Raw genomic sequence first — 113,833 nt, forward strand, 5'->3', positions numbered from 1 at the left:
GATCTTGATCTACAACCAGGAGCGCCCGCACCTGTCCTTAAAATACAAAACGCCCGATGCGGTGCATCGGGCGTTAGGGTGAAACAGGTGTAAACCTATTTCAGGACTAGACACGCACAACACTACCCACTTATTTCACTGACAGACACCCAGCGCCGCTCCTCAGCAGCGACCCGAATCGCCGTCGCCAGCCTCTCTACTTCAAATGCCTCCTCGAAATCAGTCCCGGTTTGCCCATTCCCGGCCAGCGCCATGATCAGCTCATGCACTTCCAGCGTCTTCAGCTCGTTGTAGCCCAACTGATGCCCCGGCGCCGGGCTGAACGCGGCGTAGCCGGGCAAGTCCGGTCCGGCCAGTAAACGCTGGAAGCCGCCCTGGCCGGCGCGACACAGGCGTAGCTCGTTCAGGCGCTCCTGGTCAAACGCCAGGGTGCCTCGGGTGCCGCTGATCTCGAAGCTCAGATGATTCTTGTAGCCATGCTTCAGCCAGCTGCTGCTGAAGGTGCCGCGCGCGCCGCTGGCAAAGCGCAGCAGCGCATGGGCCTGATCGTCGACCGCAATGCGGCGTTGTTCCTGGCTGCCAGTTGTGGCTGGGCGTTGGCGATGGACGGTCTGGGCGTCGGCACACACCGCTTCGACATCACCCATTAGAAAGCGCGCCATAGCGAGCAGGTGACTGCCCAGATCCGCCAGTGCTCCACCGGCATGTTCCGGTTCGCAGCGCCACGACCAGGGGGAGGCTGGATCGGCCATGAAGTCTTCGCTGAATTCACCTTGAAAGCTGATGATCTCGCCGAGTTCGCCACTCAGGATCAGCTCGCGTGCCAGGCCGATAATCGGGTTGTGCTGGTAGTTGTAGCCGACCCGGGTGACGACGCCGGCATGCTTCGCCGCTACGTGCATGGCATGAGCTTGTTCAAGATTCACCGCCAATGGCTTTTCGCAGTAAACCGGTTTGCCGGCAGCAAGGGCGGCCATGGCCATCGGGTAGTGCAGGTGATTGGGAGTGGTGATGGCGATCAGATTGACCTTGGGGTCGTCGATCAATCGCTGCCAGTCGCCATGGGCCTGCTCGAAGCCCCAGGCGGTGGCGCAGGCTTGGGCGCGTGCGGGATCGGCGTCAGCCAGGGCGGCAAGGCGAAGGGTGAAGGGCAGTTCGAATGCCCCGCTGACGTTGCGAAAGGCCAGAGCGTGGGCGCGCCCCATGAAGCCCGTACCGATAAGGCCGATTCCGAGTTCACGCATGACAGGATCCTTTGAGTTCTTGTTTTCAGAGATCCTGTTTATAGAATAAATATTCCCTGCATTCAAATTATGGAATAAATATTTTGAATACCGCATTCGCTGGGATGGCGGTCTGGTCAGTCTTCAAACCCGACCTGCTCGTGAATCTCGTCCACCTTCAACTCCAGTCGATAGGCCACAGCGATAAACAGCGCCTGGCACAGGCACAAGGTCGCACTCAGAGAACGGAACGCAAACGAACTGCCTTCATTGACCAGCAGCAGGGTGTTGGCGCGTTTGGCCAGGGGCGAGAGATTGCTGTCAGTGATGATCAGGGTTTTCGCCTGATGATGCTGGGCGATGCGCAGGCAATGCTGGGTTTCCTTGCCGTACGGCGTGAAGCTGATGGCGATCACCAGGTCATTGGCGCGCACGCTGCGCATCTGCTCGCGATAGCTGCCGCCGAGGCCCGAGACCAGGTGGATGCGCTTGTTGGTGTGTTGCAGGTTGTAGACCAGATAGTCAGCCACGGCGAACGAGCGGCGAACGCCGACCACGTAGATATTGTCGGCATTGACCACCAGGTCCACGGCCTTTTCGAAGGCCTGGTCATCGAGTTCCTGGCCCAGGCGTTCGATGCCCGAAAGGGTGGCGTCGATGCACTCGCGGGCCAGGTCGCCGCCGCTGGCTTTCTGCGACTTGTTGGCGATCATGCTGCGAATGCGCTGCTGGTAGTTCTGTACCGGCGTGGCTTTGTGGGTATACGCCTCGCGGAACAGCGCCTGCATTTCACTGAATCCGCTGAAACCGAAACGCTGGGAAAACCGCACGATGGCCGACGGATGCACTTCGCACTCGCGGGCGATGTCGCTGATGCGGTCGACCATGATCCGGTCGCTTTGCTGGCTCATGTAACTGGCGATGCGTTTGAGCTGGCGCGGCAGGCTTTCGTATTCAGTGGTGATGAGCTGCAGCAGGCGCTCGGCATTGATCGGGGGGCTGGCAAGATCGCTCTCGGGCGTGCTCTCGGCGGTAGCCGGCTGATCGGTGCTGGACATAAATAATCCTTCTGGCTTGTTCTTATAGGGACGGTTACGTCTCGTCCCCTGACAATAGGTTGGCTGTGCGCAGTCTACAGGCTCGGCCTGGACAAAATCTTGGGCTTGCGCCAGCGCGATGCCTGCTGAAACGATGCACTGCGTCTGGAGCGCCTGCACTGAAGTTTATTGGAAAAAATATTCCACGCGAAAAATAATTGGAATATTTATTGATTGTTCGATCCGGCTCGTTTTAGTCTGCATCCACCAAGAGTGTCCGGCGCGGTCACCGCGTTGGGCACGGGCTGATAAAAATAACAGGAGCCAGCATGGGCCAGACTCGTTTTGCCAGTGGACGTCAATTGGATCTGATTTGCCTCGGACGCCTCGGCGTCGACCTCTATGCGCAGCAAGTCGGGGCACGGCTGGAGGATGTGAGCAGCTTCGCCAAATACCTCGGCGGCTCGTCCGCCAACATCGCGTTCGGCACCGCCCGGCTGGGGCTCAGGTCGGCGATGCTGAGCCGCACTGGCGACGATCACATGGGGCGTTTCCTGATCGAGTCGCTGGCCCGTGAAGGTTGTGACGTCAGCGGCATTAAGGTCGATCCGGAGCGTCTGACCGCCATGGTGCTGCTCGGTCTCAAGGATCGGGAAACCTTTCCCCTGGTCTTCTACCGTGAAAATTGCGCCGACATGGCGCTGCGGGCCGAAGACATCAGCGAAGCCTTTATCGCCTCCAGCAAGGCCTTGCTGATCACCGGCACCCATTTCTCCACCGACGGTGTCTACAAGGCGAGCATCCAGGCGCTGGACTACGCCGAAAAGCACAACGTCAAACGGGTGCTGGACATCGACTACCGCCCGGTCCTGTGGGGGCTCGCCGGCAAGGCGGACGGCGAAACCCGTTTCGTTGCCGATCAGAACGTCACTCAGCATGTGCAACAAATCCTCCCGCGCTTCGATCTTGTGGTCGGAACCGAAGAAGAGTTCCTGATGGCCGGCGGTTCTGAGGATTTGCTCACCGCGCTGTGCAATGTCCGGCGGCTGAGCGCGGCGACGCTGGTGGTCAAGCTCGGGCCGCAAGGTTGCACGGTGATCCGCGGAGAGATTCCACAGCGTCTTGAAGACGGCGCGATTTATCCCGGCGTGCGCGTCGAAGTGCTGAACGTACTGGGCGCCGGCGATGCGTTCATGTCGGGTTTCCTCAGCGGTTGGCTGGAGGATGCCAGCGACGAGCGTTGCTGCCAGTTGGCCAATGCCTGCGGTGGTCTGGTGGTGTCGCGCCATGCCTGCGCGCCGGCGATGCCGACCCGTGCCGAACTCGATTATCTGTTCAGCAGCCCGGTGCCGATTACCCGGCCGGACAAGGACGTCACCCTGCAACGCCTGCATCAGGTCAGTGTGCCGCGCAAACAGTGGAAGCAATTGTTCATCTTTGCCTTCGACCATCGCGGGCAACTGGTGGAACTGGCCCAGAAGGGCGGACGCGACCTCGGCGCCATCGGCGAACTCAAGCAACTGTTCATCAAGGCCGTGGAACGAGTCGAAAGCGATTTGCGCGAGCAGGGCATTGAAGCCGATGTCGGGCTGCTGGCGGATCAGCGTTTCGGCCAGGACTCGCTGAACGCCGCCACCGGTCGTGGCTGGTGGGTGGCGCGTCCGGTTGAAGTGCAGGGCTCGCGGCCGCTGGCCTTCGAACACGGGCGCTCGGTCGGCAGCAACCTGATCGCCTGGCCGCAGGAACAAATCATCAAATGCCTGGTGCAATTCCACCCGGACGACGAACCGATGCTGCGGCTGGAACAGGAAGCGCAGATCAAGGCGCTGTATCAGGCCTCGCAGGTCAGCGGTCATGAACTGCTGCTGGAAATCATCCCGCCCAAGGATCACCCCTCACCGCATCCCGACGTGCTGTATCGGGCGCTCAAACGCCTCTACAACCTGGGCATTTACCCGGCGTGGTGGAAGATCGAAGCGCAGAGCGCCGAGGAGTGGAAGCAGCTCGACGAACTGATCCAGGCGCGCGATCCCTATTGCCGGGGTGTGGTGCTGCTGGGCCTGAATGCCCCGGCGTCAGCGTTGGCCGAGGGCTTTCAACAGGCCAGTCAGAGCCAGACCTGTCGCGGGTTCGCCGTGGGCCGGACGATTTTTCAGGAGCCGAGTCGCGCCTGGCTGGCCGGGGAAATCGACGACGAGACGCTGATCCGCCAGGTACAGGGCACCTTCGTCGAGCTGATCGATGCCTGGCGCACGGCCCGGGCCTGAGCCGCGGTTGAACATTCTAGAAATAACAATAAAAGGTGCAGCCATGCCCGCTATCCGAATTGGCATCAACCCGATTTCCTGGAGCAACGACGACCTGCCGTCCCTCGGCGGTGAAACACCGCTGAGCACCGCCCTCAGCGAAGGCAAGGCCATCGGTTATGAAGGCTTCGAACTCAACGGCAAGTTTCCCAAGGATGCCAAAGGCGTTGGCGACGTGCTGCGCCCGTATGACCTGGCGCTGGTGTCCGGCTGGTATTCCAGTCGCCTCGCGCGCCGTTCGGTAGCCGAGGAAATCGACGCGATTGCCAGCCATGTCGAGCTGCTGGCCAAGAACGGCGCGAACGTGCTGGTTTACGGTGAAGTGGCCGACTCCATTCAGGGCCAACGGATTCCGCTGGTCGAGCGCCCGCGTTTTCACACTGAACAGGCGTGGCAGCAGTACGCCGACAAGCTGACCGAACTGGCGCGCTTCACCCTGTCCCAGGGCGTGCGTCTGGCGTATCACCACCATATGGGCGCCTACGTCGAATCGCCGTCGGACATCGACACCCTGATGGCGTTGACCGGTAATGAAGTCGGGCTGCTGTTCGATTCGGGCCATTGCTACATGGGCGGAGGCGAGCCCTTGCAGGTACTGCGCAAACACCTGTCGCGCATCTGCCACGTGCATTTCAAGGACGTGCGCAAACCGGTGGTGCAGCTGTCTCGCAACAACCTGTGGAGCTTCCCCGACTGCATCATCAACGGCACTTTTACCGTTCCAGGGGACGGTGACATCGACTTCGCTGAGCTGCTGAACGTGCTGCTGGCGGCCGATTACCACGGCTGGCTGGTGGTCGAGGCCGAGCAGGATCCGGCAGTGGCGCCGAGTTATGCCTACGCGAAGAAAGGCTTCGACACCTTGCGTGCATTGCTCGACGCGAGGACTGCACGATGAGCCTGCTGGTCAAAAGCAATGCCCGTGGCCGGACCATGGTCGAGCTGGCTGAAGGTGAGTTGCAGTACGTCGGTTTCGCCGCCTACCGGTTGAGCCTGGGTGAAATCTTGCCTGTTGCGGCGGGCGATAAAGAGCTGTGCCTGGTGCTGCTCAGCGGTCGTGTCGGCATCCACGGCGAAGCGCCGGGGCAGGGGGCCTTCAACTGGGACAACCTCGGTGATCGCCAGTCGGTGTTCGAAGACAAATCCCCGTTCGCCGCGTACCTGCCACCCGGCAGTCAGGCACAGGTGGTGGCATTGAGTGATGCGCAAGTGGCGGTTTGCGCCGCTCCCGGTTCGAGCACCACGGGCCTCGGTCCGCGCCTGATCAGGCCTGAAACCATGAAGCGCAGCGTGCGCGGCAAGGGCGCCAACACCCGCTATGTCTGCGACATCCTGCCGGACAGCGAGCCGGCCCATTCGCTGCTGGTGGTGGAAGTGCGCACGCCGTCGGGGCACTCGTCGAGCTATCCGCCGCACAAGCACGACACCGACGATCTGCCGCACCAGAGCTTTCTCGAAGAAACCTACTACCACCAGATCAACCCGCCCCAGGGCTTCGTGTTCCAGCGGGTCTACACCGACGACCGCAGCATCGATCAAGCCATGGCCGTGGAAAACAGCGACCTCGTCGTTGTGCCCAAGGGCTATCACCCGGTCAGCGTGCCGTATGGCTACGAGTCCTACTACCTGAACGTGATGGCCGGGCCGAAACGCGTCTGGCAGTTCCATAACGACCCGCAGCACAGCTGGCTGCTGGATCTCTGAATTCCAACTTTCGCACGGAGAACAAGAACAATGAGCGACGCCCCGGTCATAGGCCATTACCTCGACGGTCAGGTGCAGGACAGCGGTAGCGAACGATTCAGCGATGTCTTCAATCCGGCCACCGGCTCTGTTCAGGCGCGGGTCGGGCTGGCCAGCCAGAAGACTGTGGATGCTGCCGTCGCTTCGGCGCTCAAGGCATTTCCGGCCTGGTCCGAGCAATCGTCCCTGCGCCGTTCGCGGGTGATGTTCAAGTTCAAGGAATTGCTCGATCGTCATCACGACGAACTGGCCGAAATCATCAGCCGTGAACACGGCAAGGTGTTTTCCGACGCCAAGGGCGAAGTCACCCGAGGCATTGAAATCGTCGAGTACGCCTGCGGTGCACCGAACCTGTTGAAGACCGAGTTCAGCGACAACATCGGCGGCGGCATCGACAACTGGAACCTGCGTCAGCCGCTCGGCGTCTGTGCCGGGGTCACGCCGTTCAACTTCCCGGTGATGGTGCCGCTGTGGATGATTCCGCTGGCGCTGGTCACCGGCAACTGCTTCATCCTCAAACCGTCCGAGCGCGATCCGTCCGCCAGTTTGCTGATGGCTCGCCTGTTGACCGAAGCCGGTTTGCCGGACGGCGTGTTCAACGTGGTGCAGGGCGACAAGACGGCGGTCGACGCCTTGCTGCAGCACCCGGACATCGAGGCGATTTCGTTTGTCGGTTCGACGCCGATTGCCGAGTACATCCACCAGCAGGCCACCGCGCGCGGCAAGCGGGTGCAGGCGCTGGGCGGCGCGAAGAATCACATGATCGTCATGCCTGACGCGGATCTGGACCAGGCGGCGGATGCCTTGATCGGCGCGGCTTACGGATCGGCCGGTGAGCGCTGCATGGCGATTTCGATTGCGGTCGCGGTCGGCGAAGTCGGCGATCAACTGATCGCCAAACTGCTGCCGCGTATCGATCAGTTGAAAGTCGGCAACGGTCTGCAAGGCGACAACGACATGGGCCCGCTGGTCACCGCCGAACACAAGGCCAGGGTGGAAGGTTTTATCGATCAGGGCGTGACCCAGGGCGCGCAGCTGATTGTCGACGGCCGTCACTTCAAGGTACCGGGGGCCGAGGCGGGCTTTTTCGTCGGCGCGACGCTGTTCGATCACGTCACCACCGACATGAGCATCTATCAGCAGGAAATCTTCGGCCCGGTGCTGGGCATCGTGCGCGTGCCGGATTTCGCCAGTGCCGTGGCGCTGATCAACGCCCATGAATTCGGCAATGGCGTGTCGTGCTTCACCAGCGATGGCGGGATCGCTCGCGCCTTCGCCCGCAGCATCAAGGTCGGGATGGTCGGCATCAACGTGCCGATTCCGGTGCCCATGGCCTGGCACTCGTTCGGTGGCTGGAAGCGCTCGCTGTTCGGCGATCACCATGCCTACGGGGAAGAAGGCATTCGTTTCTACAGTCGCTACAAAAGCGTGATGCAGCGCTGGCCCGACAGCATTGCCAAGGGCCCGGAATTCAGCATGCCGACGGCCAAATAATTCATCTGCGCGGAGAACAACAAGAATGAGTACTCCCCTGCGTTTTGCCCTGAACCGAATGGTCGCTCCACGTTTGTCCCTGCCGGCGTTCATCGAGTTGGCGGTGACCCTCAAAGCCGACGCCATCGAGATCCGCAACGACCTTAAAGGCATCGAGATCGAGGACGGCACCGCACCCGAACACGTGCGTGAGTTGTGCACGGCCCACGGGATCAGCGTGCTGTCGATCAACGCGCTGTATCCGTTCGACATGTGGAATGACGAGCGCCGCGCGCAGGCCTTGAAGCTGGCTGGCTATGCCCGCGATTGTGGTGCGAGGGGGCTGGTGATGTGCCCGTTGAACGACCGCGCCGATCCGCGCAGCGTCGCCGAACGTGCGTCGGGCCTGCGCACCGCGCTGAGCGAGCTGGCGCCGATCCTGCGCGATCACGGCCTGCTGGGTTTCATCGAGCCGCTGGGTTTCAAAGCCTGCTCGCTGCGCCGCAAACGCGCGGCGGTGGAGGCGATCAAGGCAGTCGGCGGGCTGGATGTGTTCCGCCTGGTGCACGATACCTTTCACCATCACCTGGCCGGTGAACAAGAGTTTTTCCCCGAGCTGACCGGGCTGGTGCACATCTCCGGTGTCGAGGAAACCGAGGCACCGCTGGCAACCCTTAGCGATGGCCACCGGGTGCTGGTGGGCGCGGACGACATTCTCGGCAACGCGGTACAAATCAACAGCCTGCTCGCTGGCGGCTACAGCGGCTACCTGTCGTTTGAACCGTTCGCCGACAGCGTCCATGGCCTGGCGGATATCCAGACGGCGATCGGCGCCAGCATGGACCACCTGAGCAAATCCCTGAGTTGACAGTGCCCCTCGCAGGGATCGGATCTGAATTTGAAAGGTGCGGTTATGACCACAACAAGACTGACCATGGCCCAGGCCCTGGTGAAATTCCTCGACAACCAGTACATCGAGGTCGATGGCGTTCAGAGCAAGTTCGTCGCCGGGATCTTTACCATTTTCGGCCACGGCAATGTGCTGGGTCTGGGGCAGGCGCTGGAGCAGGACAGCGGTGACCTGATCGTCCATCAGGGCCGCAACGAACAAGGCATGGCCCATGCGGCGATCGGTTTCGCCAAGCAGCATCTGCGGCGCAAGATCTACGCCTGCACCTCGTCCGTGGGGCCGGGCGCGGCGAACATGCTGACCGCTGCCGCCACCGCGACTGCCAACCGGATTCCCTTGCTGCTGTTGCCGGGTGATGTCTATGCCTGCCGTCAACCGGACCCGGTGTTGCAACAGATCGAGCAGTTCCACGACCTGAGCATCAGCACCAACGATGCGTTCAAGGCCGTGAGCAAGTACTGGGATCGCATCAACCGTCCCGAACAATTGATGACCGCAGCGATCCACGCCATGCGCGTGCTCACCGACCCCGCCGAAACCGGCGCCGTGACCCTGGCCCTGCCGCAGGACGTGCAGGCCGAGGCCTACGACTATCCCGATTATTTCCTGCAAAAACGCGTGCACCGCATCGAGCGTCGTCCGGCTACTGAAGCGATGCTCGGCGATGCCGTGGCACTGTTCAAAGGCAAACGCAAACCGCTGATCATCTGTGGCGGCGGCGTCAAATACTCGGGCGCCAACGTGGCGTTGCAGGCGTTTGCCGAGCGCTTCGATATTCCCTTCGCCGAAACCCAGGCCGGCAAAAGCGCGCTGGTGTCCAGCCATCGGCTGAACGTCGGCGGTATCGGCGAAACCGGTTGCCTGGCGGCGAATCTGCTGGCCAAAGAGGCAGATCTGATCATCGGGGTCGGCACCCGCTACAGCGATTTCACCACCGCGTCGAAATCCTTGTTCCAGCACCCTGACGTGCAATTTCTCAACCTCAACATCAGCCCGTGCGACGCCCTGAAACTCGACGGCGTGCAACTGCTGGCGGATGCCCGGACAGGCTTGTCGGCGCTGGCCGAAGCGCTGGGCGACTACCGTTCCGGCTGGGGCGATCAACCTCTTCAGGCCCGGGCGCAACTGGATGAAGAAGTGAATCGTCTGTATCAGATCGACTATCAGGCACGGGATTTCATCCCGGAAATCAACGACCACCTCGATCCGGCGGTGTTGCGCGAATTCATCGAACTGACCGGTTCCTGCCTGACCCAGAGCCGCGTGCTCGGCGTACTCAATGAAACCCTCGCCGATGACGCGGTGATCGTCGCCGCTGCCGGCAGTCTGCCCGGCGACTTGCAGCGCAGCTGGCGCAGCAAGGGGGTGAACACCTATCACGTCGAGTATGGATATTCGTGCATGGGCTATGAGGTGAACGCCGCGCTGGGCGTGAAGCTCGCCGAGCCCGAGCGCGAGGTCTATGCGCTGGTGGGCGACGGCTCTTACATGATGCTGCACTCGGAACTCGCCACCTCGATCCAGGAGCGACGCAAGATCAACGTGGTGCTGTTCGACAACATGACCTTCGGTTGCATCAACAACCTGCAGATGGGCAACGGGATGGACAGCTTTGCCACCGAGTTCCGTTTCCGTAACCCGCAAAGCGGCAAGCTCGACGGCGCTTTCGTGCCGGTGGATTTCGCCATGAGCGCGGCGGCCTACGGCTGCAAGACCTACAAGGTGAACACCGTTGAAGAGTTGCAGGCGGCGCTGGCCGATGCACGTTTGCAGACGGTCTCGACCCTGATCGACATCAAGGTTCTGCCCAAGACCATGATTCACGGTTACCTGTCGTGGTGGCGGGTCGGCGTGGCGCAAGTCTCGACCAGCGCCCGCACCGACTCGGTGGCCAAAACCCTGAACGAACGACTGGCCAAGGCCCGTCAGTACTGATTGCCCTGAATCGAACAACCACAAGGAATCCTTTCATGTCATTGCTTTCCCAAGTGTTGCGGCTAGGCGTCATCGGCACCGGTGCCATCGGCCAGGATCACATCCGTCGTTGCAGCCAGACCTTGCTCAACAGTCAGGTCGTGGCGGTTACCGACATCAATCTGCAGCAGGCGGCCAAAGTCGTCGCTGACCTGAAACTGACCGCCGAGGTGTATCCCGACGGCCACGCGCTGATCCAGGCGCCGGACGTCGACGCGATCCTCGTCACTTCCTGGGGCCCGAGCCACGAAGAGTTCGTGCTGGCCGCCATCGCGGCGGGCAAACCGGTGTTCTGCGAGAAGCCACTGGCGGTCACCGCCGAAGGTTGCCGCAAGATCGTCGAGGCAGAAGTGGCCCACGGCAAACGGCTGGTGCAGGTCGGTTTCATGCGTCCGTACGACGAAGGTTATCGCGCGTTGAAGTCGGTGATCGACAGTGGCCAGATCGGCGAACCGTTGATGCTGCATTGCGCGCACCGCAACCCGAGCGTGGGTGAAAACTACAAGACCGACATGGCGATCACCGACACGTTGATCCATGAGCTGGACGTACTGCGCTGGTTGCTCGATGACGATTACGTCTCGGTGCAGGTGGTGTTCCCGCGCAAGAGCAGCAAAGCCCTCGCGCACCTGAAGGATCCGCAGATCGTGCTGTTGGAAACCGCCAAGGGCACGCGCATCGACGTGGAGGTTTTCGTCAATTGCCAGTACGGCTACGACATCCAGTGCGAAGTGGTGGGGGAGACCGGCATCGCCAAACTGCCGGAGCCGTCCCAGGTTCAATTGCGCAGTGGGGCCAAGCTGTCCAACGCGATTCTGATGGACTGGAAGGATCGCTTTATCGCGGCCTATGACGTCGAGTTGCAGGCGTTCATCGATGGCGTGCGGGCAGGGCAGGTCGGTGGACCGTCGGCGTGGGATGGCTTCGCGGCCGCGGTTGCCGCCGATGCGTGCATCGAAGCGCAGAACAGCGGCGCGATCGTCAAGGTCGCGCTGCCTGATCGCCCCCATTTCTACAGCTGACGCAAATCCCTGTGGGAGCGAGCTTGCTCGCGATTGCGGTCTATCAGGGCACATCAATGTGGAATGTGCCGCCGCCATCGCGGGCAAGCCCGCTCCCACAGGGTCCGCGTTTTATTCAGGGAAATACTTGTATGCGCATCGGACTTGTCGGTTATGGCCATGGCGGCCGGTTTTTTCATGCTCCGCTGATCAGCAGCCTGCTGGCGGCGACGTTCGTCGGCGTGGTCACCCGTTCAGCGGAGCGCCGACAGTTGCTGGCGGCGGAGCATCCGGGTGTGCCGGCCTTCGACAGCATCGGCCAGTTGGTGGAAGCCGGGATCGATGTGCTGGTGGTATCGACGCCCCTCAAAGGGCGGCCGGCACTGGTGCTGGACGGCATCGAACACGGGGTGGCGGTGGTCAGCGACAAGCCGTTCGCCGCCGACTGGCAGCAGGCGCAAACCCTGATCACTATGGCCGAGCGCCAGAATGTACCGCTCAGCGTCTATCAGAACCGGCGCTGGGATTCGGACTTTTTAACCGTGCGCAAACTCATCGAATCCGGCGCGCTGGGCCAGGTCAGCCGGTTCGAATCGCGGATCGAGCGTTATTCGCCGTCGTCGGTTAACAACGGCAGCGGCGGTGGTTTCCTGCGCGATCTGGGCAGTCATCTGGTAGATCAGGCGCTGTTGCTGTTCGGCCCGGTGACCCGGGTTTACGCCGAACTGGATTACCTGGAAAAAGACCAGGCCTTCGATCACGGCTTCTTCATGTCCCTGACCCACGCCAGCGGCGTGACCTCGCATCTGGGCGGCAGCTGCCTGCAAAACAGCCCCGGTCCGCGCTTTCGGGTGAGCGGTACGCTGGGTTGTTACAGCGTCGAGGGGCTGGACGGGCAAGAGGCCCAGGCACTGGCCGGGCTCTCGCCGAAAACCGAAGGCGAGCGCTGGGGCGTCGAGGAACATCGACGTTGGGGCTGGTTCGAGCACGGAGAAGAGCGCGAACGGGTTCCGTCTGAGCGCGGCTGCTGGAGTCAGTTCTATTTACAGCTACAAATCGCGTTGCAAAACGGTGGCCCACTGCCCGTGGACGCACGTGATGCACTGGCGACAACCCGCGTGCTAGACGCTGCGCGCCTGAGTTTCAAACGTCATCAGGTGGTGGAGTTGAGTGAGTTTGCAAGCCATGGAATAAAATCATAATAAAATTCTAAAACAGGTTGATATGGAAAATATTTTCCAATAAAGTCGAGTCCAGATTCACTGTCTCGCTACACGTTCCAACGCCTCGACTGCTTGTCCGCTTACTGAAATCGTCATGCCTCATCCATAAAACCAACAAGAATGTGGAGAAAGACTTTTCATGAAGACCAAGACCCGTTTTGCCTCACTGGCCTTGTCCCTGATGTTCGCCAGCGGCGCTGCGCTGGCCGATATGAAGATCGGCGTCAGCATGTCCCAGTTCGATGACACCTGGCTGACCTACCTGCGTGAATCCATGGACAAGAAAGCCAAGTCCTATCCCGACGGCGTCAAGCTGCAGTTCGAAGACGCCCGCAGCGACGTGGTCAAGCAACTGAGCCAGGTCGAAAGCTTCATCAGCCAGAAGGTCGACGCCATCGTGGTCAATCCGGTGGATACCGCCGCCACCAAAAAGATCACCGAAGCCGCAGTGAAGGCCGGCATTCCGCTGGTCTACGTCAACCGCCGCCCCGATGACCTGAACCTGCCCAAAGGCGTGGTAACCGTTGCTTCCAACGACCTGGAGGCCGGCGAGATGCAGATGCAGTACCTGGCCGACAAGATGGGCGGCAAGGGCGACATCGTGATTCTGCTGGGCGATCTGGCGAACAACTCCACCACCAACCGCACCAAGGGCGTCAAAGAGGTCCTGGCCAAATACCCGGACATCAAGGTCGAGCAGGAACAGAGCGGCGTCTGGCTGCGGGATAAGGGCATGACCCTGGTCAATGACTGGCTGACCCAGGGCCGCAAGTTCGACGCGGTCGTCTCCAACAACGACGAAATGGCGATCGGTGCCGCCATGGCCCTGCAACAGGCCGGCGTCGCCAAAGGCAGCGTGCTGATTGCGGGTGTCGACGGTACGCCGGACGGCTTGAACGCCGTGAAGAAGGGCTCGCTGGCCGCTTCCGTGTTCCAGGACGCCAAGGGTCAGGCCGACGGCTCCATCGATACCGCGGTGAGAATGGCGAAGAACGAGCCGGTCGAGCCGGCAGTCTGGGTGCCGTTCCGCCTGATCACGCCGCAAAACGTTGACCAGTTCAAATAGTCCGTCCGTTCAATAACAACAATAAGCCCGCAAGGTGGCGATCGCGACCTTGCTGATGGAGTACCTGATCATGTTCGCTTCAGCGACTGCTTCGAGCACCCCTGTGACGGGGAGCCCGCCCACAGCAATACCTGTCGAAGAGCCGTACCTGCTGGAGATCCTCAACGTCAGCAAGGGTTTCCCCGGTGTGGTGGCGTTGTCCGATGTGCAACTGCGGGTACGCCCCGGTTCCGTGCTGGCGCTGATGGGCGAGAATGGCGCGGGCAAATCCACCCTGATGAAAATCATCGCCGGCATCTACCAGCCAGACGCCGGAGAGCTGCGCCTGCGGGGCAAGCCGGTGGTGTTCGAAACGCCACTGGCAGCGCTTCAGGCCGGGATCGCGATGATCCACCAGGAACTCAACCTGATGCCGCACATGAGCATCGCCGAAAACATCTGGATCGGCCGCGAGCAGCTCAACGGCTTTCACATGATCGATCACCGGGAAATGCACCGCTGCACCGCAAAACTGCTGGAGCGTTTGCGGATCAACCTTGATCCCGAAGAGCTGGTCGGCAACCTGAGTATCGCCGAGCGGCAGATGGTCGAGATCGCCAAAGCCGTGTCCTACGACTCCGACATCCTGATCATGGACGAACCGACGTCGGCCATCACCGACAAGGAAGTCGCCCATCTGTTCTCGATCATTGCCGACCTGAAAAGCCAAGGCAAAGGCATCATCTACATCACCCACAAAATGAACGAAGTGTTCGCGATCGCCGATGAAGTGGCGGTGTTTCGCGACGGTGCCTACATCGGCCTGCAGCGGGCCGATTCCATGGACAGCGACAGCCTGATCTCGATGATGGTCGGTCGTGAGTTGAGCCAGTTGTTTCCGGTGCGGGAAAAGCCGATCGGCGATTTGTTTCTGTCGGTGCGCGACCTCAAGCTCGATGGCATCTTCAAGGGTGTTTCCTTCGACCTGCACGCCGGGGAAATCCTCGGCATTGCTGGATTGATGGGTTCCGGCCGGACCAACGTGGCCGAAGCGATCTTCGGCATCACGCCCAGCGACGGTGGCGAGATCCGTCTCGATGGCGAGGTGGTGCGCATCAGCGATCCGCACATGGCGATCGAGAAGGGCTTCGCGCTGTTGACCGAGGATCGCAAGCTCAGCGGCCTGTTCCCGTGCCTCTCGGTGCTGGAAAACATGGAAATGGCCGTCCTGCCGCACTACGCCGGCCACGGGTTCATCCAGCAGAAAGCCTTGCGCGCCTTGTGTGAAGACATGTGCAAGAAGCTGCGGGTGAAAACCCCGTCGCTGGAGCAGTGCATCGACACCCTGTCGGGTGGCAATCAGCAGAAAGCCTTGCTGGCCCGCTGGCTAATGACCAACCCGCGAATCCTGATTCTCGACGAGCCGACCCGCGGCATCGACGTCGGCGCCAAGGCCGAGATTTACCGGCTCATCGCCTACCTCGCCAGCGAGGGCATGGCGGTGATCATGATTTCTTCGGAGCTGCCGGAAGTGCTCGGCATGAGCGACCGGGTGATGGTCATGCACGAGGGCGACCTGATGGGCACCCTCGACCGCAGCGAGGCGACTCAGGAGCGGGTGATGCAACTGGCTTCGGGCCTGTCCTCGGTTCATTAATGGATACCGCTGGTGGCCGAGGCCGCCGTCGATGATGCGATAGAAAGGTGAGTGGTTATGAACGCGATACTGGAAAACAAACCGGCCACGGCACCGGTCAAGAGTCGCCGGCGCTTTCCGACGGAACTGAGCATTTTCCTGGTGCTGATCGGCATTGGCCTGGTGTTCGAACTGTTCGGCTGGATCGTGCGCGACCAGAGCTTTCTGATGAACTCCCAGCGGCTGGTGTTGATGATCCTCCAAGTGTCGATCATCGGCCTGCTGGCGATTGGCGTGACCCAGGTGATCATCACCACCGGTATCGACCTGTCGTCGGGCTCGGTGCTCGCGTTGTCGGCGATGATCGCGGCGAGTCTGGCGCAGACCTCGGATTTCGCCCGGGCGGTGTTCCCGTCACTGACCGATTTGCCGGTCTGGATTCCGGTGATTGCCGGGCTCGGTGTCGGGCTGCTGGCGGGGGCGATCAACGGCAGCATCATCGCCATCACCGGGATTCCGCCGTTCATTGCCACGCTGGGCATGATGGTTTCGGCTCGCGGCCTGGCGCGTTACTACACCGAAGGCCAGCCGGTAAGCATGCTCTCGGATTCCTACACGGCGATCGGCCACGGCGCGATGCCGGTGATCATTTTTCTGGTGGTGGCGGTGATCTTCCACATCGCGCTGCGCTACACCAAGTACGGCAAATACACCTACGCCATCGGCGGCAACATGCAGGCGGCGCGCACCTCAGGCATCAACGTCAAACGCCATCTGGTCATCGTCTACAGTATCGCCGGGTTGCTGGCGGGGCTGGCAGGCGTAGTGGCTTCGGCCCGCGCCGCCACCGGGCAGGCCGGGATGGGCATGTCCTATGAGCTGGACGCGATTGCCGCTGCAGTTATCGGTGGTACCAGTCTGGCGGGCGGGGTGGGGCGCATCACCGGCACGGTGATTGGCGCACTGATTCTTGGGGTGATGGCCAGCGGTTTCACGTTCGTCGGGGTCGATGCCTACATCCAGGACATCATCAAGGGGCTGATCATCGTGGTCGCGGTGGTGATCGACCAATACCGCAACAAGCGCAAGCTCAAACGCTGAAATTCATCGTTCTGGCCTGCCAAGGCGGGATAAGCGTCATACACAAAAGCCGATCGGAGAGATCGGCTTTTTTATGCCAGCGATAACTGCTGAGGCGGCAAAGTCGTTCAGGGTTTCTTTTCTTCCATCCCATCCTTTGAGCCACTGGATGTTTGCGCATCCTTCTCTGTCTCGTGGGACTCTGCACCGGAGTTCGACCCCGAGGCTTCTTCACCCTTTTTGTCGGCCTTGTCTTCCTTTGATTCGGTGCCTCCCTGGTTGACCCCGGGAATACCCGTAGGCGGTACGGTGCTTCCCGCCATCGCCAGCGGTGCGGTGGCAGATAAAAGACTTCCAAGCATGAGGGCTGCAATGGTTCTGTTCATCGTCGGGCTTCCGCGTCAGGTGGGTAGGCGTTGGAAGTTCTGACGCGGGGTAAAGTGCCGGCCAGCTGACGGGCGGGAACTCGTAGCTATTGGTTCACGGACGCCCGCTGTAGATGTGGTTCAGCAAAAACAGCTCGATGATCGCCACAAAGACGCAGGTCACGACAAATCCGCGGGTGAAGACTCTGCGAGGCTTTTGGCCGGACGTCTGGAAGCCGTCAAGAATCGATAGCAGGTTTGAAAGAAAATCCAGTAAGTCCATCCGTGTTTGTCCTTCGTTCGGTGCCGGTATCGCGGTGCGGCGCAGTTTATCTCATCGACTCAATTGGTTACGGTCATGTTTCACTGCTCGCGCAACTGGCTCCAGTCAATGCCGAACCGTGCGAGGTACTTCCTCAATCGGTCCGCATCATTGGGCTGCGCCTTCGCCTGTCGCGACACGCCGAACAGGCGTCTGCCTGCATCCGACAAGCTGTCTGCCTGTCTGCAAACCTCCAGCACTGCCTTCAATTGCAATCGATCGAACAGGTCCAGCGTCTCGGCATCGCCCGGCAGCTCATTCGTCATTCCGGCCGGCTGCGCCAGCCCCCATGCATACCGCAGCCGATCAATTTCCTCCTCGACCTGCGCTTCATCGATTCGCCCGCTGTCGGCCAGTGTCGCCATGCGCGTAATCGAGGCCGAGAGTTCGCGAAAGTTACCCAGCCATGCAGCTTCCCGTGAGCTGGCGAAACTGAGGTAGCGCCGTCGGGCTTCAAGGTTGAAGCGCACCAGTTGGCCGTGTTCGCGAGCGTGGCGTTCAAGCTCAAAATCGATGTTGGGTTCGATGTCTTCGCGGCGCCCTGCCAGGCCTGGCAGGTCGAATGTCCAGAGGTTGATCCGCGCATAGAGATCTTCCCGGAACAGGCCTTCGGCGACGCGACTGCGCAGGTCGCGGTGGGTGCCGGCGATGATCAGGAAGTCGCTGTCGACTTCCTTGTCCGAGCCCAGCGGGAAGAAGCGCTTTTCTTCGATAGCCTTGAGCAGCATCGCTTGTTCGTCCGCCCCCAGCTCGCCGATCTCGTCGAGAAACAACATGCCGCCGTCAGCCGCTCGCAGCAGGCCGTCGCGGGCGTTTTGCGCGCCGGTAAAGGCGCCTTTGACGTGGCCGAACAGCGCGGACATTGCCCCGTCGCCACGCAGGGTGGCGCAGTTGACTTCAACGAAGCGTCCCTGCATTTGATGGCGACTGCGTTTGAGCTCGTAGATGCGTCGGGCGAGAAAGGACTTGCCGGCGCCGGTCGGGCCGATCAGCAGCATCGGCGCTTTGGAGCGCACGGCCACGCGTTCGATCTGCTCGATCGAGCGGTTGAACGCGGTGTTGCGGGTGGCAATGCCGGACTTGAGAAACTCCAGGCCTTCCAGACGTTTGTGGGTGAAGCGTGAGGCAATGCGGTCGTAGCGCGACAGATCCAGGTCGATCAGGGCGTGGGTGCCGGTGGCCGGTTCTTCTTCGCTCTTGCGGCGAGCGGGGGAGGTCTGGATCAGGCGTGCCGGCAGGTAGTGCGCCTCGGTCAGCAAGAACCAGCAGATCTGCGCGACGTGGGTCCCCGTGGTGATGTGCACCAGATAGTCCTCACGCTCGGTATCGAAGGTGTATTCGGAGGTGAAGTCGTGAAGTGCGCCGTAGACCTCTTCGAAATCCCAAGGGTTGCGCAACGCCATCGGGTGCAGGCGCACTTCTGTGCCCGGCGACACCTGACGGATGTCCTCGCGAATGCGTTCGGCCAGGCTCGCGTCCCGGGCGTCCGTGCCGTGTATCAGTTCCAGTCGATGGATCAAGACATCCGGCTGCTGGCACAGGCCCACGCTAGGCCGCCAATGGTTCCAGCGATTGGCGCCTTTGCCTACGCGATCAAGGGTGGCGCCGATGAAACCGATGGCGACGGTGCGCTTGCTGGACATTGATTATCCTGAAAGATAAATGACGATAGCTAATGATAGTGTTCGAGGGCGTTATTTGTCGTGACGAAAATTCAGGGACGCTCGTTTGTAAAATAAAAGCCTTTAAAATCAATTAGATAAAAATAATTCGCGAACGTTTTCGAAAACTGGCACAGCGGCTGCAATACCTGTCACAACGAACAGGACAACACAGCGAGACGCCACGATGGCCAACTTCAACCTCTTCAATACGCAATCGAAAAACCTGCCGGCGTGCGACACCTTGAATGCTTCCGGAGCTGCGGCTTATGCCTATACGCCCAAGCATCAACTGGCCCAGTTGGCAGTCACCGGTTGCCTGAATTCGACCTTTTACGCATCCGCTCAAAGTCAGTTGGATCAGGTGTTGAAGCTGGTGGCGGAGCTGGACAGCCGCTTTGTGGCGAATGCCGCTCTTTACGCCCGCCAGAAGGGTCATATGAAAGACATGCCGGCGTTGTTGCTGGCGGCGCTGACGGCTCAGCGTTCGGCCCTGGTGCCGGAGGTGTTCGGGCAGGTCGTGGACAGCGGCAAGATGCTGCGCAATTTCGTGCAGATATTGCGCAGTGGCGCCACCGGTCGCCGCTCCCTCGGTTCTCAACCCAAGCGTCTGGTGCAGAACTGGCTGAACAGCGCAACCGAGCGACAGCTGTTGCAGGCATCGATCGGCAATCAGCCTTCGCTGGCGGATGTGGTGAAGATGGTTCACCCAAAACCGTCCGAGGCCTGGCGCGAAGCGTTTTTTGCCTGGGTGATCGGCAAACCGGTGGATGCACAGGCGTTGCCCGCACTGACTCGCGATCTGCTGGCCTTTCGCAGCGGTGCGAGTGATCAAGTGCCTGAAGTGCCTTTTCAATTGCTCGGTAACGAAACCTTGAGCAAGGAACAATGGGCAGCTCAGGCGCGGAACATGGGCTGGCAGGGCCTGCGCATCAACCTCAATACGCTGGCGCGCCATGGTGCTTTTGACGTGCCGGGTTTCACCGAATACGTGGCCGCTCGGTTGGCGGATCCTGAAGCCGTAGCCAAGGCGCGGGTGTATCCGTACCAGTTGCTGGCGGCGTACCGGATGGTCGGCGATGACGTGCCGGCGCTGATTCGCGAGGCTTTGCAGGATGCGCTGGAGCTGTCGTTGACCAATGTGCCGAAGCTGCAGGGCGCGGTGGTGGTTTGTCCGGATGTTTCCGGCTCGATGGGCAGCCCGCTGACCGGTTACCGTCAGGGCGCGACCACGGCGGTGCGCTGTATCGATGTGGCGGCGCTTATTACGGCGGCGGTGTTGCGTAAACAGCCGACGGCACGGGTGATGCCGTTCGAATGGAAGGTGGTGGATATCACCCTCAACCCGCGCGACAGTGTGATCAGCAATGCCGAAAAGCTTGCAGGCATTTTCGGCGGCGGAACCTGCTGCTCGGCGCCGTTGAAGAAGCTGGCGGACAGCAAGGCCAGGGTCGATACGCTGATCATGGTGTCGGACAACGAATCCTGGATCGATGCGCGACGCCAGGGCGCCAGCGAGACGATGCTGCAATGGGAGCGGATAAAGCGGATCAACCCCCAGGCTCGCCTGATTTGCATTGACCTGCAACCGGGTTGGGCGACACCGGCGGCGGATCGCGATGACATTTTGAATGTCGGCGGTTTCAGTGACGCGGTGTTTGATGTGATCGAGCAGTTCACTGCCGGCCGGTACGGACCGCAGCACTGGGTCGAAGCGATTGAACGCATGGGGTGAGGCGATGAGCCGCCCAAAGAATTGATTTGTCACGGGCACTGAATGCCGGTGGGACTACATCCAGGACGTCTCACCAAACCCTTGTCAGTGCGCGTGACGGCACGAATGCCGATGGCTGTACATCTGAGGCCGGTTAACCCCGGTGCGCGGCAACGCGCAACAGTCATCAACCTTTGTCGTGCCACCTTTTTTGAATCTGCCGGCGAATGCCGGTGGAACTACCTGAAGAATCGAGATGATGAAAGAACACACTTACCAACTGCTGGAAGTCGCCAACGGCAAACCGATCAAGCTCTGGACCGAAGGCGTCCCGGTGGAAAACGAAGCGCGCGAGCAATTGATGAACACGGCGAAGATGCCCTTCATCTTCAAGCATCTGGCGGTCATGCCGGACGTCCATCTGGGCAAGGGCTCGACCATCGGCAGCGTGATTCCCACGGTCGGCGCGATCATCCCGGCAGCGGTCGGGGTGGACATCGGTTGCGGCATGATTGCCGCGCGAACCTCGCTGACTGCGGCCGATCTGCCGGACAACCTGCATGGCTTGCGCAGTGCCATCGAACAAGCGGTGCCCCATGGCCGCAGTTCAACCCGGTCGCGCCGTGACAAAGGCGCCTGGGACGAAATCCCGCAACAGGCCGATCAGGCCTGGGCGGCGCTGAATCCACGGTTCAAGGCGATCACCGACAAGTACCCGAAACTGGCCAACACCAACAACCGCGGGCATCTCGGAACACTGGGCAGCGGTAACCACTTCATCGAAGTGTGCCTGGATGAGGCCAACCGGGTCTGGTTCATGTTGCACAGCGGCTCGCGCGGTGTCGGCAACGCCATCGGCAACCTGTTCATCCAGATGGCCCAGGCGGATATGCGTCAGCACATTGCCAATTTGCCGGACCGTGATCTGGCGTACTTCGAAGAAGGCAGCCGGCATTTTGACGATTACGTGGAAGCCGTGGGTTGGGCTCAGGATTTCGCCAAGCAGAACCGTGCGCTGATGATGCAAGCGGTGATTCAGGCCACACGGCAGATCATCCGCAAGCCGTTCGAGGTCGCGCTGGAAGCGGTGAACTGCCACCACAACTACGTGCAGAAAGAGCGGCATTTCGGCGAGGACATTCTGGTCACCCGCAAAGGCGCGGTGTCAGCGAAGAAGGGCGAGTTGGGGATCATCCCCGGTTCGATGGGCGCCAAGAGTTTTATCGTGCGCGGTCTGGGCAACGAAGAATCGTTTTGCTCCTGCAGCCATGGTGCCGGTCGGACCATGAGCCGTACCAAGGCCAAAAACACCTTCACCGTCGAAGACCAGATCCGTGCCACCGCGCATGTTGAATGCCGCAAGGACGCTGCGGTGATCGATGAAATTCCGATGGCCTACAAGGACATCGACAAAGTCATGCACGCCCAGCGTGAGCTGGTTGAAGTGCTGCACACCCTGCGTCAGGTGGTGTGCGTCAAAGGGTAGCGCGTGTCGCAAGGCACGCCGGAACAAGGATTGAAGGACATGAAATTCGAAGAGCGTCACCCTCTGTGCAACACCATGCGCGCCCGGGTGCTGGAAGAACTGGCGCGCATAGAGCGCGAACGCAATGTCACGGTGCTGTATGCCTGCGAATCGGGCAGCCGGGCCTGGGGTTTTGCCTCGCCGGACAGTGATTACGATGTGCGCTTCGTTTATGTGGAGAAACCGGAATGGTTCGTCCAGGTCGATGCGCCAAGTGATGTGATCGAGCGGCCGCTGGATGATGAGCTGGATGTCAGTGGCTGGGAGCTGCGCAAGACCCTCGGGTTGTTGCGCAAATCCAACCCGACCTTGCTCGAATGGCTCGACTCACCGCTGGTTTATCGCAGCGAGGCCGCCGCGGTTTCTCAACTGCGGGCACTGGCCGAGGCGTTCTACAGTCCGCCGGCCGCGCGCAATCATTATCTGTCGATGGCGAAGAAGAACTTCCGTGGTTATCTGCAAGGCGACAGCGTGCGGTTCAAGAAGTATTTCTACGTACTGCGGCCGCTGCTGGCGGTGCGCTGGATCGACCAGGGGCGCGGTCGGCCGCCGATGACGTTCAGCGATCTGCTGAGCACCGTCGATGACCGGGCATTGCTCGAGGAGGTCGACGAACTGCTCGCGCTCAAGCGCAATGCCGACGAGAGCGCTTACGGTCCTCGTCGTCCGGCGCTGCATGCCTTCATCGAAGCGGAACTTGAGCGTGCCGTGCCGACATTGCCCAGAACTCGCGAGGACTCGCGGCAGCTCGATCGATACCTGCGGGAAACCGTTGGTTTGTACGCATAAGGAAAAAAATGAAACAGGACGTTATTGAACTGGACGGCGCTATCGGCGGTGGCCAGGTGTTGCGCAGTGCGCTGAGCCTGTCGATGGTGACGGGCCAGGCGTTTCGCATTGAGCGGATTCGGGCCAAGCGCAGTCGTCCGGGCCTGCTGCGCCAGCACCTGACTGCCGTGATGGCGGCAGCGCAGGTCTGCGGTGCAAAGATCCAGGGGGCTGAACTGGGCTCACAGACATTGAGCTTCGAGCCGGGGCCGATTCGTGGTGGCGAATACAGCTTTGCCATTGGAACCGCCGGCAGTTGCACACTGGTGTTGCAGACCTTGCTGCCCGCGTTGTTGCTGGCGCCACAAGCCAGTCGGGTGCGGATCAGCGGCGGCACGCATAATCCGCTGGCGCCACCGACCGATTTTCTCAACCGCAGCTGGTTGCCGCTGCTGCGACGCATGGGCGCGGAGGTTGAACTTACGTTGCTGCGCCACGGGTTCGTACCGGCGGGTGGCGGTGAAATCGACGTCAGCGTGCAACCATCGAAACTGTCAGCACTGCACCTGTGTGAGCGCGGCTTGCCGCGTTCGCGACAGGCGTTTGCGCTGACCGCCGGGCTGGCGCCGGGCGTCGGTGTGCGCGAGCTCGACCGGGTGGCGCGGCGATTGGACATGGCGTCAGCAGAATTGAACGCCGTCATCCTTGATCCGGCCTGTGGCCCGGGCAACGTGTTGCTGCTGGAGTATGCGTTTGAACACGTCACGGAGGTTTTCAGCGCTTTCGGTCAGGCCTCACTGCGTTCGGAGAAGGTGGCGGACGCCGCGATCAATCAGGCGGCCGATTGGTTGCACAGCGGTGCAGCGGTTGCAGAGCATCTGGCCGATCAACTGCTGTTGCCGATGGTGCTGGCAGGAGGCGGATCGTTTACCACGCCCAGGATGACCGAGCATTTGCACAGCAACATTTTGGTCATCGAGCGTTTTGTCCCGATCACGATCCAGTGCCAAGAAGAGGGTGCAGACCGGTTGAGGGTTGAAGTTCGCGCCCGGGCGCAACAGGCGGCAAATTGCTGGCCCCCGAATGTTTCAAGTCCCGGCAAACTCGCCTTTTTTCAAAAGGTTAGGTGGGCTATATGCGGACGATTGTCATCACCGTAGCAACGCTTTCCCTCGCTCTGTTCGCAGTGGAGGCCCAGGCCAGGGAACTGAGCAAGAGCCATCGATTTGCGTGTACCTGGGGTTCGGACATCGCCGCCGGTGCGCAACAGTCGAAGCTGTCAGGTATTTCGCTGTATGGCGCGCGCAAGCGCTTGCAGGCCCGCAAGTTCCAGCAACCGTGGATGCGCATGACCGCCATGGGCATCACCGAGCAGACCTACGACAGCGCGTCGCGGCTCAAGCCGGCGGCCGTCAAGCAGACCTACTACGAACAGTGCGTCCGGCACGAGTTGGCCCAACGTTGAATGAAAAAGCCCGACTTGAAGAGGTCGGGCTTTTTCATTTCCGGAGCAGTGGCAGCGTCATTTGTCACTTTCGCAATTGACCATCCACGACACGCCAAAACGATCCACCAGCATGCCGAAGCGTGCGGCCCAGAAGGTGGCTTCCAGCGGCATGTCGACACGACCGTCCCTAGCCAGGGCGTTAAACACCCGCTCGGCCTCGGCAATGCTGTCGACATTCAGGGAAATCGAGCAACCGCTCATGCCTTGGGTCGGGCGATCGGGGGTGGTGTCCGACGCCATGAGCATCTGATCGCCGACTTTCAGGCACGTATGGATGATCAGGTTGTGATGCTCTTTGGGGACATGTTCGGCGGCTGGGGTTTCGCCGAAGGTCATCATCGCTTCGAGCTTGCCTTGCAGGCATTGCTCGTAAAACGTGAAGGCTGCGCGGCAATCGCCGTTGAAGATCAGGTACGGGTTGATTTTCATGGTGGTGCTCCCGAATAGGCAGTGGAACGCCGCGCGGCCGGGTGTGCCGAAGCAGCGTCACGGATTGACTCCATCCAGCAAAGCGTTAGAACGCCGGATTGCCAGTCGATGCTGCAAGAATTTCCATTCGGGGTGACCGATGGTCTGCGGGGAGGGGGTGTCAGGAATCGCGCGGGTTCTTCTGCACTGCAGCGCCGGCCACTCGGGCGGCAGGCCGGGTTTGCATCAGCGCATCGATCGCCTTGCGATAGTTCTGTCCGCCCAGCGCCATGCTGTTGTTGTGTGTTGCGCCGGGCACCAGCAGCAGGCGTTTCGGTTGTCGTGCGGCGGCGAACAGTTGTTCGCTGAAGCGTGACGGCACGAATGCGTCGGCCAGGCCGTGCACCACCAGCAAGGGCATGTGGATCTCGGCGATCTTGTCGATGGAATCGAATTTCTGCGACAGCAACCAACGCACCGGAAGAGAGGTGTTGGCCACGGCAGCCGCCACATCCGCCAGTGACGTGAACGTGGATTCGATAACCAGTCCGCGCACCGGCAGTGGGGTGTGATTTCTGGCAGCATCGCGGCCAAGTTCGGCAGCCAGATCGATGGCGACAGCGCCCCCCAGCGAATGCCCGTAGATCAGGCGTTTGTTCGGGTCCGGTTGCAACAGCTGGAAGCGTTCCCAGGCCACCCGCGCATCTTCGTACACCGTGCTTTCCGACGGCAGGTCGCCATGGCTCTGGCCGAAGCCGCGATAGTCGATGGCCAGTACCGAATAACCTGCTGCGCGCAGTTGCTCGATGCGGAACAGTTGACCGGTGAGGTTCCAGCGCACGCCATGCAGATAAAGGATGGCCGGAGCATCGGCGCACTCCGCCGGCCACCACCAGGCGTGAATGTTTTGCCCGGCCTTGAAGCTTTTCGGTTGCAGGTCGAGTTCCTGCACGCTGCCGGGCAATCCGTGATACCAGCCGGCGGTGCCCGGTTCGATGCGAAACAACAGCTTGCGTTCGGTGTGTTCCAGCACGGCACAACTTGCCGGCACGCCAATGATCAGGGCGGCCATGCAGGCGAACGCCAGACGGCGGCGTCGAAGTCGGGTCATGAAGGCAAGGAACATTAAACGTTTCACCACGGCGCGGACAAAGAACGCTTTTTACCAGATGCCTTGACCCGCGCGTGACATTTTCGACCACCGCACGCCTGCAACGATTACAAAATGCTGCAACGACTCAGTCGATCTTCAGCACGATCTTGCCGATGTGGTCGCCCGCTTCCATGTGCGCATGGGCCATGGCTGCGCCGGTGAGCGGATAGACCTTGTCGATGATCGGCAGGCAGCGCCCGGCGGCCAGCACCGGCCAGACGTGTTCGCGCAATTGGTCGGCGATGGCGGCTTTTTCCGACGAGGTGCGGGCGCGAAGCAGGGAACCGGTGACCACCGCACGTTTGCCGAGGATCGCCAGCAGATCGATGTCATTGGCCCGCGCGCCACCGAGGAACCCGAGCATCACCAGCCGCCCATCCATCCCCAAGGCGCTGATGTTCCCGTTGAGGTAGGAGCCGCCCATTATGTCGAGGATCACATTGACGCCCTGGCCGGCGGTCTTCTCGGCGATGACAGCCGCGAAATCCTGTTCCCGGTAGTTGATCGCTTCACCACCCAGATTGTGGATCGCTGCGCATTTGTCGGCGCTGCCGGCGGTGGCGAAGGCTTCGATGCCAAACTCGCGGCATAGCATCAACGCCGTGGTGCCGATGCCGCTGGTGCCGCCGTGGATCAAGGCGCGCTGGCCACGGCTGGCGCTGCCGAGGCCGAACAGGTTGGCCCACACCGTGAAAAATGTTTCCGGAATTGCAGCTGCCTGAATCCAGTCCAGCCCATCGGGAATCGGCAGGGCCTGGCCGGCCGGAACCGTGCAGTATTCGGCGTAACCTCCGCCGTTGGTCAGCGCGCAGACCCGGTCACCGACCGCGAATGTGCTGACGCCGCTGCCAATCGCCATAACTTCGCCGGCCACTTCAAGGCCCGGAATCGGGTTCATGCCGGGCTTCATCGGGTATTTGCCGGCGCGTTGCAGGGCGTCGGGGCGATTAATGCCGGCGGCGTGCACGCGGATCAATATTTCGCCCTCTGCGGCGACCGGCAGCGGAACGCGTCGGGATTGCAGAACTTCGGGCCCGCCCGGTTCGGTGATTTCGATTCGGGTCATTTCAGTGGGCAACGTCATTTTCGATTCCTCTTGAAAAAGTGATCAGTAGATGGGAGCACCGTCAGGGCCTAATGATTCCCGTCATTGGGCGCAGCAGCGTTGTTCGACGGAGGACGGCAGCAGTTTCATGGCGTGCTCAAGTATCAGCGCGATCACGATGGCACCGCCGGCAATCACAAAGAGCAGCACATGCTGTCCGCCCGTGGCGTTGAACAGCGCCGAATAGGCGAAGCCGGCCAGCGCCTGAAACGTGGCGAACGACACCGTGGCGCGGCTCCACGCCACCTGCTGGCGATGATGATCCGGCACCAGCTCATGCACCCTTGCCAACGCCAGCGGGACAATGCCCGGCGGAAATGAGCCGAGGATCACTGCCAGCAGTGCCAGCGCCAGGAACGAATGCGAAATGCCCAGCATGCCAAGGGTGATCGCCTGCACCACCAGCACCAGACGAATGCCGGTCCGCGCGCCGAGATGATCGGCGAGGAAGCCATAACTCACCGGGCCGACGATGGCGCCCAGACCGTACATGATCCAGACCAGCGCGCCGACGTGCGCCCCGGCGCCCAGGCCACGGGCGACGTAATCCACCAGAAAGACCATGGCCGGCACCAGCCCGGCAGCCATGAACGCGTACTGGGCAAACAGCAGATAAACAGCAGGCGGTGTCGGCTCGACCGGTTCCACCTGAGCCGTTGCGGTGGTTGCATGGGGCAATTCCGAGGGCCAGCCGAACCAGCTCAATGCCGTCAGTGCCAGCGACAAAACGCCCAATCCCAGCCAGGTCGCCTGCAAACCCAGACTTAACAGCAGCGGAACAATCGTGCCCGAACCGGCGATGCCCAGACCTATGCCGAGGAAAATCGCCCCGCTGGCCAAACCCTTGCGCGCGGCCGGTACATGGGGCAATACGGTCGCGGCCACCAGCACCATGATCGCGCCGCCCGCGATTCCCGACAGCAGGCGCCAGCCGAAATACCAGCTCACCGACACCGGGTACGCACAGGCAAAAAACGCTACGGTCACCGCCAGCATCATCAGGCGCAGAGCGTTTCTCTGGGTAAGCCGGCGTGCCAACGGCCGGCCAAGGAGGGCACCGATCAGGTAACCGACCAGGTTGGCCGCGCCGAGATAGACCACATCATGGGCGGAAAACCATTGCGCCTGAATCAGCGAGGGGATCAGCGGCGTGTAGGCGAAACGTGCCAGACCGATGCTGACCAGGCTGGCGCAGAGTCCGGCGAAGATCGCCAGCCAGACACTCGTGTCCGGACGCTCGGGCGAAGCAGTTGAAGTGCGCATGACGGCAATCCTGTGAAAGGTTTATGGCGCCCAGCATATCGGCTATCGTTGCTGCGTTAATGCAGCGAGTTTGCGTGATTGTGATGCGTTTATGCATCAATGGAGAACGGTATGAACTGGGATGACGCACGGGTGTTTCTTGCGGTTTGCCGCGAGTCGACATTGCGTGGCGCCGCGCGTGTACTGGGCGTGGATCAGGCGACGGTCGGGCGACGCATCACGGCACTGGAAAAGTCGCTGGGCGCGACCTTGTTTCTGCGCACCTCCGAAGGCTATGCACTGACGGCAGTCGGTGAAGCGGCGCTCAAGTCGGTGGAAAAAATGGAGCATTCGGCGCTGGAGCTGGAGCGGCGTATCCAAGGCCTGGACGACCGCCTGACCGGTAGTGTGCGGGTCAGTACCACCGATTCGCTGGCCATCGATTTCCTGATCCCGGCCATCGCGCAGTTGCACGAACAGCATCCGGACGTGCGCGTGCACCTGGATGCCTCTACGCAGATCCTCTGTCTGGCCAAACGCGAAGCTGACATTGCCGTACGCAATACCCGCCCGGACAACCCGGACCTGATCGCCCGGCGCATCGCGCGTTGGCCCGTGGGGCTGTTTGCCTCGCAGGCCTATGTCGACCGCCATGGTGTGCCGGTGCCGGGCAGTGCGTTCGAGGGCCATGATCTGGTGGTGTACCAACCGTATCTGCAAGGCAACAAAGACCTGACCCTGGTGACCGAACCCGTGACTCGCGGGCGGATCGTCGCCGGTCTGAGCTCCAGCCTGCTGGTGCGCCGCTCGATTGCCGCCGGTCTGGGTGTAGGAGAAATCCCGGTCTACATGGGCGAGCGCGATGGTCTGGTCAGGCTGTGGCCGGAGCGTACGCGGCCGTTGCCTTATGAAGTGTGGCTGGTGACCCATGCGGATCTGCGCCATACCGCGCGGGTCAGGGCGGTGATCGAGCAGATTGTCGAGGCGTTTGCGCTGGAGAATGAGTAGTCCTTGATGCCTTGTAGGACGGCTACATCAGCTGACGATCTTGCCTACAACAGCGCCAGAATCCGCTGGCTTGTGCGTTTTTTGGCCGGGCCCTATCGTTTCTCACACCCGGAGTGAACAGGTGAAATGCTCCGAGGTGATCAATCCAGGGAAGTATTGATAAACGTCAGAGGTGCGGAATTGATTGCAAGGGAAGTCAGCCAATTTCAAGCAAGCGACATGGCCGGGCAAACGGATAGAACTGAGTCTATGAACTACATAACGCGAGACGAATTCAGCGCCAGGATCGAGGTCATCGAGACAAGAATCGATGCACGGATCGAATCCATGTCCGCCAAGATCGATGGCTTTCTGACCCAGCAGGCCGAGCGGGATCAGGCACGGCTGGAGCTTGAAAAAAGTCAGGAGCAGGCCCGGCTGGAGCAGAAACGCTCCATGGAGGAGGCACGGTTCGAGTGGGAGCGATCTCAGGAGGCGGCGCGGCTGGAGCAGAAGCGAGAGCAGGAAACGGCGCGGCAGGCGTGGGAGAAGGCTCAAGCGGTGGCGCGGCTGGAGCAGAAGCGAGAGCAGGAGACGGCGCGGCAGGCGTGGGAGAAGGCTCATGCGGTGGCGCGGCTGGAGCAGAAGCGAGAGCAGGAGGCTGCACGACAGGCGTGGGAGAAGTCTCAGGAAAAGTCGCGCCTTGAGCGGGAGGAGGCGCATGAGAAGGTGCACGCTGAGCGGGAGGCGGCGCAGGAGAAGGTGCGCGTTGAACGAGAGGAGGCCCAGGAGAAGGTTCGCGTTGAGCGAGAGGTGGCTCAGAAGAAGGTGCACCAGGAGCGGGAGCTGGCTCTGGAAAAAATTCAGCTGGCGCATGAGAAGAATCTCGAAAACCTGCGGCAGGAGCGCTTGAAGGCTCGGCTGGGGCATGAAAAGGTCTTGGAGACGTCCCGACAAGAGCGGGAAACCGCCCGGGTCGAGCGGGAGAAAGCCTACGAAAAGGTCAGACTGGAACAAGAAAAGGCTCACCTGGAGCGCGACCAGCGTTACGCGATCGTCTCGGCTCGCATTGACAGGTCTCTGGAGCGAATTGACGAAGCCGTCAGGCAGGTCTCGACGATCAAGGCGAATTACTGGGCGGCAACGGCCGTACATTTTCTCGGAATGGTTGCCATACTCGCGGGTTCTTACTACGCCAATCAGGCAAACGTGCTTGTCACGATGCAGACCACCCTGGCCATGATTCAATCGGTGAAAGAGGCTGGAAACCCTGCGCCGGCAGTGCTGATGACCTTGCCAGCAGAATGAAAAACGGCCTTCAACGAAGGCCGTTTTTTTCGAGCGATGAAAACCACGGGCTTATGGCATTTCCGGCAGTTCCTGCGGGCGCAGATCAAACACCAGAACTTCGGCATCCTGGCCATTGCTCAGGGTCAGTGCCTGTTCTTCACGAACCCGTACGCCGTCGCCTTCCTTCAATTGCACGCCGTTCAGTTCAACGCTGCCGCGAGCAACGTGCACATAGGCATAGCGGTTGGCAGGCAGCTTGAGTGTGGCGCTTTCCTCGCCATCGAACAGTCCGGCATACACTCGTGCATCCTGGCGCACTTTCAGCGAGCCGTGGCTGCCTTCGGGCGAAATGATCAGTTGCAGGCGACCGCGTTTTTTCTGTTCGCTGAAGTGCTCTTGCTGGTAACGCGGTTTCGCGCCGCTGACGTCCGGCACGATCCAGATCTGCAGGAAGTGCACAGGCTTGGTCGCCGAATGGTTGAACTCACTGTGGGCCACGCCGCTGCCAGCGCTCATCAGTTGCACATCGCCGGGGCGGATCACCGAACCGGTGCCGAGGGTGTCCTTGTGTTCCAAGGCGCCTTCGAGCACATAGGAGAAAATCTCCATGTCGCGGTGCGGGTGCTGGCCGAAGCCCTTGCCGGCGGCAACGCGGTCATCGTTGATCACCAGCAGGTCGGAGAAACCCTGTTCACGCGGGTCACGGTAGCTGGCGAAAGAAAAGGTGTGGAACGACTTCAACCAGCCATGATTGGCCAGACCACGGTCGGAAGCTTTACGAAGGGTCAGCATGATGAAATCTCCTTTCAGGACGTTGATTCGCCCGAGTGAGGAGAAGGTTACTGGTTACCCTGCGATGCAATAAGTAGATGAAAATTGAAATACTGTCCGGTTTGAGTTGACAGTTGTGAGCACTGGATCACGCATTCTTTTCCAACGGTTCCACCGTATCTGGCCATAATGCGCAGACTTATGATTCCACATAGATTTTGGTGATACCCCCATGAAGACCGTGGCAATGGTGCTGTTTCCGGAATTTCTGCTGCTCGACATGGCCGGGCCGCTGGAGGTCTTTTCGGTCGCCAACCGCTACCTGAAACCGGAAGCGCACTATCACCTGACCACCCTGGGTACCGAGCACGGGGCGTTGCGTGCGTCCAATGGCGTCCTCGTGCACACCGATCGGCATATCGACGAAGCCGATGAGCGCTACGACTTGTTGCTGGTGCCAGGCGGCCCTGGCGCCTACAACGAAAAACACCCGCCGTTGCTCGACTGGCTGCAAGGTGCGGTCACGCGCGTCGGGCAATATGGCTCGATTTGTACCGGCGCCTTTGTGCTGGGTCATGCCGGGTTGCTCGACGGCTATCGTGTGACCACCCACTGGAATTACACCGAACGCCTGATCAAGGGGTTTCCGAAAGCAAATGTCGCCACCGACCAGATTTTTGTCGAGGATCGCAACCTGATCACCTCCGGAGGCGTCACGGCCGGCATCGATATGGCGTTGGCGGTGGTCGCCCGCGATCATGGCAAAAAGATTGCCCAGGACGTGGCCAAGGTGCTGCTGGTGGTGATGAAACGTCAGGGCGGGCAAGCGCAGTTCAGCCCGTTGATGGCGGCAGTGGCGCCTCAGGAAACCCCGATCACCCGTGTGCAGAACCACGTGCTGGAACATCTGGAGGAAGCTTTCACCGTCGAGCGCATGGCGGGGCTTGCGAACATGAGTGCACGGCACTTCGCCCGGGTGTTCGCTCGCGAGGTCAACATGACGCCCATGGAATTCCTGCAAAGTGCGCGCATCGATTGCGCGCGAAATCTGCTGGAGACCAGCGATCTGCCATTGAAAACCGTGGCCTACAAAAGCGGTTTCGGCAGCGTGCGGCACATGCGTTTTCTGTTCGGCGAAAAGCTCGGGCTGACCCCGACGCAATATCGCGAACAGTTCAGCTAGAGCGGTTCTGTCCGTTACGGGCATCCGGATGTCCGTGCTGGACCCCGCGTGGTGGTTGTACCGTCATCGAGGCCTGCGAAGATAACGGACATGAACAGCCTCAACGAATTGAACTCGGCGTCGGTCCTGCGTTTCGGGCCGTACGCGTTCCATTTGCGTCAGCGGCTGATCCTCGAAGGGGATCGGCAATTGCGCATGGGCGGTCGTGCGCTGGACATTCTGCAAGTGCTGGTCGAGCGCGCCGGGCGGGTGGTCAGCAAAGAACAACTGATTGCGCTGGTGTGGCCGACCTCGGTGGTCGAGGAGATCAACCTGCGGGTGCACATCGCCGCATTGCGCCGGGCCCTCGGCGACGGGGAGAACGGTCAGCGCTATATCGTCAATGTGCCGCAATGCGGGTACAGCTTCGTGGCACCGGTGCAGGGCGACAGCGTCGCGCAGGTGGTGTTCGAAAGCCTGCAAGCACCCCAGCACAATTTGCCCGCACGGCTGACACCGGTCACCGGGCGCGATTCACTGGTCGGCTGTCTGGTGCGGCAACTCCCGTTATCCCGGCTCCTGACAGTGACGGGACCTGCCGGCGTTGGCAAAAGTACCGTGGCATTACGCGCAGCGGAATTGCTGCTGCAACATTTTCGCGACGGCGTGTGGCAGGTGGATCTGTCGCTGATCGACGAAGACACTCTGCTTCTCGATCACCTGCTGAAAACCCTCGATATCGATCTCCCCACCCTAGCAGCGCGCCACGCCTTGCTGGTGCTGGACAATTGCGAGCACTTACACGAAGCCTGCCGCAGTCTGCTGCAAACACTGCTCGACGCCGCACCCCGTCTATCGATCCTTGCCACCAGCCGCGAACCGTTGCGTCTAAGTCTGGAAGTCCTCCAGCCGTTGCCGCCTCTGACCCTTCCCAAAGCCTCGGCCCTCAATAGTGTCGCCGAGGTCATGGGCTATTCGGCGGTGCAGCTGTTTGTCAGTCGCGCCCGTGCGCGTCAACACGGCTTCAGTCTGCGTGAGCAGGATCTGGAAACAGTGCGCGATATCTGTCGGCGGCTCGACGGCCTTCCACTGGCGATCGAACTGGCAGCAGCGCAGATCGATGCGCTGGCGCTGGTCGGCCTTCAGACGCAACTGGATCAAGGCCTGCAAGTTCTGAGTCACGGTCGCCGCACCGCCGTGACACGCCATCAGTCGATGAAGGCTGCGCTGGACTGGAGCTATCAGCGCTTGAGCGAGCAGGAACAACGCGTGCTGCAACGCTTGTCGGTGTTCAAGATGGCATTCACCCTCGACGCCGCCATCGGCGTGATCAGTTGCGCGCAATTACCACCCTCGACACTGGTGGCAGTGGTCGAACAGCTGGCGGCCAAGTCGTTGCTGACAACAGACCGATCCAGCGGAACGCTGCGCTATCGAATGCTCAACACCACACGCCGCTATGCCCGCGAACAACTAGAGCAGGGCGGTGAACTGAATGATGTCGAGCGTCGGCACGCGCGCTACCTGGGTCGCTCGCGGCCAGCCTCAAGCGGCCGACTGACCGCGCAGTTCGTCGAGCAGTGAACGCACCTTGCGCAAGTCCGGGGTGGCATAGCCTTCGGTGAAGCGCTGGTAGATCGGTGTCAGCAATTCGAGTGCCTCGCAATAACGCGACTGGCGCTGCCATAACTGAGCCAGCGACGTCGCGCTGCGCATTTCCCAGGCCAGCGCACCTTGTTTCCGCGCAATCTCGAGCGATTGCTGCAAGGCGATTTCAACCGTGTGATGGCAGGGCGACTCCGCGGCCAGCAACCGCTCGGCCCGGGCCCGCAAAATCTCCGCCGTGCTCCAGCCGGCCGCGCCACTTTGCGCGCGTTCGAGCAAAGCATCATCAACGAAACCCGGATCCAGCGTGACCATTATTTCCCTGACCAGACCACTGTCGGCGGGCGGGATGGCGGGGGCCTTGTCGGCGTCGATCACCTGCGCGTAATGCCGCGCCCACGTGTAGAACAGCAGCACAGAATGCTTCTGCGCCTGTTCGAGCAACAGTTGCAGCAGCGCGCGGGCATTTTGTACGTCGCCGTTGTAATGGGCGATCAGGCACGAGGCGAGTGCCAGGGTGTAGCAGATCGAGGTGCCGTGGTTGATCTGCACCGCGATGTCCAGCGCCTGCCGCGCCGTACGCCAGGCCTGCTCGGGAAAACCTTGCAACCACAACACTCGGGCGAGAACGGTCAGCGAGGCGACGCTCTGATCGTATTGCACGCCGAAACCGTGGGTGAAACGGTTGAGGTGGCCGCTGTGGGCCATGCGCTGAATGACCTGTTCGGCGTGGATTCGCGCCTGATGCTGATCGCCGGCGTAATGCAGCGCGAGCACCCGCAAGCGATGGGTACTCAGGGACAACTGCGCATCGCCGTGCACACCGAGGCTTTCGAATTGCTCGCTCTGCTCCAGCGCCATCTGGTAATGCCCGCAACTGAGGTTGACCGCCATGTGCCCCGACACCGCGCGCAATTGTCCGGCCATGTCGTCGTGCCGTTGCGCCAGCAGCCGGGCGCTGACGAAGGCTTCGATGGTTTCCGGGGTGCCGCCCCAGGTGTGATAGCAGGCGCTGCCGAGGGCCAGTTTCAAGGCGATTTCCAGTCGCGGGCAGGGCGCGTCGGATGACGCCAGCAATGCGAGTGCCCGACGCACATGCACGCCGTACTCCTTGAGCAGGGACAACTCCTGCCACAACGGCGCCGACGTCGCCGTCAGTCGAACGCCGAGCGCGCGCGAGCCGTCATCGTTCAGCGTCCACTCAAGCGCCGCCCGCAGGTCTTCGAGGCCACGGGCGTAGCGCTCGATCCAGACTTCAGTCGCCGTGTTTTCCCAATCGGCCTGGGCCTGATGCATCAGCGCCAGGCTGCGTTCGGCATGTCGTTCGCGGGTTTCGCCGAGCTCCGCGGCCTGGTCGAGTTTTTCCAATGCATAGCGGCGAGTCGTGTCGAGCAGGCGATAGAACACCTCTTCATCGCCAACCTCGACGTTGAGCAGCGACTTGGCGACCAGTTGCGTGATCGAGGCAAACACTTCGTTCGACTCGATGTGCTGACCGACGATAACCGCCGCCGCCGATTCCAGCGTGAATGCGCCACGAAACACACCCAGTCGGCGCAGGCCGGTCTGTTCGCAGCTATTGAGCAGATTGAAGCTCCAGTCCAGCGTAGCGCGCAGGGTTTCATGCCGGCCGAGGCGAGTCTGATTGCCCGCCGGCAAACGCCCCTGAAGCTGACTCAGCAAACCGTCCAGCCCAAGGCCTGCCACCTGCGCGGCGGCCAGTTCCAGTGCCAGCGGTATGCCGTCCAGCCGTCGACAGATGTCGATGATCAGCGGCAGATCAGCGTTGCCCGGCTCGAAGTGTTCGTGCGCCGCCATCGCCCGTTCGACGAACAGTTGCAGCGCAGAGAATCCCATCGCCTGATCGCGGTCGAGCACCGCAATCGGCGGTGGACAGTCGAGAGACTCCAGACGCTGCACATACTCGCCCTCGGCGCGCAGGCTTTCGCGGCTGGTGGCCAGAATGTGCACCTGCGGCGCGCCACGCAGAATGCTTTCGCTGAGCAGTGCTACGGCGTCGATCAAGTGCTCGCAGTTATCGATCACCAGCAGCATCTGGCGCTCGCGCAGGCTGTTGATCAGGCAGGCCATCGGTTCACTGTCGTGCAGCGAAAGGTCGAGCAGGGCGGCTAGGTGCGAGCAGATCGAGCCGGGATCGTTGAGCGGTGCCAGATCCAGCAGACGAATCCCGTCGCGATAACGGCCGATCAGCTGTTCGGCGACGCGCAGGGCCACGGTGGTCTTGCCGATGCCGCCGGGGCCGACCAGGGTGATGCAGCGCTGGCGTGGCAGTTGGGTCATCAGGCTGTCGACCACCGACTGGCGTCCGATCATCCGCGTACGGCGCAATGGCAGGTTATGCCGGCCGAGGTTGGCGGCGGCGGGGCGTTGTTCGATGGATTGCAGCAGCACCGGCGCGACGAAACTGTAACCGCGCTGCGCCACCGTGACGATGTAACGCTGCCCGGCCTGACCGTCGCCGAGGGCCTTGCGCAGCGCCGCCATGTGCACCCGCAGGTTGATGTCTTCCACCACGCTGTCCGGCCAGACCCCGGCGATCAGTTGCTGCTTGCTCACCACCTCGCCGGCGTGGGCCAGCAGGATCAGCAGAATGTCCATGGCGCGGCGGCCCAGGCGCAAAGGCTGGTCGCCTTCAAGCACCAGCCGCTGGCCGGGGTGGATCCGATAGGGGCCGAAACCGATGGCCTGATTCGGGGAAAGACTCAACCGCTCACTCCTTCGACGTTTTTTATGATCCTGGTCCGCCTCGGTGAAGAATCCGTGACGGGCAGGGCGGGGAGCGACTCGAGGGTCACGCAAGCCGTCTAATCCGCAGTATCCGGGCATATTCCTCAGGATTTGTCGTCAGTGCAACGTGCGTGCAATGCACGCGCCCCGGCATCGCTCGGCATCCAGTGCCCTCACCACTGTATTTAAAGGCCGGAACCTGTGCCGGCTCACCCGACAGCCGGGAAAAATTAACAACGATTAACTCGTCCGCGCCCGCGTCAGAGCCAAAACTGCGGGGCAATGGAATGCATACGTCCGGAGGACGCTGCGATGAGCAAGGTAGTGGTGGTCTATCACAGTGGCTACGGGCACACCCGCGTCATTGCGCAGGCAGTGGCCCAAGGTGTGGAACGCCACTTGGGCAGCACCTGCCTGTTGCTGGCGGTGGAAGACGTGGAAGCCCACTGGGATGACCTGCACCGCGCCGACGCCATTATCTTCGGCGCGCCGACCTACATGGGCAGCGCCTCGGCGGCGTTCAAGCAATTCATGGAGGCCACGGCCTCGTTCTACCTCGCCCGGCCGTGGCGCGACAAGCTCGCGGCGGGCTTCACCAATTCCGGCAGCCTGTGTGGCGACAAACTCAATACGTTGCTGCAAATGGCAGTGTTCGCCGCCCAGCATTCGATGATCTGGGTCGGGCTCGATCTGCTGCCGGCGCGTGCGTGCGACGGTGTGTTCGACGGCCAGTTGAATCGCCTCGGCAGCTCCCTTGGCGCGATGTCCCAATCCTGCGTCGAGCAACCGCCCGAACAGGCACCTCCTGTGGAAGACCAACAAACCGCCGCACACCTGGGCGAGCGGGTGGCGCGACTGGCTCAGCGGATGGCTCGGGAGTGAAACCGTCTCAGCGGTTTTTCATGACCTGACAACGCCACGCAAACGGATTGATCCCTTCGCTGCGGGTGAAGATGTGGCAGAAGTGCGCCTGATCGCAGAAGCCGCATTCCAGGCTGATCTGCGTGAGGCTGTGGTTGGTCTGCTGGATCAACAGCTTGGCCCGGGCGATGCGCTGGGTGCGGATCCAGTCTTGCGGCGAGTACCCGGTGCTGCACTTGAACGCCCGGGAAAAATGACTGCGCGACAGTGAGCAGGCGCTGGCCAGTTCGGTGACTTCCAGGCTGTCGCCGAGGCGTTCGAGGATCAGCTGTTTCACCAGCCGCTCGCGTTGCGGGCTGAGGCCGCCGGTGCTGGTCTTGCGGGGTTCGCTGGCAGGGGCGCGGGCGACGGTTTGCTGTAAGTGAGCCATGGCCAAGGTCCGTGTCGGTGGGGAACGCACGGTCAGCGCTTTCCCTCAGGTCAATAAAACAACGCTGCGCAGAGGGATTCATTGTTTGGCGAGGGGCGAAGGCTGACGAGTTAAACGTTGTTAATTCCGCCACCGAAGCCGGCTTCGAATGACCGTCGATCAAGTAAAGTGCGCAGCACTTGCGCCTGGCCAATAAGGAAAACACGCCCATGAACCGAAACGATCTGCGCCGCGTCGACATGAACCTGCTGGTGATTTTCGAAGCGCTGATGTTCGAAAAGAACCTGACCCGCGTCGCCGAAAAACTGTTCATGGGCCAGCCGGCGGTGAGCGCGGCGCTGGGCCGCTTGCGCGATCTGTTCGACGATCCGCTGTTGCTGCGCAACGGTCGCGGCATGGAACCGACGGCGCGGGCGCTGGCGATTCTTCGGGAACTGCAACCGGCGATGGACGTGATTTCCGGCGCGGTCAGCCGGGCCAAGGAATTCGATCCGGCGACCAGTTGCGACGTGTTCCGCATCGGCCTGTCGGATGACGCCGAGTTCGGCCTGTTCCCGCCATTGCTGCGTCAGTTGCAGGAGGAGGCGCCGGGGATCGTAGTCGTGGTGCGCCGCGCCAACTATCTGCTGATGCCGACGTTGCTTGCCTCCGGGGAAATCTCCGTCGGCGTGAGCTACACCACCGATCTGCCGGCCAACGCCAAGCGCAAGAAACTGCGCGACATTCCCTGCAAGGTCCTGCGCGGCGATAACCGCCCTGGTCCGCTGACTCTCGACGAATACTGCGAGCGGCCTCATGCGATGGTGTCGTTCTCGGGGGATCTGAGCGGCAACATCGACGTGGATCTGGCCAAGGTTGGCCGCAGTCGCAGGGTGGTGCTCGGTGTTCCGCAATTCAGCGGTTTGCGCGCGCTGCTGGCCGGCACCGAGATGATCGCCACCGTGCCGGATTACGCCGCGTGCGCGTTGGTCGAAGGCTGTGCGTTGCGAGCTGAAGATCCGCCGTTTCCGATTGATGCGGCACAACTGTCGATGGCCTGGAGCGGGGTGCATGACAACGACCCGGCGGAGAAATGGCTGCGGTCGCGGATCAGTCAGTTCATGTCGGTGACGCTGGATATTCCGGTGTAACAAGACCTGAAACACAATTTGTTTCTCGTCTTATAACCCTGTGGGAGCAAGCTCGCTCCCACAATAATTTGTGTCGTTCGTGGGTTCTTTGTGTTCTCGCAAAAAGAGCACACCCATCCAATTTCCCCCCGATCAATCATTGCACTATTCCCTGCAATGATTGATCAAGGGTGGGCCCATGAACGCTGTACAACGCGATGACCAGGCGCAAAACCTCGGCCTGCTGTTCCTGCGGGTGACCGGCGGGTTGTTTCTGCTGTTCGTCCACGGCTTGCCCAAGCTGCTGGACTTCACCGCGCAGCTGCAACTGATCGAAGACCCGTTCCACCTCGGTGCTCACCTCACTTTGATTCTGGCGATCTTCGCCGAAGTCCTCTGTCCGCTACTGATCGTCGCCGGAGTGCTGGCGCGTCTGGCGTGCTTGCCTATTCTGTTTGTGCTGCTGGTGGCGCTGCTGCTTGTGCATCCGCAATGGAGTGTGGCCGAAGGGCAGTTCGGCTGGTTGCTGTTGATCCTCTTCACCACTGTTCTGATCGCCGGGCCGGGACGGCTGGCGCTCAATGTTCGTTTGCCCGGAGTACTCCGTTATGCCTGATGCCCAGACCCTGAAAAAACCGGGACCCGAAGAAACCGTGACGCTGATCGTCAAGCACCGGGTCAAGGCCGGTTTTGAAGCGCCTTACGAAGCCTGGCTGCGCAATATCGTCAGCGTGGCGGGGCGCGAAGAAGGGCATCTGGGTGTGGACGTGATGCGCAGCCAGCAGGGCGGGCTCGCGCTGTTCACCTGTGTGCTGCGTTATTGCTCGACCGAAGCGATGCAGCGCTGGCTCGATTCGCCGCAGCGTCAGAAGCTGATCGATGAAGCGGCGCCGATGCTCGCCGACGGCGACCAGACCGAAGTCAACGCAGCCAATGAATTCTGGTTCACGCCGACGGCCGAGGCCGGTTCGCCACCACCGCGCTGGAAGCAGGCCGTGGTGACGCTGCTGGTGATTCTGCCGCATACCTTGCTGGTGCCGCTGATCTGGGGGCCGCTGCTGCAACTCAATGCCTTTCTCTCCAACTACGTGGTCGCCACGTTCCTGATCACCCTGACCATCGTGGTGTCGGTGGTCTACGTGTTCATGCCGCCCGTGACCCGTCTGTTCGCGCCGTGGCTGGAAGCCGGTCAGTCAAAGAAACACCTCGAATCCAACGCCAATCCGCCACGCTGAAGCGGCGGATCCGGGCTCCGTTTCACTTATCTCGAAGGAACTGCGATGAACGCCGATCTGATTCTGTTCAATGGCCAATTTCATACGGTAGACCGCGAAAAACCCCTCGCCAGTGCCGTGGCGATCAAGGACGGCCGCTTTGTCGTCGTCGGTAACGATACGCAAGCCATGGCCCTGCGCGGCGCCGGTACGCAAGTGGTCGACCTCAAGGGCCGCTGCGTGATTCCCGGCCTCAACGACTCGCACTTGCACCTGATCCGTGGCGGTTTGAACTACAACCTCGAACTGCGCTGGGAAGGCGTGCCGTCGCTGGCCGATGCGCTGCGTATGCTCAAGGATCAGGCTGACCGCACGCCGACTCCGCAGTGGGTACGCGTGGTGGGTGGCTGGAACGAATTCCAGTTCGCCGAAAAGCGCATGCCGACCCTCGAAGAAATCAACCAGGCGGCGCCGGACACCCCGGTGTTCATCCTGCACCTGTACGACCGTGCGCTGCTCAACCGCGCTGCGTTGCGCGTCGCCGGCTACACCCGTGACACGCCAAACCCGCCGGGCGGCGAGATCGTGCGCGATGCCAACGGCAACCCGACCGGCATGCTGGTGGCGCGGCCGAACGCGATGATTCTGTACTCGACGCTGGCCAAGGGGCCGAAGCTGCCGCTGGAATATCAGGTCAACTCGACCCGCCAGTTCATGCGCGAACTCAATCGCCTCGGCCTGACCAGCGCCATCGATGCCGGCGGCGGTTTCCAGAACTACCCGGACGATTATCAGGTGATCGAACAACTGGCCAAAGACGACCAGTTGACCGTGCGCATCGCCTACAACCTGTTCACCCAGAAGCCGAAAGAAGAACTGACCGACTTCCAGAACTGGACCGGCAGCGTCAAGTTGCACCAGGGCGATGACTTCCTGCGTCACAACGGCGCCGGGGAAATGCTGGTGTTCTCGGCAGCCGACTTCGAAGACTTCCTCGAACCGCGCCCGGACCTGCCGCAGACCATGGAACAGGAGCTGGAGCCGGTGGTGCGCCACCTGGTCGAGCAGCGCTGGCCGTTCCGTCTGCACGCCACCTACAACGAATCGATCAGCCGCATGCTGGATGTGTTCGAGAAGGTCAACCGCGACATTCCGTTCAACGGCTTGCCGTGGTTCTTCGACCATGCCGAAACCATCACCCCGCAGAACATCGAGCGAGTGAAAGCGCTGGGCGGCGGCATCGCGATTCAGGATCGCATGGCGTTCCAGGGCGAATACTTCGTCGACCGCTACGGCAAACAAGCCGCCGAAGCCACGCCACCGATCAAACGCATGCTCGCCGAAGGCGTGCCGGTGGGTGCGGGCACCGATGCCACCCGCGTGTCGAGCTACAACCCGTGGACCTCGCTGTACTGGATGGTCAGCGGTCGCACCGTCGGCGGTCTGGCGCTGTACGAAGAAGGTTTGCCACGCACCACCGCGCTGGAACTGTTCACCCACGGCAGCGCCTGGTTCTCGTCCGAGCAGGGCAAGAAGGGCCAGATCAAGGTCGGACAACTGGCGGATCTGGCGGCGCTGAGCGCGGACTTTTTCCATGTCGAGGAAGAAGCGATCAAGTGGATCGAATCGGTGCTGACCGTGGTCGGCGGCAAAATCGTTTATTCCGCTGGCGACTTCGAAGACCTCGGCCCACGTGCATTGCCGGTGCTGCCGGACTGGTCGCCAGTGGTGAAAGTCCCGGGCCACTGGCGCCCGAATTCGCCCTTGCAAGCCCAGGTGCACCAGTGCAGCGGCCCGTGCGCGGTGCACACCCACAGCCATGAAAAGGCGCGGATGTCGAATGCGCCGGTCAGCGACTTCGCCGGTTTCTGGGGCGCGTTCGGTTGCTCTTGCTTCGCTTTCTGATCCCGTAAACGGCGCCGGCCTTCGTGGCCGGCGCTTGCCGCATCACCCATCCCCGAGGAGTTTCACATGAGCAACGTTCCTTACAAACGCTTGAACAAAGACGACGCCGTGGTTCTGCTGGTCGACCACCAGACCGGTCTGATCTCGCTGGTGCAGGATTTCTCGCCGAACGAATTCAAGAACAACGTGCTGGCGCTGGGTGACATCGCCAAGTTCTTCAACCTGCCGACCATCCTCACCACCAGCTTCGACAGCGGCCCGAACGGCCCGATCGTGCCTGAGCTGAAAGAGCAATTCCCGGACGCGCCGTTCATTGCCCGCCCTGGCCAGATCAACGCCTGGGACAACGAAGACTTCGTCAAGGCCATCAAGGCCACCGGCCGCAAGCAACTGATCATCGCCGGTGTGGTGACTGACGTGTGCGTGGCGTTCCCTACCCTGTCGGCGATTGCTGAAGGGTTTGAAGTGTTCGTGGTGACTGACGCTTCCGGCACTTTCAACACCACCGTGCAACAAGCGGCGTGGGCGCGCATGTCCGCTGCCGGCGCGCACCTGTTGAACTGGTTTGCTGTGGCTTGTGAGCTGCAGGGCGACTGGCGCAACGACATGGAAGGCCTGGCGAATCTGCTGTCGCAGCGTCTGCCTAACTATCGCAATCTGATCAACAGCTACACCAAGTTCACCGCTCAGTAAGTCTGTAACGAAGATGCCCGCCACATTGGCGGGCATCTTTTTGCCTGTTGAAAAGGGCTCAGCGCTTTTGCAACCACCCCAAAAACCCACCCTTACGAACCGGCACAGGCTTGGCCATCAACGCCAACCGACTGTTCTGCTGCCGCACCGCCTGCAATTTGTTCAACGCCCGACCCACTTCACTGCGCTGTTCCATGCATTGGCGAGTCAGATTCTTGTCGAGGCGATAAATGATCGAAGACGTCAGTGCGGTAAACGTCGCCTGCGAAGGCGTATCCGCGAGAATGCTCTGCTCACCCATGACCTCACTCGGCCCCATGCGCCCGGCCTCGGTGAAGCCATTGCCGTCCGGCACGCTGGCGCTGACCACGCCGGTGGCGATCACGAACAGGCTGTCCGGGACTTCCTCCAGATTGAGCACCACCTGCCCGGCGCTGTACTGCTGCGCGACCATCGACTCGGCGAGGCGATCGCGTTCCTCATGACTCAGCGAGCGGAAGATTTTCACTTCGTCGAGCAACGCGCGAGCGCGGGTCGACGGTTCGATCACGCCGTCCGGGTGCCGCGAGATGCCGGCCGCCTCGAGATGGCGGTGGGCGAGGTCGAACAGTTGATTGCGCACGTCGCTTTTCTTGCCCAGTTCGGCGATGAAACCGCTGGCCACGTATTCCGACATTTCGTCGCCGGCCTCTTTCAACACGGCTTTCGGCGCAGGCGACAGCAACAGGCTGCTGCTGCCTTGCAGCGTGCGGTCGAGGGCGTCGAGTACCCGGCGCGGGCGGATGTGGTTCGGCACCTTGATGCTGATCGAAACGCCGTGCAGGTTGTTCGGGCGGCTGAGGTTGACGATCTTGGCCTTGGCCGCCACCGAGTTCGGCACCACGGCCAGGGTGCCGGTGCTGGTCAGCAGGTGCGTGGCGCGCCAGTTGATGTCGAGCACCTTGCCTTCGACGCCGTCGATGACCACCAGATCATCCACCTGATACGGCTTGGTGGTGTTGAGCACGATGCCGGAAAACACGTCGGCCAAGGTGCTTTGCAGCGCGAGACCGATGACGATCGCCACCACGCCGGAGGTCGCGAGCAGGCCTTTGACCGGCAGATCCAGCACATAACCGGCAGCTGCAACAATGGCCGCCAGAAACACCAGCGCACCGATCACGTCCTGCAACAGCCGGCCGCTGTGGCCGATGCGGCGCATCAGGATCAGGCCGATGACTTCGGTCAGCACCCGCGCCGCGTACAGCCACCAGAGAATCCCCAGTGCCGTCGCCCCGAGTTGCGCCACCGGGTCATCGGCAAACAACGGCGCCTGCAATGGGCTGACACCGGCATTGATGGCCAATGCGTTGAAGGCCAGAAACAGCACCAGTCGCACAGCGACCCGTTGCGCGCGATGCTTGAACGGCGCGAGATGCCAGAGCAGGGTATCGAGCACCAGCAGCAGGGCGCTCCAGGACAGCAGGTGGGCAGAAAAAAGGCTCATGGGATGAACTCCGGCGGGCACAAAAGAAAACGCCACACCCGAAGGTGTGGCGAGGGGTTGCACTCAGTTCAGATGGGTCTTGAGTTCCGCTGCGGCCTGGCGCACGGCGGCTTTCACTTCAGGAATCCCGTTCAGCGGGTTGAGCAGGCCGAAGTCGTGAATCATCCCGTTGTAGCGCACCGAGGTCACCGGTACACCGGCCGCGTCGAGGTGGCGGGCGTAGCCTTCGCCTTCGTCACGCAGCACGTCGAACTCGGCGGTCTGCACCAGCGCGGCGGGCAGGCCCTTGAGCTGTTCGGCGCTGGCGTTGAGCGGCGAGGCATGGATCTGCGCACGCTCGGCCGGGTTGGTGGTGTAGTTGTCCCAGAACCACTGCATCATGCCCTTGGTCAGGAAGTGGCCCTCGGCGAACTGCTGGTACGAGCCGTTATCGAACCCGGCGTTGGTCACCGGCCACATCAGCAACTGGAAGCGCAGGGCCGGGGTTTTCTGTTCCTTGGCCATCAACGCCACGACTGCCGCCATGTTGCCGCCGACGCTGTTTCCGGCCACCGCCAGGCGCTTGCCGTCGACCCCGATGTCCTTGCCGTGCTCGGCGACCCATTTGGTTGCCGCGTAAGCCTGATTGATCGCGGTCGGGTACTGAGCTTCCGGCGACGGCGTGTAATCGACATACACCGCGACCGCGCCAGAGCCCACCACCAGATCACGAATCAAGCGTTGGTGCGTCGGGAAGTCGCCCAGCACCCAGCCACCACCGTGGAAGAACATGAACACCGGCAGCTCGCCTTTGACCTTGGCCGGACGCACCACTTTCAGGTTGATCGTCTGGCCATCGACCTTGATCGCCTTGTCGCTGACTTCAACGCCGGACAGATCAACCTTCACCGAAGCCTGAGCACCGGTCAGCACCGCACGGGCGTCTTTGGGGCTCAGTTGCTCGAGCGGTTTGCCACCGCCAGCGGCGAGGGCGTCGAGGAAGGCCTGAGTGGTGTGTTCGACCCCAGTGCCTTCGGCGGCGAATGCGTTGCCGATGGACAGGGCGAGGAGGGACGCGGCGAGGGTTTTCTTGATGTTCATGTGCAATTCCTTTTTAAGTCGTTTGAGTTTTTGTATGCCTTGGGATCGGGCTGCTGTGGCGCTGGGCTTCAGGCCTCAGCAACACCGTGAGCACAGATTAATGAGGTGCCGGAAAGTGAAAAAGCGGCTATAAAGCGTTTAACTGTCAACCAGAGAGTGACAATGAACCCGTTTGAAGACATGCGTATTTTTTGCCAGGTGATGGACTCCGGCAGCTTCACGGCGGCGGCCGATCAGTTGGGCCTGTCCAAGCAGTTTGTCAGCCGTCGGTTGATGCAACTGGAGGAGCGCCTCGGCGTGCGATTGCTCAACCGCTCGACCCGGCGCCTGGACGTGACGCCGCTGGGCCAGAGCTATTACGAGTCGGCGCTGCGCTTGCTTGGCGAAGTGGAATCGGTGGAGCAGGGCATTGCCGGGCAGACCGCCGAGCCGCGCGGGGCGATTCGCGTGAGTGCGCCGCTGTCGTTTGCGCTGGCGCATCTGGGCTGTTTGCTGCCGCCGTTTCTGCAACGTTATCGCGAGGTCACGGTGGAGGTGGATCTGAGCGACCGGCCGGTGGATCTGCTCGGCGAGGGTTACGACCTGGCGTTGCGCATTGGCGTACTGGAAGACTCGACCCTGATCGCCCGACGCATCGCGTCAATCGAGCGGGTGTATTGCGCCAGCCCCGCGTATCTGGCGGAGCGCGGCACGCCGGTCAAACCGGAAGACCTGCTCGGCCACGACTGCCTGCCTTACGGTCACGGGCGCTCGGTGCAATGGCGGTTCAACGCGGGGCAGGGCAAGCCGCTGCTGGTGAATGTCACCGGGCGGATGCGCGTCAACAACGGTGAGTTGCTGCGGGATGCGGCGGTGGCGGGGATGGGAATTACCTATCTGCCGACGTTCATTGTCGGCGCGGCGCTGAAGGATGGGCGACTGGTGCCGGTGCTGGACGAGTTTCGGCCGGAGCCGCTGACGCTGTCGGCGGTGTATCCGCAGCATCGTCAGGCGTCGCGGCCGGTGCAGGCGTTGATCGAGTTTTTGCGGGAGCGGCTGGATAAGGCACATGCGATTTTGTAGCCGCTGAAAAACATTGTGGGAGCTAGCAGGCTAGCTCCCACAGGGGGGAAGTATTTCAGGCTGAATCAGTTGGCGCGCTTGTCATCGCCAGGCTCACCGCCGACGTGAACCCCGCGATTGTCACCGGGTTCGCCCGCCGCATGCAGGCCGTGGTCATCACCGATTTCACCAGCGCGATGTACGCCATGGTCGTCACCGATTTCTCCAGCGCGATGCACGCCATGGTCATCACCGATTTCACCGGCTCGATGCACACCGTGGTCATCGCCGACCTCTCCGGACCGATGCACACCATGGTCGTCGCCGGGTTCTGAATGCGTGCCGCTGCGACCGGATGACGCCGTGTTGCCGGAATGGCCCGAGCCGTGGTCACTGCCGCTGTGGCCACTGTTGCCACCGCCGCCACTGCCACTGTTGCCGCCACTGCCGCTGCCGCCGTGACCACCTCCATTGCCACCGCTGCCACCGCCACCTCCATTACCGCCACCACCGCCACCGCTGCCGCCACCTCCATTACCGCCGCCACCGCCTCCGCTGCCACCCCCGCCATTTCCGCCTCCACCACCGCCACTACCTCCACCACCGCCCCCACTTCCCCCATCCTTGGCCTGAACACTCGACACCCCGGACAGGCTGTCCGGAATCAGTACGGTAGACGCCGACAGGACTGCGCCGATGGCCATTGCGAGCACGAGCTTTTTAATGTGCATATCGTTCTCCGTCTTTGTTGTCTTGATTGGGAACGTGGATGTGCCTTGTTTTTGCGTGTGATCCGACCCGTTCCCGAGGTCAGTGGATACTCGAAGCCAGTTCGAAGATCGGGATGTACATCAGGATCACGATCACCCCGATCAACAGGCCGATGAAGGTCATGAGCAGCGGTTCGAACAGACGCACGAACCACTCGATCCAGCGGCTGATTTCCTCGTCGTAGAAATCGGCGCTGCGTTCCATCATTTGCCCCAGGTTGCCGGACTGTTCGCCGGCGCGCAGCAGGCGCAGGGACACGGGCGTCACCAGACGGTTGAGCTCCAGCGCGGTGGACAGCGACTGCCCCTCGCGCACCCGCTCGCAGGCCTGATCCAGGCGTGCTCGCGAGGCCACGGTGAGCAGGCCGCGCACCATGCCCATGGCCGTCACCAGCGGAATCCCGCCTTGCAGCAGAATCCCCAGCGACCGGTAAAACCGCGCCAGCTCATACATGAAAATCCGCTGGTGCACGGCGGGCAGTTTCTCTACCAGCCGATCCAGCCCACGGCGAAACGCCGGTTGTTTCTGCAGCACGGCGAGGGCGATGATGATCGTCGCCAACAGGCCGAAAAACTCACCCTGATGGGCGTGCAGAAACATGCCGCTGCTCATCAGGATCTGCGACAGCCACGGCAGGTTCGAGCCCAGCCCTTCGAACACCAGGCTGAAGCGCGGCACCACGTAGCCCATCAAAAACAGCACCACGCCACCGCCGACCACCAGCAACAGCAGCGGGTAGATCGAGGCGCTGACGATCTTCTGCCGCACCTCGTCCATGCGCTGGCGATAGCTCACGTAACGGCCCAGCGCATCGCCGACCGCGCCGGTCTTCTCGCTGGACTGTACCAGCGCAACGTACAAGGGGGGGAAAACCGCCGACAACTGGCCCAGTGCCTGGGAGAAGGATTTGCCCTCGTACAGCAGCCGCACCAGCTCGCTCAAGGTTTTGCGGGCGGCGGGGGCGGTTTCTTTTTCGGCCAGGCTTTCCAGCGCATCGATCAGCGGCAGGCCGGCGTTGAGCAGGGTGGTCAGTTCCTGGCTGAACAGCACCAGGTTGAAGGTTTCACGCTTGCTCAGGCGCAACGAACGCCAGTGCCTCTCGGCGTGCAGGCTGACCACGCGCAAGCCCTGATCCTCGGCGATGCGCCGCGCTTCACTCTGACCCGGTGCCTCGACACTCAGCGACACCACCCCGGCCTTGCCCACTGCTTTGAGTTGAAATCGCATGCCGTGTGCTCCGCTTATTGCCAGTTGGTGACTTCGGCGTTTTCGCCTTCGCCGCCAGGCTGGCCGTCCTTGCCCATCGAGAGCAGGTCGTACTCGCTGTTTTCGCCGGGATAGCGGTAGGTGTAGTTACGCCCCCACGGATCCTGCGGCAGTTTTTTCTGCAAGTACGGGCCGGTCCATTTGGCTTCGTCGCTCGGTGCGGTCACCAGCGCCTGCAAACCCTGTTCGGTGGACGGGTAGTGGCCGACCTCCAGCCGATACAAATCAAGCGCCTTGCCCAGGCCTTCGATCTGCGCTTTGGCGACCTTCACCTCGGAACGCCCCAGCTGGGCGAAATATTTGGGCGCGACGATCCCGGCCAGCAGGCCGAGCACCACCAGCACCACGAGCAATTCGAGCAGGGTGAAACCGCGTTGGGCACGCGGACGAAAATGCAACTTCATGATGACCTCCCGTGAGTGGCAGCCGTGTCGCCGAAAGGGCTTATGCAATTGCCATGCTCAGCCCCCGATTATTTCGGCTGCCGGGCTGAAGCCCTTGTATTACGGGCTTTTCAAGAGTCGGCACAGTGCTTGCGTACGGCTGATTGACGACGGGTCAGTGGGGCATTTCCCCCAATTTTTCGGGGCCTGTCAGGGGAGGCCCAATGATCCATTCATTCACTGCAGGACTGCTCGGCTGCTTGATGTTAAGCGGTGCCGCGCAAGCCGATGTCTTCGTTTCCGTGGACGCCAAGGGCAGCTACGTGCTGTCCAACGTCCACCGTCCCGGACGCACTTACGAGCGGGTGATTCGTGAGTCCGATGCGCCCCTGGTCAGCCTTGACCGGCAACCGCAATTGATCGCCAACCAGCCTTACGCCGAGCTGGTGTCAGCGGCGGCCAGCGCCAATCACCTGCCCGAGGCTTTGCTGCACGCGGTGATCAAGTCCGAATCCAACTACAACCCCGGCGCCACCTCGCCCAAGGGCGCCGGCGGACTGATGCAATTGATGCCCGACACCGCGCGTGAGTTGGGGGTGAAAGACGTCTACGACCCCAAGGCCAACATCCAGGGCGGGGCCAAATACCTCAAACGCCTGATGACCCTGTTCGACAACGACATCGCCCTGGCCGTGGCGGCTTACAACGCCGGGCCTGACGCGGTGCTCAGCCGGGGCCGGGTGATTCCGCCGTTCGCCGAAACCCAGCGTTACGTGCCGAGCGTTTTGCGTCAGTACCGGCGTTTGCAGGGGCTGGCGGTGGATGCACCGTTGTAAAGCCTTTCTTTGTAAATCCAGCCCCGGCTTTCCCCACTATCGGGGCAAACCGATGGCCCCGGAAAAAGTGGGGAATCGGGTGGGGAATATCCCCCGGATTCTCAAGTGGTTTGTGTAACTGGTTGAGATGGAAAGCAATTTTTTGTGGCACGCGGATTGCTCCAAGGGGTTTATCGAGAATCGTTCCCTGTGAGCACCCACTACGAGGTTTCCGATCATGGTTGGCATTCACCACGCACCGTCCCTGTTGAACTGGCTGCTGTTGCTGGCTTCGATGCTCAGCGTCGAACTGGCCAGCGCCGCCGTGCGCTGCGAGCGCAATCTGGTGGCCAATGTGGTCGCCTTCGATCAACCGCTGATGTTCAACCGCCTCGGTGCGCAGAACGTCAACGGGATGATGTTCGCGTTGCGCCGCGATGTGGTCGATGACCATGACGTCTCGCTGGCCTACGGCGGCAGCGCGGTGCCGGGCAAGGTGTCGCTGCGTGCGGACAAGCGTCCGCGGCCATTGGTGCTGCGGGTGGCTGCCGGTGATTGCCTGACGATCAATCTGCAGAACCTGCTCGATTATCAGGCCAACCCCAACAAGCACTTCGAAGGGCCCGAGGGCGAAGAAGAAGGCGAGGAGGGCATCGAGAACGCCGGCGGCGCTGAAGACTTCAAGGTCGACGAGCAGGTCGCCGACCGCCATGTCGGTTTCCAGGTCAACGGCCTGCAAGCGGTGAACAGCATCGACGACATTTCCTCCTACACCGGGCGCAACGCCAACACCCTGGTGCCGCCGGGTGCAAGCCGTTCGTATGTTCTGTATGCGGAGCGCGAAGGGGCGTTTGCCGTCAGCAGCCGTGGCGCGACATTCGGCGGGGAGGGCGCGGCCGGGAACGTCGCCAACGGCCTGTTCGGCCAGGTCGTGGTGGTGCCGAAATCGGGACGCACCTATCGCAACACCCTCACCGAAGAAGAAATGCGTCTGGCAACCACCGGCCGCACACCAGCCGGTCACCCCATCGTCGATTACCAGGCCCGCTACCCGCAGCGCGAACCGTGGTTGCGTGAAGGCAAGGCCGGTACGCCGATTATCAGCATGGTCGACGGCAACGAAATCATCTCCAGCGAAAGCGATGCAATCGTCATGGGCAGCAACGCCGATGGCAGTTTTGCGCCCAGCACCTATCCACTGGAATCGGTGGGCAAACGCAACCCGGCGATCCCCAACCGCCTCGAGCCGTTTCGCGATTTCGCCTCGCAGTTCCAGGACGAAACCGCCGCTACCCAGGCATTCCCCGCCTACTGGGCCGACCCGGTCATGGCTCATGTGCTGGAGCCGACCCGCGACTCGTTCATGATCAACTACGGTTCCGGCGGCATGGGCGCTGAAGTGGTCGCCAACCGCCTCGGCGTAGGTCCGATGCACGACTGCCTGTCGTGCGCCTACGAAGAATTCTTCCTCAGCTCGCACACCGTCGGTGACGTGGCGATGCTGGTGGACGTGCCGGCCAACACCGGGCTTGAGAACATCGCCCCCGGCCAGACACCGAGCGCCGATCAGGTCGGCGTCAAGGCCACCATGGCCCTGTATCCGTCGGAGCCGTCGAACGTCAACCACAGCTACATCGGTGACTTCGTCAAATTCCGCAACACCCACAACGGCCACGAGCAGCACATCTTCCACCTGCATGGCCATCAGTGGCTGTTCAACCCCAACGACGACAACTCCGATTACGTCGATGCCCAAGGCATTGGCCCCGGCGCCGGCTATACCTACGAAATCGCCAACGGCGGCTCCGGCAACCGCAACCGGGTGGCCGGCGATGCGATCTATCACTGCCACTTCTACCCGCATTTCGCCCAGGGCATGTGGTCGATGTGGCGGGTGCACGATGTGTTCGAGGAAGGCACCCGGCTGGAAGTCTCGCAACAGGGCGCCGATGGTTATCACAGCGAACCTTACGCACTGCGCAGCGGTAAACCGGCCGCCGGTGCCCGCGCCTTGCCGGATGGCGAGATCATTGCCGGCACGCCGATTCCTGCCGTCGTGCCGCTGCCCGGCAAAGCCATGGCCCCGATGCCGGGCAAAGTGGTGGTGGTACCGAAAATCGGTGAAACCCTGGTCGCCGGCCACGATGACGACGATGAGGAAGAAGAGGGCGATGACGACGGCGAACACCATGGCGGCAACGGTGGTTCGCAAGCCATCGGTTCCCTGGCACTGGTCGATCGCAGCGAAGCCAACCGCAACGCCGACGGCAGCCTGAAAAACCCTGGCTATCCGTTCTGGATCGGCGGCATGGAAAGTTCGGTGGGCCAGCGTCCGCCAACCCCACCGCTGGACATGCTCGACGCTACCACCGCGCAATCGTTGAAAGCCAGCGGCAAAGCGCTGTGGGCCAACCTCGACCCGAATCAGTCCGGCGGCTGGGACGGCGGCTTGCAGCGTCACACCCTCGACGGGGTGTCGGCCGGAGGCGCGGCGCACACCGTGACCACCTCGCTGGACTTCTCCAAGGAAGTCACCCGCGCCAAACCGATTTACCTGCCCGAAGAGGGCACCGAAGTGGAACAGGCGGCGATGGCGTTCCACGCGAAAAAGGACCACCCAAGCTTTGCCTTGCTGCCCGGCAATCAGATCGTGGCCAAGGCTTTCCGCACCAATGGCGCCTTGCCGATTGCCGGCGCGCCGTACTACGAACCGTGCATGGACGACCGGCAAAAACGCCTGACCAGCAGCGCCGGCACCGGTGAGTTCGCCAGTGGTGATCGGCTGGACGGCATGTCCTTCGTCGGCGCCTCGACCTTCACCGCCGACCGGCCACGGATCTACAAGGCCGCCAATATCCAGTTCGACGCGGTCTACAACAAGGTCGGTTATCACTTCCCGCAAGCCCGGATTCTGGCGCTGTGGGAAGACGCCTGGCCGGTGATCACCAAGCAGCGTCCGCCAGAGCCGCTGGTGATGCGCATGAACACCTTCGACTGCGTGCAATACCAGCAAACCAACCTGGTGCCTGCCACCTACGAGATGGACGACTATCAGGTGCGCACCCCGACCGACGTAATCGGCCAGCATATTCATTTGCCGAAGTGGGACCTGACGTCCGCTGACGGTTCCTCCAACGGCTGGAACTACGAGGACGGCGTGCTCTCCCCAGGCGCTGTTCAGGAACGCATTCACGCGATCCGCGAATTCAACCAGTGCGAAGGCACCGACCCGCGCGACGGCACCCAGGCCTGTCCGAAAGCCAAGGCGCATCCGTTCTTCGGTCAGTTCGGGCGCAGTGACTGGATGGGCGCGCGCACGGCCATGCAACGCTGGTTCGTCGACCCGGTGGTCAACGCCAAGGGCGTGGATCGTGGGCTGGGCACCATCTTCACCCACGACCACCTCGGCCCATCGACTCACCAGCAGATCGGGCTGTATGCCACGGTGCTGGCGGAACCGGCCGGTTCCACCTGGTTCCACGCCGAAACCGGCGAGCCTCTCTACAGCGGCGCACGCCAGGACGGCGGGCCGACTTCGTGGCAGGCGGTGATCAACACCGGCGACCTCGACGGCGACGGCAAGAACGACAGCTTCCGTGAGTTCTTCCTCGAATACAGCGACTTCCAGCATGCCTATGAAGCCGGTGTGTACGTGGGCGCCGGCCCTAACGGCGTGCCTAATCCGCAAGCGTTCCCGGCTACCGCAGACAGCTTCCGCTACGCGATCAACCCGCCGGTGCGCAACAACGCCAGCACCCTGCTCGAAGGCGTGCTGGAAGTGCAGGGCGGCCAAGTGCCGGGCTGCCCGAGCCGGCCTTGCCCGCAAGCGATCTCCGTGGATGACCCGGGCATGTTTGTCGTCAACTATCGCAACGAGCCGCTGGCCCTGCGGGTCTACGACCCGAACAAGGTCGGCCCGGACGGCAAGCGCGGCATGCAGGCCGACGGCCTCGGCGGCGATCTGGCGTACGCCATGCAAAGCCGCACCGACCGCGCGATTCCGGCGATGAACCTGGCACCGAACCTGGTGACGGCCGCCACCGGCCCGACTGGCGGCACCACGCTGTTCCCGCCGCACATCAACAAGGGCGGCAGCGAGCCGGGCGATCCTTTCACCCCGATGCTGCGTACCTACACCGGCGACAACGTGCGTCTGCGGGTACATGCCGGCGGCCACGAGGAAGAGCACAACGTCACCCTGCACGGCGTGAAGTGGCTGCAGAGCGGTTCCGGTTTCGGCAACAGCTCCAACTCCGGCTGGCGCGCCTCGCAGATGATCGGCATCTCCGAACAGATGGGCTTCATCGCACCTGTGTCGATGCTGTCCAGCTCTGCGGCGACCACCGGTGACTATCTGTACTCGATGGACGCCTCGATCGAAGGCTACTGGAGCGGGATCTGGGGCGTGATGCGCAACTACACGGCCAAACGCAATGACTTGTTCGCCATCCCGAACAACCCGAGCCCGGCCGGCATGCGCAACACCGTGGCGTTCGAAGGCAGCTGCCCACGGATCAGCGCCAACCCCAACGGCATCGGCACCCGGCCGACGGTGCAGCGCAACTATGAAGTGGTCGCCGCGCTGGCCAACGACATCCTCGGCAATCCGCTGGGCCTGAGCATCGGCGATTCGGCCGGGCTCGGTCAGCATGTCGGCGGGCCGCTGAATCCGGTGGGCGGCACCCTGGTGCTGAACTCGCGCACGGTGAGCATCCCGCAAGTCACGGTCACTGATCCGGAGGACGGCGAGACCATCACCATTGGTGGTCAGAGCGGGCCGCTGCATGATCCGACGGCGATCCTGTACGTGCGCAAGTCCGACCTCGATCCGGTCAGCGGCAAGCTCAAACCCGGCATTCCGGTCGAACCGCTGGTGCTGCGCGCAGCGGCCGGGGACTGCATCAACATCACTCTGGAAAACCGTCTGCCGAGCGTGATGCCGGACCTGACCCAGACGGCGGTGATGCAAGGCATGGTCAAGCGCGACCGCAACAGCGGCCTGGGCTCGACCACGTTCAGCAACAACCTGATGCGGCCGTCCAGCCACGTGGGTCTGCACGCCCAACTGCTGGCCTATGACATCACCAAATCCGACGGCACCAACGTCGGCGCCAATCCGACCCAGACCGTACCGCCACGGGTTGGCAGCAGCGGCGCCTACCCGACCCGTACCTATCAGTACTACGCCGGGCACCTGGAGCGTGAAGGCAAACCGGTCACGCAACTGGGTCGCAGTGTCGACAACATCAACGCCACGGCCGTGGAGTTCGGTGGCCTGAACTTCACCCCGGCGGATGTGATCAAGCAGCCGCAAAAAGGCCTGGGTGGTGCGATGAGCATCCTGCCGATCGGCGCGACCTGGGTCGACGATGCGCGCAAGGTCAACGCCACGGTCACCGCTCCGGGGCAAACGACTTACCGCGACTTCGCGATGGTCTGGCACAAGGCGCTGAACACCCGCTGGGCCAATGGCCGGCCGGTCGAAGGCATCGCTGCGGAGGGCTTCGGCGTGCCGACCGATCCGCAGGACAACTCGAGCATGGCGATCAACTACAAGACCGAACCGCTGTGGTACCGCTTCGGCCTCGCTCCGGATGCGCCGTTCGGCCATGCCGATGGCGCGGGTTATGGCGACATGACCAACGCGCACATGGCCTACAGCAATGCGCTGGTGGGGGGCGATCCGCAGACGCCGGTGCTGTATGCCAAACCGGGTCAGCCGTTCCGTACGCACATCCTGATGCCGAGCGGCGGCAGTCGCGGCACGACGTTCCAGCTCGACGGACACGTCTGGTCGCTCAACCCGTTCCAGGCCGAGAAGAGCGACACCGGCGGCTACCCGATGGGTGCGCCGGGCGTGGGTTCGGTGCGCTTCGGCTACAACCCGATGTCGATGTACATCGGCGCTCACGAAAGCATCCTGCCGGCGGCGCACTTCAGCTTCATGATCCCGAGCGCCGGGGGCAGCAACGCGATACCGGGGGACTACCTGTTCCGCGATTACGCCGCCTATGGCAACACCTCGGGGCTGTGGGGATTGCTGCGGGTGACCAATGAGCCGGAGCCGGCGCCGCCTGCTCAATAGGCGCCAATGCGCGACCTGTGGGAACCGGTGAACCCGCTCCCACAGGTGGGGAAAGGTTTGTAGGGGAGAGATGTATGAACAGGATCATCAACATCATCGGCGTCTGCCTGCTGGCGATGGCCGGCGCGCTGCTCACGCTGAGCGAGATTGCCCTGGCGCAAACCAGTGCGGAGCAGGTGCTGACCCGCGACGGCGTGTCGATCGCCTTCGATCTGAAGCCGCTGGCCAGCGACGGTCAGCTGCGTGAAGGGGAGTTCGCCGACGTGCAGTTTCGCGTCACCGAAGGTGCGTCCGGCCAGCCGCTGTCCGGTGTGGCGCCGGGGGCGTGGATCGATCCGCAAGCCATCGCCGCCGATCAGGCCCAGGGCCGCGACCAGAGCTGCAAGTCGCGGGTCGGTACGTTCCTCAAATCCAACATCGGCGCGCGGCCGCTGCTCGACCTCAACAGCTATTTCCTGCTGGTGATGAACCGCGATGCCAGCGTTTCGGTGGTCGATCCGTCAGTCTCGGTCGGCGGCATCACCAGCACCCTGGCGCGGATCGAACTCAAGCAATCGCCGATGGACTGGGTCACGCCCAAAGACAACAAAAAGGTCTTCGTGTCGATGCCGACGGCGGGGGAAGTGGCGGTGATCGACAGCGAGCAATTCAAGGTCATCGACTCGGTGGCCGCCGGCAGCCAACCGGTGCGGGTCGCGCTGCAACCGGACGAGCGCCTGCTGTGGGTCGGCAACAACGCGAGCAAGGCTGAAGAATCCGGGGTCACGGTGATCGACACTCAGAGCCTCAAACCGCTGAAACACCTGGCGACCGGGCGCGGCCATCACGAAATCACCTTCAGCAAGGACAGCCGTTTCGCCTTCGTCAGCAACCGCGACGACGGCACCCTGAGCGTTATCGACATCGCCAGCCTGAGCCTGCTGCAACAGGTCAAGACCGGCTCCAGCCCGTTGTCGGTGGCATACTCGCCGCTGTCCGGCGCGGTATACGTGGCCGATGGCAAGGACGGCACCGTCACCGTGATCGACAGCAACAGCCGCGCCGTACGCCGGGTGATCAAGCTGCAACAGGGCCTCGGCCCGATGGGCTTCAGCGCCGACGGCCGTTTTGGCGTGGTGCTGAACACGCTGGAAAACCGCGCCACGGTGATCGACGCGGCCAACGATTCGGCGATCCATGATCTGGAGGTTTCAGCCGAACCCTATCAAGTGGTGTTCACCCAGGCCTATGCCTACGTACGCGGACTGGCCTCGCCGAAAGTCACCATGATCAACCTGTCCTCGCTGGGCGAAGGGCGTCAGCCGATTACTCAAGGTTTCGAGGCCGGGCCGCAGCCGCCACGCCTGGCCGGGGATCTACCGCTGGCATCGAGCCTCGCCGTATCGCGCGATGACAACGCGGTGTTCGTGGTCAACCCGGTGGACAACACCACCTATTTCTACGCCGAAGGCATGAACGCGCCGATGTCCGGTTACCCCAACCGGGGGCAGATCGCCCGCGCCGCGCTGGTGATCGATCGCAGCCTGCGCGAAGTGTCGCCGGGGCTCTATAGCGCCCGGGTGAAACTGCCGGCGGCGGGGCGCTTCGACGTGGCGTTCCTGCTCAACCAGCCGAACATCATTCATTGCTTCAGCGCCCAGGTGGCGTCCGACGGCGCGCCTGAAAAACATGTGGGGGCGCCCAAAGTCGAGTTCCTGCTGGACAAGACCGCCGTGGCCCTCAACGACCCCTACGTGGTGCGTTTTCGCATCGTCCAGGGCAAACAGAAGATCCAGCGCAGCGGCGTGACCGACGTGCAGTTGCGCTACTTCCTCGCGCCGACTTCCCGGCCCCGTGAAGTGGCCGCACGGGAAGTCGCCGACGGCGTGTACGAAGCGCCGGTGACCCTCGACCGCAGCGGCGCCTGGTACCTGCATGTGCGCGCGGCCTCGCTGGGCGCCGGTTTCGACGACAAGACATTTGCCAGTGTCCGGGTGCTGCCCGGCCAGACTCAGTGACGAGGAAAAGACCATGAACCGATTTGCATCCCGTGGCCTGCTGACCCTGTGCCTGTTGGCCGTCGGTATCCAGCAGGCCAGCGCCCACTCGGCGGACGAGCATGCCGGGCACACCGCACCGGCCGCCAACAGCCAGGAGCACGCCCAGGTCAAGTTCGCCGATGTGCCACTGCTCGACCAGAACGGCAAGACCGTGCACCTGGAGCAGGATCTGGTGCACAACAAGATCGTCGTCATGAGTTTCATCTACACCAGTTGCACCACGGTCTGCCCGGTGGTCTCGTCGATCATGGGCAAAGTACAGAAACAGCTCGGTGCCCGGGTCGGCGCGGAAGTGCAGCTGGTGTCGATCAGCATCGACCCGCAGCGCGACGACCCGAAACGCTTGCAGGATTACGCCCGCACCTTCCAGAAAGGCCCGGGCTGGAGCTGGCTCACCGGTTCGCCGCAATCGATCACCGCCACCCTCAAGGGCCTCGGCAGTTTCAGCGGCGACTTCAAGAATCACCAGCCGCTGATCCTCGTCGGTGACGGCAACAGCCGCCATTGGACGCGCTACTACGGCTTCACCGACCCGGCATTGCTGGCCAAGGAAGTCGAAAAACTCAGCGGCCTGCGCACCCACGCCAAACACACCGCGATTGCCATGGAGCAACAACCATGAGAACCCTGGACTGGATCACCCTGACGGTTTGTTTCTGGATTTTCAGCGCCATGGCCCTGGCTCACGAAGGCCACGAACAACCGGCACCGGCAACGACAACGACCAGCGCTGCGCCCGCACCGGCCAAAGGCACCCACGACGCGAAAACCTGGTTCACCGACACCCCGTTGCTCGACCAGCACGGCGACGTCCAGCGTTTCTACAGCGATGCGCTGCACAACCGCGTGGTGCTGCTCAACGTGATCTTCACCAGTTGCAATGACGCCTGCCCGCTGATCACCCGCAAGCTCAAGGAAGTCCGCGAGCTGCTGGGCGACAAGGCCGACGGCATCACCTTCATTTCCCTTACCAGTGATCCGCTGCGCGATACGCCGGCGGTGCTCAAGGCTTACACCTTGAAGCAGGGTGCCGATGACCCTCACTGGCTTTTCCTTACCGGCGACAAGGCGCAGATGGACCTGGTACTGGGCCGCATCGGGCAGATCGTGCCGACGCCCGAGCAGCACTCGACCCAGTTGATCGTCGGCGATGTGGCCAACAAACGCTGGAGCAAAATCCGTCCCGACGCCCCGGCCGCCGCCATTGCCCAGCGCTTGCAGCTGCTGACAATGCCTGTGGCCGGCCGCTGAGTCCGCGTCATGAACCTCGGCCGCGTCCTCGCCCTGATCCTGCTCGCTGGCGTCAGCCTCGGCGCGGCCGCGTTGCCGCTGACCGATGAAGAAAGCGCCGGCAAGCGCCTGTACCGTGAAGGCCTGTCCGCCAGCGGCGAGCCGATCATGGCGCGGGTCGGCGCGGCGGACGTGTTGCTGCCAGCCACTAGCCTGCCGTGCGCCAACTGCCACGGCGCCGATGGCCTCGGCCGGCCCGAAGGCGGGGTGCGTCCGCCGGAGCTCAACTGGTCGCGGCTGACCAGCATCCATGGGCAGCAACAGGTCAATGGCCGCAACTATCCGGCCTACACCGACAGCAGTCTGGCGCGGGTGATTCAGCAGGGCCGCGACCCCGGCAACAATCGCCTCGACCCGAGCATGCCGCGCTTCCTGCTGTCGATGAAGGATCAGCGCAACCTCACCGCGTACCTCAAGCGTCTGGCCGATGACCGCGATCCGGGGCTCGATGACCAGACCTTGCACCTGGGCACCTTGCTGCCCAGCCAGGGGCCGCTGGCCGAGGAGGGCGCCACCATCGCGGCGGTGCTCAACGGCAGCGTGGCACGGATCAATCAGGCCGGCGGCATTCACGGTCGGCAGTTGCGCCTGACCGTGGCCGATCCCGGCCCGGATCGCGCCAGTGCCGAACAGGCCCTGCAACGGCTGATCGAGGAAGAGAAAGTCTTTGCCCTGATCGCACCGCTGGCCCCGGCGCTGGACAGCGAACTGGCGCCGCGTCTGGAGCAGTCCGGCGTGCCGCTGATCGGGGCCATGTCGTTGCTCGGCCCGGTGCAGGCCAGCCCGCAGATTTTCGAACCGCTGCCGGGGCTGCGCGAGCAACTGATCGCGCTGGCCGATTACGCCACCGCCAGTTTGAGAGTGCTGCAAGGGCCGACGCTGATTGCCTATCCCGATGACCCGGCGCAAGTGCTGGCGGCGCAGACCCTCGGCCGCTATCTGCAGGATCACGGCTGGCAAAAAGTCCATTTGCAGGCCTACGACCCGGCGGCGGATAGCTTGCCCCTGGGCTCGCGCTCGGTGTTCTACCTGGGCAGCGGCGGTGGTTTCAGTCGGCTGGCGACCGGGTTGCAGAATGCCGGGCAGGTGCCGTACCTGTTTGCCGCGTCGAGCCAGGTGGCGGGGGATCTGCTGCAAGTGCCGGAGGGTTTTTCCCGGCGGGTGTTTCTGGCGTATCCGTTCGTGCCCAGCGACTGGACCCAGGCCGGGCGCATGGCGCTGACGCTGTTGCGCGAGCATCAAGGCCTTGGTGCCCAGCACGCGGTGCTGCAAGTCGGCGCCTACGCCTCGATGCTGTTGTTCAGCGAGGGCATGAAGCAGGCCGGCCGCGACGCCAGCCGCGAAAAACTGGTGGCGGCGCTCGAAGGCCTGCACGACTTCGACACCGGCCTGACCCCGCGCCTGAGCTTCGGTCCCGGCCGACGATTGGGCCTGAGCGGGGCGCACGTGGTCACCGTTGACTTGCCCGACCAGCGTTTTTATCTGGTCGCTCCCTACAAACCGATTATTGCCACGCCCTGACCGGAGGCCCTGATCATGAAGCTCAAAACCCTGTGTTTGCTGCTGACATGCTGGTTGCCGGTGGCGCTGGCGAACAATGAACCGGTGGCCGCCCGGGTCAACGGCGAGGCGATTTCCGAGTTTCGCCTGGAACGCTTTTTCGCCGAGTACCTGGAAGATCAGGGCCGCGCCGTGGCGAGCATCCGCAATCCCAAGGCCTATAAACAACTGCGTCAGGCCGCGCTGGACACGCTGATCGACAAGGAACTGCTCTGGCAGGAATCGCGCAAGCGCGGGGTGAAGATCGATGCGCAAGCCGTGCGCGAACAGGTCGAACAGACCCGCACCGCCATCGGCGGCACCGATAAATTCCTCCAGCGTTTGCAGGACGCCGGCTTCGACGAAGCCTCGTTCACCGAGTACACCCACCGCGAACTGGCGGCGCAGCGGATGTTCGCCGAGTTGACCAAAGTCCAGGCCCCGGACGAGCAAACGGTGCGGGCGTTTTTTGAGGAACACCGCGCTGAAATGGGCGCGCCTGAGCAGGTGCAGGCCCGGCACATTCTGATCAAGGTTGCCGGCGATGCCGATGCCACCACGGTTGAAACGGCACGACTACGCTTGATGCAGATGCATGCAGCTATCGCAGGGGGGCAAACCTTTGCTAGCGTCGCTCAATCGGGATCGGAAGATGTCACCGCCAGCCAGGGCGGGGACCTGGGGTATTTCGCCCGTGGGCAAATGGTGCCGGCCTTTGAAGCGGCGGCGTTTGCCCTCAAGCCTGGCGAAGTCAGCACGGCGGTGCGCACACCGTTCGGCTGGCATTTGATTTTTGTCGAGAACCACAAGGAGGCGGCCGATGTCCCAGAGGAGCAAGGGCTGGAATCAGTCAGGGCGTACCTCGCCCGACAGCAACAGACCCAGGCTCGTCGTCAGGTGCTCGCGCAATTACGGGCAGAGAACAGGATCGAACGAATTGACGACGACTGAAGGTTCCCCCCCAATAGTGGGGAATGGCTTCGATGCCCATTCAGGTGCTTCCCCGTTTCTGGGGAACGGGGTACCGGGACGAGCGGGCATTTCCATTCAATTCAAGGACATGAAGACAAAAAATTACCGGCACTCAGCCTGGCATGAAGTGTGCGTTACCTCTTGTGAGGCGCACTCCAGCAGGCTCCGCTTTCGGGATCTGTAGCTGCAAGGAGTTCACCTTGGTTAACAAAGTACTGGTTGTCGAAGACGAACAGCTGCTTGCACAGAACCTTCAGGATTATCTGTCGGCGCAAGGGCTGGAAGTCCGGATTGCACATGACGGCGCAGACGGAATCGGCCAGGCCGAGACTTTCGCCCCCGACGTGCTGGTGTTCGATTACCGCTTGCCCGATATGGAAGGGTTCGAGGTGCTCGACGCGGTTCGCCAGAACAGGACGTGTCATTTCGTGCTGATAACGGGTCACCCGACCGCTGAAGTCTGTGAGCGGGCGCGGCAACTGGGGGTCAGTCACATCCTGTTCAAACCGTTTCCTTTGGCGGAACTTGCCCGAGCTGTCTGCGACCTTCTGGGGATCCAGCGCGAAGCGAAACCCGGTGCGAGCCCATCCGAAGGCTTCGTCGAACGACGCCAGAGCAGGACCGAGAGCTTCCCGTTGCAGTTGTACGATGGCAGTTGGGTGCTGGCGGACCGCCGACGAAACAGGTCGGAGGCCATGGCACCGGACGACGATCAAATGCTCACCGGGGAGTAATGGCGCGATAGACGTTCCGGCACTCGCCGAATTCGCCTCCCGCGCCGTCAGGGCCTCAAGCCCCGGGTGTTGGAGAGCAAGCCATGGATCGTCTGTCCGTTGTCGTCGAACCGCTGTCGGTCAACCCTCCACAGGAGGCACAGACCCCGCCACGCTTTTCCAGTGAGCAACTGGCCCAGGCCCGGGCACGGGCCACCACTTCCGGAGAACGGGTGCTCGATGCACTGGCCGTACTCTGCGAACTGGCGCCGATGCCGTTCATTGCCAGCCTCGGCGCCACCCTGCATTACCCGGTGCTCGACACCGACACGCTGTTTCTGGCGACCCCGGTGTTCGACCGGGTCACCCTCGCGCAATGCCTCAAACGTGAATTCATCCTGCTGCGCCACAACGACGAAGTCATCGGTGTGTTCGCCGACCCCTTCGACCCGTCGCGCCTGGCCTGGATCGACGAATGCCTGCACGGCGCGCCGCTGTACCTGGTGCACGCCGATGACCTCAAGGCTTATCTGGCCCGCCACGAAGAAAGCTTCCACGCGGTGGAATCGCTCAACGCCCAGGCCGATGCCGGCAGCGAGACCGATACCCTGCAAAGCCTGTCGCTGACCAGCATCAGCGAAGACTCGAGCGTGGTGGTGAAACTGGTCAACTCGACCCTGTACGACGCGCTGAAAATGCACGCCAGCGACATCCACCTCGGCACCACCGGCCAGGGCCTGGTGATCAAGTACCGGATCGACGGCGTGCTGAACAACATCGGCAAGATCCAGGGCAGCGAATTCGCCGAGCAGGTGATCTCGCGGGTCAAGGTCATGGCCGAACTGGACATCGGCGAAAAACGCGTGCCCCAGGACGGTCGCTTCAAGATCGGCATCAGCGGCCGGCAGATCGACTTCCGGGTGTCGATCATGCCGAGCATCTTCGGCGAAGACGCGGTGCTGCGGGTGCTCGACAAACAGGACCTGGCCGACAAGGTCTGCGGCGTGCAACTGCAAGCGCTGGGCTTTGAAGACGAAACCCTGCGCCAACTGCGCCGCCTGGCCGCCGAACCCTACGGCATGGTGCTGGTGACCGGCCCCACCGGCAGCGGCAAGACCACCACGCTGTACGCGATGATCACCGAGATCAACCACGGCGTGGACAAGATCATCACCATCGAAGACCCGGTGGAATATCAGTTGCCCGGTGTGCTGCAAATCCCGGTCAACGAGAAAAAAGGCCTGACCTTCGCCCGGGGCCTGCGTTCGATCCTGCGTCACGACCCGGACAAGATCATGGTCGGCGAGATCCGCGACCCGGACACCGCGCAGATCGCCGTGCAATCGGCACTCACCGGTCACCTCGTCTTCACCACCATTCACGCCAACAACGTGTTCGACGTGATCGGCCGTTTCACCCAAATGGAAATCGACCCCTACAGCCTGGTCTCGGCGCTCAACGCGATTCTCGCCCAGCGCCTGATCCGGCTGGTGTGCAGCAGTTGCAGCACGCCGGTCAACCCGAGCGATGAAGAGCTGCGCGCCTCGGGCCTCGACCCACAGAAAGTCGATCACTACCACTTCGTCCACGGCAAGGGCTGCGGCCACTGCCGGGGCAGCGGCTATCGCGGGCGCACGGCGATTGCCGAGCTGCTGCACCTGGACGACGAACTGCGGCAGATGATCGTCGAGCGCCAACCCATCACCCAGATCAAAGCCCTGGCCTGCGCCCGTGGTTTGCGCCTGTTGCGCGAATCGGCGCTGGAGCTGGTGGAGCACGGTCGGACCACGCTGGAGGAGATCAATCGTGTCACTTTTATCGCGTGATCAATTTATCGCCGTGCTCGGCGCCAGCGGTGTCGGCCTCGGCCAGCGCCGGGGCAGCGACACCCTGTGGCTGGGCAGCGTCGGCTACATCGACGAAGGCTTCCAGAGCTACGCGGTGGCGCTGGACACCCTCGACCGCCTGCTCGGCGAACACACCCGCGCCGGTGCCGAACTGAGCGTGGTGATCTCCGGCCACTTCAGCCGCTTCTGCCTGGTGCCGTGGAGCGAGCAGATCAGCAGCCCTGACGAACTGCGCGGCTTCGCCCAACTGTGCTTCGAAGACCTGTTTGGCGCACCGACCCAACCGTGGAGCCTGGTGTTGTCGGCCGAGCCCGCCGGGTATGACCGGATCGCCAGTGCCTTGCCGCAGGACTTGCTGGAACGCCTGCGCACGCTGGTCACGGGGCGCGGCCTGCGCCTGCGTTCGGTGCAGCCGTACCTGATGACCGCGTTCAACCGCTTCGACAAAAGCCTCGACGCCGGCGACTTCCTGTTCATCGTCGCCGAACCGCAACGCAGCGTGTTGCTGCTGGCGCGCGAAGGGCGCTGGTCGTCGGTGCGCTCGGTGGGCGGCAGCGACAGCGACGCGGCACTCAGCGCGCTGATCGGTCGCGAACGGCAACTGCAAGCCTCCACCAGCGAGCGGGCTTTCAACGTTTATCTGCACGCCCCGGCGCGCCTCGATGCGCAGCCGGATTTGACGGGGGTGCACCTGCGCACCCTCGAAGACGACTCGATGACCGTGCGTGACGCCTTGTACGTCATGTCCCGGGCGGTGGCCTGACATGCGCGCCTTGAACCTCGACTTCCAGCCTCGTCCGCGTTCCGGCCCGTTGGGCTGGAGCCTGCTCGGCGGCGGTGTGTTGCTCGCGCTGGTGTGCTTCGGCGTGCAGCAGCACCTCGACGATCAGGCCGAACAACAGCAGGGTCACTTGCAGCACACCCAGCGTCAGCTCACCGGCGACAGCGGCGCCAAGACAACGCTGAGCCCGGCGGAAACCCGCGAGCAGGCGCAGAACCTCGCCGAAATGCGCAAGGTCTCGCAGCAACTGCGCCGGCCCTGGGAACGCCTGTTCGCCATGCTCGAAGCCATGCCGCGCGACGACATCGCCTTGCTGACCCTGACCCCGGATGCCCGCAAGGGCCAGGTGCGGATCAGCGCCGAAGCGCGGGATCTGCAAGCGATGCTGGATTTCCACAAACGGCTGGAGGCCAGTGACGAGCTGTCCGACGTGTCGCTGCTGAGCCACGAAATCGTCGTCAAATCGCCGGAGCAACCGGTGCAATTCAACCTGTCGGCGACCTGGGAGATAGGCGATGCGAATCCCTAGACTGATCATTCACGAATACCTGCAAGGCCTCGGCGTTCCGGGCCTGGCCGGTCTGGCGCTGCTGCTGGTCACGCTGGCCTGGGCACTCGGCGGTTTGCTGCCGGGCTGGCAGTCGCTGCAACAGCTCAGCCAGCAAACCCAGGAAGCCACCGAATACCTGGCCAAAGTCGAAGACGGCAGCATCGCGCCGCCGGTGGTGCCACAACGTCAGCTGGATGATTTTCGCAACAAGCTGCCGGCCCAGCCGCAAGCCACCGTCGCCATCGACCGCATCTACGCCCTGGCCGCCCAGGAACACATCACCCTGGCGCGCGGCGAATACGCCCTCGGCGTCGATCCCAAGACCCATCTGGCGCGCTACCAGATTCTGTTGCCGGTGCGTGGCAGCTACCCGCAACTGCGCCGCTTCCTCCATGCCTTGCTCGGCCAGTTGCCGGCGGTGGTGGTGGAAGACGTCGAGTTTCAACGCAAGAAGATTGCCGACACCGACCTCAGCGGCCGGATCCGTATGACCCTCTACCTGTCGAGGTCGTGATGGACACCAAACGCATAACCGGCTGGGTGGCGTTCTTCGGCGTGGCGGCGGCGCTGGCCTGGTTGCCGGAATATTTCTCGCCGAGCGACGACGCGGATTCGACCGAAGTCGCCGTGGCCAGCCCGGCAAAAGCCAGCGCCCGTGGCGCCTTGCCCGCCAGCAGTGCCAAGGCGAATGCGTCGCCGATCAAGGACCTGAGCCCGGCCGGCGACCTGTTTGCGAGCAAATCCTGGAAGGCCGCGCCGACCCTGGCGACGGTTACCGAACAAGCGATCAACCCGACCCCGGTGGTGCAAGCCCCGAGCCTGCCACCGGTGCCGTTCCAGTTCGTCGGCAGGCTGCATGACCGCAGCGACCTGCAGGTGTTCTTGCAGGACGGCGAGAAAATTTACGTCGTGCGCAGCGGGGATGTGATCGACGACACCTGGAAGATTGCGGCGATTTCCGATGTGGAACTGAGCCTGGTCTACCTGCCTTTGCATTTGTCGCAGACCTTGTCTGTGGGGAGTACGCAATGAACAGATCCCGTTTGCTGATGAGCCTCGGCCTGTGTGCCGGGCTGGCCGCGTGCAGTTCCGCGCAGGTCGCCAACAAGGAAGCCGCCGACCTGATCGATCAGGGGCAGTACGAGGCGGGCCTGGCCCGGATCGAGGAAGGCTTGCGGGAAAATCCGCGCGACACCGAGCTGCACCTGCTGCTCAACAGCGGTCGCGCCAAAGCCATCACCGCGCTGCTGACCTCCGGTGACACCGACCGCGCCCGCCGCGATTTCGCTTCGGCCCGCACCGCCTACAGCCGGGTGCTGACCATCGAGCCGAACAACCGCCGCGCCCAGGATGCCCTGCGCCAGCTCGACTACCTGCGCAGCATGGACGAGAAACTCGAACTGGCCCGTGGCGACCTGCGCCGGGGCGACATCTACGGCGCCGACCGTCAGGTCAAACAGATCCTCGAACTCGACCCGAAAAACGACGGCGCGCTGGAACTGCAAGGCAACATCCGTTTGGTGCAGAGCCGCAACGTGATCCAGTACCCGCAACTGCGCACCCGGCTTGATCGCCCGGTGACCCTGGAATTTCGCGACGCCAACCTCAAGACCATCTTCGAAGTGCTGTCGCAGGTCGCCGGCCTGAATTTCATCTTCGACAAGGACCTGCGTCCGGACATGAAAGCCACGATCTTCGTGCGTGACGTGCGCATTGAAGACGCCGTGCAACTGTTGCTGCAACAGAACCAGCTGCACCAGAAAGTGGTGAACGAAAACACCTTGCTGATCTTTCCGGACTCGCCGCAGAAGCTGAAGGATTACCAAGAGCTGGTGATGCGCACCTTCTACCTGACCAGCATCGACGCCAACACCGCGCTGAACATGATCAAGACCATGCTCAAGACCCGCGACGTGTTCGTCGACGAGCGCCTGAACACCCTGACCATGCGCGACACCGAAGACGCCGTGCGCATGGCCGAGAAACTCCTGCAATCGCAAGACCAGTCCAACCCCGAAGTGGTGCTGGAAGTGGAAGTGATGGAAGTCGCCACCCAGCGCATTCTCGACCTCGGCCTGCAATGGCCGAACACCTTCGGTGTGGTCAACAGCGACGGTTCGGCGGTGACCATTCTCGATCAACTGAAAGGCATCAACTCCAGCCGGATTTCGATCTCGCCGTCGCCGCAAGCCAAGATCAACGCACAGGACAACGACATCAACACCCTGGCCAGCCCGGTGATCCGCGTCAGCAACCGCGAACAGGCGCGCATCCACATCGGCCAGCGGGTGCCGATCATCAGCGCCACCTCGGTGCCTTCGACTCAAGGCCCGGTGATCACTGAAAGCGTCACCTACCTCGACGTCGGTCTGAAGCTCGAAGTGCAACCGACCGTGCACCTGAACAACGAAGTGGCGATCAAGATCGCTCTGGAAGTGAGTAACGCCACGCCGCTGGAGCCGACCCGCCAAGGGACGATTCCGGTGCAGGTCGATACCCGCAACGCCCAGACCTCGCTGCGTCTGCATGACGGCGAAACCCAGATCCTCGCCGGCCTGATGCGCAACGACCATGGCGCCACCGGCAACAAGATTCCGGGCCTCGGCGACATTCCGGGTCTGGGCCGGCTGTTCGGCAGCAACAAGGACACCATCGGCAAATCGGAGTTGGTGCTCTCGATCACTCCACGGATCGTGCGCAACCTGCCGTACCAAAGCCCGTCGGACATGGAATTCCCGACCGGCACTGAAACCAGCATGCACATCCAGGCACCGGACCGTTCGCAGAACTACACCATGCCAGCGCCTGCCGCGCAGCCTCGTGCAGTCGGTGAAGCGGCCGTGGCAACCACTCACGTCACCGTCGAGAAGCCTTGATCATGAACGCCTCCCAGCGCGGTTTTACCTTGATCGAAGTCGTGGTGACGCTGGCCCTGATCGGCCTGCTGGCCGGCATGGCCGCGCCACTGACCGAGACCCTGGTACGGCGTGGCAAGGAGCAGGAACTGCGCACCGCGCTGTATCAGATTCGCGATGGCATCGACGCCTACAAGCGTGCCTTCGATGCCGGCTACATCGAGAAATCCCTGAACAGCAGCGGCTATCCGCCGAACCTGAAAGTGCTGGTCGAAGGCGTGCGCGACGTGCGCAGTGCCAAGGGTGCGAAGTTCTACTTTCTGCGCCGGATACCGCGGGATCCGCTGGTGCCGGCCAAACGTGACGACAACGGCGGTTGGGGCCTGCGGGCCTACAACAGTTCGGCCCAGAACCCGCGCGATGGCGAGGACGTGTTCGACGTCTACTCCCACGCCCGGGGCAAGGGCCTCAACGGCATCGCGTACCGCGAGTGGTGATTCTCATGCGCCGGGAAAAGGGTTTTACCTTGCTCGAGCTGATGGTGGTGATGGCGATCATCGCAACCCTGATGACCATCGCCTTGCCACGCTACTTCAACAGCCTCGAGGCCTCGAAAGAGACCACGTTGCACCAGAGTCTGTCGGCCATGCGCGAGGCGCTGGATCACTATTACGGCGACACCGGGCGCTACCCCGATTCCATCGAACAACTGGTGGAAACCCGCTACCTGCGCAATGCGCCGCTGGACCCGATCACCGAACGCAATGACCAATGGGTGCTGATCGCGCCGCCGGACGGTGTGGCGGGCGGCGTTGCCGACATCAAGAGCGGAGCTACCGGGAGGGCGCGTGATGGCAGCCAGTATTCCGAGTGGTAAGCACGTGGAGCAGGGTGGGTTCACCTACCTGGGCGTGCTGTTCCTGATCGTGATCATGGGCATGGGCCTGGCCAGTGCCGGCGAGCTGTGGTCGACCGTGTCGCGCCGCGATCGCGAGAAGCAACTGCTGTGGGTCGGCACCCAGTACGCCCAGGCGCTGCGCAGCTACTACCGCAGTTCGCCGGGCCTGGCGCAGTACCCGAAAGAGCTGGTCGACCTGCTGCAGGACGAACGTTTTCCGGAAGCCCGGCACCATCTGCGTCAGCTCTATCCGGACCCGATCGGCGGCGGTGAATGGGCACTGCAACGGGGTTTCGACGGGCGCATCACCGGCATCAACAGTGCCTCCACCGAGGTGCCGTTGAAGCAGGCGGACTTCCCGTCGCAGTGGTCGGATTTCGAAGGCATGCAGCGTTATTCGGACTGGCAGTTTGTGGCCGAGAAAGCCTTTCTCGATGGCACCGGCCCTGGCAACGGGTCACCGGTCAAAGGCCAGTCGGCTCTGCCGCAGGCGTTGCAGCCATGAGCCGCCACGTGTGGTGTGCGTTGATCCTCGCGGCCGTGGCGTCTTTCGCCGGCGCCAGCGAGGAAGACGAAATGATGGGCTTCATCGTCGACGACACGATCTCGCACATCGGCCACGACTTTTACTACTCGTTCAGCGAGCGCCTGCGCGACACCAGCCGCATGGATTTCAACCTGGTGGTGCGCGAGCGCCCCGACGCACGCTGGGGGAGCCTGGTGACCGTCGAATATCAACAACGCCTGGTGTATCGGCGCTTCCTGCCGCCGAACACCGTGGAACTGAAGGACGAGGCCTACGAGGCCGCCGACTCGGTTCGACTGGAGGTCGTCCGGCGCAAGCTGGAAGCCTTGTTGCAGGACACCACCGACCTTGAGAAGGACGAACTATGAACACGACAACGTTCTCACGGCGCAGCGGATTCTGGATCTCGGGGTTGTTGATCGGGCTTGCCAGCGCCGCTGCCGTCCAGGCCACCGAACTGGTCTACACGCCGGTCAACCCGTCGTTCGGCGGCAACCCGCTCAACGGCACCTGGCTGCTCAACAACGCCCAGGCGCAAAACGATTACGACGATCCAGACCTCAAGAAACGTACGACTGTGGCCGGCACTTCGGCGCTCGAACGTTTCACCAGTCAATTGCAGTCGCGGTTGCTAGGGCAACTGCTGGACAACATCTCCACCGGCAACACGGGGAGCCTGTCCACCGACGCTTTTATCGTCAACGTTGTCGACGACTCGGGGGCACTCACGATTGAAGTGACCGACCGAGCGAGCGGCGAAGTTTCCGAAATTCAGGTGAACGGCCTCAACCCATGACGGGATGACGGTTCCGGGGAGTGATGGACATGAAAAAAATAATAGCGCTAGGGCTGATGTTGGCAGCATTACAAGGGTGCAGTCTGCGCGAGCCGATGCCGGCCGAGCAGGACACCGATACCCCGACCCTGACCCCCAGGGCCTCGACCTACTACGACTTGCTGAAAATGCCGCGACCCAAGGGCCGGCTGATGGCGGTGGTGTACGGCTTCCGTGACCAGACCGGGCAGTACAAACCTACGCCGGCGAGTTCGTTTTCCACCAGCGTTACCCAGGGCGCGGCGTCGATGTTGATGGACGCGATGCAGGCCAGCGGCTGGTTTGTGGTGCTCGAACGTGAGGGGCTGCAGAACCTGCTGACTGAACGCAAGATCATTCGTGCCTCTCAGAAGAAGCCGAATACGCCGGTGAACATTCAGGGTGAGCTGCCACCGTTGCAGGCGGCGAACATGATGCTCGAGGGCGGGATCATCGCTTATGACACCAACGTGCGCAGCGGTGGGGAAGGGGCGCGGTATCTGGGGATTGATCTGTCCCGTGAGTATCGGGTTGACCAGGTGACTGTGAATTTGCGGGCGGTGGATGTGCGTAGCGGGCAGGTGTTGGCGAATGTGATGACCAGCAAGACGATTTATTCGGTGGCGCGCAGTGCGGGGATTTTCAAGTTTATCGAGTTCAAGAAGTTGCTTGAGGCTGAGGTCGGGTATACGACTAATGAGCCGGCGCAGTTGTGTGTGTTGTCGGCGATTGAGGCGGCGGTGGGGCATATGGTGGCGCAGGGGATTGAGCGGCGGTTGTGGCAGGTGGCCGGGGATAGTTCTACGCCTTCGCAGGATGATGTTTTGAATCGGTATTTGACTCAGAACAAGATTGACCCGGATGCCGAGTGAGCGTGGCGGCCTTCGGGCCGACCAGGTTCTTGTTGGGTTGGGTGAATATCCGTTTCTTCGGGTGTTGCCGCTGGCGGTTCCGCTCTTACAGCGGCTCACTTTTTCAAACGCCAAAAAGTAAGCAAAAGGCTTGGCCCCGGCGTTCGGCCCCTCGCTGGGGCTCGGGGTTCCTTCGCTCCGGGATTCATCCGGGGGCATCGCCTCCGGTTTGCTTCGCTGCACCTCCTCTCGATGCATGCGGCTTCGCCGCACGGTCGCTGCGCTCCCACCCCCGGATGAATCCCTCCACTCCGCCTTCCGAAGGGGCCAGCACGTCAAAAGCTTTACTCGAGCTAACGCTCATCGTGTTGAGTGGTGAGAAGCAAAAAGCGAAAAGCGAAAAGCGAAAAGCGAAAAACAGAAAGCGGAAAACAGAAAGCGGAAAACAGAAAGCGGAAAACAGAAAGCCAAAAGCAGAAAGCGGATTGCTTTTGCTTTGATCGTTCCCACGCTCCGCGTGGGAATGCAGCCCGGGACGCTCCGCGTCCCATTCTTGAATGTTTAAAAGTTGTGTCTGTTTCAGCGATCCTTCCCACAAGGTTTTCAGGTTGTCCGTCGGAAGCGCGGGCTCTAGCCTGTTTCGGTCGCTGCCAATTCAGCGATCGGGTCTGGAAACCCGGATGTGTGAGAAAGCGAAATCGCTTTTCATAACGTATGCTTGCGCACCTTCATTGTGTGCACGCTGTTATGGCGGCTGTGCGCGGGAGACATTTATGTCTGCCGGGTCGCGTTCTCCCCGGATTTCCAGCCCGCGTACAGCTGCCACCCATTCTTCCTGGAAGTCGATTGGGCTGGCTGCGACCATCAATGAGGACGAAATGACCATGAAAAAACCAACACCCAACCCACCCGAAACCCAAGCCAACCCCGAAACCGACCCAACCTCCCCATACACCTCCACCCACTCCAAAAAACTCCACGAAGCCGCCGAACGCGCGCTCGATCATTACCTCTGCCCCGGCGCCCACATCATGGGCAGCGTCAACGAACCCGCCCCGATGTACCTCGCCAACCCGGTCTACAACACCGAATCCCTGCTCGCCAACGCCAGCGAATCCCTGGGCTCGGCCAGCGAAATGCTCAACAACTTCGCCGCCACCCTCGACCCCGCCCACCGCAAAACCGCCCTGGGCATCGCCCAGATCCTCATGCTGGGTGAACTGGCCGTAAATCAGGCCTTGGATCACGTCGAACTGAAGGACTGATCCAGCACATCCCCAATAAAAAACGCGACCCGGCAATGGGTCGCGTTTTTCACATTCAAACTGGAGTCACCATGGATCCCCTGATCTCCAAAATCGTTTCAGACTTCGAAAGCGAAGAGCAGGCCGCCAGCTACGACCGCTGGTTGATTGCCAAAATACAGGCTTCAATCGATGACCCACGACCCAGCATTCCGAATGAACAGGTGATGGCTGAAATGTCGGCCCTGATGGAGGACAAGCGAAGAAAGCATGAGGCTAGGTAAGTGCTTTGCGTTGCAGACGGCAAGAAGGCTCGAGACGCTATAAATCGCATGTTTCATCTCAATTAGCTGAGTACTGAGATACAAAAAAACCGTACCTCCATGGGAAGCACGGTTTTGGGTGTTGAGACGAGGACGCGATCTTAACTGGGGTCGCGTCGAGGGTATTCCTGACGCGCATGCAAGATGCTCACAATCTCAATTCGGTCCGCCACTTGATAAACGACGAGATAGTTCGGGCTTACCACAATCTCCCGAGTGCCGGGAGAGCGACCTTTGCGATAAAGGTGTGGATGCCAAGGAAGCGCAGATGTAGTTTTTACGACTGACTTGTGAAGTGCTGTCGCCGCTACAAAATTTCGCTCGCCAATGTACTTCAGTATTTTCGAGAGTTCGACCCGAGCCTTGGGTCGCCACTTAATCTGCATCCGCGCTTTTGCGCATTGATTCCATCAAGGCGTTTATTTCCGCCATCACTTGCTCATGGGGAATACTCGGACGCGGATCATCGAGAGAGGCCTGTACTTCGGCCCGAAACCAACGGTCATAACTCGCAGCCTGCTCTTCAGGACCAAGATCCGAAACAACCGGGCACAGTGGGTCGATCAAAGACGGGTCGATCATGGAACCTCCGGGTTTGGTGCCGGGAAGTCTATTCGGTAACGGTATCGCTGTCGTCGCTGTCTGGATGAATTGCATGTTGGCCAAGCTCCATGGGGATCAAGTTGTCCCGGCAAATCCTAGAGCCTGCACTTCCGACGGCCAACCGCCAGAATTCGTCAGAAAACTCTCCGAATTTCTGAAAACGTTCCGTTTTCCGTAGGACGCCACTCAAGCGTCAGCGCAAAAAAAACCGCGACCCTCAGCAGGTCGCGGTTTTCCAACACCCAGCACTTACTGCTGTAAAACCGTCGCCTGGTTAGCCGACCCGAACTGTTGAATGGTCGCGGTCTGTGTCATCCCGCTCTGATCCACATTGGCAATGTTCCCGGTGCCCCCCTGGGTCACATACGCCACGTTCATGGTGTCAGCCTGTTTCACGGTGATCATGTTGTCGCTGCCATACAGCTGCGCGGTGTACGCCTGGTTACCGGTGCCGGATTGATCGAATTCGGCGCTGTTGCCCGAGCCGTTCGACGAGCCTTGAACCAGGTTGGTGGTGCCGCGCTGGTCGGCGATGAGGATGTTGTCGCTGCCGTTCTGATCGAAGTACAGCTCGTTGTAGGAATCCGCCTGGCTGACCGTGGTTTTGTTGCCCGTGCCGGTCTGGTTGGTGGTCATGATGTGGCCGACGCCGTCCTGGGTGAAGCTGGCGATGTTGCCGTTGCCGGCCTGATTGACCGTCGCTCGCTGGTTGCTGCCGAACTGGCCGCCGTGTTGCGGGCCTTTCCAGTTGCTGGCGTAGACCTTGTTGTCGTTGCCCACCGAGGTGGCGTTGAGGGTGTGGCTGTCGCCGTTCTGGTAGGTGAAGTGCACGTTGCCGTTGCCGACCTGGTAGAGCGCCAGGGTCGAGTTGACCGATTCGAACTGGTCGGCATAGATGGCGTTGGTGTTGCCGACCTGAGTGACGGCGGCGGTGTTGTTTTCGCCGAAGCTCTGGTCGACCACGGTTTCGTTGCTGTCGCCGTACTGGTTGACGGTGGCCTGGCTGGCCAGTTGCGAGTCTTGCCAGATTTCAGTGCCGTTGAGGTTGCCGAACTGGTTGATGGTGATGTTGCCGCCGGTGCCGTTGCGCTGGTCGCCGTAGGCGTAGTTGTTTTCGCCGGCCTGGTTGATGCCGATCTGGCCGCCGTTGTGCAGCACTTGTTCGGCGGTGCCGTAGTTGGCGGTGCCGTACTGGGTGATCACCGAGCTGTTGCCGGTGCCTTCGTACAGTTGCTCGATGTTGGCTTCGTTGCTGTCGCCGAACTGGAAGGTCTTGCCTTCGCTGCCGTTCTGCGAGTCTTGATAGACGAACGAGAAGTTGCCGGTGCCTTGCTGTTGTTGCAGGGCCTGGTTGCCGGCGCCAAAACCCAGGGACTGGCTGGCGTGGGTGGTGTTGAAGGCGCCGACCTGTTGCTGGGTGATGGTGCTGTTGTCTTCGTAAAGCTGTTCGGCGTAACCGGCGTTGTAGTCGCCGACCGCGTCCTGGGTGATGACGCTGGTGGCGGTGTCTTGCACGGCGGCGGCGTCGTTGCCCTGGCCCAGTTGGGTCTGGGTGGCGGTGCTGAACGGGGCCTGGGTCTGTTTGACGTTGGCGATGTTGGCGGTGCCGAGCTGGCTCTGGGTGGAAATGCTGTCGTCGGCCATGGCCTGGGCACTGATCATGACCAGGATGGCGGCGGTGAGGGGCGTCAGTTTGAACATGATGAACTCTCCGATGATTGCAGTGCTTAGCGATATTGCTTGACCGAAACGCTCATGCCGTTGCCCGACTGGGTCACGGCGCTTTGCAGCCCCGTGCCGGCCTGCTCGATGCTGGCGTCGTTGTTGTTGCCGTTTTGCGAAATCTGCGCACGGTTGTGGCTGCCGGTTTGCGTGATGGACGCGGCGTTGCCGGAGCCGTTTTGCGTGATCAAGGCCATCAGGTCGCTGCCTTGTTGCAGGATGTACGCCTCCTGATTGCTGCCCGACTGCACGATCTTGCCCAGCAGCGACTGACCGTTCTGCGAGAGCAGGGCGAGGTTGACCTGGCCGTTCTGGTCGATCAGGGCTTGCTGGCCCACGGGGGGCGGCAGTTCGCCGAGATCGGCGCTGTTGGGCGCCAGGTCATCGTTTTCCATCAGGTCGTCGGCGCGCACGCCCGCACTGACGCACAGGGCGAGCAGGCAAAGCAGGGCGGCGGTCGGCGTGTTCATGGCGTTGTCCTGTGTTGTTGTGTGTTGCCTGAATCCGAAATCGCGGCTGAGTCAGCCCCACCCACCCCGCGCCTGGCGGTGTGGGTCGGGTGGGGCGTGGGCTCAGAGCGTGGTCACCGAGATGGTGCGAACGGTGCCCTGGGACGAACGGATGGTGGCGGTCGGGTTGGCTGATGGCACGACCGTCGTGTTGTTCAGCGTCAGCCGCCAGCGTCCGGTCACCGGTACCGTGGTTGTACCCAGCGTTACCAACCCGGTCGGGGTGGTGACCTGCACGGTGATGGTGTTGCCGGTGGTCACCGACGAGGTGCCGGCGAAGTCCCAGTTGAAGCGGCCGCCGGAACGGGCCTGCACGGTCGAGGTGGTGATCGTGAAGGTTTCCGCCGCTGGCCGTGGCGACACTTGCACCGTGACGGTCGCCGGCGTCGACTGGGCGCCGAAGCTGTCCCGGGCGATGTAGGTGAAGGTCGTGGTGAAGGCCGTGGTCACGGTGGCCGGTGGGGTGTAGGTGATCACCGTGCCGTCGGTGCTGACCGTGCCGCGTCCTGCTGGCGGTTGGGTCAGGCTGGCGACGCCCAGCGGCGTGTTGCCTTCCGGATCGGTGTCGTTGGCCAGGACGTTGATCGGGATTGCGACACCCAGGGTGGCGACGCTGTCGGCGACGGCGGTCGGTGGCCGGTTAGGCGCGACGGTCACCGTCACGGTCGCCGGGTTGGCCGAGGCCAGGCCTTTGCTGTCTTGCGCCTTGTAGGTGAAGGTCGTGGTCAACGGCGTCGTCACCACGGCTGGCGGGGTGTAGACCACCGAGGTGGTTCCGCTGAGCGCAACGGTGCCTTGGCCGGCAGCCGGTTGAGTCAACGCGGTGATCGTCAGCGGCACGTTGTTGTCCGGGTCGCTGTCGTTGGTCAGCAGGCTGAGGGTGATCGGCACGCCGAAGCTGGTGCTGCCGGTGTCGGCGACGGCCAGCGGTGCCTGGTTCTCACCGGTGTCCGGTGCTGCCCCGACCACCACTACCGGCTCGGTGTCGCTGCCGCCGGCGGCGGATTTGACCGTGACGGTGGCCGGAGGCTGGGTCAGGTCGGCGACGGTGATTTTTTGCAGCGTGCCGGTTTTCGACAGGCGTCCGTAGCCCTGGGCAACCATGTCCGGCACTGCGACTTCATCGGTCGACGTGGCTTCGATCAGCAGGCTGTGGTTGGCCCAGCTGTAGCGGGCGGTCTGGATTTTCACCACGTCGGTGAGCTTGGCCGAGACGGCCGTCGGCCGGGTAGTGCCGGCCGGGTTGGTCGCGGTCACAACCACCACAGACGGCAGGGTGCCGTTGCCCAGGCGCTGGCCGAAGAACAGCCCGTTGTTGTCACCCAGCAGACTGGTCTGGCACGGCGTCGGCGGCGGGCCGGGCAACAGCGCCAGGGTTTCGCGGAAGCACAGGGTCGTGCTGCTGTCAGCCTTGGCGAACACCTCGGCGCGCACACCGGCCGACGTCCGGCGATAGGTGGCGCGGTCGATGGCGACATGGGTCTGTTGACGGTTGTCGAGCACCTTGCCGGCGACGGTGAACAGGTTGGTCTGAATCGAGCCGGCACCTGACGGACCATCGATCCGCAGGAAGTTGGTGTTGAACGGGCTGCCGGTCACTGCTTCGGTGAGGTTCGGGTCGCCGACGAAGGTTTCGATGCCGCCGGTGTCCGGGTTCACTTCGGTGTACGGGCCGTTGATGCTGCGCAGGAACGGACCGATGGCGCCGTTGAGTGCACCGCTGAAGTTGCCCGGCGCGCCGATGCCGATGTCTTTGGTGATGTTGATCGCCCGCCGGCCCGGCGTGGTGACGTTGACGGTTTCAACGCCGTACGGGTGGGTGATGGTGTAGGTGCCTGCCACCGGGACGTTCACCCGGATACGGATCCGCGCGAAGCTTTGCTGATCGCCATCGACCGGATTCTCCGAGGCGAACGCCGCTTCGATCCCGGCCACGTAGGCGTCTACGCCAAAACCGGCGCCGTTGTTCGGGATATTGGTTTCCGCCAGGAACCAGAAGGCTTCCGGCGGCCAGTTGTCGGGGAACACCATCGGCAGGGTGTCATCGAACACGCCCGGTTCCGGCAGCAGGGTACACATGTACGCCGGCGGGGTGCTGACCGGCACCCGCGAACTGGCGGCGCGCGACTGGCAGAGCTCCATCGACAGCAGGTTGTTGTCCTGGTACCACATCGGGAATTTCCCGGTGGCGAAGGTGTAGGGGCCGGGATCGACGGCGGCCAGTTGCGCGAACGCACTGCCGGTCAGCGAGATTGTCAGCCCGAGCGCGTTGAGCGCGAAGCGTGGCCACTTGTTCATGATGCCTCCTGATGCGGATCTGGGCATGTGAGCGTTCATTGCACGATGACCACTTCTTCGGTATCGCTGCCGCCGTTGGACGATGTCACCCGAACCTTGGCCGGTGGAATCGGCGTGATCCCGGTGGCCAGGGTTTTCACCGCGCCGTCACCGCCCAGCGCACCGATGGTGGCGCCGGTGCCGGAGGTGGCGGTGAGCACCGGTGGCGAGGTTTCGTCACTGGTCGAGGCCACCACGGTCAATTGCCCGGAACTGAGGCTGTACTCGGCGCGCTGGATCACCACCAGGTCGGTCAGGGTCATGGGCAGGGTGGTCGGCGAGCTGGTGGCGATCGCCAGGTGGTTGTCGGCGGTAACCTGCAGCACGGTCGGCAAGGTCGGGTTGACCGCCGATTGCGCGTACCAGCTGCCGGTGCTGTCGGCTTCTTTCATGTTCACCACGGGCGTGCTGCTGGTGATGGCGGCGGTGCCCGGCGCTGGCGGGGCCTGGACGAACACGTCTTGCTGGGCCACCGGCGCACTGTCGCCCGGTTTGCGCGAGTAGGTGCTGCGCTGCGGGATCAGCGGGGTTGGCCGCACCACTGTCGACAACTTGCCGGACACGGCGAAGGTCGTGGTGCGCAGGTCAATGCCGCCCGGGCCTTCGATGCGCACGTAGTTGGTGTTGAACGGGCTGCCGGTCACGGCTTCGTTGAGGTTCGGGTCGCCGACAAACTGCTCGGCCGCGCCGCTCACCGGATTGGTCTCGGTGTACGGCCCGTTGACGCTGCGCAGGAACGGACCGATGTCGCCCTTGAGCGCTCCGTCGTAGGTTTTCGGAGTGCCGATGCCGATGTCGCGGGTCATGTTGATCGCGCGGCGACCGGGGGTGTCGACGTTGAACACATCGACACCGTAGGGGTGGGTGATGACGTAGGTACCAGCGGTCGGCACATCCACGCGAATGCGAATCCGCGCAAAGCTGACCTGATCGCCTTCCACCGGCTCTTCGGCGGCGAACGCGGCTTCGACGGCACTCACATAACCGAGGTTGATTCCGCGTGCGGCATCAACCAGCGAGGTCTCGCCGGTGAACCAGAACGCTTCATCGGGGAAGTTGGTGGGGAACACGATCGGTTGCGTGTCATCGAACACGCCGGGGGTCGGCAGCAGCGAGCACATGTACGACGGGGCGCCCGGTGTGCTCGGCACGCGGGAGCTGAGTGCTTTGGACAGGCACAGATCCAGAGTGCGACCGTGGGTGTCCTGATACCAGCTGGCGAAACCGCCATTGGCCGGTGTGTAGGGACCCGGGTCGACGGCGAACAGAGCGGCCTGGGCAATGCCCTGGGCCAAGGCGCTCACGACCAGGACGGTCGCGGTTTTGGACAGTAAAGGGTGCATGAGTTAATCCCTCTATCAAAGTACCTGCCCCTTGGGGATGGGTCAGTTGCAGAGGGCTTTACAACTTCCATACCAACGACGGGCCAACCGGCCGCAAACGCCCGTGGCGCAAGGCTTGGCGGCTTGGCGTGGGGCAAAGGGACGCAAGCCCGGATAGGGCGACTGTCCCCAGCATTGGGGATTGTGGGGGCATGAACGCCTGGCGGTTTTCGCCTGACCGGGAAATCGGCCGAGCGTGGGGCCGTTCACCCCCCGGATCCGGGCAAACACCCAACCGTGGGCTATAACCCTATAGGGACGTATCGGGAAGTCGCCGCCATGAACATGCAGTCAAAATCGCTACCGGTCGAGGAGAGCAGCCAGCGGCTGAACTCGCGCAAGCAGCCGTTCAACCTGTTGCGCTGGTTTTCATTGATCAGCATGGCAGTGATCGGCACCGTGGCCGTGGCGCTCGGGGCGGTGTCGACACGGTTCGTGATCGAAGAAAGCGTGCAGCGCGATGCCTTGCTGACCGCGCAGTTCATTCAGGCCATCGCGTCGGCGGAAGTGCGCCACGTCTCGATCCCCAATATCCGCACCATGGGCGAATTGCTCGACCCGCGCCAGGACAAGAACTTTCCCGACGTCGACCCGCAAGCCCGAGCCAGCGCCCGGGGCGAATTTCTCGATCACATCGAACACCTGCCGGACGTGATTCTCGCCAACATTTATGCGCCGGATCGTACCGTGATCTGGTCGACCAACCCGGCGCTGACCAACACTCGCATTCATGCCGACGAAGACCTCGACCGGGCGTTCGATGAAAAGATTCCGGTGTCGGCCAGCTATCACGATGTAGACAAGGGCCGTGAAGAACAGAAGTTCGTCGTGCCGCCGGAATACATCTTCATCGAAAACTACATCCCGCTGTTCGACGCCGAGGGCAAGAACGTCACGGCGATGGTCGAAATCTATAAAGAGCCGAAAGACCTGATCGCCCGCATGGAGCGCGGGCTGACGCTGATCTGGCTGGCCACCGCGCTGGGCGGCGGGCTGATTTACCTGGGGCTGTACTGGATCGTGCGACGGGCGGCGATCCTGCTGGCGGCCCAGCAAAAACAACTGATTGCCAACGAAACCTTTGTCGCGCTGGGCGAGATGTCTTCGGCGGTGGCCCACAGCTTGCGCAACCCGCTGGCGACCATTCGCTCGAGCGCCGAGCTGGCGCTGGAGTTCGACGCGGGGCCGGCACAGAAGAACATCAAGGACATCATCGGCCAGGTCGACCGCATGTCGAAGTGGGTGCGCGAACTGCTGCAATCGTTGCGACCGCTCAATGACGACCCGGAACCGGTGAACCTGGTGGCGGCGCTGCACGACAGCCTGATGGCCTTCGAGCAACAGATCGCCAAGGCCGGCGTGCATGTGGTGTTTCATCCCCAGCAGACGCCGATGGTGCTGAGTCAGCCGGTGCAGCTCACACAGATCCTCAACAGCCTGCTGGCCAACGCGCTGGAAGCCATGGACAAGGGCGGCACGCTGACCGTCACCCTCGAACCGAGCGACAGCCGTGGCGTGAGCGTGGTGCTCAGCGACACCGGCAAAGGCATGAACGAGGAACAGCGCAGCATGGCGTTCCGGCCGTTCTTCACCACCAAGCAGGGCGGCCTCGGCGTGGGGCTGGTGCTGGTCAAACGGATCATGGAGCGCTTCGGCGGCGGCGTGACACTGAATAGTCGCGAAGGCGAGGGCACCACCGTTCGTCTGGCTTTTCAGCTCGTTCAGTAGATTTGGGTGAACTTCCCCCCAGCAGTGGGTGTCAGGCCCCGGTCACCGGGGAGTGGGGAATGCAACAGCGCATGCAAGTCACTGTTACAACTGGAAATGATTTTTTGGCGAGGTAATTGCAAAACACCATCACCCCTTCCTTAGATGAGGCGGCTGGTGATGGACAGAGCAATGCGTGACCCCAAAAAGCTGTTCCTGTTGACGCCACTGAGCGTCTTTCTGATGTTGACCCTCGGCCAGATGTCCGCGGTTCGAGCGAGCCCGATCGACGACGAGAATCAGCCGGAAGTTTCCGACCCGTCGGCCTATTACGACGAGCCCGCAGACCGCGCCGGTGCGCTCAACGCGATCCTGACAATGCCCGAGGCCAACGAAGACTCCTTCGATCTGCCCGATGGCATCAAAGGCACGCGGAACACGACGCGCGCGGAAAACATCCTGCCGCCCACCGTCCAGACCAGTTTCAATTACCCCACCAACGGCAAGCCGAGCCCGCTGTACGGTGCCCAGCCGTTTACTCAGCAACTGGTGCTGTTCGAAGAATTCGGCCCGGAAAAACTCGACCCGACCACACCGGCCGCGCCGTTGAGTTTTCCGCCTGCGGCTATCGGCCCGGCGCCGGCGCAAGACCCGAACAACATCGCTCGCAGCGCGCCTCCCGGCACCGCGCTGGATGCATTCCTGCGTCAACCGGGGCTCACGCCATTCCCGAGTCAGTTCGCCAACACGGTTGACCGCAACCCGTGGCAGGCGCAGATCGAACTGTTCCTCAACCGGCATATCGGCTCTTCTGCCGAAGGCCGGCCACCGGGAAAAGGCTGGGCCCATCAGCGCTGGAACGAGTTCTACCCGCAAGTGGCCTACAAGACCGTGCAGACCGGTGCGCGGCTGAACGGCGGCCTGCGTGACAGTCGGCAGATGCACGGTTATGCCGTCGGCGAGTTCGGCCCCGGCGGTCTGTACCACAACGTCGCGGGCGTGCCGGCGACCGATGGCACGGCCAAGGGTGTCGACCCACGGTTCCACCCGGCGATGCCGGTGCAGGACCACAATTCGGTGTGGACCTTCGACGGCACGCTGCCGCCGAAACTGTTGATGGTGCGCTATGGCCAACCGGTGCTGATGCGTCACTACAACGGCTTGCCGATCGACCCTTCCGCCAACCGCGGTTTCGGTCTGCACACCATCACCACCCACGAGCACAACGGCCACGCGCCGGCGGAAAGCGACGGTTATGCCAACGCGTTCTTCTTCCCCGGCCAGTACTACGACTATCGTTGGCCGATCCAGCTCGCCGGTTACGACAGCATCAACACCAAGGCTGAAGATCCACGCGCGGCGTTCCCGTGCGCGCCGGGGGAAACCCTGTGGGTCAACGACCTGCAGCCTGCGAAAAAGACCTGCGACCACGGCACCATCAAGATTCGTGGCGACTGGCGCGAAACCATGAGCACCCACTGGTTCCACGACCACATGCTCGATTTCACCGCGCAGAACGTCTACAAGGGCAACGCGGCGATGATGAACTACTACAGCGCCCTGGACCGTGGCAACGAATCGGTGAACGACGGCGTCAACCTGCGTTTCCCTAGCGGCAGCGCCTTGCCGTGGGGCAACCGCGACTACGACGTCAACCTGGTGTTCGCCGACAAGGCCTGGGATCAGCAAGGTCAGTTGTGGTTCAACCCGTTCAACACCGACGGCTTCATCGGCGATCAGGTGCTGGTCAACTGGCAGTGGAAACCGACCCTCGACGTGCGGGCCCGTAGCTATCGCTTCCGCATCCTCAACGGTTCGGTGTCGCGCTACTTCAAGCTCGCGCTGGTGCGTGAAGTCAAAGGCACCGGCGGCGAATTCCAGGGGCCGAAAAACTCCGGCGTTTCGTACACCCGCGTGCCGTTCCACATGATCGCCAACGACGGCAACATCATGGAGCACAGCGTGCCGTTCGACGGTTCGATGGACCTCGATGCCGATGGCGACAAACAGAACCACAACGCGATTCTGCCGACCCAAGGCATCGCCGAGCGGTTCGATATCATCGTCAACTTCGCGAAAAACGGCATCAAACCGGGCGACAAGGTGTTCTTCGTCAACCTGCAAGCCCAGGACGACGGCAAAGGCCCGAAAGAAGTGATCCCGCTGGCCGACGTGCTCTCCGAGAAATACCTGCCAGTGATCAAGCAGACCAGCAAGGGGCCGCAGTGGGACAAGGGTGACCCGGTGGTGGGCAAGGTCCTGCAACTCAACGTCAAGGCGTTCACCGGCCAGGATCTGGCGATGGACCCGGCGGCTTACGAGCCGGCCAAACCGGGCAAGGCCGAAGGCATGGTGATGATTCCGCTGAAGATCCACCGCGACAACGCTGCCGACAAGGCCTTGCTCGCCAAGGCGCTGCACCGGACCTTCATCTTCGGCCGCGCCGACGGTACCGACGAAGCGCCGTGGACGATCAAGACCGATGGCGGCTTCGGTTTCCACATGGACCCGCGCCGGTTGAATGCCTCGACCAAACTCGCCAGCGGCCCGACCGACGCCGGGGTCAGCGGCATCGGCACCCTGGAAGTGTGGAACATCAAGGCCGGCGGCAAGGGCTGGAGCCATCCGGTGCACGTGCACTTCGAGGAAGGCATCATCCTCAGCCGTGGTGGCAAGGCTCCGCCTGAGTGGGAAAAATGGGCGCGCAAGGACGTCTACCGGATCGGTTCGGAAGCCGACGGGCTGGACAACGTCGAGATGGCGATCAACTTCCGCGAGTTTGCCGGGACCTACATGGAGCACTGTCACAACACCCAGCATGAGGACAACTCGATGCTGCTGCGTTGGGACCTCGAGAAACCCGGGCAACTGCAGTTGATGCCGACACCGCTGCCCAGCTGGGATGGCGTGCGCTACGTCAACTCCGCCGCACTGCCAACCTTCCGCACTGGCGACGGCTTCGGCCCGCAAGTGACCGTGAAACCATGAGCAGGGAGGGAGCCGACATGACACAGCCAACGCCGCGCTCCCGCGCCCTGGGCATGCATCTGATTCTGGTGCTGGTCACCTGCCTGCTCGGCAGTCAGGTGCTCATCGCCCATCAGGCGCAGCCCGAAGGCGCCAGCGAATCCGCCACCCCGTGGGGTGGCGACTATTTCCCCAACACCCTGCTGACCGACCAGGACGGTCGGCAGGTGCGTTTTTTCGATGACCTGATCAAAGACAAGGTGGTGGTGATCAACTTCATCTTCACCTCGTGCAGCGACTCCTGCCCACTGGAAACCGCGCGCCTGCGCCAGGTGCAGAAACTGCTGGGGGACCGGGTCGGGAAAGACATCTTTTTCTACTCGATCACCATCGATCCGCTGAGTGACACCCCCGAAGTGCTCAAGGCCTATTCGCAACGCTTCAAGGTCGGCCCCGGCTGGAAATTCCTCACCGGCGAGTTCGAAGACGTCACCGATCTGCGCAAGAAGCTCGGGCTGTTCATCGAAGGCGTCGACAACGGCCGCACCAAGGATCACAACCTGAGCCTGATCGTCGGCAACCAGAGCACCGGGCGCTGGATGAAAGCCTCGCCGTTCGAGAACCCGTGGATCCTCGCCGACCAGCTCGCCAACACCTTGCAGAACTGGAAACAGGCCAGCACCGAAGAAAGCTACGCCGACGCCCCGCAGATTCGTCCGCCGAGCAATGGCGAAGAACTGTTCCGCACCCGCTGCGCTTCGTGCCACAGCCTCGGCCCGCAGGACGGCGAAGGCATCGGCATGCGCAACATCGGCCCGGACCTGATCGGCGTGACCCGCCAGCGTGACCCGGCCTGGCTCAATCGCTGGATTCGCGAACCGGATCGGGTGCTGGCGGAGAAAGACCCGATCGCACTGCAACTGTTCGAGCAATACGAGCGCATCCCGATGCCGAATCTGCGTCTGGATGAAGCTTCAGCGCAATCGATCATCGACTTTTTGAGTGCCGAAACCGAGCGTCAGCATCCGTCCGTGCAACCCTTGGCCGACGGGGCGTTGACGCCAGTAAAACCGGGTTCTGCGAGCGACGCGGTGAGTCGTATGCAGTAGCGGCTAAATAGCATCATTGAACCGTGTGTCACGGTCATTGCCACCTACACTCATTCGAGAAGGCGGCTGTAACGGGCTCGACACAAAAACGCCAGGGCATTCCCATGCAGCGACTGGAAGAACAAAAAACAGCAGCGCCGAACGTAGCGTTGGCAGCCATCAAGAGTTGGGGCGGGCAGTTCAATCTGCTGCGCTGGTTCTCGCTGGCCAGTTTTTTCATCATCGCGGCCGTGGCGCTGGGTTTGGGGTATATCTCCACGCGCTTCGTGGTCACCGAAAGCGTGGAGCGCGATGCGCTGCTCACCGCGCAATTTGTGCAGGCCATCGGCGATGCGGAAATGCGCCACGCCAACATCACGCCGCAACGAACCATGGGCGAGATGCTCGACCCGCGCCAGGACGGGAACTACCCCGACGTCGACCCGCTGGCCCATGCGTCGGCCCGCGCCGAGTTTCTCGATCATGTCGAACACTTGCCCGATGTGTTGCTGGCCACGGTGTATGCCCTGGACCGCACGATCATCTGGTCGACCAACCCCGAGCTGATCAACGTCAAGATCGAAGATGACGACGAGCTGGACGAGTCATTCGAAATGAAAGTGCCGGTGTCTTCCAGCTACCACAAGATCGACGACGAAAAACCCGAGCAGAAGCTGTCCCGCGAACCGAAATACCTGTTCATCGAAAACTACATTCCGATGTTCAACGCCGACAAAAGCAAAGTCGTCGCCATGGTCGAGATCTACAAGGAGCCGGCGGATCTGGTGGACCGTATCGACCGTGGATTCGCTTCGATCTGGGCCGCAACGATCCTCGGCGGCGCGGCGATTTATCTCGGCTTGTTCTGGATCGTGCGGCGCGCCTCGACGCTGCTGCAGAGCCAGCAACAGCAATTGATCAGCAACGAAACCTTTGTCGCCCTGGGCGAGATGTCCTCGGCGGTGGCCCACAGCCTGCGCAATCCGCTGGCGACCATTCGTTCCAGCGCCGAACTGGCCCAGGAAATCGCCAGCCCCGGCGCGCAGCGCAATATCGGCGACATCATCAGCCAGGTCGACCGCATGTCGCGCTGGGTGCGCGAGCTGCTGGTGTCGTTGCGCCCGATGAGTGACGACGGCGAGGCGGTGGAGTTGTTGGCGGCGGTCGAGGACACGTTGGGGGCGTTTGACGCGCTGATCCGGCGCAATGGCGTCGAAGTGCGATTCACGCCACAAAATTGCCCGCCGGTCGTCAGTCAAAAGGTGCTGCTGACGCAAATACTCAATAGCCTGTTTGCCAACGCCCTGGAAGCGATGCCCAAGGGGGGCGTACTGAGTGTCGAGATTGAAACACCGCACACCGGTCATGTGCGCATGACCCTGAGCGACACCGGCAAAGGCATGAGCGCGCAGCAGCAACAGCTGGTGTTCAAACCGTTTTTCACCACCAAGCAGGGCGGCCTCGGGGTTGGCCTCGCGCTGGTCAAGAGAATCATGGAGCGGTTTCAGGGTTCGGTCATTCTGACCAGCCGGGAGCAGGAAGGAACCCGCGTCAGTCTCAACTTTAGAGTGGCATCGGGAGGGGAATATGGAACACAGCATTCTGCTGGTCGAGGATGACGAACTGCTGGCCGAGAATATTCAGACCTACCTGGAGCGCAAAGACTTCGAGGTGACGGTCTGCCACTCGGCCGAGGACGCGCTGGGGCAACTGGAAAGCTTCATGCCGGACATCGTCCTGACCGACAACTCGCTGCCGGGCATGAGCGGTCACGATCTGATCCAGAAGCTGCGCATCAGCGCGCCGGAACTGAAAGTGATCATGATGACCGGTTACGGCAACGTCGAAGACGCGGTGGTCGCAATGAAGGAGGGCGCCTTTCATTACGTCACCAAACCGGTCGCGCTGCCGGAACTCAAACTGCTGCTGGACAAGGCCCTGGCCACTGAACGGATGGAGCGCACGCTGTCGTTCTATCAGGATCGCGAAGCACAGAAATCCGGGGTGCAGGCGCTGATCGGCGAGTCGTCGCCGATGCAGTATCTGAAAAACACCATCGGCCAGTTGCTCGACGCCGAGCGGCGCATGGCCAACACCGATCTGCCGCCAGTACTGGTGGAAGGCGAAACCGGCACCGGCAAGGAACTGGTGGCCCGCGCGCTGCATTTCGACGGCCCGCGCAGCAAAGGCCCGTTCGTTGAATTCAACTGCGCGTCGATTCCGTCCAACCTGGTGGAGTCGGAACTGTTCGGCCACGAGAAAGGCGCGTTCACCGACGCCAAGGATCGCCGGGTCGGACTGGTGGAAGCGGCGGACGGCGGCACGCTATTCCTCGACGAGATCGGCGAAATGGATTTGCTGTTGCAGGCCAAACTGCTGAAGCTGCTGGAGGATCGCACCATTCGCCGGGTCGGCTCGGTGAAGGAGCGCAAGGTCAACCTGCGGGTGATCAGCGCCACCAATTGCAACCTTGAGCAGATGGTCCAGCAGGGCAAGTTCCGCCGCGATCTGTTTTTCCGCCTGCGGATTATCTCGATCAAGGTGCCGCGCCTGTACGCCCGTGGCGAAGACATCCTGCTGCTGGCCCGGCACTTTCTCGCCAGCCACGGCAAGCGCTATGGCAAACCGAACCTGCATTTCAGCGATCAGGCCGAGGAGCTGCTGCTCAGTTACACCTGGCCGGGTAACGTGCGCGAGCTGCGCAACATGCTCGAACAGACCGTGTTGCTGGCGCCGAGCGACACCATCGCCGCGCATCAACTGAACGTGTGCATGAGCCTGTGCGATGACCTGCCACCGCAACATCAGCACGAGGTGCCGCACACGCACTTCGAACCGCGCCCGGCGAGCAACACCGAATCGATGAACCTGCCGGAAGTCGAGCGAGACATGGTGCGCAAGATGCTCGACAAGACCGACTGGAACGTCACCAAATCGGCGCGCCTGCTGGGCCTGAGCCGCGACATGCTGCGCTACCGCATCGAAAAACTCGGTCTGGCCCGCCCGGACAAGCGTCAGTGGTAGACCGCGTTGCTGCGTGGGCTGGGCGTGCCGAGGCATTCGAGCACGCACGTCGGGTCCAGCACCTCGTCGTTGACGTAAATGCCGCGTTCGGCATCGTAGGTGCGGATAAACACCCGCACCGTCGCATCGGCCACGGTGGGCAGTTGCGAGTCATGGAACACGTGGCGATCCGGGATGACGATGAAATCCTGCGGCGCCGCATCATCGAACGGCCGGGGTGGCTGAGCGGACAGCGACGGCGGAGCAGGGTGGGCAAAAGGCTGGTCGGATCCGTAGTAGTTGAAGTTGCTGTCCAGCGCCTGTGCCTGCGTGGCGGCGAGCAGACAGGCGGACAACAGCAGTCGATTGAACATTCCCATGGCAGCACCTGTGGAAGCGGATTTCCCCAAGGCTATTAACTATAGCTGCCCGCGGTGCAGGCGTTGGTGCAGGCGTTGGTGCAAGTGTCGTCGGCTTACAAGTTCGCAACAACCTGTAGCGCGAGGCTGAACTAGACTCGGGCCGCTCAATTGTGAGCATCGCCCGGAGTGCGCCATGGAAGTGCCAAACAATAAAAACGCCGTCGAGAGCAATCGTCAGGCGTGGAATGATTCCGCCCGTCATCACCAGGATTCGCCCGACTGGCAGGCCTTGCTGACCGAAGTCACGCAGGCTGACTTTTCCTGCCTCGACGACACCCTTCGCGGCGTGCTCGAGCAGGTCGGTGTCGATGGCAAAGACGTCGTGCAGCTGTGTTGCAACAACGGCCGCGAAAGCCTGTCACTGTTCGCCCTCGGCGCACGGAGCGTGGTCGGTATCGATCAGTCGAGCGCGTTTCTCGAACAGGCCCGCGAACTGAACAAGCGTTCGCCGCACAATGCCGAGTTCATCGAAGCCGACATTCATCATTTGCCCGAAGCGCTCCGCGCCCGTTTCGACGTCGCGCTGATCACCATCGGCGTCTTTGGCTGGATGCCCGACATCGGCGAATGCTTCCGCCACGTCGCTTCCACCCTCAAACCGGGTGGGCAACTGGTGATCTACGAGACCCACCCGTTCCTGGAAATGGTCGATCCCGAGGGCGAAGACCCGTTTCGCCTCGCCACCTCGTATTTCCGCGAAGAACCTTTCGTGCTGGAAAAACCGATCGTCTACTTCGGCAAGGTCGAACAGCAAGCGGCCAAGTCCTACTGGTTCGTGCACAACCTCGGCGCGATCTTCACCGCCGCCATCGAGGCCGGCCTGAACATCACGCACTTCAAGGAATACCCGCACTCGAACCGGGAAGAAGTGTATGACCAGTACCAGAACCGCGAGGCGCAGATGCCGATGTGTTTTACGTGGGTGGGGGTGAAGCGCTGAGGCAGGTACAAGAGGGGGAGGCGAGAGGCGCTGTTACTTTTTCGGTGAGTCGGATACGGGCTTGCGTCACGTATCCGATTGCTCGGAGCAACTCTTCATCGTCACCTTCTGCCAGTACCTGAGAGAGGTACTCACGGATGGCATTCAGATCAACCAGCAGTGCCGTCATTTCAAAATCGGATGAGTTTTGTTCCATCGGTTTGTCTCTGCGTTTCTGCATGAATGTATTCATTCATATGATTGCGAGCAGCCAGATGGAGCCGAAACTGAATGACGCTGATTCCTGTACGAGAGTAGGAAGATTCTGCGGCGCCGTCCCGGCCGCCGCAGGTTAAACCCGTCAAGCCTGCGCAGCCGCCGTCACCACCGGCCGTCCCGGTTTGCGCAGTGGGTCCAGGCGTGAGCCTTCGTAGCGGGTTTCGCGGAAGAAGCGCCATTTGCCGAACAGGCAATAGACGTGCATGACGCGGCCCTGTTCGTGGTAGCCCATGCGGATGTGCAGTTTCAGCGCCGGGATGTTGTGGGTTTCGCAGACGTCCACCACTTTGTTGCAACCCTGGGCGGCCATGGCTTCCCAAAGGGCGACCTGGACGTCCACCGACAGGCTGCTGCCGAAGTAGGCGCGGGTCATTTCGCCGCCGAATTCGAAGAACTCGCCAGGTTTGACCGGGAAGGTGCAGCCGTAATAGTGGCGGTCGTGGTAGTCGCGAATGCTGCCCCAGATGAACCCGACCGCATGGCCGTCGGCGTCCAGGTACATGTGCCCGGTGTGGCCCTCGTTGGCCAGTTCGGCCATGGTTTCCACGCGGTCACCGAAGTGCCTGGCGAACGCGCCGGCATTCTCGGCGGTGATGTCGACTTTGCGCAGGCCGTCGTAGGGGCGCAGCTTGTGCGGCGGTACCGGGCTGACCAGGTCGCGCTCCATCCACAACAGCTCCCAATGGAAGAACACGTAGCGTTTCCACAACGTGCCGAAGGTGCGGCCCAGGCCTTTTTGCTTGATACGTTCGCGCAGCTTTTCAATGACGCTCATGATGCCCTCCGTGGCCGAAGCCCGGGTGTTGTGGATGACGCTTTTGTGGGTATAGATCACCCCTGCAAGTCCATGTCAAAGCGCCAGCTTTGAAAGTATTGCAAGTTGTGTAACGGTTCAGAGTGCCGCGGCACCGCGAAGAAAATCCTTGTTCAGATCGGCATAGGAAACCCGTGGAACGCCCGCCAGCCGCTGCTCTAGCACGCGGCTCAGGGACTCTCCGGGTTGCAGATAGGCGTCGCCGAAATCCGCGCCGAGCTGGTTCGGATGGGCGACGATTTCCAGCACGCCGTCGGTCGGCGCAGCAGCGTTGCGCAGGTCCACCGGTGTGCAGACGTAATCCGCCGTGGCCCCGGCCAGACCTTGCAACCGACGGTTGAGCAAACCCTTGAACACGCGTTTGGGCAGGCTGAGGTTTTGCCCCAGGTTGCGCGCCAGGCGCACGGGCACACCTTGATGGGCAGCGAAGCGCGCGACGATCTCGCCGATCGGCCAGATGTTGTGCACGTGCTGATGCGAATCGAGGTGGCTGGGACGCACGCCGTGATCGACGCAGCGCTGCCACTGCGACTGCAATTCTTCCTGCACCGCTTCGCGATCTTCCCGGCCCAGCCACAGGCTGTGGCGAGGCAGGTTGAGGTCGAACACGCCGTGGCTGTCGCAGAAGGTGCGACGCTCGAGAATGGCCCGGCTCAGGGGCCGGCCGTAGGTCAGGTTGAAGTGCAGGCCGATCCGGCCTTGCAGCAGTGGCATCCGGGCCAGGGCGCAGGCCGCTTCGAACGCCGGCATGTTGGCCATGACGGTCGCGGAACTGATGACCCCGGCCTGGAACGCGCCGAGGATCACCGCGTTTTCGTTCGGACTGAGGCCGAAATCGTCAGCGTTGACTATGACTTGGCGAGGCATGTTCGCCCTCCTTGGTGGGGTTGATCACAGGTGTCGCAACGACCGCCGCTTTGGCCGCCGCACGCTTCGCCCGCCATTGTTGCAACGCAGGCTTGAGCCGGTGCCAGACGCGCAGCCCGAGCCCCAGTAACAGACCGCTCGGGCGCCACGAGTAGAAGCTCCAGCGCCAGTGTTCCAGTTGACCGGTCATGCGTTCGTGCAGTTGATGGCTGGAGTTTTCCAGGCTGACCCGCGAGGCATCAATCCAGCGCCAGTTGTCATCCAGCCCCCAGCGAATCCATTCCTCCAGCAACACCCGGCCGCTGCCCAGATCGGCGTATTGCGGCAGGAAGGCGAGGTTGTAATCGTAGAGCCGGCCCTGCTCGAACAGGCCGAGCCGATAGCTGATGCAACGCCCGTCCAGCTCCAGCATCACCACGCGCACCCGGCCCGAAGCGGCGAGGGCGGTGAAGGCGTTTTCCATGCAACGGCGGCTGCGCTCGCTGGCAAAGATCCCGACGCCTTCGTCGCCTTTCCAGCTGACTGCTTCAACTTCGCTGATGGCCTGCAACAACGAGCCCATGCTGTTCGCGTCGGGAATGATCCGCCGGACTTCGGCGCCGCACGCGGCAATCCGCTTGCGCGCCCGGCGAAGTTTGTAGCGCGGGTCGCCCGAGACTTCCTGGCGGTCAGCGTCGCTGATCAGATGCACCGGCACCCGGCAGCTCAAGCGACGTTCGCCGGTGGAACTGCGGGCCATCCATTCGGTGAGCACGCTTTCGTCGCCGACCGGTTCGGCGATTTCGTTGAGTTGCAGCAGGGCGTGGGGCACTCGCTGGCGAATCAGCTGCAGGGCCTGGTGCATTTCTTCGGCGTTCAGCCGTGATAACAACGCCAGGCGATCGGCCAGCGGATAACCGAGGTGATGCACCACCCGAAACGGCAAACCGAAAAACCGTTCTCGGCTCGCCACCAGCGGCAGGCACAGGCGCAATTCGTCGGCTTCCCAACCCAGCAATACATGCAGCCGCTCGTGCGCATCGAGCGCCTGCTCTGCCGCACACAGCCAGTCGAGACTGTTGAACGGCGTGTGATCCGTCACCCGCAGGCGCAGCGCTTCATAGGCCGCCGCCGGGAAGTCAGGTGCGCACAACGAGGTGCGCCATTCGAATTGCGCCATAGGCTCAGGTCGCCGTTGCTGTGACAGGTGGACGGGAAGGTTTGCGCAGCGCGTCCAGGCGCGAGCCGCTGTAGCGGGTTTCGCGATAGAAGCGCCAGCGACCGAACAACTCATACACATTCATGATCCGGCCCTGTTCGGTATAGCCCATGCGCAGGTGCAGCTTGAGCGCCGGGATGTTGTGGAACTCACAGACGTCCACGACCTTGTCGCAGCCTTGGGCGGCCATGGCTCTCCACAGTTCCAGTTGCAGGTCCACCGACAGTTCGGTGCCCCAGTACGAGCGGGTCAGTTCGCCGCCGAACTCGAAGAACTCGCCGGGCTTCACCGGGAACATGCAGCCGTAATAGTGCCGGTCGAAATAATCCCGCGCGCTGCCCCAGATGAACGCCACCGCATGGCCCTGATCGTCCAGATGCATGTGCCCGGTGTGATTTTCCCGGGCCAGTTCCGCCATGGTGCCGACGCGGTCGCCGAAGTAGCGGGCGAAGGCGCTGGCGTTGTCCGGGGTGATCTTCACCACTTGCAGCGGCGGGTAGGGTTTGAGGCTATGGGGCGGCACCGGACTGACCAGATCGCGCTCCATCCACAGCAGTTCCTGATGAGAAAAGACGTAGTGTTTCCACACCTTGGCCACGGTGGCCCGCAGGCCTTTCTGTTTGATGTGATCGCTGACTTTTTGCAGAACATTCATGGTCGTTGCTCCTGATGACGAGTCATCGCGCGGCCAGAGGCCTGCGCGGCCGGACATCAACAGGGCGGTCATGAGGCGCTCCAGCTCAGGGCAAACAGTGTCTGCCCCGGCAGCTCGAAGCGCACGCGACCGTCCTGACAGCGAAAAGGCGCGTCGCGGCTGCGATTGTCGGCGCCGAAGTAGCGCAGCGCGCCGTTGTTCAATGGGCATTTGGCACCCGCCAGATCGACACGCTGCAAACGCGTGCCCTTGTTCACGCCGAGCAGCCCGCGCTGATCGTCGCCGGCCATCGCCAGTACATCGACTTCAAACGCATCGTTCTCCAGCCACAGCACGTTGTGCAGCCAGTGCTGCTGGATGAACTGCTGGGCCAGACCCACCGGTTTCAACTCGAAGCGGTCATCGCCCAGCACCCGCAACATGCCTTTGGGGTACTGCGGCTCATCGGCGGCCTGAAACCAGTTGAGCATCGTCAGCAAACCGTCCTGGGAGGCGTTGATCACCACCGAGGCCCACCACAGCGAAGTGAAATGGGTTTCCTGATCGTAGGGGCTCAGGCTCGAGCCGCTGGACAGATTCGTCTGGTCCAGAAGCAAGGCCTTGCGCGGCTGACCCTTGGCATCGAGGCCGACCAGATCGGCTGCGCGGCGCACGCTGTCGCGGTAGACCCGGGTGGCGAGCAGATCGCGAATCATCCACTCGTGCCAGGCCAGCGCATCGACCTGATCGGCGGATTCGCTGAGCAGGCGTCGCGCCCAGTCGATGCCACGCTTGTTCGCCGCGTTGTCGGCGAACGGCCCGTTGACCAGTCGCGAACTGGCCGGCATCGCGATGCGCACGCCGGCTTTGGCATTCGCGGGATCGCTGCGCACTTGCCGGGCCATGCTGGTGAAGATCGAACGGTATTGCTCGTAGCTTGAATAATTCAGGTTGGGCTCGTCGGCGAACCCGATGTAGTGCGTGCCTTTGCCGCCCAGCGCACGGGTGCCGGCAAGCCAGGCGTCGAGTCCGCTGTTGCTTTGCACGTCGGCGCGCAGGTCAGCCTGTCGCTGACTGCCGGCGAGCAAAGTGATGTCCTGACGAATGCCGAAACGATCCTGATAGACCTGGCGAAAGGCGTCTTCGAAGTGCGGATTCTTCGCCGTTACGTCGACGAAACTGTAGTAACTGGCGGCCGTCGGTTTCAGCGCATCGAGCACCGGATGGCTGGCGGGCGGCGGCATCACGTAGGGCAGGGCGATGCCCAGATCCGGGGTGCGGCCGAGGACTTTGTCGTGCAGGGTCAGGCGCGTCTGGCCTTCGTCTTCACGCAACGGTTTGAGTTGTTGCGGGGTCTGTGCGAACAGATTGGCCGTGCCGTCGAGCCAGAACGCCGCTTTGCCGCTGCCTTGCAGACGCAGGCGCCAGACTTGTTCGCGCTCACTGACCGGCAATGCCACCTGATCGAACTGCCAGTAAGCGCGATAGGGTTTCAGCGCCAGGGTCAGGGGCTGCCCGTCACCGACCCGCTGCGCTTGCAGGGCGCTGACCCCGCCGTGAAACTTGCCCGCCAATATCGCGTGCTCACCGGCGGCGACCTTGAAATACAGCTCATCGCCGTTACGGGTTTCCGCGCTGAAATGCACCTTGGCCGGAGCGAACAGGGCCACGGTGTTTTCGTCGTGCTCGACCCGGTAACTGCGGAAGCTGTAGCCGGGGATTTCCAGCTGATAACTCGCGGCGCCCGGCGCCAAAGGCCAGCTCTGACTGCCACGGGTTTCACTGGCCTTGATGAAGCGCTCGCCCTGCAATTGGCCCCGGCCGTCGAGCAGGAAAATGTGCTCTTCGTTGGCCTCGGCCTGCCACGCCGGCGCCCAGCGCACGGTCACGGTGTCGGGGCGATCCGCTTGCAGGTACAGGCTGCCGTCGCGAATGTCGCCCCAGCGCATCGACGCCGCGAAGGCGTCCAGCGACAGGCCGAGACCGAACAGCAGGGCCAGGCCTTTCATGCCGATTTCCGTTGTAAAAAGCGACGCTGCAACATCAGCCACATCGGCGTGAGGTCGCTGGGCAGAATGATCAGGGTTTGCCAGAACGCCACGCCGCTCAACCGGCAATACAACACCAGCATCGCCACGGTCACCGCCAGATAGGCAATCGACGAGGCCGCCGCCGCGCCGACGATGCCGTAGGCCGGAATCAGCAGCAGGTTCAGCGCGAGGTTGAGCAGTGCTCCGATCCCCATCAGCAGCGACACCGTGCCGGGGCGGTTCTTGCCGATCAGGTCCAGGCGCAGGATGCTCGCGTAGCACAGGCCCAGCAGTCCCGGCAGCAACGCCAGCAGCGCCGGATACGCCGGCTGGTAGGCGACGCCGAACAGGGTGACGATCAGCCATTCGCCGATCACGGCCATGGTCAGGCAGGCGCCGAGCATCACCGTGGCGGTCAGGCGCAGGGCCAGCGGCGTGACCTTGTCCATGCCTTCGTCCTGTTGCAGCAGGCGTTTCATCAGCGGCGTGGTCACCGCTTCCGGAACGATCAGCAGCAACTCGGCGGCGGCGCTGGCCATCGCGTAATGCCCGAGCGCGGTGCTGCCGAGCAGGGCGCCAATGAACAGGTAATCGGAACGCAGGATCACCTGCTGGAACAGTAAGTCCGGGTGACTGCGCGCACTGAAGCGCAGCAGTTCGTTCTGGCTGGCGCGATCCCATTGCAGCTGCAACGGCTGCGCGTGTTTGAGCCACAGCCAGCCGACCAGCACCACCAGACTGATCCCGGCCAGCCAACTGATGAGTGCAGCTTCAAGGGCCGCTTCTTTCCACATCCAGAACAGCGCGAGAAACAGCAACAGCGGTGCCAGGGATTCCACCAGCCGCAAGGCATTGAACGCGACCACACCGCCGGACGCATTGTGCAAGGTCAGCAGACCGCTTTTAAGCACGGTCAACGGCACCGCCAGCAGCAACAGCCACGCCAGCAGACCCAGTTGCATCGTCACGTCCAGTTCACTGCCGAATTCGCGTACCAGCGCTACCACCAGCAAGGTCAACAGACCCGCCAGCAGGCAACCGAACACCAGCACTTGCGCGAGCAACAATCCCATCGGCCGTTGCTTGGCGGCCTGATAACCGACCGCCGAATTCAGGCCGCCGCTGGTGGCCGCGCTGATCAGATCGGGCAGAGTGCTGAGCAGGGCGAACAGGCCGCGCTCACTGGGCCCGAGAATCCGCGCCAGCAGCACATTCCTCAGCAGGCGCAGGGCGATCATCGCCAGTTTGGTGCCCATGCTCAGCGCCAGATGCTTGAGGTAACTGCCTCGACTCATGGCCGCGCCCCGCGATAGATCCGCCACGACAACAGCTCCGGATTGCGCGCAGTGCGTTGGCTGACACCGAAACGCGGCAGGTTCAGCGGATCGCCGGTGCCGCGATAGATACCGCTACCAGTGCCGAGCGCGAACGGGTAATCGTGATGGGCGATCTGTTCGCGCACCCGCTCATCGTTGTCACCGTTGGGGTAGCAATACACCGGCAGCGGGCGGTTGCAGCCATTGAACATGGCATCGCGGCTGCGGCTGATTTCTTCGCCCAGGCGCACATCGTCAAGGCCGGTGAGGATCGCGTGACTGGCGCCGTGGGGGCCGAAACGCACCAGACCGGAAGACTCCATCGCCCGCACCTGATGCCAGTCGAGTGCCTGGGGTTGCGACTCTTGCGGGCACTCGTCGGTCAGGCGTTCGAGCATCATCGGGTCGAGCGCTTTAAGCCCTTGCAGGTAATGCAACAGGGTCAGACTGCGCCGATCCACGTCGATGTCATCCAGCAGCACCGGCACGGGATGGTGGATCGACTGCAAATATTCGATCAGGTGCATGCGCGGTTTTTCACCGTGGCTGCCCCACAGGGTTTCGCCGATGCTTTCCCACCAGAAACGCTGACGGCTGCCGATGAAATCGGTGGAGAGAAAAATGCTCGCCGGCACCTGATGTTTCTGCAGCAGCGGGAAGGCGTTGGCGGCATTGTCGCGCCAGCCGTCGTCGAAGGTCAGCGCCACTTGCGGACGCTCGGTGCGCAAGGCGTTGGGCTGGAGGATTTCCATCAGCGGCACGCAATCGAAATGCTTGCGCAGCCACACCAGCAGATGTTCGAAAGCCTTGGGCCCGACGCACAGTTCGTTGCGGTGCGGCAGGTCGGCGGCGCGGTCGTTGGACAGCACCCGGTGCAACATCAGGATCACGCCGGCGCCGTGTAACTGGTTTCGTCCCACGGACGAGTTGAGATAGAGCCAGCCGCTGGTGCGTTTAATCAGTTGTTTGATCGCCATGGCTCTGTCCCTCTCAACGGTTTTGGTCAGGGTTCCACTGGGCGTAACGTTGGCCGCGCAGAAACTGCCACAGGCCGATGCTCATGCCCGCCAGTGTCACCAGCAGGAATGCCGCAAGGCGGAACGGTTTGGGTAAGCGGTGTTGCGAATCCAGCAGGCCGGCAATCGCGATGGCGTAGCCGACCAATTGCGCGATCAGGCTCAGGCGATAGAAACCGTGCTCTTCCCACAGCCAGAAATTGCTCAGCAGCAGCGGCAGCAACAGGATCGGCGCCAGGCGCCGGATCAACTTGTGGCTGATCAACGCAATCGAATACAGGCCATGCTTGAACGGATTGAGCAGTTCACTGCGTTGCGCCAGGCTTTGCAGGCCACCGACGGTGACCCGCTGGCGACGGCGGAATTGCTTGTCGGCTTCGTCCACGCCGTGGTCGATCACTTGCGCTTCGGGCACGTAGACAATGCGTTTGAATTTCACCGGCGCGCAGGTGCTGATGAAGAAATCGTCGTTGACCTCGGCCGGTACGTTCTCGAACAGTTCGCGGCGCAGGGCGAGCAGGGCGCCGTCGGCGGAGACCATGCAACCGGTGCGATTCTCGACCCGGCGCAGCCAGCCCTCGTAGTGCCGATAAAGGCTGTCGCCGACGCTCAAACCGCCGCCGGTGACCGGGATCACCATGTGCCCGGCGCAGGCGCCGACCTGCGGATCGCTCAGCGGTGCCAGCAGGTAGCCGAGGGTTTCCCGCGACCATTGGTTGTCGGCATCGGTGAACACCAGAATGTCGCCCGTGGCCAAAGCCGCGCCGGCATTCAGCGTGGCAGCCTTGCCCTGGCGGGGCAGGTCGAGCACGGTGATGCGCGGGTCGACGACCTTGTGCGCACAGGCCACGGTGTCATCGGTGGAACCGTCGCTGGCCAGAATGATTTGCAGGGTCGCCGGTTGATAATCCTGGGACAGCAGCGAGCGCAGCTTGTGTTCGATATGCCGCGCCTCGTTGTGGGCGGCGATGACGATGCTGATGTTCAGCGGCGGTGCCGGGCTGTGGCGCCACGCCGGGAACAGCGGCGCGAGCAGCGTCAGCAGCAGCGGGTAGCCGACATAGGCGTACACCGGCAGCAGCAGGCACATCCAGAAAATGAATTCAGCCACGGGCAGGCCTCCTGGCGTTCCAATGACACAGACTGAGAATGAACGCGGCGCCCGCCAGGTGCAGGCGCACCCAGTGCAGGCCCCACAGTTGCAGGGTGAAACCGAGGTCATGTTGCCGGCGGCTCTGGCGCACGCTGAGCACCAGTGCCGGGATCAGCGTCATCGTCACCATGATTGCCGCGTGGTGGGGAAAACCGTTGAGCAGCGCGGAAATCGCCAGCAGATCTAGGACCCACGCCACCAGCGACAGCAACGGGAAACGCAGCAAACGCAGGCTGAAACCGTGGGTGCGCAGCAGTTGCAGATGGCTGCCCTGGCGCCACATTTCCTTGCCCATCCATTCGCGCCAGTTCATTTCGTAACCCCAGTGCAGGGCCACGCTTTCGTTGACCGCGAGTAACTGGGCGCCCCGTTCGCGCAGACGCAGGGTGAACTCCTTGTCCTCGCCAGTGCGCAGGGTTTCGTTGAAGCCGCCGACCTTGTCAAACCAGGACCTGCGCATCAACAAATTGGCGCTGGGCAGCCAGTCGACGACGTGGGCGGCGTGGTTCGTCGGGCGCAAGGTGCGGCGCTGCCAAGCGGTGGCGTACCACGGCGCGGCGGCGGGGGTGTGCAGATCCAGCCCGAACACGTCTGCCTGGCCTTCGGCTTCGAGGGCGAACAATCCCGTGAGCCAGTCTTCGGGCATTTCGATGTCGGCGTCGATGAACGCCAGCCATTCCCCGGTGGCGATCGCCGTGCCGCGATTGCGCAGAGCGCCGATCAGCAGGCCCGGCATCACCAGCACGTGGGCGCCGAACTGCCGGGCAATCTGCGGGCCGTCGTCGCTGGAACCGTTGTCGACCACGATCAGCTCGCACTCGACATTCGCCGCGTGCGCGGCTTTCTGCGCGGCCAGCAGGGTGCGGCCAATGTGCCGGGCCTCGTTGAACATCGGGATGACAATGCTGATCCGGCTCATGCCCTGGCCTCCGTCGTCGGTGCCTGCTCGGCTTTCAGGCGCAGGACGCTGGTCAGCGCGAGCATGATCCACAGGTATTTCTGGTTCGGTGCGCTGAGGAACATCAGGAACAGCGTGAGCGACAGGAAACTCACCCCGAGGTGGGTCATCAGATCCGCCTGTTGCCAGTTGCGCCGCAGCATCCATTCCTTGCGCGCGCGCATCAGGTTGTACAGGCCCAGCGCGAGCATGCCGACGAACATCAGGCCGGCGGGAACCCCCAGCTCGCTGAAGATTTCCAGGTAGGTGTTGTGGGCCCGGCGGTACAGGTCGCCGATCTTGCGGTTGGCGGAAAACGCCTTGGCGTAGCCGGTGGTGGCGTAGTGCAGCGGGAAGGTGCCGGGGCCAGAGCCGAGCAGCGGGTTCTCGCGGATCATCTGGCTGCCGACCACGATGTACGAGGCGCGGCGGCCGAGGGATTCATCGTTGTGCCCTTTGGCCCCGGCGCTTAACACGCTGAGGGACTGGATACGGGCGATGTATCCGGCAGGCATCGCATAGATCGCCAGCGGGATCACGATTGCCGCGCTGAGCATGGCAAAGCCGAGGTGACGCGGGCGAATCCGCGCCAACTGTGCGCGGTAGTGCCAGCAACCGATCACCAGACTCAAGGCCAGCACCACCAGCCCGGAGCGCGATTCGGTCTTGGTCATGCCGCCGAGCAACATCAGGCAGCAACCGCCCCAGAACAGCCGATGCAACAGGTTCGGGCTGCGGATCACCAGCAGCAGCCCCAGCGGAATGGCGAACGCGATCAGCAGGGCGAAAGCGTTGGGGTCTTCGAGCAGGCCGGCGGCGCGCCCCTGATCCTGGAATTTGGTGGAGAACATGGCCATGGCGCAGGTCGTGCTGACAGCCAGGGTCACCAGCCGGGCGAACAGGTCGAGGTTCAGCTCGCGGCCGATCAACAGGGTGATGACAAACAGAATCAGACCGACACTGATTTCCCGCAGGTGACCGAGCGACATGCCCATGTCATCGGTGTTCAGCAGGCTCAGAAAGTACAGGGTCATGAAGGCGATCAGGAAGCGCCAGATATTGCTGCGCAGGCGATCCGAGGGAATCTGATGCATCGCCAGTTGCAGCATCAGGATCACCGCCAGCGAAGCGCCGATCAGTTTGCTGCCGGACAACGAGCTGTCCTTGAAGAAACCCTCGAACGGCACCAGCGCGGCAATGCCGAGCAGGCCCCAGGTCGGTTTGCGGTACAACACCGCGAACCCCACCAGACCGAGCACTGCGCCCGGCGCGAGGTAGGGCCAGGGGCTGGCCAGCAGAGCGATGCAGACCAGGCCCAGCAGACTGACGATCGAGAGCGGGAAAATCATGCGCGTGCCTCCCGTGCCGTGCGGATGTACAGCTGCGACCAGCGTTCGGCCAGGGCCTTGAGGTCGTAGCGATCCTGTTGCGTGCGTTTTGCGTTGTCGCGCAGTTGCCGCGCCAGGCCAGGCTCGGACAGCAACGTGTCGAGCTGGCGGGCGAGGGCGGCGCTGTCGGTGGGCGGGGCGAGCAAACCGTTGTGGCGGTTCTCCAGTACATCGGGAATTCCGCCGACGCCGAATGCCACTACCGGCACCCCGGCCTGCATCGCTTCCAGCAGAATCATCGGCGTGCCTTCGGTGCGCGAGCTGATCACCAGCGCATCGAGTTGCTGCCACCAGTGACGCATGTCGGTCTGGTAACCCGGCAAGCGGATGCGCTGCTGCAAACCGGCGGCGTCGATTCGCGCCTGCAAGTCTTCGCGTTCCGGGCCGTCGCCGAGCATCACCGCGTCGAGTTGCGGGTGCTGGTGACACAGCGGAATCAGCGCGTCGAGAAACAGGTCCGGGCCTTTCTCGCTGCTCAAACGCCCGACGTAGCCGGCGAGCCAGCGTTGTCTTGGTGCATCGGAAAGCAGCGCGGCGGCTGCCGGTAATCCGTTGGGGATCACCTGCAGTTTCTCCGCACGTACGCTGGCCTGACGGTGCAACACCGCGATGCTTTCGGCGACGCACACCACCCGATCCACGGAAGCGGTGCGGCACAGTTGCAGGCTCAGCCAGGTGTAGAACTTCTGCTTGCGGCTGCGCGGGGTGAAGCCGTGTTGAGTGATCACCAGCGGCAGGCGCAACAGCGTAGCGCCGACCCAGCCGAACAACAGGCCTTTGAAATTGTGGGTGTTGATCAATGGCCGTTCACTGCGCCGCTGACGCAACTGCCGCAGCAGGGCAGCGAGCCCTGCGCAGCCTTGCGCATCAACGCCGGCCTCGCGAAAGCGCGCGATCAGTTCCGGCGGCGCATCGAGGAACAGCACCTGGTGCTGCCCCGGCGTGGCAAGGCAATGATCGAGCAACATCCGCTCGGCCCCGTAGAACCCGCCGCTGCTGAGCAAATGCATGATCGGCAGCGGCGGGTTCCGGGTAGAGGGCGTGTTCAATTGCGCACCCAGTGCAGGAAGCTCGGTACGGTCCAGTTCTTGTGCGGATTGCTCGGTTGCGCGTTTTGGTCGTTAATCACCAGCAGCACCGGCAGGCCCAGCTCGTGGCTGATTTGCGCCGGATGTTTGAAGCGATGATCGAAGAACTCACGCACATAGACCAGTGCAATCGCCAGCAACAGACCGGTGAACAGCCCGAACGGAATGATCAGCATCGGTTTGGGGAACGCCGCTTCGGTCGGCTCGAACGGCGGGCTCAAAACCCTGGCGTTGGACAGGTCATCGCTCAGCGAGCGGGTGGTGCTGCTTTCGGCGAAACGCTGGGCGTAAGTCGAGAATGCGGCGTGCATGGCGTCGATCTCGGTGTCCATCTGCCGCAGCTTGCTCTGGGTTTGCTGCAACTCATGAATCCGCGCCTTGAAATCGGCGATGCGCGCGGTTTTTTGATCGATCACCTGCTGGACCACCGCCAGATCGTTGGTGCGTTCCTGGATGCGGTTGCTCACCACTTTGAGGAACTGCTGACGGGTACGGGCAATCTGCTCGCGGGTCAGCAGCATCGGTTCGCTGCCGGGCTGGAACACTGCCAGATCGTTCATGTAACGGCTGACTTGAGTGGTCAGTTGCTCGCCCATCTGTTTGATTTCCCGATCCTCGAACGCCACGTTGTCGACCGTGGTGGTGAAGGTGTAGGGGAAGGTGTAGTCGTTGAGTTTGTTGTTACTGGCAGCAGCCAGCGCGGTCTTCAGGTATTCGAGCCAGCGCTGGCTTTGCAGCAGGCGGTCGCGATACAGGTTAAGCGCCTGTTCTTCGGTGTTGATCGCGTTGAGGCGGAAGGTGATTTCCTCCTTCGGATCCGACGCACCGACACTTTCCAGCAGCGCCTGGCGATTGCCTTCCAGGCCATCGAGACGCACCTGATACAGATGCTTCTTGGTTTCGTAGAACGATTGCGGCAGGTCGATCGATTGCAGCGCCTGACGGCTCACCAGATAGTTCTGCAACAGGGCAGAGACGAAGGTCGTGCCTTGATGCGGATCAGGGAAGCTGTAGACGATCGAGATCACGTTGGAGCCGGGCAGGGTCTCGATTTTCAGGCTGTCCATGGCTTGCTGGGTCAGCGCATCGAGCGCGGTGTCGCGCACCGGATCAGTCTCAAGTCCCAAAGCGTTGCGCACCGGGTTGATCACGTACTGGCGCAGCGGCGAGCTGATGTAGCGCTTGAACGGCTCGCTCACCAGTTTGTTGAACAGGCCGGGCGACGGGGTGTATTCGCCCTTGTCGCGCAGTTCGCTGATGGTCTGACGGATCAGCGCCGGCGAGCGCAGGATGTTGCTCTCGGTTTCCATGTCCGCCAGCGACGGCGGGATGAAGGTGGCGTTGTCCACGGTCAGCGACGTGGTGGCGTCGCCCTGTGAAAGTTTTTTCGACTGCACGATCACCTGAGCGGTGATATCGAAGCTCTGTTTGAGCAACAGCGGCAGCACCAGCGCGATCACTGCAAAGACCAGGAAGACCCGTTTCACCAGTTGCTTGTTGGCGAAGAAGATCCTGAAGAACTCATGCAGGTAGTTTTCCTTTGGATTCATGGTCGGTCACCTGAGAGTCAGTTGTTGTTGCTGTCTTTGTTGTCGACGCGGTAGCCGAAGCTGAAGCCCACGCCCTGGAACAGCACTACGTCGGCCAGTTGCCGGGCGAGTTCGCCGGCGCTGGCCAGTTTGGTTTTCGGCACGTACAGCATGTCGTCCGGTTGCAGGTAGGCGATTTGCGGCGCCTCGCCCGACAACGCTTTCTCGACGTCATAACGCACGGCCTGCACCTGATTGCCGTTGCGCCGCATGATCACCACCGAATCGAGCCGCGCCTTGACGTTGGTGCCGCGCGCCAGGGTCAGCGCCTCAAGCACCGACACTGGCCGGCGGATCGGGTAGGAACCCGGCTGGCCGACTTCGCCGAGCACGTAGATCTCGTTGCCGGCGGTGGACTTGAGCAGCACGTCCACGGTCATCCGGCCCGGCAGTTGCGCGTACTTCTTGTTGAGGAAGGTTTCGAGCTGGTTGACGGTCATGCCTTGCAGCGGCACCGCGCCGATTTCCGGAAAGCTCGCGTAGCCATCGGTGCCGACGGTGATCTCGCGGCTCATGCCGGTGGCCGGGTGGTTGAGGGCGCTCTTCAGGTTTTGTTCGTTGGTCAGCGGGCTGATGATCTGCACCGTCAACTGATTGCGGTTGGGCTGAAACAGCTGTTTACGCTGATAGGCGCGCTGGATTTCCTGGCGCGCTTCTTCGCTGGTCAGCCCGGCGATTTTCACCGAGGTGTTGGCGCCCGGCAGTTCGATGGTGCCGTCCGGCAGCACCAGTTGATTGCCGTTGAGCTGGCTGGCGGCGGTGAAGTTCAGGCCGATCTGGTCACCCGACTGCACGCGGTAAGCGTCCGAGCCGCTGGTGCTGATGTGGAAGATCACGTCCAGCACATCCTGCGGACGCAGGGTCTGCTCGATCTTCGGCATGTCAGTGGCCTGGGCGTTGGCCGGAGTGGCGGTGAGAATGTTCACCGGCATGTTCTGGGTTTCGGAAGTGCTCGAGCAACCTGCAAGCGGCAGCATCAGCAGAACCAGTATCTTGGCGTTCATGGCGTCATCCCTCGCGGTTGCTTACAGGTTTTTGTAGAGCCATTTGGGCATGTAGTACTTGCGCCGGTTGAACACGCTGCCGACCACTTTCGCCCCGGCCTGGGTCAAGCGCTGCACGGCTGCTTGCGCGACTTCACAGCGGGTGTCTTCGGCACGTACCACGAACACCACGCCGTCGACCTGGGTGCTGATGACCAGCGTGTCGGCGGCCGAATACACCGCGTCGCCGTCGATCACCACAAAGCGGTACTGAGCGCCCAGTTGATCGAGCAGCGGGCTCAGGCGCTCGGCGGTCAGGTGTTCCATGGTGCGGATCGGCCGGCCGTTAGGCAGCACGTGAAACGGCAGGCTCGACACCTGCACCACGCAGTCCTGCAACAGCGGCGGGGTTTCCCGGTTGAACAGCAGGTCGCGCAGGCCGCGCTCCTTGCTCAGGTTCAGTTGCTGGGTGAGGTTGCTCGCCGACTGGCTGGCATCGACATACAGCACCTGGCCGCTGCTCATCTGCGCCAGTTGACTGGCCAGTGCCAGCGCGCTGGTGGTGGTGCCGGCGCCGGGGTTGGCGGCGGTCAGGAACAGGATCCGCAGATCCAGGTCCAGCACGGTCGAGGTCAGGTTCGACTCGCTGGGGCTGGCAATGCTCAGGCTTTTGTTGGTTGAACCGTCCATTAGCTTGCTCCGTGGCCGCTGAATACTTTGAAGGGGGTTTTCAACAGAATCTTCAGATCAAGCAGGAGGCTCTGCTCGGCGATGTAGCTGAGGTCCAACTCAACGCGCTGGTCGAAGTCGATGTTGCTGCGTCCGGAGATCTGCCACAGGCCGGTCATGCCGGGGTAGATCGCCAGACGGGCGAGGTGACTGTCCTTGTAGCGGTAGGCGTTGAACGAGGTCGGGCGAGGGCCGACCAGGCGCATGTCGCCGGTCACTACGTTGATCAGGTTGGGCAGTTCGTCGAGGCTGGTGCGCCGCAGGAAACCGCCGATCCCGGTGATGCGCGGGTCCTGGTCGATCTTGAAATCGATGGCGTCGGCACCGTGCTTGTTCAGGTGGCGCAGCGATTCCTTGAGTTCTTCGGCGTTGGCGACCATGGTCCGGAACTTGTACATGCCGAACTTGCGCCCGCGATAACCGGTGCGCTTTTGCACGAACATCACCGGGCCTTTGCTGGTGAACTTGATGGCCAGCGCCAGACCGATCAGCAGCGGCGAAATCATCACTAGAATCATCAGTGCGCCGAGGCAGGCCACCACCCGGTTGGTGCGCGACAGTTGCCACGGCCGGCCACCTTCGCGACCTGTCACCCAGCCCTGGCCCTGGCGATGAATTGCTGCGTCGAGGCGCATTCGCTGTTCCGGATCCATGCGTTTGTCACGCACCAATTGTTGGATCGGTACACCTTTCTCATGTCCAGTCATGGAGTCCTCCGCTGATGGTCAGCCGCGAGCGGCGCGTGGGCGATAGGCAGTGGGGTAGTAATCGCGGAACCAGGCGATGAACCGCCCCAGTCCCTCATCCAGTTCGATCCGGGGCTGGAACCCGGTGGCCTGGGCCAGATCGCTGGCCTCGGCGCAGGTGTTGAGCACATCGCCCGGTTGCAGCGGCAGCAGCTCGACCACGGCTGTCTGGCCGAGGTGTTTTTCCAGCAGGGCGAGGTAGGTTTTCAGCGCCACCGGGTGCTGCCCGCCGATGTTGAACAGGCGCCACGGGGCCATGCTGCTGGCCGGGTCGGGTTGCTCGCGGTCCCACTCGGGATTGGCCCGGGGCGCCCGCTCGATCAGGCGTGCGATGCTTTCGATGATGTCGTCGATGTAGGTGAAATCGCGCTGATGCTCGCCGTAGTTGAACAGCTTCAGCGGCGAGCCTTCGCTGATCGCCTTGGCGAACTGGATCGGCGACATGTCCGGCCGGCCCCACGGTCCGTAGACCGTGAAAAACCGCAGCCCGGTACAGGCGATGCCGAACAGGTGGCTGTAACTGTGGGCCATCAATTCATTGGCTTTCTTGGTCGCGGCGTACAGCGACAGCGGGTGATTGACGCCGTCCTGCACCGAGTAGGGCGTGCGCTGGTTGGCGCCGTACACCGAACTTGACGAGGCGTAGATCAGGTGCTCGACCGGGTGCCGGCGGCAGCACTCCAGGATATTCAGGAAACCGTCGAGGTTGCTGTCCAGATAGGCCCGTGGATTCTCCAGCGAATAACGCACTCCGGCCTGCGCCGCGAGGTGCACCACGACTTGCGGCCGTTCGCGGATGAACAACGCTTCCAGCGCCGACGCGTCCGCCAGATCAATCGTGGCGAGCTGGAAATCCCCGACTTGCTCGCGCACCCAGTCCACCCGATCGTGCTTGAGCTGCGGATCGTAGTAGCCGTTGAAGTTGTCCAGGCCGATCACCTGATGCCCGTCGCGCACCAGCCGCAGCACGCCATGAGCACCAATGAACCCGGCCGCACCGGTGACGAGGATTTTCATGGCCGCAACCCGTCAGGCGCGATGTGGCGCAGACCGATTCCGCTGTAGTGCAGGCCGGCGGCCGCCACTTGCTCCGGGTTGTAGAGGTTGCGTCCGTCGATGATGACTTTCGAGCGCAGCTTGCTGGCCAGCAGCTCGAAATCCACCACGCGGAAATTCTTCCACTCGGTGCAGATCACCAGTGCGTCGGCGTCTTCCAGGGTGTCGTCGCGGGTGGCGCACAGATGCAGGTCATTGCGGTAACCGTAAATGCGCCGGCACTCGGACATGGCTTCCGGATCGTAGGCCTGCACGCTGGCGCCTTCGGCCCATAGCGCATCCATCAGATAACGGCTGGGGGCTTCGCGCATGTCATCGGTGTTCGGCTTGAACGCCAGGCCCCAGATCGCGATCGACTTGCCGGCCAGGCCTTGAGGGAACTGCGCCTTCAGCTTGCTGAACAGGATGTGCCGCTGGCTGTCGTTGACGTCGGTGACGCTGCGCAGCAGTTTCAGCGGCATGCCGTTGTGTTCGGCGGTGTGCAGCAGGGCGCGCAGGTCCTTGGGAAAGCACGAGCCACCAAAGCCGCAGCCCGGGTAGATGAAGTGATAGCCGATGCGCGGGTCGGAGCCGATGCCCTTGCGCACCGCTTCGATGTCGGCGCCGAGCAGTTCGGTGAGGTTGGCCAGCTCGTTCATGAAGCTGATGCGGGTGGCGAGCATCGCGTTGGCCGCGTACTTGGTCAGCTCGGCGCTGCGGTTGTCCATGAACATCAGTTTTTCGTGGTTGCGGCAGAACGGGGCGTACAGCTCGCTCATCTGCTCGCGGGCCAGGTCGTCGCGGGTGCCGACGATGATCCGGTCCGGCCGCATGCAGTCGGCGAGGGCGCTGCCTTCCTTGAGAAACTCGGGGTTGGACACTACCCGCACCGCCAGGGCGCTTTTGCCGCGCCGCTGCAGTTCTTCCTGAGCGGTGTGCAGCACCTGATCCGCCGTGCCGACCGGCACCGTGGATTTGATGATCAGCGTGCGATCGTCCTCCATGAAGCTGGCGATCTGCCGCGCCACGTTGAGCACATGGCTGAGGTCGGCGGAGCCGTCTTCGTCGGCCGGGGTGCCCACGGCGATGAAGATCAGTGCGGCATGTTCCACCGCATCGCTGGCCTGGGTGCTGAACAACAAACGCCCGGCCTTGATGTTTTCTTCCAAAGTTGCCGAAAGACCCGGTTCGCTAATAGGCGGTACTGCCTGTTGCAGTTGTTTAATCTTGTTCGGGTCAATATCGACGCACAATACGCGATGTCCGACATCGGCAAGTGCGGCTGCTTGTATCAGGCCAACATAGCCCGTACCAAATACGCTCACGTCCATATTGGCGTGCCTCGTAAGACGGTGATGGAAGATCGAAATTGAACTGTCAAAAGGGGTATAGCGCAGCGTGGGGAAAGCATGTCAGCAAAATGACATGTTGCAGGTGTATAACACCCCCAGATTTGGGGGCGAATGGCCATCAAGTGCTTGCTGTAGATGGATTTGTCCCGTCCTTGACATGTTTTTCACAATTCAAAGAAAACGATGGACGGTCACAGGCCGTGAATTTCAAGGGTTTTAACGACTTGGGTGTGTCAGATTTGAGTCAATGTTTTTTTGACGCTTTTGCCCAATGTCGGACATTTCTTGCGCTTTGATGGCCCGGTGCTAGTGTCAGATTTTGACCGACAAATGATTGACCATGCCTCGTCGGACACGCCCCGGAATCGCCATGTTTCGATATTTGAAAGAACTGCTTTTAATTATTTATCTGCTGCTTTATTCCGATTATTACCTTGAACGTTTAAGCGCCATGGGAGTCGGTCCGGCAGTACTTCTTTTTGGCGCGATGTTTTTGGCGCTCACTTTCGCATTATTACTAACGGCCTATATACGTCAGACTTTCATTCGGCATTTGTTCGCATTAACCCTGTTTGTTTCGGCGGTGTTCTTCGATGTTTATACGAGGGTGACCGCCGATTACCTGACCTACAGCAGTTTCGTCTCGCTGGTGTACTCCGGCGGCTTCATCCAGGAAGCGGCATATCAGTACCGGGGGGCGATCATCCACGGGCTGCTCAACGGATTGCTGCTGTTGTTCGGGATCGGTCTCAAGCCACGACACGCGATCCCGATACCCAATGCCTTGCGGATCGCCGCGCCGTTGTGCGGTGTGTTGCTGCTCAGCGCCGTGTTGTTCGTGCGCGCCGGGGAGGGCGCACGCGGATTACCGATCATGTACACGCCGCTGGCCTATCTGAACCTGTTCGGATACGAAGCGCTGCACAACACCGTCGGCCCGCGTGAGCCGGTGACTCTGGCACGCAACGGCCCGACGGTCGGTCACGACATCGTGCTGATCATCGACGAGAGCATTTCCGGCAATTACCTGGACATCAACGCGCCGTTCGGCGTGCACAGCAACCTCAAGCAGGCCCGTCCGGGCGTCGAGATCTTCAATTACGGCTACGCGGCGTCCATCGCCAACTGCAGCGCCGACACCAACATCACCCTGCGCTACGGCGGCACCCGCGCCGACTACATGCGGATCAACAGCACGCTGCCGTCGATCTGGCAGTACGCCAAAAAGGCCGGCATGCGCACGGTCTACATCGACGCCCAACGCACCGGCGGCAACCTGCAGAACCTGATGAACGACGCCGAGAAAAAGGACATCGACGAATTCGTGCAATTCGACCAGACCAGCGTGCGCGACCGCGACATGGCCGCCGCCGCCAAGCTGATCGAACTGCTCAACGACGACAAAGCGGAGCTGGTGCTGATCAACAAGGTCGGTGCACATTTCCCGGTGCACGACAAATACCCGGACGCTTTTATGGCTTACCGTCCGACCTTGCCCCGCGGGCAGTTCACGGAAGTCGCCGACACCGGTGAACGCACCGGTTTCAACGGCCAGCCGGATGACTGGGTGCTGTATCGCAACGCCTACAAGAACACGGTGCTGTGGAATGTCGGCGAGTTCTTCTCGCGGGTATTTGCCCAGGCCAATCTGAACAACGCGCTGCTGATCTACACCTCCGACCACGGCCAGGACCTGCACGAACGCGGCAATCCGGGACTCAACACCCACTGCGGCGGCGACCCGGTGGAGGAAGAGGGGCTGGTGCCGCTGGTGGTGATTCAGGGCGATCAGTTGCAGACGCTCGACTGGTCGGCGCAACTGGCGGCGAACAAGGATCGCTCCAGTCACTACAACATTTTCCCGACCCTGTTGCAGTTGATGGGCTACGACCTGCCGGGAATCGAAGCGGTGTACGGCAAACCGCTGAGCGTGGCGACGGCGGACGAATTCACCTTCAACTACCGCTTCAACGCGCGGCTGGGGGCCAAACCCGAGTGGAAACACATCGACCTGAACAGCATCGTGACGCCGGGTGAAGCGCCGACGAGCGTGGCGGTGGGTCAGTAACGCGTCGGTATCCGCTATCCTTGGCCGACACGGATCGATCGGATGGCGGCATGCTCCAGGTTCAAAACGTCTTCAAAAGCTACCTCACCCCGCAAGGCCCGTTGCCGGTGCTGCAAGGCATCGACCTGACGCTCAAGCCCGGCAGCAGCCTGGCGCTGATGGGCGAGTCAGGCAGCGGCAAGAGCACGCTGCTGCACCTGATCGCCGGGCTCGACAAAGTCGACAGCGGCAGCATCCGCAGCGGCGAACATCGGCTGGACCGGATGAACGAGGCGCAACTGGCCAACTGGCGGCGTACCGAAATCGGTCTGGTGTTCCAGCAGTACAACTTGATCGGCAGCCTGCGGATCGAGGACAACCTGGCGTTTCAGGCGCGGCTGGCCGGACGGCATGACCCGCGCTGGCAGCATCATCTGGTGCAGCGTCTGGGGCTGGGCGAATTGCTCAAGCGCTATCCCGAACAACTCTCCGGCGGCCAGCAACAACGGGTAGCGCTCGGCCGGGCGCTGGCGGCGCAACCTAAACTGCTGCTGGCCGACGAGCCCACCGGCAGCCTCGACGAAGCCACCAGCGACGAAGTGCTGCGGCTGTTGCTGGAATTGCTCGATGACACCCCGACCACTTTGCTGATGGTCACCCACAGTCAACGCGTGGCGGCGCGGCTGGCGGAGCGCGTTGTGCTGTCCAGCGGTCGGTTGACGTGAAGGTTTTCCGCCACGCGCTGATGGCGCTGCTCAGTCACTGGCGGCGTCATCCGGTGCAGTTTTTCAGCGTGCTGACCGGGTTGTGGCTGGCCACCAGTCTGTTGACCGGGGTCGAAGCGCTCAACAGTCAGGCGCGAGACAGTTACGCCCGGGCCAGCCAGTTGATTGGCGGCGAACCCCAGGCCAGCCTCAGCACGCCGAACGGCGCGACGTTCCCGCAACAATGGTTCGTTGACCTGCGGCGTCTGGGTTGGCCGGTGTCGCCGGTGCTGCAAGGGCGCCTGATGCTCAAGGGCCACGAAAATCAGCGTCTGCAATTGATGGGCATCGAACCGGTGTCCTTGCCCGGCGACAGCGCGGTGGCCGGGCAGGCGATGCCGATCGAGCGGATTGTCGAATTCTTCAGCCCGCCGGGCAGCACCTGGATTTCTCCCGAAACCTTGCGAGTGCTGAACCTCGCCGAGGGCGCGACACCGGCCACCGAAGCCGGTCAGACGTTGCCGCCGCTGCGGGCGCAAACCGACATGGCCCCCGGCGTGCTGCTGGTGGACATTGGCGTCGCTCAGCGCGTGCTCGAACAACATGATCAACTGTCGCGCCTGCTGCTGCCGAAGGATTTTCACGCCGAGGTGCCGGCCGCGTTCAAAGGCCAGTTGCAGCTCAAGAGCAGTGGCGAGGAAAACAACCTTGCGCGACTGACCGAAAGCTTCCACCTCAACCTTGATGCGCTCGGGTTTCTCTCGTTCATCGTTGGGTTGTTCATTGTCCACGCGGCTATCGGTCTGGCGCTGGAACAACGTCGGGGATTGCTGCGCACCTTGAGGGCCTGCGGGGTCAGCGCGCGGATGCTGATCGCTTGCCTGATCGTCGAACTCGGCGCACTGGCGTTGATCGGCGGGTTGTTCGGCGTGGTCAGCGGCTACTGGCTGGCAAGCGTGCTGTTGCCGGACGTTGCCGCCAGCCTGCGCGGTCTGTACGGCGCGGAAGTGGCGGGGCAGTTGCGCCTGAGTCCGTGGTGGTGGTTCAGCGGCATCGGCTTGAGCCTGCTCGGCGCGTTGCTGGCCGGGGCCAACAGTTTGCTGCGAGCGGCGCGTCTGCCGTTGCTGGCGGTGGCGGATCCGCAGGCCTGGCATCAGCAACATGCGCGCTGGTTGCGGCGTCAGGGTTGGGTGGCCGGCGTGTGTGCAGCGATTGCGTTGGCTGCGCTGGTTTGGGGCAACAGTCTCGCCAGCGGTTTTGTGTTGATGGCGGGGCTGTTACTCGGCGCCGCGCTGGCGTTGCCGGTGTTGCTCAGCGCGTTGCTCAACGGTTTGCTCGGGCGCAGCTGCTCGGTGCTCGGGCAGTGGTTTCTCGCCGACTGCCGCCAGCAATTGCCGGCGCTGAGCCTGGCCTTGATGGCGCTGCTGCTGGCGATGGCGGCGAACATCGGCGCCGGCAGCATGACCGCCGGTTTCCGCCAGACCTTCAACGACTGGCTCGAACAACGACTAACCGCCGAGCTTTATCTGAACCCGAGCAACCCGGCTCAGGCGCGAGAGCTGTACACCTGGCTCAAACAGCAACCGAACGTCACGGCGATCATGCCCAACTGGCAGGTTTCGGTGACACTGCAAGGCTGGCCGGCGGACGTGTTCGGGATCATCGATCATCCGCACTATCGCCAGCACTGGCCGTTGCTCGAAGCGCGGGGCGATGACCCGTGGGCGGCGCTGGCCAAGGACGATTCGGTGATGCTCAGCGAACAACTGGCGCGGCGCTTGAAAGTGACGCCGGGCGATCACCTGTCGATTCCCACGCCGGGCGGGTCATGGTCGCCGCGCATCGTCGGCATCTACGCCGACTACGGCAATCCCAAGGGCCATGTGCTGGTCAACAGCAATCAC

Annotated in this window: 99 protein-coding genes and 1 pseudogene (1 of these 100 cut by a window edge); 58 read left to right on the plus strand and 42 right to left on the minus strand. The window is 62.3% G+C overall.

Annotation, left to right across the window (positions count from 1 at the left end; translation table 11 throughout):
- Positions 1-122: 122 nt before the first annotated feature.
- Complete coding sequence (locus AC1Q9F_RS16585; RefSeq protein ID WP_492620350.1) at positions 123-1,244, minus strand: Gfo/Idh/MocA family protein; 1,122 nt, start codon at positions 1,242-1,244, stop codon at positions 123-125.
- Positions 1,245-1,360: 116 nt separating this feature from the next.
- Entirely contained in the window at positions 1,361-2,281 is a 921-nt protein-coding gene (locus AC1Q9F_RS16590; protein WP_085747795.1) for a MurR/RpiR family transcriptional regulator, read from the minus strand.
- Positions 2,282-2,589: 308 nt separating this feature from the next.
- On the opposite strand from AC1Q9F_RS16590, the gene AC1Q9F_RS16595 reads away from it, so the two are divergent.
- The 11 genes from AC1Q9F_RS16595 to AC1Q9F_RS16645 all read left to right on the plus strand — a co-directional run bounded on the left by AC1Q9F_RS16595 (position 2,590) and on the right by AC1Q9F_RS16645 (position 16,672).
- Positions 2,590-4,527 carry a bifunctional 5-dehydro-2-deoxygluconokinase/5-dehydro-2-deoxyphosphogluconate aldolase gene (locus AC1Q9F_RS16595; protein WP_492620351.1) on the plus strand — a complete coding sequence of 646 codons (1,938 nt, stop codon included), beginning with the start codon at positions 2,590-2,592 and terminating at the stop codon, positions 4,525-4,527.
- A 43-nt stretch (positions 4,528-4,570) separates the two neighbouring features.
- On the plus strand, positions 4,571-5,464 hold the full coding sequence (gene iolE / locus AC1Q9F_RS16600) for a myo-inosose-2 dehydratase (protein WP_492620352.1): 894 nt from the start codon (positions 4,571-4,573) through the stop codon (positions 5,462-5,464).
- Positions 5,461-6,270, plus strand: coding sequence for a 5-deoxy-glucuronate isomerase (gene iolB / locus AC1Q9F_RS16605; protein ID WP_492620353.1), 810 nt, complete (start codon positions 5,461-5,463; stop codon positions 6,268-6,270). Before iolE ends, iolB begins: the two co-directional genes overlap by 4 nt.
- A 30-nt stretch (positions 6,271-6,300) precedes the next feature.
- Positions 6,301-7,803 carry a CoA-acylating methylmalonate-semialdehyde dehydrogenase gene (locus tag AC1Q9F_RS16610; protein ID WP_492620354.1) on the plus strand — a complete coding sequence of 501 codons (1,503 nt, stop codon included), beginning with the start codon at positions 6,301-6,303 and terminating at the stop codon, positions 7,801-7,803.
- Between the two features lie 25 nt (positions 7,804-7,828).
- A complete protein-coding gene (locus AC1Q9F_RS16615) occupies positions 7,829-8,650 on the plus strand; it encodes a TIM barrel protein (RefSeq protein WP_492620355.1) in 822 nt (273 codons plus the stop codon).
- Between the two features lie 45 nt (positions 8,651-8,695).
- Complete coding sequence (iolD, locus tag AC1Q9F_RS16620; RefSeq protein WP_492620356.1) at positions 8,696-10,627, plus strand: 3D-(3,5/4)-trihydroxycyclohexane-1,2-dione acylhydrolase (decyclizing); 1,932 nt, start codon at positions 8,696-8,698, stop codon at positions 10,625-10,627.
- 35 nt (positions 10,628-10,662) lie between these two features.
- Positions 10,663-11,688, plus strand: coding sequence for a bifunctional inositol 2-dehydrogenase/D-chiro-inositol 1-dehydrogenase (iolG, locus tag AC1Q9F_RS16625; protein WP_492620357.1), 1,026 nt, complete (start codon positions 10,663-10,665; stop codon positions 11,686-11,688).
- Positions 11,689-11,819: 131 nt separating this feature from the next.
- Entirely contained in the window at positions 11,820-12,869 is a 1,050-nt protein-coding gene (locus tag AC1Q9F_RS16630; protein WP_492620358.1) for a Gfo/Idh/MocA family protein, read from the plus strand.
- Between the two features lie 160 nt (positions 12,870-13,029).
- On the plus strand, positions 13,030-13,956 hold the full coding sequence (locus AC1Q9F_RS16635; protein WP_007956051.1) for a sugar ABC transporter substrate-binding protein: 927 nt from the start codon (positions 13,030-13,032) through the stop codon (positions 13,954-13,956).
- 70 nt (positions 13,957-14,026) lie between these two features.
- Positions 14,027-15,592: a sugar ABC transporter ATP-binding protein gene (locus tag AC1Q9F_RS16640; protein WP_492620359.1), complete on the plus strand. Its 1,566-nt coding sequence runs from the start codon at positions 14,027-14,029 to the stop codon at positions 15,590-15,592.
- Between the two features lie 57 nt (positions 15,593-15,649).
- A complete protein-coding gene (locus tag AC1Q9F_RS16645) occupies positions 15,650-16,672 on the plus strand; it encodes an ABC transporter permease (RefSeq protein ID WP_007956055.1) in 1,023 nt (340 codons plus the stop codon).
- A gap of 107 nt (positions 16,673-16,779) precedes the next feature.
- On the opposite strand, the gene AC1Q9F_RS16650 is transcribed toward AC1Q9F_RS16645, so the two are convergent.
- Both AC1Q9F_RS16650 and rtcR read right to left on the minus strand, forming a co-directional pair.
- Entirely contained in the window at positions 16,780-17,037 is a 258-nt protein-coding gene (locus tag AC1Q9F_RS16650; RefSeq protein WP_207985623.1) for a hypothetical protein, read from the minus strand.
- A 342-nt stretch (positions 17,038-17,379) separates the two neighbouring features.
- Complete coding sequence (gene rtcR, locus AC1Q9F_RS16655) at positions 17,380-18,981, minus strand: RNA repair transcriptional activator RtcR (protein ID WP_492620360.1); 1,602 nt, start codon at positions 18,979-18,981, stop codon at positions 17,380-17,382.
- 205 nt (positions 18,982-19,186) lie between these two features.
- Between rtcR and AC1Q9F_RS16660 the strand changes: the two genes are divergently transcribed.
- From AC1Q9F_RS16660 to AC1Q9F_RS16680, 5 genes are all read left to right on the plus strand, one after another.
- Positions 19,187-20,734 (plus strand): RNA-binding protein, encoded by a 1,548-nt coding sequence (locus tag AC1Q9F_RS16660; protein WP_492620361.1) that lies wholly within the window; start codon positions 19,187-19,189, stop codon positions 20,732-20,734.
- A gap of 238 nt (positions 20,735-20,972) precedes the next feature.
- Positions 20,973-22,199, plus strand: a complete 1,227-nt coding sequence (locus AC1Q9F_RS16665; protein WP_041475522.1) for an RtcB family protein — start codon at positions 20,973-20,975, stop codon at positions 22,197-22,199.
- 39 nt (positions 22,200-22,238) lie between these two features.
- Complete coding sequence (locus AC1Q9F_RS16670) at positions 22,239-23,027, plus strand: nucleotidyltransferase domain-containing protein (protein ID WP_492620362.1); 789 nt, start codon at positions 22,239-22,241, stop codon at positions 23,025-23,027.
- A gap of 8 nt (positions 23,028-23,035) precedes the next feature.
- Entirely contained in the window at positions 23,036-24,166 is a 1,131-nt protein-coding gene (gene rtcA, locus AC1Q9F_RS16675) for an RNA 3'-terminal phosphate cyclase (RefSeq protein WP_492620363.1), read from the plus strand.
- On the plus strand, positions 24,142-24,471 hold the full coding sequence (locus tag AC1Q9F_RS16680; protein WP_064378879.1) for a hypothetical protein: 330 nt from the start codon (positions 24,142-24,144) through the stop codon (positions 24,469-24,471). Before rtcA ends, AC1Q9F_RS16680 begins: the two co-directional genes overlap by 25 nt.
- Positions 24,472-24,528: 57 nt before the next feature.
- On the opposite strand, the gene AC1Q9F_RS16685 is transcribed toward AC1Q9F_RS16680, so the two are convergent.
- From AC1Q9F_RS16685 to AC1Q9F_RS16700, 4 genes are all read right to left on the minus strand, one after another.
- Complete coding sequence (locus AC1Q9F_RS16685; protein WP_074687707.1) at positions 24,529-24,942, minus strand: VOC family protein; 414 nt, start codon at positions 24,940-24,942, stop codon at positions 24,529-24,531.
- Between the two features lie 160 nt (positions 24,943-25,102).
- Positions 25,103-26,047, minus strand: coding sequence for an alpha/beta hydrolase (locus AC1Q9F_RS16690; RefSeq protein ID WP_492620364.1), 945 nt, complete (start codon positions 26,045-26,047; stop codon positions 25,103-25,105).
- Positions 26,048-26,159: 112 nt separating this feature from the next.
- Entirely contained in the window at positions 26,160-27,158 is a 999-nt protein-coding gene (locus tag AC1Q9F_RS16695; RefSeq protein ID WP_492620365.1) for an NAD(P)H-quinone oxidoreductase, read from the minus strand.
- A gap of 63 nt (positions 27,159-27,221) precedes the next feature.
- The gene (locus AC1Q9F_RS16700; RefSeq protein WP_492620366.1) at positions 27,222-28,442 is read right to left on the minus strand and encodes a YbfB/YjiJ family MFS transporter; all 1,221 of its coding nucleotides are present in this window, start codon (positions 28,440-28,442) and stop codon (positions 27,222-27,224) included.
- Positions 28,443-28,553: 111 nt separating this feature from the next.
- Here AC1Q9F_RS16700 and AC1Q9F_RS16705 point away from each other — a divergent pair, with 111 nt between their 5' ends.
- Both AC1Q9F_RS16705 and AC1Q9F_RS16710 read left to right on the plus strand, forming a co-directional pair.
- Positions 28,554-29,429 (plus strand): LysR family transcriptional regulator, encoded by an 876-nt coding sequence (locus tag AC1Q9F_RS16705; protein ID WP_492620367.1) that lies wholly within the window; start codon positions 28,554-28,556, stop codon positions 29,427-29,429.
- A 249-nt stretch (positions 29,430-29,678) separates the two neighbouring features.
- The gene (locus AC1Q9F_RS16710) at positions 29,679-30,716 is read left to right on the plus strand and encodes a hypothetical protein (RefSeq protein WP_492620368.1); all 1,038 of its coding nucleotides are present in this window, start codon (positions 29,679-29,681) and stop codon (positions 30,714-30,716) included.
- 51 nt (positions 30,717-30,767) lie between these two features.
- On the opposite strand, the gene AC1Q9F_RS16715 is transcribed toward AC1Q9F_RS16710, so the two are convergent.
- Positions 30,768-31,490: a pirin family protein gene (locus AC1Q9F_RS16715; protein WP_085689135.1), complete on the minus strand. Its 723-nt coding sequence runs from the start codon at positions 31,488-31,490 to the stop codon at positions 30,768-30,770.
- 211 nt (positions 31,491-31,701) lie between these two features.
- On the opposite strand from AC1Q9F_RS16715, the gene AC1Q9F_RS16720 reads away from it, so the two are divergent.
- Both AC1Q9F_RS16720 and AC1Q9F_RS16725 read left to right on the plus strand, forming a co-directional pair.
- Positions 31,702-32,652 (plus strand): GlxA family transcriptional regulator, encoded by a 951-nt coding sequence (locus tag AC1Q9F_RS16720; RefSeq protein ID WP_492620369.1) that lies wholly within the window; start codon positions 31,702-31,704, stop codon positions 32,650-32,652.
- A gap of 90 nt (positions 32,653-32,742) precedes the next feature.
- A complete protein-coding gene (locus AC1Q9F_RS16725) occupies positions 32,743-34,215 on the plus strand; it encodes an ATP-binding protein (RefSeq protein ID WP_492620370.1) in 1,473 nt (490 codons plus the stop codon).
- Here AC1Q9F_RS16725 and AC1Q9F_RS16730 read toward each other — a convergent pair.
- The gene (locus tag AC1Q9F_RS16730) at positions 34,177-36,963 is read right to left on the minus strand and encodes an ATP-binding protein (protein WP_492620371.1); all 2,787 of its coding nucleotides are present in this window, start codon (positions 36,961-36,963) and stop codon (positions 34,177-34,179) included. The genes AC1Q9F_RS16725 and AC1Q9F_RS16730 overlap by 39 nt on opposite strands.
- A 333-nt stretch (positions 36,964-37,296) precedes the next feature.
- Between AC1Q9F_RS16730 and AC1Q9F_RS16735 the strand changes: the two genes are divergently transcribed.
- Positions 37,297-37,866 (plus strand): flavodoxin family protein, encoded by a 570-nt coding sequence (locus AC1Q9F_RS16735; RefSeq protein ID WP_492620372.1) that lies wholly within the window; start codon positions 37,297-37,299, stop codon positions 37,864-37,866.
- Positions 37,867-37,873: 7 nt separating this feature from the next.
- Here AC1Q9F_RS16735 and AC1Q9F_RS16740 read toward each other — a convergent pair whose 3' ends face one another.
- Entirely contained in the window at positions 37,874-38,275 is a 402-nt protein-coding gene (locus AC1Q9F_RS16740; protein WP_064595111.1) for a helix-turn-helix domain-containing protein, read from the minus strand.
- Positions 38,276-38,484: 209 nt separating this feature from the next.
- Here AC1Q9F_RS16740 and AC1Q9F_RS16745 point away from each other — a divergent pair, with 209 nt between their 5' ends.
- The 5 genes from AC1Q9F_RS16745 to ycaC all read left to right on the plus strand — a co-directional run bounded on the left by AC1Q9F_RS16745 (position 38,485) and on the right by ycaC (position 43,196).
- Positions 38,485-39,405 carry a LysR family transcriptional regulator gene (locus tag AC1Q9F_RS16745; RefSeq protein WP_492620373.1) on the plus strand — a complete coding sequence of 307 codons (921 nt, stop codon included), beginning with the start codon at positions 38,485-38,487 and terminating at the stop codon, positions 39,403-39,405.
- Positions 39,406-39,583: 178 nt separating this feature from the next.
- Positions 39,584-40,000 (plus strand): DoxX family protein, encoded by a 417-nt coding sequence (locus AC1Q9F_RS16750; protein ID WP_179695668.1) that lies wholly within the window; start codon positions 39,584-39,586, stop codon positions 39,998-40,000.
- Positions 39,993-40,619: an antibiotic biosynthesis monooxygenase gene (locus AC1Q9F_RS16755; RefSeq protein WP_492620374.1), complete on the plus strand. Its 627-nt coding sequence runs from the start codon at positions 39,993-39,995 to the stop codon at positions 40,617-40,619. Before AC1Q9F_RS16750 ends, AC1Q9F_RS16755 begins: the two co-directional genes overlap by 8 nt.
- A 45-nt stretch (positions 40,620-40,664) precedes the next feature.
- The gene (locus AC1Q9F_RS16760; protein WP_085747770.1) at positions 40,665-42,503 is read left to right on the plus strand and encodes an amidohydrolase; all 1,839 of its coding nucleotides are present in this window, start codon (positions 40,665-40,667) and stop codon (positions 42,501-42,503) included.
- Between the two features lie 66 nt (positions 42,504-42,569).
- Positions 42,570-43,196 carry an isochorismate family cysteine hydrolase YcaC gene (gene ycaC / locus AC1Q9F_RS16765; RefSeq protein ID WP_492620375.1) on the plus strand — a complete coding sequence of 209 codons (627 nt, stop codon included), beginning with the start codon at positions 42,570-42,572 and terminating at the stop codon, positions 43,194-43,196.
- A 58-nt stretch (positions 43,197-43,254) separates the two neighbouring features.
- Here the strand turns inward: ycaC and AC1Q9F_RS16770 are convergent, their stop codons facing one another.
- Both AC1Q9F_RS16770 and AC1Q9F_RS16775 read right to left on the minus strand, forming a co-directional pair.
- Positions 43,255-44,682 carry a mechanosensitive ion channel domain-containing protein gene (locus AC1Q9F_RS16770; protein WP_492620376.1) on the minus strand — a complete coding sequence of 476 codons (1,428 nt, stop codon included), beginning with the start codon at positions 44,680-44,682 and terminating at the stop codon, positions 43,255-43,257.
- Positions 44,683-44,745: 63 nt separating this feature from the next.
- Positions 44,746-45,762, minus strand: a complete 1,017-nt coding sequence (locus AC1Q9F_RS16775; RefSeq protein ID WP_457379319.1) for an alpha/beta hydrolase — start codon at positions 45,760-45,762, stop codon at positions 44,746-44,748.
- A 162-nt stretch (positions 45,763-45,924) separates the two neighbouring features.
- Between AC1Q9F_RS16775 and AC1Q9F_RS16780 the strand changes: the two genes are divergently transcribed.
- Complete coding sequence (locus AC1Q9F_RS16780; protein ID WP_179695662.1) at positions 45,925-46,824, plus strand: LysR family transcriptional regulator; 900 nt, start codon at positions 45,925-45,927, stop codon at positions 46,822-46,824.
- A gap of 65 nt (positions 46,825-46,889) precedes the next feature.
- Here the strand turns inward: AC1Q9F_RS16780 and AC1Q9F_RS16785 are convergent, their stop codons facing one another.
- The 3 genes from AC1Q9F_RS16785 to gspG all read right to left on the minus strand — a co-directional run bounded on the left by AC1Q9F_RS16785 (position 46,890) and on the right by gspG (position 49,244).
- Positions 46,890-47,534, minus strand: a complete 645-nt coding sequence (locus AC1Q9F_RS16785) for a hypothetical protein (RefSeq protein ID WP_492620377.1) — start codon at positions 47,532-47,534, stop codon at positions 46,890-46,892.
- Between the two features lie 79 nt (positions 47,535-47,613).
- Positions 47,614-48,801, minus strand: coding sequence for a type II secretion system F family protein (locus tag AC1Q9F_RS16790; RefSeq protein WP_273899812.1), 1,188 nt, complete (start codon positions 48,799-48,801; stop codon positions 47,614-47,616).
- A gap of 14 nt (positions 48,802-48,815) precedes the next feature.
- Positions 48,816-49,244 carry a type II secretion system major pseudopilin GspG gene (gene gspG / locus AC1Q9F_RS16795; protein ID WP_492620378.1) on the minus strand — a complete coding sequence of 143 codons (429 nt, stop codon included), beginning with the start codon at positions 49,242-49,244 and terminating at the stop codon, positions 48,816-48,818.
- A 203-nt stretch (positions 49,245-49,447) separates the two neighbouring features.
- Here gspG and AC1Q9F_RS16800 point away from each other — a divergent pair, with 203 nt between their 5' ends.
- The 20 genes from AC1Q9F_RS16800 to AC1Q9F_RS16895 all read left to right on the plus strand — a co-directional run bounded on the left by AC1Q9F_RS16800 (position 49,448) and on the right by AC1Q9F_RS16895 (position 71,819).
- On the plus strand, positions 49,448-50,059 hold the full coding sequence (locus tag AC1Q9F_RS16800; RefSeq protein WP_207985642.1) for a lytic transglycosylase domain-containing protein: 612 nt from the start codon (positions 49,448-49,450) through the stop codon (positions 50,057-50,059).
- Positions 50,060-50,276: 217 nt separating this feature from the next.
- Complete coding sequence (mnxG, locus tag AC1Q9F_RS16805) at positions 50,277-56,123, plus strand: manganese-oxidizing multicopper oxidase MnxG (RefSeq protein WP_492620379.1); 5,847 nt, start codon at positions 50,277-50,279, stop codon at positions 56,121-56,123.
- Between the two features lie 74 nt (positions 56,124-56,197).
- Positions 56,198-58,120 (plus strand): YncE family protein, encoded by a 1,923-nt coding sequence (locus tag AC1Q9F_RS16810; RefSeq protein WP_492620380.1) that lies wholly within the window; start codon positions 56,198-56,200, stop codon positions 58,118-58,120.
- Between the two features lie 13 nt (positions 58,121-58,133).
- The gene (locus tag AC1Q9F_RS16815; RefSeq protein WP_007956112.1) at positions 58,134-58,784 is read left to right on the plus strand and encodes an SCO family protein; all 651 of its coding nucleotides are present in this window, start codon (positions 58,134-58,136) and stop codon (positions 58,782-58,784) included.
- Entirely contained in the window at positions 58,781-59,413 is a 633-nt protein-coding gene (locus tag AC1Q9F_RS16820) for an SCO family protein (RefSeq protein WP_115077255.1), read from the plus strand. The genes AC1Q9F_RS16815 and AC1Q9F_RS16820 overlap by 4 nt, the downstream gene beginning before the upstream one ends.
- 9 nt (positions 59,414-59,422) lie before the next feature.
- Positions 59,423-60,973 (plus strand): ABC transporter substrate-binding protein, encoded by a 1,551-nt coding sequence (locus tag AC1Q9F_RS16825; protein ID WP_492620381.1) that lies wholly within the window; start codon positions 59,423-59,425, stop codon positions 60,971-60,973.
- 15 nt (positions 60,974-60,988) lie between these two features.
- Entirely contained in the window at positions 60,989-61,942 is a 954-nt protein-coding gene (locus tag AC1Q9F_RS16830) for a peptidylprolyl isomerase (protein WP_492620382.1), read from the plus strand.
- 221 nt (positions 61,943-62,163) lie between these two features.
- The gene (locus AC1Q9F_RS16835; RefSeq protein ID WP_085607714.1) at positions 62,164-62,697 is read left to right on the plus strand and encodes a response regulator; all 534 of its coding nucleotides are present in this window, start codon (positions 62,164-62,166) and stop codon (positions 62,695-62,697) included.
- A gap of 83 nt (positions 62,698-62,780) precedes the next feature.
- Positions 62,781-64,502 carry a GspE/PulE family protein gene (locus tag AC1Q9F_RS16840; RefSeq protein ID WP_492620383.1) on the plus strand — a complete coding sequence of 574 codons (1,722 nt, stop codon included), beginning with the start codon at positions 62,781-62,783 and terminating at the stop codon, positions 64,500-64,502.
- Positions 64,483-65,286 carry a hypothetical protein gene (locus AC1Q9F_RS16845; RefSeq protein ID WP_492620384.1) on the plus strand — a complete coding sequence of 268 codons (804 nt, stop codon included), beginning with the start codon at positions 64,483-64,485 and terminating at the stop codon, positions 65,284-65,286. Before AC1Q9F_RS16840 ends, AC1Q9F_RS16845 begins: the two co-directional genes overlap by 20 nt.
- 1 nt (position 65,287) lies before the next feature.
- The gene (locus tag AC1Q9F_RS16850) at positions 65,288-65,833 is read left to right on the plus strand and encodes a PilN domain-containing protein (RefSeq protein WP_492620385.1); all 546 of its coding nucleotides are present in this window, start codon (positions 65,288-65,290) and stop codon (positions 65,831-65,833) included.
- Complete coding sequence (locus tag AC1Q9F_RS16855) at positions 65,820-66,368, plus strand: GspMb/PilO family protein (protein WP_492620386.1); 549 nt, start codon at positions 65,820-65,822, stop codon at positions 66,366-66,368. The genes AC1Q9F_RS16850 and AC1Q9F_RS16855 overlap by 14 nt, the downstream gene beginning before the upstream one ends.
- Positions 66,368-66,886: a hypothetical protein gene (locus tag AC1Q9F_RS16860; RefSeq protein ID WP_492620387.1), complete on the plus strand. Its 519-nt coding sequence runs from the start codon at positions 66,368-66,370 to the stop codon at positions 66,884-66,886. Before AC1Q9F_RS16855 ends, AC1Q9F_RS16860 begins: the two co-directional genes overlap by 1 nt.
- A complete protein-coding gene (locus AC1Q9F_RS16865) occupies positions 66,883-68,730 on the plus strand; it encodes a secretin GspD/PilQ domain-containing protein (protein ID WP_085607708.1) in 1,848 nt (615 codons plus the stop codon). Before AC1Q9F_RS16860 ends, AC1Q9F_RS16865 begins: the two co-directional genes overlap by 4 nt.
- 2 nt (positions 68,731-68,732) lie before the next feature.
- The gene (locus AC1Q9F_RS16870; RefSeq protein ID WP_007956136.1) at positions 68,733-69,206 is read left to right on the plus strand and encodes a type II secretion system protein; all 474 of its coding nucleotides are present in this window, start codon (positions 68,733-68,735) and stop codon (positions 69,204-69,206) included.
- Positions 69,207-69,211: 5 nt separating this feature from the next.
- Positions 69,212-69,586, plus strand: coding sequence for a type II secretion system protein (locus AC1Q9F_RS16875; protein ID WP_007956137.1), 375 nt, complete (start codon positions 69,212-69,214; stop codon positions 69,584-69,586).
- On the plus strand, positions 69,561-70,112 hold the full coding sequence (locus AC1Q9F_RS16880) for a type II secretion system protein (protein WP_207985653.1): 552 nt from the start codon (positions 69,561-69,563) through the stop codon (positions 70,110-70,112). The genes AC1Q9F_RS16875 and AC1Q9F_RS16880 overlap by 26 nt, the downstream gene beginning before the upstream one ends.
- Complete coding sequence (gene csgE / locus AC1Q9F_RS16885; protein ID WP_492620388.1) at positions 70,109-70,501, plus strand: curli production assembly/transport protein CsgE; 393 nt, start codon at positions 70,109-70,111, stop codon at positions 70,499-70,501. Before AC1Q9F_RS16880 ends, csgE begins: the two co-directional genes overlap by 4 nt.
- Positions 70,498-70,929, plus strand: coding sequence for a curli assembly protein CsgF (locus AC1Q9F_RS16890; protein ID WP_179695646.1), 432 nt, complete (start codon positions 70,498-70,500; stop codon positions 70,927-70,929). The genes csgE and AC1Q9F_RS16890 overlap by 4 nt, the downstream gene beginning before the upstream one ends.
- A gap of 29 nt (positions 70,930-70,958) precedes the next feature.
- Entirely contained in the window at positions 70,959-71,819 is an 861-nt protein-coding gene (locus AC1Q9F_RS16895) for a CsgG/HfaB family protein (RefSeq protein WP_207985655.1), read from the plus strand.
- Positions 71,820-72,003: 184 nt separating this feature from the next.
- On the opposite strand, the gene AC1Q9F_RS16900 is transcribed toward AC1Q9F_RS16895, so the two are convergent.
- Positions 72,004-72,396, minus strand: coding sequence for a hypothetical protein (locus tag AC1Q9F_RS16900; protein WP_492620389.1), 393 nt, complete (start codon positions 72,394-72,396; stop codon positions 72,004-72,006).
- Between the two features lie 286 nt (positions 72,397-72,682).
- Here AC1Q9F_RS16900 and AC1Q9F_RS16905 point away from each other — a divergent pair, with 286 nt between their 5' ends.
- Positions 72,683-73,063 carry a DUF6124 family protein gene (locus tag AC1Q9F_RS16905; protein WP_492620390.1) on the plus strand — a complete coding sequence of 127 codons (381 nt, stop codon included), beginning with the start codon at positions 72,683-72,685 and terminating at the stop codon, positions 73,061-73,063.
- Between the two features lie 71 nt (positions 73,064-73,134).
- Positions 73,135-73,326, plus strand: a complete 192-nt coding sequence (gene relB, locus AC1Q9F_RS16910; RefSeq protein ID WP_492620391.1) for a type II toxin-antitoxin system RelB family antitoxin — start codon at positions 73,135-73,137, stop codon at positions 73,324-73,326.
- A 140-nt stretch (positions 73,327-73,466) separates the two neighbouring features.
- Here the strand turns inward: relB (AC1Q9F_RS16910) and AC1Q9F_RS16915 are convergent, their stop codons facing one another.
- The 6 genes from AC1Q9F_RS16915 to AC1Q9F_RS16940 form a co-directional block, all read right to left on the minus strand.
- Positions 73,467-73,751, minus strand: a complete 285-nt coding sequence (locus AC1Q9F_RS16915; RefSeq protein WP_080770598.1) for a type II toxin-antitoxin system RelE/ParE family toxin — start codon at positions 73,749-73,751, stop codon at positions 73,467-73,469.
- Positions 73,741-73,947 (minus strand): type II toxin-antitoxin system RelB family antitoxin, encoded by a 207-nt coding sequence (gene relB, locus AC1Q9F_RS16920; protein WP_103387228.1) that lies wholly within the window; start codon positions 73,945-73,947, stop codon positions 73,741-73,743. Before relB (AC1Q9F_RS16920) ends, AC1Q9F_RS16915 begins: the two co-directional genes overlap by 11 nt.
- 270 nt (positions 73,948-74,217) lie before the next feature.
- Entirely contained in the window at positions 74,218-75,669 is a 1,452-nt protein-coding gene (locus tag AC1Q9F_RS16925; RefSeq protein ID WP_492620392.1) for a curlin, read from the minus strand.
- Between the two features lie 26 nt (positions 75,670-75,695).
- Complete coding sequence (locus tag AC1Q9F_RS16930) at positions 75,696-76,160, minus strand: curlin (protein WP_007956150.1); 465 nt, start codon at positions 76,158-76,160, stop codon at positions 75,696-75,698.
- A 102-nt stretch (positions 76,161-76,262) separates the two neighbouring features.
- On the minus strand, positions 76,263-78,497 hold the full coding sequence (locus AC1Q9F_RS16935; RefSeq protein WP_492620393.1) for an Ig-like domain-containing protein: 2,235 nt from the start codon (positions 78,495-78,497) through the stop codon (positions 76,263-76,265).
- 35 nt (positions 78,498-78,532) lie between these two features.
- Complete coding sequence (locus tag AC1Q9F_RS16940; protein ID WP_192564257.1) at positions 78,533-79,879, minus strand: hypothetical protein; 1,347 nt, start codon at positions 79,877-79,879, stop codon at positions 78,533-78,535.
- A gap of 318 nt (positions 79,880-80,197) precedes the next feature.
- On the opposite strand from AC1Q9F_RS16940, the gene AC1Q9F_RS16945 reads away from it, so the two are divergent.
- From AC1Q9F_RS16945 to AC1Q9F_RS16965, 5 genes are all read left to right on the plus strand, one after another.
- On the plus strand, positions 80,198-81,646 hold the full coding sequence (locus tag AC1Q9F_RS16945) for a sensor histidine kinase (protein ID WP_492620394.1): 1,449 nt from the start codon (positions 80,198-80,200) through the stop codon (positions 81,644-81,646).
- Between the two features lie 159 nt (positions 81,647-81,805).
- Positions 81,806-84,613 (plus strand): multicopper oxidase domain-containing protein, encoded by a 2,808-nt coding sequence (locus AC1Q9F_RS16950; protein ID WP_492620395.1) that lies wholly within the window; start codon positions 81,806-81,808, stop codon positions 84,611-84,613.
- A gap of 17 nt (positions 84,614-84,630) precedes the next feature.
- On the plus strand, positions 84,631-85,701 hold the full coding sequence (locus tag AC1Q9F_RS16955; RefSeq protein ID WP_375746590.1) for an SCO family protein: 1,071 nt from the start codon (positions 84,631-84,633) through the stop codon (positions 85,699-85,701).
- 104 nt (positions 85,702-85,805) lie between these two features.
- Positions 85,806-87,299, plus strand: coding sequence for a sensor histidine kinase (locus AC1Q9F_RS16960; protein ID WP_007956157.1), 1,494 nt, complete (start codon positions 85,806-85,808; stop codon positions 87,297-87,299).
- Positions 87,268-88,704 (plus strand): sigma-54-dependent transcriptional regulator, encoded by a 1,437-nt coding sequence (locus tag AC1Q9F_RS16965; protein WP_179695635.1) that lies wholly within the window; start codon positions 87,268-87,270, stop codon positions 88,702-88,704. Before AC1Q9F_RS16960 ends, AC1Q9F_RS16965 begins: the two co-directional genes overlap by 32 nt.
- On the opposite strand, the gene AC1Q9F_RS16970 is transcribed toward AC1Q9F_RS16965, so the two are convergent.
- The gene (locus AC1Q9F_RS16970; RefSeq protein ID WP_492620396.1) at positions 88,695-89,063 is read right to left on the minus strand and encodes a hypothetical protein; all 369 of its coding nucleotides are present in this window, start codon (positions 89,061-89,063) and stop codon (positions 88,695-88,697) included. The genes AC1Q9F_RS16965 and AC1Q9F_RS16970 overlap by 10 nt on opposite strands.
- Positions 89,064-89,238: 175 nt before the next feature.
- On the opposite strand from AC1Q9F_RS16970, the gene AC1Q9F_RS16975 reads away from it, so the two are divergent.
- On the plus strand, positions 89,239-90,045 hold the full coding sequence (locus tag AC1Q9F_RS16975) for a class I SAM-dependent methyltransferase (RefSeq protein WP_492620397.1): 807 nt from the start codon (positions 89,239-89,241) through the stop codon (positions 90,043-90,045).
- A 55-nt stretch (positions 90,046-90,100) separates the two neighbouring features.
- Here the strand turns inward: AC1Q9F_RS16975 and AC1Q9F_RS16980 are convergent.
- The 18 genes and pseudogenes from AC1Q9F_RS16980 to AC1Q9F_RS17065 form a co-directional block, all read right to left on the minus strand.
- A pseudogene (locus AC1Q9F_RS16980) lies at positions 90,101-90,241 on the minus strand (addiction module antidote protein); the annotation flags it as partial.
- 144 nt (positions 90,242-90,385) lie between these two features.
- Complete coding sequence (locus AC1Q9F_RS16985; RefSeq protein ID WP_007956163.1) at positions 90,386-91,078, minus strand: GNAT family N-acetyltransferase; 693 nt, start codon at positions 91,076-91,078, stop codon at positions 90,386-90,388.
- Positions 91,079-91,195: 117 nt separating this feature from the next.
- The gene (locus AC1Q9F_RS16990) at positions 91,196-91,984 is read right to left on the minus strand and encodes a ChbG/HpnK family deacetylase (RefSeq protein WP_492620398.1); all 789 of its coding nucleotides are present in this window, start codon (positions 91,982-91,984) and stop codon (positions 91,196-91,198) included.
- Complete coding sequence (locus AC1Q9F_RS16995; protein ID WP_492620399.1) at positions 91,956-93,143, minus strand: GNAT family N-acetyltransferase; 1,188 nt, start codon at positions 93,141-93,143, stop codon at positions 91,956-91,958. The genes AC1Q9F_RS16990 and AC1Q9F_RS16995 overlap by 29 nt, the downstream gene beginning before the upstream one ends.
- A gap of 4 nt (positions 93,144-93,147) precedes the next feature.
- Positions 93,148-93,837, minus strand: coding sequence for an N-acetyltransferase (locus tag AC1Q9F_RS17000; protein ID WP_492620400.1), 690 nt, complete (start codon positions 93,835-93,837; stop codon positions 93,148-93,150).
- Positions 93,838-93,905: 68 nt separating this feature from the next.
- A complete protein-coding gene (locus tag AC1Q9F_RS17005) occupies positions 93,906-95,825 on the minus strand; it encodes a hypothetical protein (RefSeq protein ID WP_492620401.1) in 1,920 nt (639 codons plus the stop codon).
- Complete coding sequence (locus AC1Q9F_RS17010) at positions 95,822-97,141, minus strand: lipopolysaccharide biosynthesis protein (RefSeq protein ID WP_207985672.1); 1,320 nt, start codon at positions 97,139-97,141, stop codon at positions 95,822-95,824. The genes AC1Q9F_RS17005 and AC1Q9F_RS17010 overlap by 4 nt, the downstream gene beginning before the upstream one ends.
- Entirely contained in the window at positions 97,138-98,139 is a 1,002-nt protein-coding gene (locus AC1Q9F_RS17015) for a polysaccharide deacetylase family protein (protein ID WP_207985673.1), read from the minus strand. Before AC1Q9F_RS17015 ends, AC1Q9F_RS17010 begins: the two co-directional genes overlap by 4 nt.
- Before the next feature lie 13 nt (positions 98,140-98,152).
- Positions 98,153-99,289, minus strand: coding sequence for a glycosyltransferase (locus AC1Q9F_RS17020; RefSeq protein ID WP_179695625.1), 1,137 nt, complete (start codon positions 99,287-99,289; stop codon positions 98,153-98,155).
- Positions 99,282-100,250: a glycosyltransferase gene (locus AC1Q9F_RS17025; RefSeq protein WP_207985675.1), complete on the minus strand. Its 969-nt coding sequence runs from the start codon at positions 100,248-100,250 to the stop codon at positions 99,282-99,284. Before AC1Q9F_RS17025 ends, AC1Q9F_RS17020 begins: the two co-directional genes overlap by 8 nt.
- Positions 100,247-101,617 (minus strand): O-antigen ligase family protein, encoded by a 1,371-nt coding sequence (locus AC1Q9F_RS17030; protein ID WP_492620402.1) that lies wholly within the window; start codon positions 101,615-101,617, stop codon positions 100,247-100,249. Before AC1Q9F_RS17030 ends, AC1Q9F_RS17025 begins: the two co-directional genes overlap by 4 nt.
- Positions 101,614-102,717, minus strand: a complete 1,104-nt coding sequence (locus tag AC1Q9F_RS17035; RefSeq protein WP_492620545.1) for a glycosyltransferase family 4 protein — start codon at positions 102,715-102,717, stop codon at positions 101,614-101,616. Before AC1Q9F_RS17035 ends, AC1Q9F_RS17030 begins: the two co-directional genes overlap by 4 nt.
- Complete coding sequence (locus AC1Q9F_RS17040; protein ID WP_492620403.1) at positions 102,702-104,294, minus strand: GumC family protein; 1,593 nt, start codon at positions 104,292-104,294, stop codon at positions 102,702-102,704. The genes AC1Q9F_RS17035 and AC1Q9F_RS17040 overlap by 16 nt, the downstream gene beginning before the upstream one ends.
- Before the next feature lie 17 nt (positions 104,295-104,311).
- The gene (locus AC1Q9F_RS17045; RefSeq protein ID WP_179695620.1) at positions 104,312-105,337 is read right to left on the minus strand and encodes a polysaccharide biosynthesis/export family protein; all 1,026 of its coding nucleotides are present in this window, start codon (positions 105,335-105,337) and stop codon (positions 104,312-104,314) included.
- Between the two features lie 21 nt (positions 105,338-105,358).
- Positions 105,359-106,006, minus strand: coding sequence for a CpsD/CapB family tyrosine-protein kinase (locus tag AC1Q9F_RS17050; protein ID WP_492620404.1), 648 nt, complete (start codon positions 106,004-106,006; stop codon positions 105,359-105,361).
- A complete protein-coding gene (locus AC1Q9F_RS17055; protein WP_492620405.1) occupies positions 106,006-106,752 on the minus strand; it encodes a sugar transferase in 747 nt (248 codons plus the stop codon). The genes AC1Q9F_RS17050 and AC1Q9F_RS17055 overlap by 1 nt, the downstream gene beginning before the upstream one ends.
- A gap of 18 nt (positions 106,753-106,770) precedes the next feature.
- Positions 106,771-107,808: an NAD-dependent epimerase gene (locus AC1Q9F_RS17060; RefSeq protein WP_492620406.1), complete on the minus strand. Its 1,038-nt coding sequence runs from the start codon at positions 107,806-107,808 to the stop codon at positions 106,771-106,773.
- Positions 107,805-109,157 carry a UDP-glucose dehydrogenase family protein gene (locus tag AC1Q9F_RS17065; protein WP_492620407.1) on the minus strand — a complete coding sequence of 451 codons (1,353 nt, stop codon included), beginning with the start codon at positions 109,155-109,157 and terminating at the stop codon, positions 107,805-107,807. The genes AC1Q9F_RS17060 and AC1Q9F_RS17065 overlap by 4 nt, the downstream gene beginning before the upstream one ends.
- A gap of 391 nt (positions 109,158-109,548) precedes the next feature.
- Here AC1Q9F_RS17065 and AC1Q9F_RS17070 point away from each other — a divergent pair, with 391 nt between their 5' ends.
- The 3 genes in view from AC1Q9F_RS17070 to AC1Q9F_RS17080 are tightly spaced (at most 50 nt apart) and all read left to right on the plus strand, a layout consistent with a single transcriptional unit that may run on beyond the window.
- Positions 109,549-111,246, plus strand: coding sequence for a sulfatase-like hydrolase/transferase (locus AC1Q9F_RS17070; protein WP_492620408.1), 1,698 nt, complete (start codon positions 109,549-109,551; stop codon positions 111,244-111,246).
- A 50-nt stretch (positions 111,247-111,296) separates the two neighbouring features.
- Complete coding sequence (locus AC1Q9F_RS17075; protein WP_492620409.1) at positions 111,297-111,950, plus strand: ABC transporter ATP-binding protein; 654 nt, start codon at positions 111,297-111,299, stop codon at positions 111,948-111,950.
- On the plus strand, positions 111,947-113,833 hold the 5' portion of the coding sequence (locus tag AC1Q9F_RS17080) for an ABC transporter permease (RefSeq protein ID WP_492620410.1). It continues 585 nt past the right edge of the window; 1,887 of the gene's 2,472 nt are visible here — the first part of the coding sequence; it begins with the start codon at positions 111,947-111,949; its stop codon lies off the right edge, out of view. The genes AC1Q9F_RS17075 and AC1Q9F_RS17080 overlap by 4 nt, the downstream gene beginning before the upstream one ends.

The sequence above is a fragment of the Pseudomonas sp. GW823-FHT04A03 genome (assembly GCF_058796615.1).

Excerpts from the sequence above, each read along its gene's own strand:
- AC1Q9F_RS16690 (WP_492620364.1), bottom strand. The coding sequence starts at position 26,047 with ATGTTCCTTGCCTTCATGACCCGACTTCGACGCCGCCGTCTGGCGTTC.
- AC1Q9F_RS16965 (WP_179695635.1), top strand. The coding sequence starts at position 87,268 with ATGGAACACAGCATTCTGCTGGTCGAGGATGACGAACTGCTGGCCGAG.
- AC1Q9F_RS16740 (WP_064595111.1), bottom strand. The coding sequence starts at position 38,275 with ATGGCTCACTTACAGCAAACCGTCGCCCGCGCCCCTGCCAGCGAACCC.
- AC1Q9F_RS16630 (WP_492620358.1), top strand. The coding sequence starts at position 11,820 with ATGCGCATCGGACTTGTCGGTTATGGCCATGGCGGCCGGTTTTTTCAT.
- AC1Q9F_RS16990 (WP_492620398.1), bottom strand. The coding sequence starts at position 91,984 with ATGCCTCGCCAAGTCATAGTCAACGCTGACGATTTCGGCCTCAGTCCG.
- gspG (WP_492620378.1), bottom strand. The coding sequence starts at position 49,244 with ATGAAGTTGCATTTTCGTCCGCGTGCCCAACGCGGTTTCACCCTGCTC.
- AC1Q9F_RS16705 (WP_492620367.1), top strand. The coding sequence starts at position 28,554 with ATGAACTGGGATGACGCACGGGTGTTTCTTGCGGTTTGCCGCGAGTCG.
- AC1Q9F_RS16895 (WP_207985655.1), top strand. The coding sequence starts at position 70,959 with ATGAAAAAAATAATAGCGCTAGGGCTGATGTTGGCAGCATTACAAGGG.
- AC1Q9F_RS16590 (WP_085747795.1), bottom strand. The coding sequence starts at position 2,281 with ATGTCCAGCACCGATCAGCCGGCTACCGCCGAGAGCACGCCCGAGAGC.
- AC1Q9F_RS17060 (WP_492620406.1), bottom strand. The coding sequence starts at position 107,808 with ATGAAAATCCTCGTCACCGGTGCGGCCGGGTTCATTGGTGCTCATGGC.
- AC1Q9F_RS16695 (WP_492620365.1), bottom strand. The coding sequence starts at position 27,158 with ATGACGTTGCCCACTGAAATGACCCGAATCGAAATCACCGAACCGGGC.
- AC1Q9F_RS16915 (WP_080770598.1), bottom strand. The coding sequence starts at position 73,751 with ATGCAGATTAAGTGGCGACCCAAGGCTCGGGTCGAACTCTCGAAAATA.
- AC1Q9F_RS16640 (WP_492620359.1), top strand. The coding sequence starts at position 14,027 with ATGTTCGCTTCAGCGACTGCTTCGAGCACCCCTGTGACGGGGAGCCCG.
- AC1Q9F_RS16825 (WP_492620381.1), top strand. The coding sequence starts at position 59,423 with ATGAACCTCGGCCGCGTCCTCGCCCTGATCCTGCTCGCTGGCGTCAGC.
- AC1Q9F_RS16840 (WP_492620383.1), top strand. The coding sequence starts at position 62,781 with ATGGATCGTCTGTCCGTTGTCGTCGAACCGCTGTCGGTCAACCCTCCA.
- AC1Q9F_RS16700 (WP_492620366.1), bottom strand. The coding sequence starts at position 28,442 with ATGCGCACTTCAACTGCTTCGCCCGAGCGTCCGGACACGAGTGTCTGG.
- AC1Q9F_RS17055 (WP_492620405.1), bottom strand. The coding sequence starts at position 106,752 with ATGACTGGACATGAGAAAGGTGTACCGATCCAACAATTGGTGCGTGAC.
- AC1Q9F_RS16615 (WP_492620355.1), top strand. The coding sequence starts at position 7,829 with ATGAGTACTCCCCTGCGTTTTGCCCTGAACCGAATGGTCGCTCCACGT.
- AC1Q9F_RS16940 (WP_192564257.1), bottom strand. The coding sequence starts at position 79,879 with ATGCACCCTTTACTGTCCAAAACCGCGACCGTCCTGGTCGTGAGCGCC.
- AC1Q9F_RS16975 (WP_492620397.1), top strand. The coding sequence starts at position 89,239 with ATGGAAGTGCCAAACAATAAAAACGCCGTCGAGAGCAATCGTCAGGCG.
- AC1Q9F_RS16790 (WP_273899812.1), bottom strand. The coding sequence starts at position 48,801 with ATGCGATTTCAACTCAAAGCAGTGGGCAAGGCCGGGGTGGTGTCGCTG.
- AC1Q9F_RS16995 (WP_492620399.1), bottom strand. The coding sequence starts at position 93,143 with ATGGCGCAATTCGAATGGCGCACCTCGTTGTGCGCACCTGACTTCCCG.
- AC1Q9F_RS16725 (WP_492620370.1), top strand. The coding sequence starts at position 32,743 with ATGAACAGCCTCAACGAATTGAACTCGGCGTCGGTCCTGCGTTTCGGG.
- mnxG (WP_492620379.1), top strand. The coding sequence starts at position 50,277 with ATGGTTGGCATTCACCACGCACCGTCCCTGTTGAACTGGCTGCTGTTG.
- AC1Q9F_RS16815 (WP_007956112.1), top strand. The coding sequence starts at position 58,134 with ATGAACCGATTTGCATCCCGTGGCCTGCTGACCCTGTGCCTGTTGGCC.
- AC1Q9F_RS16925 (WP_492620392.1), bottom strand. The coding sequence starts at position 75,669 with ATGTTCAAACTGACGCCCCTCACCGCCGCCATCCTGGTCATGATCAGT.
- AC1Q9F_RS16955 (WP_375746590.1), top strand. The coding sequence starts at position 84,631 with ATGACACAGCCAACGCCGCGCTCCCGCGCCCTGGGCATGCATCTGATT.
- AC1Q9F_RS16650 (WP_207985623.1), bottom strand. The coding sequence starts at position 17,037 with ATGAACAGAACCATTGCAGCCCTCATGCTTGGAAGTCTTTTATCTGCC.
- rtcA (WP_492620363.1), top strand. The coding sequence starts at position 23,036 with ATGAAACAGGACGTTATTGAACTGGACGGCGCTATCGGCGGTGGCCAG.
- AC1Q9F_RS16775 (WP_457379319.1), bottom strand. The coding sequence starts at position 45,762 with ATGAACATCAAGAAAACCCTCGCCGCGTCCCTCCTCGCCCTGTCCATC.
- AC1Q9F_RS16755 (WP_492620374.1), top strand. The coding sequence starts at position 39,993 with ATGCCTGATGCCCAGACCCTGAAAAAACCGGGACCCGAAGAAACCGTG.
- AC1Q9F_RS17025 (WP_207985675.1), bottom strand. The coding sequence starts at position 100,250 with ATGAGCCGGATCAGCATTGTCATCCCGATGTTCAACGAGGCCCGGCAC.
- iolE (WP_492620352.1), top strand. The coding sequence starts at position 4,571 with ATGCCCGCTATCCGAATTGGCATCAACCCGATTTCCTGGAGCAACGAC.
- AC1Q9F_RS16735 (WP_492620372.1), top strand. The coding sequence starts at position 37,297 with ATGAGCAAGGTAGTGGTGGTCTATCACAGTGGCTACGGGCACACCCGC.
- AC1Q9F_RS16960 (WP_007956157.1), top strand. The coding sequence starts at position 85,806 with ATGCAGCGACTGGAAGAACAAAAAACAGCAGCGCCGAACGTAGCGTTG.
- AC1Q9F_RS16905 (WP_492620390.1), top strand. The coding sequence starts at position 72,683 with ATGAAAAAACCAACACCCAACCCACCCGAAACCCAAGCCAACCCCGAA.
- AC1Q9F_RS16610 (WP_492620354.1), top strand. The coding sequence starts at position 6,301 with ATGAGCGACGCCCCGGTCATAGGCCATTACCTCGACGGTCAGGTGCAG.
- iolD (WP_492620356.1), top strand. The coding sequence starts at position 8,696 with ATGACCACAACAAGACTGACCATGGCCCAGGCCCTGGTGAAATTCCTC.
- AC1Q9F_RS16890 (WP_179695646.1), top strand. The coding sequence starts at position 70,498 with ATGAACACGACAACGTTCTCACGGCGCAGCGGATTCTGGATCTCGGGG.
- AC1Q9F_RS16750 (WP_179695668.1), top strand. The coding sequence starts at position 39,584 with ATGAACGCTGTACAACGCGATGACCAGGCGCAAAACCTCGGCCTGCTG.
- AC1Q9F_RS16945 (WP_492620394.1), top strand. The coding sequence starts at position 80,198 with ATGAACATGCAGTCAAAATCGCTACCGGTCGAGGAGAGCAGCCAGCGG.
- AC1Q9F_RS16860 (WP_492620387.1), top strand. The coding sequence starts at position 66,368 with ATGGACACCAAACGCATAACCGGCTGGGTGGCGTTCTTCGGCGTGGCG.
- AC1Q9F_RS16875 (WP_007956137.1), top strand. The coding sequence starts at position 69,212 with ATGCGCCGGGAAAAGGGTTTTACCTTGCTCGAGCTGATGGTGGTGATG.
- AC1Q9F_RS17075 (WP_492620409.1), top strand. The coding sequence starts at position 111,297 with ATGCTCCAGGTTCAAAACGTCTTCAAAAGCTACCTCACCCCGCAAGGC.
- AC1Q9F_RS17010 (WP_207985672.1), bottom strand. The coding sequence starts at position 97,141 with ATGAGTCGAGGCAGTTACCTCAAGCATCTGGCGCTGAGCATGGGCACC.
- AC1Q9F_RS17040 (WP_492620403.1), bottom strand. The coding sequence starts at position 104,294 with ATGAATCCAAAGGAAAACTACCTGCATGAGTTCTTCAGGATCTTCTTC.
- AC1Q9F_RS16880 (WP_207985653.1), top strand. The coding sequence starts at position 69,561 with ATGGCAGCCAGTATTCCGAGTGGTAAGCACGTGGAGCAGGGTGGGTTC.
- AC1Q9F_RS16745 (WP_492620373.1), top strand. The coding sequence starts at position 38,485 with ATGAACCGAAACGATCTGCGCCGCGTCGACATGAACCTGCTGGTGATT.
- relB (WP_492620391.1), top strand. The coding sequence starts at position 73,135 with ATGGATCCCCTGATCTCCAAAATCGTTTCAGACTTCGAAAGCGAAGAG.
- AC1Q9F_RS16810 (WP_492620380.1), top strand. The coding sequence starts at position 56,198 with ATGAACAGGATCATCAACATCATCGGCGTCTGCCTGCTGGCGATGGCC.
- rtcR (WP_492620360.1), bottom strand. The coding sequence starts at position 18,981 with ATGTCCAGCAAGCGCACCGTCGCCATCGGTTTCATCGGCGCCACCCTT.
- iolB (WP_492620353.1), top strand. The coding sequence starts at position 5,461 with ATGAGCCTGCTGGTCAAAAGCAATGCCCGTGGCCGGACCATGGTCGAG.
- relB (WP_103387228.1), bottom strand. The coding sequence starts at position 73,947 with ATGATCGACCCGTCTTTGATCGACCCACTGTGCCCGGTTGTTTCGGAT.
- AC1Q9F_RS16785 (WP_492620377.1), bottom strand. The coding sequence starts at position 47,534 with ATGCACATTAAAAAGCTCGTGCTCGCAATGGCCATCGGCGCAGTCCTG.
- AC1Q9F_RS16850 (WP_492620385.1), top strand. The coding sequence starts at position 65,288 with ATGCGCGCCTTGAACCTCGACTTCCAGCCTCGTCCGCGTTCCGGCCCG.
- AC1Q9F_RS16635 (WP_007956051.1), top strand. The coding sequence starts at position 13,030 with ATGAAGACCAAGACCCGTTTTGCCTCACTGGCCTTGTCCCTGATGTTC.
- AC1Q9F_RS16865 (WP_085607708.1), top strand. The coding sequence starts at position 66,883 with ATGAACAGATCCCGTTTGCTGATGAGCCTCGGCCTGTGTGCCGGGCTG.
- AC1Q9F_RS16820 (WP_115077255.1), top strand. The coding sequence starts at position 58,781 with ATGAGAACCCTGGACTGGATCACCCTGACGGTTTGTTTCTGGATTTTC.
- iolG (WP_492620357.1), top strand. The coding sequence starts at position 10,663 with ATGTCATTGCTTTCCCAAGTGTTGCGGCTAGGCGTCATCGGCACCGGT.
- AC1Q9F_RS16670 (WP_492620362.1), top strand. The coding sequence starts at position 22,239 with ATGAAATTCGAAGAGCGTCACCCTCTGTGCAACACCATGCGCGCCCGG.
- AC1Q9F_RS16950 (WP_492620395.1), top strand. The coding sequence starts at position 81,806 with ATGGACAGAGCAATGCGTGACCCCAAAAAGCTGTTCCTGTTGACGCCA.
- AC1Q9F_RS16685 (WP_074687707.1), bottom strand. The coding sequence starts at position 24,942 with ATGAAAATCAACCCGTACCTGATCTTCAACGGCGATTGCCGCGCAGCC.
- AC1Q9F_RS16645 (WP_007956055.1), top strand. The coding sequence starts at position 15,650 with ATGAACGCGATACTGGAAAACAAACCGGCCACGGCACCGGTCAAGAGT.
- AC1Q9F_RS16935 (WP_492620393.1), bottom strand. The coding sequence starts at position 78,497 with ATGAACAAGTGGCCACGCTTCGCGCTCAACGCGCTCGGGCTGACAATC.
- AC1Q9F_RS16710 (WP_492620368.1), top strand. The coding sequence starts at position 29,679 with ATGAACTACATAACGCGAGACGAATTCAGCGCCAGGATCGAGGTCATC.
- AC1Q9F_RS17030 (WP_492620402.1), bottom strand. The coding sequence starts at position 101,617 with ATGATTTTCCCGCTCTCGATCGTCAGTCTGCTGGGCCTGGTCTGCATC.
- AC1Q9F_RS16930 (WP_007956150.1), bottom strand. The coding sequence starts at position 76,160 with ATGAACACGCCGACCGCCGCCCTGCTTTGCCTGCTCGCCCTGTGCGTC.
- AC1Q9F_RS17000 (WP_492620400.1), bottom strand. The coding sequence starts at position 93,837 with ATGAATGTTCTGCAAAAAGTCAGCGATCACATCAAACAGAAAGGCCTG.
- AC1Q9F_RS17005 (WP_492620401.1), bottom strand. The coding sequence starts at position 95,825 with ATGAAAGGCCTGGCCCTGCTGTTCGGTCTCGGCCTGTCGCTGGACGCC.
- AC1Q9F_RS16595 (WP_492620351.1), top strand. The coding sequence starts at position 2,590 with ATGGGCCAGACTCGTTTTGCCAGTGGACGTCAATTGGATCTGATTTGC.
- AC1Q9F_RS16800 (WP_207985642.1), top strand. The coding sequence starts at position 49,448 with ATGATCCATTCATTCACTGCAGGACTGCTCGGCTGCTTGATGTTAAGC.
- AC1Q9F_RS16855 (WP_492620386.1), top strand. The coding sequence starts at position 65,820 with ATGCGAATCCCTAGACTGATCATTCACGAATACCTGCAAGGCCTCGGC.
- AC1Q9F_RS16715 (WP_085689135.1), bottom strand. The coding sequence starts at position 31,490 with ATGCTGACCCTTCGTAAAGCTTCCGACCGTGGTCTGGCCAATCATGGC.
- AC1Q9F_RS16665 (WP_041475522.1), top strand. The coding sequence starts at position 20,973 with ATGAAAGAACACACTTACCAACTGCTGGAAGTCGCCAACGGCAAACCG.
- ycaC (WP_492620375.1), top strand. The coding sequence starts at position 42,570 with ATGAGCAACGTTCCTTACAAACGCTTGAACAAAGACGACGCCGTGGTT.
- AC1Q9F_RS16830 (WP_492620382.1), top strand. The coding sequence starts at position 60,989 with ATGAAGCTCAAAACCCTGTGTTTGCTGCTGACATGCTGGTTGCCGGTG.
- AC1Q9F_RS16985 (WP_007956163.1), bottom strand. The coding sequence starts at position 91,078 with ATGAGCGTCATTGAAAAGCTGCGCGAACGTATCAAGCAAAAAGGCCTG.
- AC1Q9F_RS16760 (WP_085747770.1), top strand. The coding sequence starts at position 40,665 with ATGAACGCCGATCTGATTCTGTTCAATGGCCAATTTCATACGGTAGAC.
- AC1Q9F_RS16870 (WP_007956136.1), top strand. The coding sequence starts at position 68,733 with ATGAACGCCTCCCAGCGCGGTTTTACCTTGATCGAAGTCGTGGTGACG.
- AC1Q9F_RS17070 (WP_492620408.1), top strand. The coding sequence starts at position 109,549 with ATGTTTCGATATTTGAAAGAACTGCTTTTAATTATTTATCTGCTGCTT.
- AC1Q9F_RS17065 (WP_492620407.1), bottom strand. The coding sequence starts at position 109,157 with ATGGACGTGAGCGTATTTGGTACGGGCTATGTTGGCCTGATACAAGCA.
- csgE (WP_492620388.1), top strand. The coding sequence starts at position 70,109 with ATGAGCCGCCACGTGTGGTGTGCGTTGATCCTCGCGGCCGTGGCGTCT.
- AC1Q9F_RS16680 (WP_064378879.1), top strand. The coding sequence starts at position 24,142 with ATGCGGACGATTGTCATCACCGTAGCAACGCTTTCCCTCGCTCTGTTC.
- AC1Q9F_RS16770 (WP_492620376.1), bottom strand. The coding sequence starts at position 44,682 with ATGAGCCTTTTTTCTGCCCACCTGCTGTCCTGGAGCGCCCTGCTGCTG.
- AC1Q9F_RS16660 (WP_492620361.1), top strand. The coding sequence starts at position 19,187 with ATGGCCAACTTCAACCTCTTCAATACGCAATCGAAAAACCTGCCGGCG.
- AC1Q9F_RS17050 (WP_492620404.1), bottom strand. The coding sequence starts at position 106,006 with ATGGACGGTTCAACCAACAAAAGCCTGAGCATTGCCAGCCCCAGCGAG.
- AC1Q9F_RS16720 (WP_492620369.1), top strand. The coding sequence starts at position 31,702 with ATGAAGACCGTGGCAATGGTGCTGTTTCCGGAATTTCTGCTGCTCGAC.
- AC1Q9F_RS17015 (WP_207985673.1), bottom strand. The coding sequence starts at position 98,139 with ATGGCGATCAAACAACTGATTAAACGCACCAGCGGCTGGCTCTATCTC.
- AC1Q9F_RS16780 (WP_179695662.1), top strand. The coding sequence starts at position 45,925 with ATGAACCCGTTTGAAGACATGCGTATTTTTTGCCAGGTGATGGACTCC.
- AC1Q9F_RS16585 (WP_492620350.1), bottom strand. The coding sequence starts at position 1,244 with ATGCGTGAACTCGGAATCGGCCTTATCGGTACGGGCTTCATGGGGCGC.
- AC1Q9F_RS17045 (WP_179695620.1), bottom strand. The coding sequence starts at position 105,337 with ATGAACGCCAAGATACTGGTTCTGCTGATGCTGCCGCTTGCAGGTTGC.
- AC1Q9F_RS16970 (WP_492620396.1), bottom strand. The coding sequence starts at position 89,063 with ATGGGAATGTTCAATCGACTGCTGTTGTCCGCCTGTCTGCTCGCCGCC.